The organism is Serratia sp. Ag1, from assembly GCF_000743355.1.
GTDB lineage: Bacteria > Pseudomonadota > Gammaproteobacteria > Enterobacterales > Enterobacteriaceae > Chania.
Genome location: NZ_JQEI01000002.1, coordinates 173,015 through 255,749, shown reverse-complemented (window position 1 = coordinate 255,749; position 82,735 = coordinate 173,015). Strand labels below are relative to the sequence as shown.

Annotated in this window: 56 protein-coding genes and 1 CRISPR repeat array (1 of these 57 only partly in view); of the genes, 43 read left to right on the top strand and 13 right to left on the bottom strand. The window is 52.3% G+C overall.

Annotation, left to right across the window (positions count from 1 at the left end):
• The first annotated feature begins 109 nt into the window (after nucleotides 1–109).
• The 9 genes from IV04_RS24930 to cas6f all read left to right on the top strand — a co-directional run bounded on the left by IV04_RS24930 (nucleotide 110) and on the right by cas6f (nucleotide 9,847).
• Nucleotides 110–1,009, top strand: a complete 900-nt coding sequence (locus IV04_RS24930) for an S-type pyocin domain-containing protein (RefSeq protein WP_235212855.1) — start codon at nucleotides 110–112, stop codon at nucleotides 1,007–1,009.
• Between the two features lie 15 nt (nucleotides 1,010–1,024).
• Nucleotides 1,025–1,300 carry a hypothetical protein gene (locus IV04_RS01355; RefSeq protein ID WP_037396521.1) on the top strand — a complete coding sequence of 92 codons (276 nt, stop codon included), beginning with the start codon at nucleotides 1,025–1,027 and terminating at the stop codon, nucleotides 1,298–1,300.
• 179 nt (nucleotides 1,301–1,479) lie between these two features.
• Complete coding sequence (locus tag IV04_RS01350) at nucleotides 1,480–1,638, top strand: recombinase family protein (RefSeq protein ID WP_037396524.1); 159 nt, start codon at nucleotides 1,480–1,482, stop codon at nucleotides 1,636–1,638.
• Between the two features lie 29 nt (nucleotides 1,639–1,667).
• Nucleotides 1,668–2,648 carry a type I-F CRISPR-associated endonuclease Cas1f gene (gene cas1f, locus IV04_RS01345; protein ID WP_037396526.1) on the top strand — a complete coding sequence of 327 codons (981 nt, stop codon included), beginning with the start codon at nucleotides 1,668–1,670 and terminating at the stop codon, nucleotides 2,646–2,648.
• Entirely contained in the window at nucleotides 2,645–5,926 is a 3,282-nt protein-coding gene (gene cas3f / locus IV04_RS01340) for a type I-F CRISPR-associated helicase Cas3f (protein ID WP_037440540.1), read from the top strand. The genes cas1f and cas3f overlap by 4 nt, the downstream gene beginning before the upstream one ends.
• 32 nt (nucleotides 5,927–5,958) lie before the next feature.
• Nucleotides 5,959–7,290, top strand: a complete 1,332-nt coding sequence (csy1, locus tag IV04_RS01335) for a type I-F CRISPR-associated protein Csy1 (protein WP_037396300.1) — start codon at nucleotides 5,959–5,961, stop codon at nucleotides 7,288–7,290.
• A complete protein-coding gene (csy2, locus tag IV04_RS01330; protein ID WP_051916533.1) occupies nucleotides 7,287–8,258 on the top strand; it encodes a type I-F CRISPR-associated protein Csy2 in 972 nt (323 codons plus the stop codon). The genes csy1 and csy2 overlap by 4 nt, the downstream gene beginning before the upstream one ends.
• An 18-nt stretch (nucleotides 8,259–8,276) precedes the next feature.
• Nucleotides 8,277–9,284 (top strand): type I-F CRISPR-associated protein Csy3, encoded by a 1,008-nt coding sequence (gene csy3 / locus IV04_RS01325; RefSeq protein ID WP_037440538.1) that lies wholly within the window; start codon nucleotides 8,277–8,279, stop codon nucleotides 9,282–9,284.
• Nucleotides 9,285–9,295: 11 nt separating this feature from the next.
• Nucleotides 9,296–9,847 (top strand): type I-F CRISPR-associated endoribonuclease Cas6/Csy4, encoded by a 552-nt coding sequence (gene cas6f, locus IV04_RS01320; RefSeq protein ID WP_037396294.1) that lies wholly within the window; start codon nucleotides 9,296–9,298, stop codon nucleotides 9,845–9,847.
• A gap of 129 nt (nucleotides 9,848–9,976) precedes the next feature.
• Nucleotides 9,977–11,564: direct repeats of the CRISPR family, unit length 24 nt; unit sequence GCTGCCGTGCAGGCAGCTTAGAAA.
• 249 nt (nucleotides 11,565–11,813) lie between these two features.
• On the opposite strand, the gene IV04_RS01315 is transcribed toward cas6f, so the two are convergent.
• Entirely contained in the window at nucleotides 11,814–12,713 is a 900-nt protein-coding gene (locus IV04_RS01315; protein WP_037396291.1) for a LysR family transcriptional regulator, read from the bottom strand.
• Nucleotides 12,714–12,950: 237 nt separating this feature from the next.
• Here IV04_RS01315 and IV04_RS01310 point away from each other — a divergent pair, with 237 nt between their 5' ends.
• On the top strand, nucleotides 12,951–13,886 hold the full coding sequence (locus tag IV04_RS01310) for a DMT family transporter (protein ID WP_037396336.1): 936 nt from the start codon (nucleotides 12,951–12,953) through the stop codon (nucleotides 13,884–13,886).
• A gap of 161 nt (nucleotides 13,887–14,047) precedes the next feature.
• Here IV04_RS01310 and kch read toward each other — a convergent pair whose 3' ends face one another.
• Together kch and IV04_RS01300 are read right to left on the bottom strand one after the other, a co-directional pair.
• On the bottom strand, nucleotides 14,048–15,232 hold the full coding sequence (kch, locus tag IV04_RS01305; RefSeq protein WP_037396288.1) for a voltage-gated potassium channel protein: 1,185 nt from the start codon (nucleotides 15,230–15,232) through the stop codon (nucleotides 14,048–14,050).
• A gap of 83 nt (nucleotides 15,233–15,315) precedes the next feature.
• Nucleotides 15,316–16,434 carry a hypothetical protein gene (locus IV04_RS01300; protein ID WP_197062149.1) on the bottom strand — a complete coding sequence of 373 codons (1,119 nt, stop codon included), beginning with the start codon at nucleotides 16,432–16,434 and terminating at the stop codon, nucleotides 15,316–15,318.
• 578 nt (nucleotides 16,435–17,012) lie between these two features.
• Between IV04_RS01300 and IV04_RS01295 the strand changes: the two genes are divergently transcribed.
• On the top strand, nucleotides 17,013–18,032 hold the full coding sequence (locus tag IV04_RS01295; protein ID WP_037396282.1) for a hypothetical protein: 1,020 nt from the start codon (nucleotides 17,013–17,015) through the stop codon (nucleotides 18,030–18,032).
• A gap of 125 nt (nucleotides 18,033–18,157) precedes the next feature.
• On the opposite strand, the gene potE is transcribed toward IV04_RS01295, so the two are convergent.
• The 3 genes from potE to speFL all read right to left on the bottom strand — a co-directional run bounded on the left by potE (nucleotide 18,158) and on the right by speFL (nucleotide 22,109).
• Nucleotides 18,158–19,474 carry a putrescine-ornithine antiporter gene (potE, locus tag IV04_RS01290; RefSeq protein ID WP_037396279.1) on the bottom strand — a complete coding sequence of 439 codons (1,317 nt, stop codon included), beginning with the start codon at nucleotides 19,472–19,474 and terminating at the stop codon, nucleotides 18,158–18,160.
• A 98-nt stretch (nucleotides 19,475–19,572) separates the two neighbouring features.
• The gene (gene speF, locus IV04_RS01285) at nucleotides 19,573–21,735 is read right to left on the bottom strand and encodes an ornithine decarboxylase SpeF (RefSeq protein ID WP_037396276.1); all 2,163 of its coding nucleotides are present in this window, start codon (nucleotides 21,733–21,735) and stop codon (nucleotides 19,573–19,575) included.
• Between the two features lie 269 nt (nucleotides 21,736–22,004).
• Nucleotides 22,005–22,109, bottom strand: coding sequence for a leader peptide SpeFL (gene speFL, locus IV04_RS25960; RefSeq protein WP_112363015.1), 105 nt, complete (start codon nucleotides 22,107–22,109; stop codon nucleotides 22,005–22,007).
• A 425-nt stretch (nucleotides 22,110–22,534) separates the two neighbouring features.
• Here speFL and IV04_RS01280 point away from each other — a divergent pair, with 425 nt between their 5' ends.
• From IV04_RS01280 to IV04_RS01270, 3 genes are all read left to right on the top strand, one after another.
• On the top strand, nucleotides 22,535–22,978 hold the full coding sequence (locus tag IV04_RS01280) for a YhbP family protein (RefSeq protein WP_037396273.1): 444 nt from the start codon (nucleotides 22,535–22,537) through the stop codon (nucleotides 22,976–22,978).
• Nucleotides 22,979–23,064: 86 nt separating this feature from the next.
• On the top strand, nucleotides 23,065–24,078 hold the full coding sequence (locus IV04_RS01275) for a DUF1176 domain-containing protein (protein ID WP_197062150.1): 1,014 nt from the start codon (nucleotides 23,065–23,067) through the stop codon (nucleotides 24,076–24,078).
• A gap of 72 nt (nucleotides 24,079–24,150) precedes the next feature.
• Complete coding sequence (locus tag IV04_RS01270) at nucleotides 24,151–24,768, top strand: NAD(P)H-binding protein (protein WP_037396269.1); 618 nt, start codon at nucleotides 24,151–24,153, stop codon at nucleotides 24,766–24,768.
• A gap of 164 nt (nucleotides 24,769–24,932) precedes the next feature.
• Here the strand turns inward: IV04_RS01270 and nrdG are convergent, their stop codons facing one another.
• The 3 genes from nrdG to IV04_RS01255 form a co-directional block, all read right to left on the bottom strand.
• Nucleotides 24,933–25,397, bottom strand: coding sequence for an anaerobic ribonucleoside-triphosphate reductase-activating protein (nrdG, locus tag IV04_RS01265; RefSeq protein ID WP_037396266.1), 465 nt, complete (start codon nucleotides 25,395–25,397; stop codon nucleotides 24,933–24,935).
• 450 nt (nucleotides 25,398–25,847) lie between these two features.
• A complete protein-coding gene (gene nrdD / locus IV04_RS01260) occupies nucleotides 25,848–27,986 on the bottom strand; it encodes an anaerobic ribonucleoside-triphosphate reductase (RefSeq protein ID WP_037396264.1) in 2,139 nt (712 codons plus the stop codon).
• A 371-nt stretch (nucleotides 27,987–28,357) separates the two neighbouring features.
• Nucleotides 28,358–28,681, bottom strand: coding sequence for a GIY-YIG nuclease family protein (locus IV04_RS01255; protein ID WP_051916529.1), 324 nt, complete (start codon nucleotides 28,679–28,681; stop codon nucleotides 28,358–28,360).
• 509 nt (nucleotides 28,682–29,190) lie between these two features.
• On the opposite strand from IV04_RS01255, the gene IV04_RS01250 reads away from it, so the two are divergent.
• The 6 genes from IV04_RS01250 (at nucleotide 29,191) to IV04_RS01220 (ending at nucleotide 47,990) form a co-directional block, all read left to right on the top strand.
• Nucleotides 29,191–29,817, top strand: coding sequence for a helix-turn-helix domain-containing protein (locus tag IV04_RS01250; RefSeq protein WP_037396263.1), 627 nt, complete (start codon nucleotides 29,191–29,193; stop codon nucleotides 29,815–29,817).
• Nucleotides 29,818–30,030: 213 nt separating this feature from the next.
• Nucleotides 30,031–41,346, top strand: coding sequence for a non-ribosomal peptide synthetase (locus IV04_RS24605; protein ID WP_072010804.1), 11,316 nt, complete (start codon nucleotides 30,031–30,033; stop codon nucleotides 41,344–41,346).
• A gap of 1,484 nt (nucleotides 41,347–42,830) precedes the next feature.
• Nucleotides 42,831–43,634 carry an HpcH/HpaI aldolase/citrate lyase family protein gene (locus IV04_RS01235; RefSeq protein ID WP_037396260.1) on the top strand — a complete coding sequence of 268 codons (804 nt, stop codon included), beginning with the start codon at nucleotides 42,831–42,833 and terminating at the stop codon, nucleotides 43,632–43,634.
• Nucleotides 43,635–43,733: 99 nt separating this feature from the next.
• Nucleotides 43,734–44,489 (top strand): TSUP family transporter, encoded by a 756-nt coding sequence (locus tag IV04_RS01230; protein ID WP_081893140.1) that lies wholly within the window; start codon nucleotides 43,734–43,736, stop codon nucleotides 44,487–44,489.
• A gap of 134 nt (nucleotides 44,490–44,623) precedes the next feature.
• A complete protein-coding gene (locus IV04_RS01225) occupies nucleotides 44,624–46,363 on the top strand; it encodes a 6-deoxy-6-sulfo-D-gluconate dehydratase (RefSeq protein ID WP_037396256.1) in 1,740 nt (579 codons plus the stop codon).
• Nucleotides 46,364–46,529: 166 nt separating this feature from the next.
• Nucleotides 46,530–47,990 carry a 3-sulfolactaldehyde dehydrogenase gene (locus tag IV04_RS01220; protein ID WP_037396253.1) on the top strand — a complete coding sequence of 487 codons (1,461 nt, stop codon included), beginning with the start codon at nucleotides 46,530–46,532 and terminating at the stop codon, nucleotides 47,988–47,990.
• A 53-nt stretch (nucleotides 47,991–48,043) separates the two neighbouring features.
• On the opposite strand, the gene IV04_RS01215 is transcribed toward IV04_RS01220, so the two are convergent.
• Nucleotides 48,044–49,099, bottom strand: a complete 1,056-nt coding sequence (locus tag IV04_RS01215; protein WP_081893139.1) for a LacI family DNA-binding transcriptional regulator — start codon at nucleotides 49,097–49,099, stop codon at nucleotides 48,044–48,046.
• 549 nt (nucleotides 49,100–49,648) lie between these two features.
• Between IV04_RS01215 and IV04_RS01210 the strand changes: the two genes are divergently transcribed.
• The 11 genes from IV04_RS01210 to IV04_RS01160 all read left to right on the top strand — a co-directional run bounded on the left by IV04_RS01210 (nucleotide 49,649) and on the right by IV04_RS01160 (nucleotide 64,864).
• On the top strand, nucleotides 49,649–51,400 hold the full coding sequence (locus IV04_RS01210; protein WP_051916523.1) for a solute:sodium symporter family transporter: 1,752 nt from the start codon (nucleotides 49,649–49,651) through the stop codon (nucleotides 51,398–51,400).
• A complete protein-coding gene (locus tag IV04_RS01205) occupies nucleotides 51,400–53,445 on the top strand; it encodes an alpha-glucosidase (protein ID WP_051916521.1) in 2,046 nt (681 codons plus the stop codon). The genes IV04_RS01210 and IV04_RS01205 overlap by 1 nt, the downstream gene beginning before the upstream one ends.
• A 58-nt stretch (nucleotides 53,446–53,503) precedes the next feature.
• The gene (locus IV04_RS01200) at nucleotides 53,504–54,379 is read left to right on the top strand and encodes a 6-deoxy-6-sulfogluconolactonase (protein ID WP_037396250.1); all 876 of its coding nucleotides are present in this window, start codon (nucleotides 53,504–53,506) and stop codon (nucleotides 54,377–54,379) included.
• Between the two features lie 31 nt (nucleotides 54,380–54,410).
• On the top strand, nucleotides 54,411–55,196 hold the full coding sequence (locus IV04_RS01195; protein WP_037396316.1) for an SDR family NAD(P)-dependent oxidoreductase: 786 nt from the start codon (nucleotides 54,411–54,413) through the stop codon (nucleotides 55,194–55,196).
• A gap of 671 nt (nucleotides 55,197–55,867) precedes the next feature.
• Nucleotides 55,868–56,404 carry a fimbrial protein gene (locus tag IV04_RS01190; RefSeq protein WP_037396247.1) on the top strand — a complete coding sequence of 179 codons (537 nt, stop codon included), beginning with the start codon at nucleotides 55,868–55,870 and terminating at the stop codon, nucleotides 56,402–56,404.
• A gap of 488 nt (nucleotides 56,405–56,892) precedes the next feature.
• Nucleotides 56,893–59,403: a fimbria/pilus outer membrane usher protein gene (locus tag IV04_RS01185; protein ID WP_231566249.1), complete on the top strand. Its 2,511-nt coding sequence runs from the start codon at nucleotides 56,893–56,895 to the stop codon at nucleotides 59,401–59,403.
• 95 nt (nucleotides 59,404–59,498) lie between these two features.
• Nucleotides 59,499–60,188: a molecular chaperone gene (locus IV04_RS01180; RefSeq protein WP_037396242.1), complete on the top strand. Its 690-nt coding sequence runs from the start codon at nucleotides 59,499–59,501 to the stop codon at nucleotides 60,186–60,188.
• Between the two features lie 98 nt (nucleotides 60,189–60,286).
• Nucleotides 60,287–61,309, top strand: a complete 1,023-nt coding sequence (locus tag IV04_RS01175; RefSeq protein ID WP_152562779.1) for a fimbrial protein — start codon at nucleotides 60,287–60,289, stop codon at nucleotides 61,307–61,309.
• A 481-nt stretch (nucleotides 61,310–61,790) separates the two neighbouring features.
• On the top strand, nucleotides 61,791–62,327 hold the full coding sequence (locus tag IV04_RS01170; RefSeq protein ID WP_037396237.1) for a hypothetical protein: 537 nt from the start codon (nucleotides 61,791–61,793) through the stop codon (nucleotides 62,325–62,327).
• A gap of 225 nt (nucleotides 62,328–62,552) precedes the next feature.
• Nucleotides 62,553–63,203, top strand: a complete 651-nt coding sequence (locus IV04_RS01165; protein ID WP_037396234.1) for a CPBP family intramembrane glutamic endopeptidase — start codon at nucleotides 62,553–62,555, stop codon at nucleotides 63,201–63,203.
• A gap of 161 nt (nucleotides 63,204–63,364) precedes the next feature.
• Nucleotides 63,365–64,864, top strand: a complete 1,500-nt coding sequence (locus IV04_RS01160) for an aldehyde dehydrogenase family protein (RefSeq protein WP_037396232.1) — start codon at nucleotides 63,365–63,367, stop codon at nucleotides 64,862–64,864.
• A 189-nt stretch (nucleotides 64,865–65,053) separates the two neighbouring features.
• On the opposite strand, the gene tynA is transcribed toward IV04_RS01160, so the two are convergent.
• The 3 genes from tynA to hpaX form a co-directional block, all read right to left on the bottom strand.
• Nucleotides 65,054–67,345 carry a primary-amine oxidase gene (gene tynA / locus IV04_RS01155; protein WP_037396229.1) on the bottom strand — a complete coding sequence of 764 codons (2,292 nt, stop codon included), beginning with the start codon at nucleotides 67,343–67,345 and terminating at the stop codon, nucleotides 65,054–65,056.
• A gap of 177 nt (nucleotides 67,346–67,522) precedes the next feature.
• On the bottom strand, nucleotides 67,523–68,437 hold the full coding sequence (gene feaR, locus IV04_RS01150; protein WP_037396226.1) for a transcriptional regulator FeaR: 915 nt from the start codon (nucleotides 68,435–68,437) through the stop codon (nucleotides 67,523–67,525).
• A gap of 58 nt (nucleotides 68,438–68,495) precedes the next feature.
• On the bottom strand, nucleotides 68,496–69,884 hold the full coding sequence (hpaX, locus tag IV04_RS01145; protein WP_037396223.1) for a 4-hydroxyphenylacetate permease: 1,389 nt from the start codon (nucleotides 69,882–69,884) through the stop codon (nucleotides 68,496–68,498).
• Nucleotides 69,885–70,462: 578 nt separating this feature from the next.
• On the opposite strand from hpaX, the gene IV04_RS01140 reads away from it, so the two are divergent.
• The 12 genes from IV04_RS01140 to IV04_RS24600 all read left to right on the top strand — a co-directional run.
• Entirely contained in the window at nucleotides 70,463–70,930 is a 468-nt protein-coding gene (locus tag IV04_RS01140) for a MarR family winged helix-turn-helix transcriptional regulator (RefSeq protein WP_037396220.1), read from the top strand.
• Between the two features lie 407 nt (nucleotides 70,931–71,337).
• Nucleotides 71,338–72,462: an amidase gene (locus IV04_RS01135; protein ID WP_037396311.1), complete on the top strand. Its 1,125-nt coding sequence runs from the start codon at nucleotides 71,338–71,340 to the stop codon at nucleotides 72,460–72,462.
• A gap of 115 nt (nucleotides 72,463–72,577) precedes the next feature.
• Complete coding sequence (locus IV04_RS01130; protein ID WP_037396217.1) at nucleotides 72,578–73,705, top strand: acyl-CoA dehydrogenase family protein; 1,128 nt, start codon at nucleotides 72,578–72,580, stop codon at nucleotides 73,703–73,705.
• A gap of 23 nt (nucleotides 73,706–73,728) precedes the next feature.
• A complete protein-coding gene (locus IV04_RS01125; protein ID WP_037396214.1) occupies nucleotides 73,729–74,088 on the top strand; it encodes a hypothetical protein in 360 nt (119 codons plus the stop codon).
• 11 nt (nucleotides 74,089–74,099) lie between these two features.
• On the top strand, nucleotides 74,100–74,651 hold the full coding sequence (locus IV04_RS01120; RefSeq protein WP_037396211.1) for a nuclear transport factor 2 family protein: 552 nt from the start codon (nucleotides 74,100–74,102) through the stop codon (nucleotides 74,649–74,651).
• Complete coding sequence (locus IV04_RS01115; RefSeq protein WP_037396210.1) at nucleotides 74,641–75,963, top strand: Rieske 2Fe-2S domain-containing protein; 1,323 nt, start codon at nucleotides 74,641–74,643, stop codon at nucleotides 75,961–75,963. The genes IV04_RS01120 and IV04_RS01115 overlap by 11 nt, the downstream gene beginning before the upstream one ends.
• Nucleotides 75,950–76,432: an aromatic-ring-hydroxylating dioxygenase subunit beta gene (locus tag IV04_RS01110; RefSeq protein WP_037396208.1), complete on the top strand. Its 483-nt coding sequence runs from the start codon at nucleotides 75,950–75,952 to the stop codon at nucleotides 76,430–76,432. The genes IV04_RS01115 and IV04_RS01110 overlap by 14 nt, the downstream gene beginning before the upstream one ends.
• A 9-nt stretch (nucleotides 76,433–76,441) precedes the next feature.
• Nucleotides 76,442–77,182, top strand: a complete 741-nt coding sequence (locus tag IV04_RS01105; protein WP_037396205.1) for an SDR family NAD(P)-dependent oxidoreductase — start codon at nucleotides 76,442–76,444, stop codon at nucleotides 77,180–77,182.
• Nucleotides 77,183–77,198: 16 nt separating this feature from the next.
• Nucleotides 77,199–78,131, top strand: coding sequence for a PDR/VanB family oxidoreductase (locus IV04_RS01100; RefSeq protein WP_037396203.1), 933 nt, complete (start codon nucleotides 77,199–77,201; stop codon nucleotides 78,129–78,131).
• Between the two features lie 9 nt (nucleotides 78,132–78,140).
• Nucleotides 78,141–78,623, top strand: coding sequence for a flavin reductase (locus IV04_RS01095; protein ID WP_037396308.1), 483 nt, complete (start codon nucleotides 78,141–78,143; stop codon nucleotides 78,621–78,623).
• Nucleotides 78,624–79,237: 614 nt separating this feature from the next.
• Entirely contained in the window at nucleotides 79,238–79,873 is a 636-nt protein-coding gene (locus IV04_RS01090) for a helix-turn-helix domain-containing protein (RefSeq protein WP_037400407.1), read from the top strand.
• Between the two features lie 279 nt (nucleotides 79,874–80,152).
• A protein-coding gene (locus IV04_RS24600) for a non-ribosomal peptide synthetase (RefSeq protein WP_072010802.1) crosses the window boundary here: on the top strand, nucleotides 80,153–82,735 show its 5' portion. The gene runs 8,712 nt beyond the window's last position; the window shows 2,583 of its 11,295 coding nt (coding positions 1–2,583); its start codon is at nucleotides 80,153–80,155; its stop codon lies off the right edge, out of view.

Below are 82,735 nucleotides of genomic sequence, written 5' to 3'. Positions count from 1 at the left end.
ATTACCTCAATTGGCTGTCATTAAATTAACAGGCTATTGAGGTGTCCGGTTTTACTGATCCGCGACAAGCCAGAGTGATATTGATAAAATGCTTGGCAGGGACAGGGCCATGATGCTTGGCGTACATGCTAGCCTTATGGCCGCAGGTAAAGTCAATGTTCAGCCTGAAATGACCTCGGTCAATCTGCCTGTGCGTGGTTTTATCACGGTGGAGAATGGTCGTCAGTATGCCGCCTTGGTTAAAACGGGCATAAACGGCGTCTCTGCGAACGTGCCGGTGCTGAGGGCGGTGCGTGATGAGAAAACTGGGCTGGATAAAATCACGTTGCCTACGGTGGCAGGGGAACCGATAACCACCATCCTGATTAACCCGGTTCCGGTTGGGCCAGCAGCACCACCGCATACCGGCAACAGTTCACCGGTACCTGTCATGCCAGTGCATACCGGCACGGAAATAAAGCAGGTTGCCAGCATTGTCACAACCCCCTACCCGGTGGATGATCTCAAAGATATTCGGGATTTTATCTACTGGCAGCCTGATGCTGCGGGAACCGGTGTCGAACCGATTTATGTGATGTTGGGCAGTCTTTATGGTGAATCCAACGCCAAAGGGCAATACAGTGGCCGTGACTACCACACTGAGAAAGCAGGAGGCCCGATCCAGAACCTCGACTGGAAAGGTGCCAAGATTGACCGCGCAGGTGTGGACAAGGTGAAATTGCATACTGGCCGATTTGGTGAATCCCCAGATAACAAGGTGATGATCGAGCGCCTGGAAAAAATACTGAAGGGGGAATTGCTGGCAACCGATACTGACAAACGTTTTTATACCCATGAAATCAGGGAATTGGAGCGTTATAGGGCAGTTGGTGTTCCTGATGGAGTATCGCCTGATGACAATGGCGCTACGTGGAATAATACTCATACGGCGACGCTGGAAGACTACAAATTAAGTAGCGATCGCTCTCTGCTATACACGCCAGAAGCATTAAAAGCCGGTGATGAATAAATTTAGAGGTAATATATGATTGATTTTAAAACTATGTTTGAAAATGAACCAATCCGGGACATAGTCTTATTCTTGTCGGGACGAAAAGAAAATGGGATATCTCATCCTCAATTAGATGGATATTGCACTATGTATGGTAATAAACGCATATCAAACATTGAACTGATTTCTTTAGTGAAAAATATGCGAGAAAAAGGAGATATATCATCTAACGGAAAAAGTGGCTATAAAAAAGGCCCAAACTGGAAAGAGCCCAAATTCGTGACCGATAAAAGATACGGTATCGAATAACAGCCCACCACTTTCTGATAAATACCTCTTGAGCAACGTCCAACAAACGAGGGTTTGTTGGACGTTTTATGGCTATGTGTTTTTTGCTCATAACTGTGATGTTCGGCGTTATTTTAATCTATCTGCATTTCTATGTTCCGATATACTGCTTTTTAGCGTAATAACGGGACATTCATACCATGCTGATGGGATATGCACGGGTTTCAACCGGTGACCAGCGCCTCGATCTGCAACGCGGTGCGCTGAATCAGGCAGGCTGTGATCGTTTTTTTGAAGATACTGCCAGCGGCATTAAAGCAGAGCGGCATGGACTGGCCGAATCGCTGACCGTATTGTGATCTAGCGATTCGGTGATTGTCTGGCTGCCATGAATAATCAATTCTCGCCTTCTGATTTAAAAACCATTCTGCATTCAAAGCGTGCCAATCTTTATTATCTGCAACATTGCCGCATTCTGGTTAACGGCGGCAGAGTGGAATATGTCACAGACGAAGGTAAACAATCTTTGTACTGGAATATTCCCATTGCCAATACCACGGCAGTGATGCTGGGCACGGGAACCTCTGTCACTCAGGCCGCCATGCGTGAGTTTGCTAAAGCGGGGGTACTGGTTGGATTCTGTGGCGGTGGCGGAACGCCGCTGTTTGCCGCCAATGAAGTGGAGGTGGATGTTTCCTGGTTAACCTCACACAGCGAATACCGGCCAACGGAATATCTACAGCATTGGGTGAGCTTCTGGTTTAACGATGAAAAACGTCTGGCTGCGGCCATTGCTTTTCAGCAGCAGCGCATCGCTCAAATCCGTACCCATTGGCTTTCGGCACGTATGCAGCGCGAACAGGCGTTTGAGGTTGATGCTGCCCAGCTTAATCCGGTGCTGGACAATTTTATCCAGCGGTTATCTGCCTGTCAGAACAGTAACGATGTGCTGGCACAAGAGGCGGTCATAACTAAAGCGCTGTATAAACTGGCGGCCAATGGGGTGAAGTATGGTGAGTTCAGCCGGGCTAAGCGCGGTAGCGGTATCGACGTCGCGAACCGGTTTTTAGATCACGGTAACTATCTGGCTTATGGCCTTGGCGCGACGGCGGCTTGGGTGATTGGCCTGCCGCATGGCTTGTCGATACTGCATGGGAAAACCCGGCGCGGTGGTTTGGTGTTTGATATTGCCGATCTGATTAAAGACGCCTTAATTCTGCCTCAAGCCTTTATCGCCGCAATGGCCGGGGAAGATGAACAGCAGTTTCGCCAGCGCTGCCTCACCGGGTTTCAGCAGGCGGATGCGCTGGATGTGATGATCGATACCCTGAAGGATACCGCCGAAAGCCTGTCACAGGTGGGTAAATGAATATTTTGCTGGTTGCACAGTGCAGTAAAAAAGCCTTGATAGAAACCCGTCGTATTCTGGACCAATTTGCCGAGCGGAAAGGGGATCGTACCTGGCAAACACCGATTACCCAGGAAGGGTTGAATACGCTGCGGAAACTGCTGCGTAAAACCGCCAAGCGCAATACGGCGGTGGCTTGCCATTGGATCCGGGGGGCGAATAACACGGAACTGTTGTGGATCGTGGGTAATCTGCGCCGTTTTAATGCGCAGGGCACGGTACCGACGAACAGCACGCAGCGCGATATCTTGCGCAGCCAGGATGAAAACCAGTGGCACAATGCAGAGGTTATCGCGTTGCTGGCGGGTATTGCCGGGTTGTTTCACGATTTCGGTAAGGCTAATCGTCTGTTTCAACATAAACTCTTGAAGCCAGGAGTGGCTTTTGAGCCTTGCCGACATGAGTGGGTCTCTTTACGGCTATTTACCGCTTTTGTCGCTGAGCGGGGCGATGCGCAGTGGTTGCAGGCGTTGGCGGCGGTGAGCGCTGCGGATGAGCCAGCGCTGCTGGACAATGTGATTGCTGACGATCTGCGAACGTTACAGAACCCTTTCACCGCGTTGCCGCCGCTGGCGAAGGTGGTTGCCTGGTTGATTGTCTCGCATCATCGGCTGCCGGTTTACCCCGCTTCCCGCCGCTGGCCCGAGTATAAAAATCCCCCGGATCTTAAATTCCATACGAGTTGGCTCACCGCATGCTTTTCCCCTGGCTGGAATTCCCCGCAGTTTATGAATGACTATGCGGGAGCGGTACGCGAGCAGAACTGGCAGTTCCCGCACGGAACGCCGCTTAAAAGTGCAACCTGGTGCAGGAAGGCGCAGGAAATTGCCCGGCGTGCTCTGCAAACTCATGCGCTCTACAACGGTGCAGGATGGTTTGAACAGCGCTTTACGCTGCATCTTTCTCGTCTGGTGCTGATGCTGGCAGATCACTTTTATTCAGCACAGCCCGCGACGGAAAAGTGGCAAGATCGCAACTATGCCGCTTTTGCCAACACCGATCGCACCACCAAAGAGCTTAAACAGCGGCTGGATGAACATAACGTTGGTGTTGCTCATAATGCTTTCCTGCTGGCCCGTAGTTTACCTGCGCTGCGAGCGTCCTTACCGGCGATAACCCGGCATAAAGACTTTAAAAAGCGTGCGACCGAAAACCGGTTCCGTTGGCAGGATAAGGCCTATGATCTTGCCTGTTCGTTAAGGGAACAGACTCGGCGGCAAGGTTTTTTTGGCGTCAATATGGCGTCAACCGGCTGCGGCAAGACGTTCGCCAACGCGCGGATGATGTATGGCTTGGCGGATGAGACCTTGGGTTGCCGTTTCAGCGTGGCGTTGGGGTTACGGACGCTGACGTTGCAGACCGGTGAGGCGCTGCGCGATAGGCTGCATCTACAGGATGATGACCTGGCCGTTATGATGGGTTCTGCCGCCGTCAAGGAGCTTAATCAGCAGGAACAAGCGCGGGCTCCAGGCAGCGAGTCGGCAGATGACCTGTTTGCCGAACATATGTATGTCAAATACGACGGTAGCCTGGAGGATGGCCGCCTAAGCCGCTGGCTGAAAGAAAGCCCAAAACTACAGCAATTGCTGAGCGCCCCGATCCTCGTCAGCACTATCGACCATCTGATGCCTGCAACGGAAGGTGTCCGAGGGGGCAAGCAGATCGCGCCGATGCTGCGCTTGCTAACGTCGGATCTGGTGCTGGACGAACCCGATGACTTTGACCAAGCCGATCTTCATGCGTTATGTCGGCTGGTTAACTGGGCGGGGATGCTGGGGAGCCGGGTATTGCTCTCATCAGCAACATTACCACCGGCCCTGATTGTGGCGTTATTTGAAGCCTACCAGCGCGGGTGGATGGATTATGCCAGCGTTAACGGCGAACCGAACCCACCAGGCGAGATTTGCTGTGCCTGGGTGGATGAATATGGCACCAGCCACGGCAGCATTGCAGGCCGGGAAAGCTTTAAACAACAGCATTGGGCTTTTGTTCTGCAACGTGCGCAGAATTTGCTGAGCCGACAGCAAGTGCTGCGTAAGGTTAGGCTGGTGGCCGTCAGCGGCAAGCATGATAGCAAGCTGGAAGCGGTGCGCTCGATAGTTAGTGTGATCCAACAGCAGATGTCGCTTCTGCATCAAGCCCACCATCAGTGCCACCCATCGGGGAAACGGGTTTCTATCGGTCTGGTACGCATTGCCAATATCGATCCGCTAGTGGCGCTCGCTTCAGCATTGATGGCGAAGGCACCAGAAGCAAATTATCGGATTCACTACTGTGTTTACCACAGCCAGCATCCCTTGGCGCAGCGCTCCCATATCGAATCCCGGCTTGATGCGGCGTTGACACGTTACGATCCTGACGCACTCTGGCATCAGCCAGAAATTCAGGCGGCGATACAACAGGCACCGGAAGAGAATCAGTTGTTTGTGGTGCTGGCAACCTCGGTGGCAGAGGTGGGGCGCGATCATGATTACGATTGGGCGATAGTCGAACCCAGTTCCATGCGATCACTGATTCAACTGGCGGGGCGGGTACAGCGGCATCGGCAGCACCCACCCGAGACGGAGAATATCGTTATTCTCACGCACAACATTAATGCCTTGGCCGGGAAGGTGCTGGCTTACCGTCACCCCGGTTTTGAAAGCCAGGAACGCCGCTTTTCCAGCCACGATCTCTCCGTATTGCTGCGTGACATCAAGTACCAGGAAATTAATGCGTTACCGCGTATTTTATCACCAGAGCCACTTAAACTGAAAGAGCAATACGACAACTTTACCGAGCTGGAACATGCTCAACTGCGGTGCATCTTATTCCAGGACAAGCGCGGCGAGCAGCCCCTGCTCAGCGCTTCCCGCTGGTGGTTGGATCAGCCCACCTGGCATGCGGAGTTTCAGCGTCTTACCCCGTTCCGCCAATCGGCAGAGGATGAGCAGTATTTTCTTTATCTGGAGGAGATCGGTGAGGTTGCCGATTTTCGCTTATATGACATGCATGCCAGGCCGCCTTGCTATGTACCGGTTGATGTTATTGAGCCGGTAGAGCTGGCGTTGGCTGCGGGTAATCAGCCTTGGTTCAAGTTGGATGCCGACACTGTTTACCCGCTGTTGGCTGAACGATTTGATCGGGAACTCAACGAAATCAGCGCCCGCTATGGCGAGATCCGCTTGCGGAAAGCGGAGAGTACCTCCGTAGCATGGCGATATCATCCGGTGTTAGGCGTGTTCCGCGCCCTTGAGTAAGGCACGGGCTACATTAATGTGAGGATCACTTTATGGAATATACCGGGCTCTCAGCAGCCATTGCTGGTTATATCGATGAGCGACGAAGAGTTAAACAGGAACCTGTAGAGAAAAGCTGCGAAAAAGCGCTAAAGGAGGAGCCAGAGGCAGCGAGACGAGTAGCAATCAATACGGAATATCAGGCGCAGCTCCAGGCTCTGGATCATCAGTTTGCCTATATTCCCTGGTTAACCGAGGCGGCTAAACGAGCTAAACAGATCAGCCTGGTGACTCACGCACTGAAGTTTACCCATGGTGACGCAAAGGGGAGCGGTGTGCTGGATGCCAGAGAGCCAAGCATTGCCAAAGGCTATCTCTCCACATTGGCGTTGAACCAACTGGAAACCGATGCAATTGGCAACGCCGCCGCTTTGGACGTGGCCAAACTATTGCAGCTCACCGCGAATGGCACCAGCGTAGCGGAGCGTATCGCGCAGGATGATATCTCTCCTTTCGCCCCTTTTACCGCCGATCCACAGCAGTTAGAACAATGGCTGGCCGGTTTTAAGCTGGCGCTGGTGGATAAAGATCTCAGTTCGCACACTCTCGCCAAACAGATCTTCTTCCCCATCAATCAACAAAACTACCATCTGTTAAGCCCTTTATTTCCTTCTTCTCTGGCGCATGCAATCTATGGCCGTATTGGGCAGAGTCGCTTTGGTGAACAGGCCAAAGAGATCCGCGAAGCGAAAAAGGCCGGGAAATATCATAATGAACTGCAAGTCAGTTATCCCGGTACGGCAATCCAGTCTTACGGTGGCTCTAAACCGCAAAATATATCCATCCTGAACAGTATGCGTGGCGGCAAAATGCTGCTGCTCTCCTGCGCACCGCCCAACTGGCGTGGCCGCTTAACCCCTCCCGGCGGCAAAGATATCTTGCAGAGCAGTGAATTTAACCGCCGTACCTGGCAACAGGTCGGTCAACTGAAAAGCTACCTACTCAGTGTGGCGGATAAAGAGAGTACGTTGGAGATCCGCCAGCAGCGTGGGCGTTATGTGCTGGCGCTGGTGGATACCTTATTGAGTTACGCCGCTGAGATACAGTCCCTGACCGAATTGGCCGGGTGGAGTTCGCATCCTGACTGTAACTTACTTGCTGCGCAGAGAATATGGCTCGATCCGCATAATCCTGCCGCAGAATTTCAGCTGCAACGCAGTAAAAATGCCTGGCCGGGTGAGATCGCCAAGCAGTTTGCTTCTTGGTTGAATAGAAAACTGGAGCATCAGCGGATGACCTTTGCCCAAGCCGAAAGTCAGGCCTGGCAGAAGGTTTTCAGTCAACGCCTCAGGGAATTTGATCTCGGGCGGAGGGAAGAAGCATGAGCACATTAATCACCTTGCGCCACCTTCAGGTCAGCAACGTCAACACCATTGCCGGGCTGACTTACGGTTTCCCTGCCATCACTCAACTCTTGGGTTATACCCATGCGCTATCGCGCAAGCTCCAGCAGAGCCATGGTCTAGAACTGCGGGGTTGTGCGGTGGTGTGCCATCACCATCAGATCCAGGCCTATCAGCCTTCGGGATGGGGGGATTATGTGTTTGGATTAACGCGTAACCCGCTGACAAAAGAAGGAAATACGACCCCTATTGTTGAAGAGGGGCGAATGCAGATGGAGATTTCGTTGGTGATGGAGTGCCGGGGGCTGATTTCTGGCGGTGAAGCAGGCATTGCGGCGCTGCGTGAGCATCTATTGCCGTTGTGCCAGAGCCAGCGATTAGCTGGTGGGACGATTAACGGGCTACAGGATATCGATATTGTGGCTTTCCCGACGACGATACAGGAACGAACGCGCTTTACCCGGCGTCTGCTACCGGGCTTTGTACTGCTCGATCGTTCCTCCCTGTTGCAGCAGCACCTGTTACGCCTACAGCAAAACCAACCTGAGGCCGATCTGTTGGATGCCTGGCTCGACTTCTCGGCGCTGAAATATCAGGCGGTGCCTGTGCAAGATGAGAATGGCGTACTGGATGAAAACAACAAAGCGCAGTGGGTTTATCAGCCCAAGCCAGCCAGCGGTTGGCTGGTGCCGATGATGACCGGATTCCGTGCTATTTCGCCTTGTTATGAACCGGGCGTGGTGAACAACAGCCGCGATCGGGCGACGCCTTTTCGTTTCGCAGAGGCGGTCTACGGCATTGGTGAATGGAAAAGCCCACACAGTATTGACGATTTACGGCAGATGTTTTGGCAATACCATTGCGATCAGGACTGGTATCTGTGCCAGGCACAACCTGACGCGGCGACAGATGGCATTTCTCAACTCGAAGAAGATTTCGATTTTTTCTGATGAAAAAGGAATTGGATCATGGCAACTAACACATTAAAAACGGCATCGGTGCTGGCATTTGAAAGCAAGTTGGCTTGTTCTGACGCGATTATGGCGGCGGGGAATTGGCAAAATAGGGCGGATGTCACCGGTTGGCAGCCTATTCTGGTGCAGGAAAAGGCGGTGCGCGGCACGATCTCCAACCGTTTGAAAGCCGCTATCAGTAGCGATTCTGCGAAATTGGACGCAGAGATTCAAAAAGCCAACCTGCAAACCGTGGATGTGGCGGCATTACCTTTTGATTGTGACACGCTAAGAGTGAGCTTTACCCTGCGCGTACTCGGTGGGCTGGCGACGCCGTCTACCTGTAATGATCCTGACTATCAGGCCGCGCTGGCCGCAGTGATTCAGGGCTATGTTGCCCGCCAGGGATTCGGTGAACTTGCCGGGCGTTATGCCACCAATATTGCCAGTGGCCGCTTTCTGTGGCGTAACCGTGTTGGCGCGGAACAGGTTGAGGTACGGGTGAATGGTGGTGGCCGTTCTTGGGTATTTGACGGTTACGCGCACAATTTGCATGAGTTCCCGCCGGTGGTTGGCGATCTGCTGGAGTTAAGCAAAACCATAGAAGCGGGCCAGCATGGGCAGCAATATACCTTTATTGAGGTTCAGGCGTTTGTCCGGCTGGGGCAGGGGCAGGCGGTTTACCCTTCGCAAGAGTTGGTGATGGGGGGCGGGAAAGGGGATAAGAGCAAATTCTTGTTCCAACTGAATCAGGTAGCCGCCATGCACTCGCAAAAAATTGGTAATGCTTTGCGTACCATTGATACCTGGCACCCAGAGTCGGCGGAGGTCGGCGCGATCGCGGTAGAGCCTTATGGTTCGGTTACCAATCGCGGCAAGGCTTACCGGCAACCGCGCGAGAAGCTGGATTTTTATAACTTGCTGGATGCTTGGGTATTGAAAGGCAAAGAGCCTGATGTGGCACAGCAGCACTATGTCATGGCTATGTTGATTCGCGGTGGCGTCTTTGGTGATGCAAGCTAAGCGAGGTGATTATGGATCACTATTTGGATATTCAGGTTCAACCCGATCTGGAAACCTCGGCACAGGATTTGCTCAATAATCTGTTTGCCAAATTACACCGTGCATTAGGGCATTATGCAGCAGGGAAAATAGGCGTTAGCTTTCCTGGCAGTGATAAGACTCTGGGCAGCGTGCTGCGTTTACACGGTTCGGTGCAGGATATTGAGCATCTGATGCAGCAAAGTTGGTTACAAGGCTTGCGTGACTATGTTCGCTGCAGTGCGGTATTGCCAGTGCCTGAGGCGGTGCAATACCGCACGGTGAGGCGAGTACAGGCAAAAAGCGCTCATAACAAGCGGCAGCGCTCGATTGCCAAAGGGTGGTTAACTGAGCAGCAGGCGTTTGAACAAATACCGGATACCCAGCAGAGATCGCTCCGGTTGCCGTTTATTCAACTGCGTAGCCTTTCGAACGGCAATACGATGCGAATTTATATTCAGCATGGTGAATTGCAGGAACAAGCTCAGCCGGGGAATTTCTCTGCCTATGGTTTAAGTAGCAGTACCACCGTCCCCTGGTTTTAACCCTTTTTTTGCCACTATTGCTAACTGATTGTTTTGTAATGGTGTAATGAGAGGGCTAGAAAAAAGGGTTTTCCAGCCAGTGCTCTGATTTATGTTTAATAAACAGGGTACTGGCGTATTTTTATTACAGTTTGCTGCCGTGCAGGCAGCTTAGAAAAAGCAGCTGAAGCGTTGAAGCTGATGGCCAGCGTTTGCTGCCGTGCAGGCAGCTTAGAAAACTATGAGGCGATTAACTATCTCTTTCGCCTCGTTTGCTGCCGTGCAGGCAGCTTAGAAATTGCCGCCAACCCTGCACGGTATAGGTCACCTGTTTGCTGCCGTGCAGGCAGCTTAGAAATGCGTCGGGTGAGCAACCTCTTTGCTGCGTTTGTTTGCTGCCGTGCAGGCAGCTTAGAAAATGACCCAAAAATATGACTTTAAAGCGCTGAAGTTTGCTGCCGTGCAGGCAGCTTAGAAATTCCGCCACGTCAGCGCCGATGGCGTAATCCTGTTTGCTGCCGTGCAGGCAGCTTAGAAAATCCGATGGCATGAGTTCAATTCCAGGACATAGTTTGCTGCCGTGCAGGCAGCTTAGAAAGCCATGGAACGTGCGGGCGGTCGGGCTTATCTGTTTGCTGCCGTGCAGGCAGCTTAGAAATTGCAGGTAGAGCGGGTTTGGTTTGATGCCATGTTTGCTGCCGTGCAGGCAGCTTAGAAATTCAATACTCTGGTACTGGCGAATCATGTCCAGTTTGCTGCCGTGCAGGCAGCTTAGAAATGCACCCGGCGCATACGTTCCTGAATGACCGGGTTTGCTGCCGTGCAGGCAGCTTAGAAAAGATTGACAGTGATTTCCTGATCCCCTCTGATGTTTGCTGCCGTGCAGGCAGCTTAGAAAATTCAGGTATTTAGCCTGTGGAGGATTTGACTGTTCGCTGCCGTACAGGCAGCTTAGAAAAGAGTATTTTGGGCCACCAGCACCAACCAACAGTTCGCTGCCGTACAGGCAGCTTAGAAATACCTGCTGAACAGGCGAGAGCAAATAAAGCGGTTCGCTGCCGTACAGGCAGCTTAGAAATTAACTTGCTGCGGCGTTGCCTTTTGCAGACCGTTCGCTGCCGTGCAGGCAGCTTAGAAAATAAGCACTGCCGAGCAAATGCTCAGGTTGCTGTTCGCTGCCGTGCAGGCAGCTTAGAAAGGAGATTGCTACAGCGCCAGATATGACTGCGCGTTCGCTGCCGTGCAGGCAGCTTAGAAACGGTTGGCTCAGGGGATGGGATATCGAATAACGTTCGCTGCCGTACAGGCAGCTTAGAAAAGCCAGTGGCACGCGCGGTAATGACAGTCCGGGTTCGCTGCCGTACAGGCAGCTTAGAAATATCATCGCATGGATTGAACACGGTGACATAAGTTCGCTATCGTGCAGGCAGCTTAGAAACATGCCACCCTGCCCGTGGCCGATGATGTGATGTTCGCTACCGTGCAGGCAGCTTAGAAAGTTAAAGCCCGTCTGCCCAATGCGAGCAATCAGTTCGCTGCCGTGCAGGCAGCTTAGAAATCTCCCAGACGGGAAAAGCTGAATCGGCTATGGTTCGCTGCCGTACAGGCAGCTTAGAAACTGAACTGGTCCGGGCATTTGCAAAAATCGGTGTTCACTGCCGTGCAGGCAGCTTAGAAATGAGACTGACGCTTTCGAGCGGTCACACAAACGTTCGCTGCCGTACAGGCAGCTTAGAGTCTAAACTCAGGGTTGAAATTACGTCTGTTATTTCTGGTCATTGTGTAATCTGTTTCGATAATGAGGTGATGAGATCACCTCTATTCAGGTGGCCAAATTCAGTATTCCACTTCACAAGGCCATCTACATGGCCCGGGGCAAAAAGTGATTTCTCTGGTGCTGGAGTTGGTAGCGAAAAATGGAATATACCGATTCAGAACTGGCGGTTACACAATATTACGGGCAGGCTCAACTCTGGTATCTAGAATTTTACTTGCCGACAATATCATACTGCTCCACATGACTAATAAAGGCTCGTAAGCGGGCAGGGATATAGTTCTTGTCTCTAAACATAAGATAAGTTGGTCTAAGCCCGCCATGCCAATCCGGCAATATGTGTACCAGTTCCCCATTGTCAATCAGTGATTTAACAAATTGAAAGGGTGCTAAACAAATCCCCAAGCTTTTCTTTGCCGCTCGGATAACCAACTCGGTATCATCCACCACCATATACGGGGTGGTTGAAATAAGATACTCGTTACCTGAGGCTTTATTGGTAATCTGCCATTCAGTGTCAGATCTTGGCATAATCAACTTATGTTGATTAACCAAGTCACTGGGTGCTAATGGGACCGTGTTTTTAGAAAAATATTCTATTGATGCACAGAAAACATAATGTGAGCTCATGATTTTCTTGGCTATCCAATTGCTATCCTTCAACCTTCCTACTCTAATAGCTGCATCAATATTGAGAGATTCGAGATCAATCACTCTGTTCGTTACCATTAAATCAATGCTGATATCTGGGTATTTTTTCATAAAGTCAAAAATACAATCACCAACCCATTGATGGGTAAGATTTATTGGTGCAGTAATGGCCAACTTGCCCGTTAAGCTATGATGATAGTCTTCAAGTAATGTTGTGGCAGACAGACATTCGGCTAGAGGGCCGACACAGCTATCGTAATACATACGGCCTAGAGGCGTGAGAGCGATCATTCGGGTTGAACGATTAAGAAGACGACCGCCGATACATTGTTCAAGTTTTGTTATTCGGCGGCTTAAGGTTGGTAAGGGAATCTCAACCATTTCAGATACTTTTGTCAAGCTCCCGGCATTCACCACACTTATAAACAAGTTCAGGTCATCCAGGGAAATTTTATCTTTCATTTATGAAATTCACCTATTCAGTTTCAGCTCTTATCCTCAATAGAGAAATGTTATAGTATTTAAATCAAGATATAAACATCATATTATCTTTTTAACTTAAATATCCTCGCCATCCTTCGATTTCTTGGGTTATTGCTTACGTTGACGTTGCTGACACTGTAAGTTACTTATTGAAAGCATCTAGAAATGCACTTGCATCTTCTATTGTTCTTGACGCAGCACTTTGGAGATAGTTATATGAATAAACCCCTTGTTTTACTTTGTGTTGTTCTCTCTACTTTTTTCTGGGGATCGAACTTCAATGTTGCAGCATTAATTGTCAATCATGTTTCCCCTATGATGGCGGCAACTGAGCGGTTTGTTATTGCGAGTATCATGATATTAGCTGTTCTTTTTTTGCGGGAGAAAAATAATTGGGCTGCTTTGAAAAGAAATTATCTGGCTTTTATCTTACTAGGTCTTTGCGGTATCACTGGTTTTAATTTGGCTTTCTTTATTGGATTGCAAACCACTACGCCAATAAATGGTGCACTTATTATGGCAACCTCTCCGATTACAACAGCACTGCTTTTCACGCTCTGTGAGCGGCAGAGATTATCGGTTATGCAATGTGTTGGTATGTTGATCAGTTTATTGGGTGTTTTATTGGTCATTAGCAAAGGGTCCATTGGTAATTTACTCAATATGCAATTTAATCAAGGTGATATAATTATTTTTCTTGGGAATATTGCATGGGCTGCTTATACAGTTGGTTGTCGTAAATACAGTGTTGGCGCTACGCCATTGCAAATAACCAGTTTTACAATGCTGTTTGGTACGTTAGGTATTGTGATGTTTGCTTACTATACAGAAGGTACATTTGGCAGTTTGTATAATATTTCCGTATTTAATCATGTGGCATTAATCTACATGGGGATTGCTGGGTCGGTGTTAGCCTATTTGTTCTGGAATGTAGGGGTGAAAAATTTAGGTGCGGCAAACACCGCTGTTTTCTTCAATCTTGTACCCGTATTCACTATGATTTTAGCGATACTGAATAATATTCTACCAACCAGTTTGCAGATCTCGGGGGCTGTTTTAGTCATCACGGGTGTTATTTGCGCAACACAGTCTTATAAACTGTTTTTTCGCCCCAAGCCGTTAGTCGTATCGAGTGTCAACCCGACTCGATAAATTGAATGAGTAATGAGGAATAAAGTAAGAGCGTTACTGGTGTCCAAGATACTCAGCCTATCATCGCACCCTTGGTGCGCCAGGCTCGAGTATCTCGGGTTAAAAGACGGCTTTGTCATCAACCTCAGAGCCTATTTCAATAGGCTCTCGGAGTATAAAGGTTATTTACCCTTAGGGTCTTCTGGGGCGTTGCTGAAAAAGGTATCAAGATTAAGGTCGTTATTAATCGTTTCACCATTCAGAGAACGTACCAGCAATTCGCTGCCCAGTAGTTGGAGTGAAAGTACGGCATCAGGTTTTACCCGTTTGATCTTGCTCATATTCTGGCTTTCATTAACCAAAGCGATCGTTTTTGTCTCTAATCCACCGGCCTCTTTGGCGGCCAGGATAATAAAGGCATTAACCGCATCGCTTTCAGTCAAAGCAACGATATATTTTGCCTTTGCAGCCCCTGCCAATGTCAGCGTTGTAACAGAAGAGGGGTCGCCTTCAACCACGTCTGCGTGTTCAGGAAAAAGCGCTTTATTCCCTGGTTCACAAACCAGGGTGACGTTACCGCCGCTTTTAATCAGCCCTTGATAAACATTTTGTGCCAGTGAAGAGGTGCCGATAATGATGTAGTGGTTTCTGCGTATCATGTGAGTGAATCGCCCTTTCATAATGTGCTGAAGATTTTGACTGATTAGCGTACCGGCAACGGAAGCTATAGAGGCGGCAAAGACCGTAATACCAAAGATAATCACCGTCAGCGTGAACATGCGCGCCGACGTGGTGTGTGGAATGATATCGCCGAAGCCGACAGTAGACATGCAAACAATGGCGAAATAGAACGCCGTTGGCAGGTCGGTGATCTTGGGCGTGAACTGCTCGCCAATGTACAACGTCCCCAACATGCTATAGACAATCAGCGAAGCCATACTGGCGATGGCAAAAAAACTGGTGCTCCCCAGGCTGTGGTGATCAAAACGACGCCAGAAGATGGCTAACCCTGCGATAGTGAGCAGCGAATACCACACCAAGGTTGTGACTTGTTTAAAGATAAAGATGTCGACGATGACGATGCAACCAAGCAACATCAACGCAAAGAACCAGGCCAGACGCGCCCTGAAAAGCAGGATAATCGCCATAAAAATCAGCACTACGCCGATCATTAAACGGGGAATATCCATGGTGTCGAGAAACCCCATAGCCTCATGCCAGGAGTTGGCGCTATTTAAAAAGTCATGAGAGTGTTGCAGCAACTGCCACAGGATCGGGCTAAGTATTAAATACCCATTATGCGCAACCATGAGCGCCACAATAAATGTTACAGGTATGAAGCGTTCTATCTTGTTCAGGATCCTCATTAATCTCACCTGTTTTCCACACGATCTATACCCATCATACTTCAAGTTGCTTGTATGACGGGTATAAACTGCCTGGGCAGGAGTCAGATTTTGATATAGATTTGCCGACGATACAGCATTGAACTGATCGACCAGTTAATGCCGAGGAACAGCAGCGCGTAAGCCAGTGAACTCGGGTAGTCGCCTAATAGAGGTCTCAGTACGCCGTCGTAGACGAGTTGGTGAATCGTGACCAATGAGTCGTAACTGCCAAACGGGATAGTGTTCAGCAGCAGCGAAAGAAAGGCTGCGTTAACGTAGATAAACAGCGGGTTAATACCGAACGCTTCAAAAGGCCGACTCCAGGTGACTTTGCCCTGAATATCAATAATCCACATGAGCAGTGCGAGGAAAGATGAAGCCAAGCCACAAGTCACCAGGACAAAGCTTGGTGACCAGATCTTTTTATTAATTGGGCAACCATAGCTGAGTAAAAAGCCGATGAAGGTCAGACTGGTGCCTATAATAAATAGCGTTTGTACTTTCTGCTGAATATCCTTGGTGCGTGCGAGTATTTTGCCGCAATAAAAACCTAGCAGGACATGTGCGATTGCCGGGAGCGTGCTGAGCAAGCCTTCTGGGTCAATTGCCAATCCGGCATCTTTGTACATATGATTGACGCCGAGAACGGCTTGGTCGAGCCGCGAAATAATATTTTGCTCGCTTTGTTCAAACCCATTGCCTGCCAGCAAAATTGCAAAATATCCCAGCAGCAGCGTAACAATGATATGCGGGATATATTTGTGGTTCACCAAGAGGGCAATAATTGCGGTAGCTGCGTAACAGATAGCTAATCGCTGCATCACGCCTAAAATACGGATATGTTCAAAATTCCACAGTGAAGGCCCTATTCGCAGCCAGAATTCAACACCCTCAGCGGTCAGTTTGTAAGAGGTCCTGAGAAAAAGGGCAAACCAGGCAATGAATAAGCCAATCATAAAGATCACCAGGGTGCGGGTCAGAATTTTGCTGATATTCGCTGAACTGGCGGAGAACTGGCTTTTCTGTAAAGAAATATAAGTGGAGATACCCATAATGAACATAAAGAATGGGAACACCAGATCGGTTGGTGTCAGCCCATGCCAGGCGGCATGGCCGAGAGGAGCATAAACGTAGCTCCAGGAACCCGGGTTATTGACGAGAATCATTCCTGCGATGGTCATACCTCGTAAGACATCTAAGGAAAGTAAACGATTATGAGAACTGGAGTTTTTCGGCATGATATCTTGTTGTCCTGAAATTAAAAAGGGCCAGTATGCATAGTGCATGAATCACAATCAGATCTGCAAAAATAGAGTGGTGTGGCATTAAATTCATTGTAATTCATGCTATTGTGGATTTTTTGCCGTTTTAACAGACGTCGATATATGTACTAGTAAACAGGATGGTTTGATGCCATTCCCGTCACAACTCAGAAAAAAACAGTCACCAATGATTAATTTAGTTAAGGTTTTTATCCGTATGAGCAGTTGTGGGGGCAAGGTTGACTGAATTTTGTGCGGAGCCTCTACGGGAAAGCACTTGCCCATGGTTAGCGACCACCAGCGAGTGCGAGGCGGGAGGGTGACATGCCCTTCCGGGGGCGATTTCTTGCCGATATCGCCCGGAAACTTTTGCTTACCTCTCGTCATACAACCTTGGCTAATTTAATACCGTTTCGAGCACAGCACCTCAGAAAGATCACTACACTTGAGCCAGTAAAGATGTTCCTTTTCGTCATAGGCTTGAGGTTTGGCGACTTATGAAACGACTATTTTTCTGTATCCCTTTTGTTCTCGGGCCTGCGACGGCGTCTGCACATGTTAAATGGTTCGTTGAGTTTGATACGACGAAAGCACCGCAACCGGTATTGCAGATTATGCATAATCCAGATTTTTGGGCATTGCTGGTGCTTTCCGTCGCCGTGATATTCGTAACTTCTATTCTTGACAGAAAATGGGCCTCGCCTGTTGATCTGCCAGCTTGGCAACCGACGTTATACCGATTGGAACAAACGATTCCGGCAGTGATGCGTTACGGTACGACAGCATTTTTTTTACTGCTGGCGTTGGGTTTTCCACATATTATGTTAACCCCTGAATTAGTCACCGATAATCCGGTATTACGTTATATTCATTTCTTTATTGCCTTGACCGCTTTTCATCGCCGTACCAGCTTTATTGCCGGAATGGGAATACTGTTTCTGTACAGTTATGCCGTCCAATTGTATGGCACATTTCATATGCTGGATTATCTGGTATTTATTGGAACCGGGGTCTATCTGATCATACAGACCGTCAGGCCCAATGGAGTGCAAGGGCTGGATATTGAGTTATTACGTTTTACGTTAACTTACTCATTTTTATGGGGTGCGCTTGAGAAGTTCATGCAACCCGAATTATTTTATGACTTATTAACCGATCACAGTTATTTAACGATGGGGCTTGACTGGTCGTTCTTTGTCCGTGCTTGTGGGTTTGTTGAATTTTGCTGTGCCTGGCATATCTATACCGGCAAATTAGCAGGTTATGGTGGTATTGCTTTGATGGCCTTCTTTGTTTTTGCGGCTTTAATTCCATTTGGCATGATCGATTTTGTCGGCCACTTCCTGTTTGTTGTTCCACTTATAGCGATATTATTTGCTCCCCGCAAAACCCCGGTTTTTGTTACTGCCTGGGGGAATACCGTGGCTTTCTCGAGTGCTTTGGTCTTGTATACGGTAGTCGGTTACGTCAGTTATTATGTGCTGCACTATCATTTACACCCGAACTTATTTTCATAACTGAGGCAGGCTTTATGCAGATTGCAGCGGGCGAACCTACTTATGGTTATCAACCGCGCCTGACTGGGTTCTCAGGGTGGCATTTGGCTGCCACCCTGAGCTGAACTTGCTTCATTACCCAGCGTTTAACTCTGCTTACCCACTAGCTCAAAACGTGGTGAAACCAGGCCATACAGCGTCCAACCGAGGAAGGTAGCGATCGCACCCCACATCATGGCTTCGGCACCGGAACTGTAAAGGGCGTAGAAACTGTACAGTGCGCCAATCCCGGCAATCACGTTGGCGATGCGCGCTTTGTTCTCTGGTACTTTGGCCACTTTCTGGATGATCACCAGTGCCGCCATCGACAGGATATAAGGGATAATATTGGTGACCACCGCCAGATTGACCAGCACGTTGAACTGCTTATTCAGCGATGGGCTGATGGTCATCAACGACATGGCGCTTTGGAGGATCACAATCGTCAGCATGCCCTTGATTGGTGCATCTGCTTTGCTGACTTTGGAAAAGATTTTCGGGAAGAAACCGCTGTCGGCAGAAGATTTAAACACCTGAGCAATGGTGAACTGCCAGCCGAGCAACGAACCAACGCAAGACATCACCATCAGCGCCATGATGATTTTACCCACGCCAGGGTTGAACATATGTGAAAACGCCAACCCGAACGGGGCAGTGGAGTTAGCCAGCTCCATATTGGGGACGATACCGGCGATCACGTTGGTGGAAACGATGTAAACCACCGCTGCACCCAGCGTACCGCCAAGAACGGCGATCGGGACGTTGCGTTCCGGGTTTTCTACTACGTCGGTGTTGGCACAGGCTGATTCCAGGCCGAGGAAGGCCCACAGCGTCATGGAAATAGACGAACCGATGGCTTCAAAAGTCGGTACGGCATGCGGGTTCCAGGCGGCCAGATAGGCGCTGCCGCTGAACCAATACCAGCCAATCACCGAAATACCCACGACCGGAATGATCACCCCCCAAACGGTAATGCCGCTGATCTGCCCGGTGATGCGCGCACCGCCAAAGTTGGCAACGGTAGCCAGCCACAGCACGCCAATGGTGGCAATACAGATGCCCAGCGGCGTCAGCGTTACGCCAAACAGCTCGGTACCGTAGCCGACGGCGGAAATGGCGATAGCAATATTGGCGATCAGCAACGAAACGCCGTAGGTATAATTGGCCATAAAGTTGCCGGATTTACCGAAGGCATACTCGGCATAACCCCCCATTCCGCCCGATTTGCGGCTGAACATCCCACATTTGGCGAAGGCGTAAGCCAGTGCCATTGAACCCAACGCGGTGACTAACCAGGAAACGATGGAGATGGTACCCACTTCGGCTAATTTGGTGGGCAGCATAATGATGCCGGAACCCATCATATTGACCGCCGTCAGGATCGTTAATTGCACGACTCCCATTTTATTATTGGATTTACTCATGATTGTTCTCTCTTATAGCCAGCGAATGCCCAATTACCATGGGCGATTCGCCGGTATCTTGTATGACGGCAAAACTATGTCGCCTTTGTATGGGGCAATTAAGGTTTCATGACGTAACCGTAAGCCCGGTGCCAGCCATCTTCATCCGGTTGGATATAAACCCCTTGCAGTTCAGGTGCAAAGCCGGGCAATAGATTGATGCCTTCTTCCAGCGCCAGGAAATAACGTTGTGCAGCGCCACCCCATATTTCACCCGGCACTACGCACAAGACGCCGGGTGGATAAGGCAGTGCGCCTTCGGCGGCAATGCGGCCTTCGGCTTTCGCCAGTGAGATTAACTCCACATTACCGCGCACGAACTGGGTGTTGGCATCCTGCGGATTCATGGCGACGCGCGGGAAATAACTTTTGCGGAACATCTCTTTTTGCAGCTCTTTCACGTTATAGCTGACGTATAAATCGTGCATCTCTTGGCAAAGCTGGCGCAGGGTATAATTCTGGTAGCGTTGCTGATTATTTTTATACACATTGGGTAATACGTCGCTCAGCAATGAATCCTGTTCGATATGTTTTTCGAAGCGAGCAATCAAAGCCACCAAATGCTGCATTTTGGCGATATCTTCCGCCGGGGTGAGCAGGAACAGAATCGAGTTGAGATCGCATTTTTCCGGCACGATACCGTTCTCACGCAGATAGTTGGCCAGAATGGTCGCCGGAATACCGAAGTCACTGTATTCGCCGCTGGCCGTGTCGATACCTGGCGTGGTTAACAGCAGCTTGCAAGGGTCGACAAAGTATTGCGATGGCGCATAGCCTTCAAAGGCATGCCACTTCTCGCCGGGGACAAAGTCAAAGAAGCGCAGATCGTTGGCCATTGCTGCGGTGCTGTGAGATTGCCAGGGTTGCCCATCCACGTGGCTGGGGACAAACGGTTTAATCATGGTGCAGGTTTCCAGCAGCATTTTGCGTGCTTCAATGCCGATGCGTACGCACTCTTGCCATAAACGCTGGCCGCTCTTGCCTTCGTGCATTTTGGCGTTCACATCCAGCGCGGCAAACAGCGGGTAGAACGGGCTGGTGGAGGCGTGCAGCATAAAGGCATTGTTGAAGCGCTTATGGTTGCAGTAGCGATCCTGCCCCTTGATGTGCCGATCTTTTTTGTGGATTTGCGAGGTCTGCGAGAAGCCCGCCTGCTGTTTATGTACCGACTGAGTGACAATAATCCCCGGATCGTTTTCGTTCAGTTCCAGCAACAGCGGCGAGCAGTCTTTCATCATCGGAATAAATTGCTCGTAGCCCACCCAGGCGGAATCAAACAGAATGTAGTCACACAGGTGGCCAATTTTATCCACCACTTGGCGGGCGTTATATACCGTGCCGTCATAGGTGCCTAACTGGATGATCGCCAACCGGAATGGGCGAGCGGCTTTGGCGCGTTCAGGAGCGACTTCGTGGATCTGCTGGCGCAAATAGCGCTCTTCGAAACAGTGCGCGTCGATCCCGCCGATAAAGCCGAATGGGTTACGCGCGGTTTCCAAATACACTGGCGTCGCCCCTGCCTGAATGAGCGCACCGTGGTGGTTGGATTTGTGGTTGTTACGATCGAACAACACCAAGTCGCCCCGGGTCAGCAGCGCGTTGGTCACCACTTTATTTGAGGCCGACGTGCCATTGAGCACAAAGTAGGTTTTATCCGCGTTGAACACTTTGGCTGCGTGCTTTTGTGCATCGCAGGGCGCGCCTTCGTGGATCAGCAAATCCCCCAGTTTGACGTCAGCGTTGCACATATCGGAGCGGAAAAGGGTTTCGCCATAAAAATCAAAAAACTGACGGCCCGCTGGGTGTTTACGGAAAAATTCGCCACCCTGATGGCCGGGGCAGGCGAAAGTGGCATTACCCATTTCTACATACTGGGTCAGGGTGTTGAAGAACGGCGGTAACAGCTCGCTTTCATATTTTACCGCAGCGGCTTCGAGCTGTTTGCCATAAAACTGGGTGTTTTTACCGCAAAGCTCGAATACGCCATGCAGTGCCGGTAATACCGTGTTATCCAATTCTTCTTCACAGCACACGGCAACAAATAGCGGAATATTCAGGCCGTTTTCTTCTAACTGCGCCACCATACCTTGCTGAACGTCATCAACGGAAAGCACTATGGCGGCAATATCAGTAAAATCACTGTGATGCACATCGGCAACTTCACGCGTGGTTTCAAAGCAAGACAACGTTTTGCTATTGGCGGCAATTTTTAATTTTTTCATTTGGCTCATTCTTCAGACAAAAATATCCCGTCGGCAAATCATGTCTTTGCCGGAAAATATTTTCGCTAAAATAAAAATGTGCGCTAGCGTGACCATGTTCAATGAACATGACACGTTGGCAGTTTATTTTTACGAAAGGTATTTTTTGTTCTTGTTTACAGTTGCGAATACGTCATGAATAAAGGTAAAGAGATACCGTCGCCGTTAGGCGCCAGAAATCAGCATTAGCACAAGACGTTCTGCAAGAGGTAATAAGAACAGAGGGAAGGTTATCTGAAATTAAAGAAGGCAAAGCTAAAGCAACTACGATGAGCCATCATCATAATATGTGTGGTCCGTCGGATATGGGCCATTTTTCGGTTATTGTTTTCCATCTTTCATCCACCTGTTTGAGTGAAGGTGGCGCCATTTTAGCGAATAAAATCACGGATAATGTGATGTTTGTCACGCTATGATGGCTATTTATAAATAAATATTCATCTTATATTCACCGAAATGAATAGGTATGGTTTAGCCGCTATTCGTTGATGTGAATTAATTGCTACAAAAATACGGGTGGGCTAGGGTCAACCTGATTTAAGCCGGTTGAGTATTGCTCTGTATCACGTTCATTTGCACCATAGATAATCAAATAAAGCCGGAATGTTTTTTTATTGTTATTACATAAGCCCCGTTTAATTTGCATATCAATGCAGAGAATATTTATTAATATGCTATTTTAGTTTTCAAAATGAATTGTCGCTAATTGTGACTGTCTTCAACCGTGACGGTAGACGGGGCGGTAACAGGAGAACTGACATTGACTCAAACCGAAGACCAGCAGCACATCACCCGTTTTCTCAACAAGCAGCATGTGCTCACGCTGTGCGCTGGTAATGGTGCGCAAATGTGGTGTGCCAACTGTTTTTATGTGTTCGACGCTGAGCGCATGGCGCTGTGGCTGATGACGGAACTGCATACCCAACATGGCAGCCTGATGCAGCAAAACAGTACGGTGGTGGGGACCATTGCCCCGCAGCCAAAGAGTATCGCGCTGATCAAAGGCGTGCAGTATCGTGGGGAGATTGCCTTGTTGCAGGGTGATGAAGATCGGTTGGCCCGCGAGCGCTACTGTAAACGCTTCCCGGTGGCGAAGGCGATGAAGGCCCCGATCTGGCAACTCACGTTACAGGAAGTGAAGATGACCGATAACACGCTAGGGTTCGGTAAAAAGCTGCATTGGGTGCGCCCATCACTTTGTTAAGATCCCTTTTAATACATCATCATATTTAAGACAGGCCATTAAGGAGAGATGGATTGAAAAACAGAGAGAGAATCACACTGGTGCTGATGGCAACATTTGCACCTCTGGTGATGGCGCAAGAGAGTGGCGTCTCTTTCAGTCATAAGAATTGGGAGTTGGTTTGTGACAATACCAATACCTGTCGTGCTGCGGGCTACAGTGATGAGAACGAATCTAGTGGTTCAGTGCTGTTCACGCGTCTTGCTGGCCCTGGCACTGTGCCTGCGGGGGAAGTGACATTGGGGGAGATAGAGTCTGATGGCGCAAACCCGACAGTAAAGCTGACGCTCTGGATTAATGATAAATCCATCGGTGCTGTCAAAGTGGCAGAAGATGATACCTGGCGTTTATCCGAAACCCAGACTCGCGCGGTCATCGGCGCAGTGAAAGGCAGTAGCAAAGTTGAGTTTAAAGGTGGCCCGGCCCCCTTTGTCCTTTCTGGTGAGGGGGCTTCCGCCGTGCTGCTGAAAATGGATGATGTTCAGGGGCGCATCGGGACTTCTGGGGCATTGACTAAAAAAGGTGACAAGCCGGAAAGCAGCGTACCAGCGGCTATTCCAGCTCCGATCATTCAGGCGGCGAAGGTGGCAAAAGCGCAGGAGCGCCCGCTGACTGCTCCAGAGATCGCAGCGTTGAAACCCAAACTGTTGGCCACATTAAAGCCGGATGACTGCGAGCATATACAGCCCTCACAGGATCATGACGCGGAAGGCGAAGATGGCATCACTCTAACGCCGTTGGATGATAAGCATGCTGTTATCTCCGCACTGTGCTGGCGGGCGGCCTATAACGAGGGCTACGGTTACTGGGTGATTGATCGTGCTTTGAAAGCTGCCCCGGTGTTAGTGACGACTATGGGCTCGGGCTATGGTGAGGGCGTCATTTCTTACAGTCAAAAAGGGCGCGGGATAGCGGATTGTTTAGCGATGGGAAGCTGGACATGGGATGGTCAAGCATTCCGTAAGAGCAATGAAGCCACGACAGGTATGTGTCGCTACATTCGCTTAGGCGGAACCTGGAACCTGCCAACATTTGTGGCAGAGGTGAAACCCGCACACTAGAGCGATCAAAAACGTGGGATGTTTCCATTGAGAAAAGGGCATCCAGGTGCGGTGAATGGTAATGGAGAATGTATGGTGAGGGTATTAATCACAGGGGCTTCGGGTTTGGTTGGCGGCGAACTGTTGCAGCTCTTGCAGGCTGCTCCACAGGTGACGGCGATCGTCGCACCCACCAGGGCTCCGCTGCCGCAGCACAGCAAGCTGCAAAACCCGCATGGGGGCGATCTGTCGGAATTGCTTGCTGGATTAGACCAACCGGTGGAGATGGTGTTTTGTTGTTTGGGCACCACGCGCCGTCAGGCAGGCAGCGCGGAGGCGTTTCGCCAGGTTGATTACCAATTGGTGATCGAAACGGCACTCGCCGGGCAGCGGCTCGGTGCGCAACACTGTTTAGTGGTGAGTGCCATTGGTGCCAATCCGCGTTCTCCGTTTTTGTATAATCGTACCAAAGGGGAGATGGAGCAGGCGCTGCAGGCACAGAATTGGCCGCGCTTGACGCTGGTACGGCCTTCTATGTTGTTGGGGCGGGCGAAACCGCGTCTGCTGGAATCGCTCAGCGAGCCGCTGTTTGCCCTGCTGCCTGGCAAATGGCGATCCGTCGCCGCTAAAGATGTGGCACAAACTCTGCTGACACAGGCATTCAGCCCTGGCAGCGGGGTGAAGGTTTTAGAGTCTGACCAACTGCGCTAGAAGCGGGTATAAAATTGCGCATCCCCCAGCACAAAGGAGATCCCATTGAAGGGGGCCTTTGTGTTACCGTGTTGGCAAAAAACGCTAAATTTACCCCGCATTTAAAAATGCCTTTTGACCAACATGAGGTAATACGAATCCCATCAGCGTGAAAAATTCCCCAGCTAACGCAGTTTATGCACCACCTGATTACTGCTGCCGCGCCAAATCAGCGCCGGGTCTTTTAATTCCTGCACAAATTTGCCGTCGATCAGCACGTTGATTTGATCGACGACCTGCTGCTGTTGGCTATCCAACTCACCCAGCTTATAACCGGTCCATAGCCAGATATCCTTACCCGGGCATTCGGCGCGTACCCGTTTCACTAACTGCAACACGGCGGCGACGTTGGCTGGGTGCAGCGGATCGCCACCGGAGAGCGACAGCCCTTGGCGCGGAATGCGGCGATCGTTGAGATCGGCCAGGATCTGCTCTTCCATCTGCGGGGTAAACGGCAGGCCGGAATCCAGCCGCCAGGTGCTTTGGTTGTAGCAGCCTTTGCACTGGTGCAGGCAACCGGCAACAAACAGCGTGCAGCGGGTTCCGGGGCCGTTCACTACGTCGATGGGATAATACTGGTGATAATTCATGGTATTAGTTTTTTTCCTCACCCTTTCCAAGAGTTGTCTCTTGTTCACATCTTGAGGTTTATTGTGGGATGGGTGTTTATTTCGGTCGTTATACCTTTTGTGTTTACTCAGTAACGCGGGTGAACACGACCGAGTTGGGGGCTCAAGAGCCAGCCCCCAACACCCCGGCCCTTGCCATATCAGGCGGTGGGCTTCGCCCACTTCCCTCACTCCACCACAGCGCATCACGGCCGGCTACGACAGGCGTCCCTGCCTGTCTCGCCTGAACGCGCCGTCCATGGCGCGTTCGCCTATGCGCGGTGTCTCCGTTCGGCGCCTTCAATGGCCTCAACCCCCCGTGCTCATCTCACCGACAATAATATCTAATCGGTTGTTATCGATACCCTTGTAACGGTTGCCCGGTGGTTACAGATTCGGGGGTTGGTGTTGCGCTCCAGGGGAAAGGGGACATTAACCTATTTGCCCATTCCCCAGGTGCTTCACCCGGCGTTTCACCTCTTCCTGCTTACCGGCGTTGAATGGCCGTGCTTCCGGGCTACCCAAGTAACCGCACACGCGGCGGGTGACCGACACTTTGGCCGAATCATGGTTGCCGCATTTCGGGCAGATGAAGCCTTTGCTGGTGCAGGAGAACTCGCCGGTAAAGCCGCATTCGTAACACTCGTCAATCGGCGTATTGGTGCCGTAATAAGGCACGCGGGTGTAGCTGTAATCCCACACGTCTTCCAGCGCTTTCAGGTTGTGCTGCAAATTCGGGTATTCGCCGTAGCAGATGAACCCACCGTTAGCGAGCGGTGGATAAGGCGCTTCAAAGTCCAGCTTGTCGTAAGGGTTAACCTTTTTCTCTACGTCGAGGTGGAAACTGTTGGTGTAGTAACCTTTATCGGTCACGCCCGGCACCACGCCAAATTCGCTGGTGTCCAGGCGGCAGAAGCGATCGCACAGGTTTTCGCTCGGCGTGCTGTACAGGCTGAAGCCGTAGCCGGTTTCTGCTTTCCAGCTTTCGGTGGCGGCTTTCAGGCGCTCGACGATGGCGATGGCTTTGGCGCGCAACTGCTCATCGTCATAAAGGTGTTTTTCTGTACCAAACAGGGCGTTGATGGTTTCATGCACGCCGATATAGCCCAGCGAGATCGACGCCCGGCCATGTTTGAAAATCTCTGCAATATTGTCGTCGGCTTTCAGCCGCACACCGCAGGCACCTTCCATATACAGAATCGGTGCTACCCGTGCTTTGATCCCTTCCAGCCGCGCAATGCGGGTCATCAGCGCCTTTTTGGCCAGCAGCAGGCGCTCATCCAGCAGCGCCCAAAAACGGCCTTCATCCCCCTGGGCTTCCAGCGCAATGCGCGGCAGGTTGAGGCTGATTACGCCGATATTGTTGCGGCCATCGTGGATCTGCTGGCCGTTTTCTTCATAAGTGCCGAGAAAACTGCGGCAGCCCATCGGGGTTTTAAACGAACCGGTAACTTGCACCACCTGATCGTAATTGAGGATGTCTGGGTACATGCGTTTGCTGGCACATTCCAGCGCCAGTTGCTTGATATCGTAGTTGGCGTCACCGAATTTGTGGTTCAGGCCGTCACGGATGGCGAACACCAATTTGGGGAACACCGCTGTTTTGCGGTTTTTGCCCAGCCCGGCGATGCGGTTTTTCAGGATCGACTGCTGGATCAGGCGCGATTCCCAACTGGTTCCCAAGCCAAAACCGAAGGTGACAAACGGTGTCTGGCCGTTGGCGGTGTGCAAGGTGTTGACTTCGTATTCCAGCGATTGGAAAGCGTCGTAGCATTCTTTCTCGGTGCGTGCCATCGCGTAACCGGCCACATCCGGGATCTGCCACTGCTGTGCGATCTCTTGATGCTTGTGGAAGCTGGCGGTAACGAAGGGAGCCAGGATCTCATCAATACGGTTGATGGTGGTGCCGCCATAAATGTGGCTGGCGACTTGGGCTATGATCTGTGCGCTGACGGCGGTGGCGGTGGAGATCGACTTCGGTGGCTCAATCTCGGCATTCCCCATCTTGAAGCCGTTGGTCAGCATGCCTTGCAAGTCGATCAACATACAGTTGAACATTGGGAAGAACGGCGAATAGTCGAGATCGTGATAGTGGATCTCACCGCGTTCGTGCGCCCGCACCACGTCACGCGGCAGGATATGCTGTTTGGCGTAGTGCTTGGCGACGATCCCGGCCAGCAGATCGCGCTGGGTGGGGATCACTTTGCTGTCTTTATTGGCGTTCTCATTCAGCAGCGCTACGTTGCTCTGCTCCACCAGGCCGCGAATTTCCTGGTTCAGCCGCCCGCGTAGCTCGCGCGCGATGTCGCGGTCGTGGCGGTATTCGATATAGGTACGTGCCAGTTGTTTGTAGTGGCCTGCCATCAGTTGGTTTTCGACCGCTTGCTGGATCTCATGGATGTCGACTCGCGGTTGCTGTTCCATCTGTTGAGCGACCACCCGGGCGACGGTAGCGCAGTAGTCGGCATCGACAACGCCAGCGGCCAGCGCGGCCCGCTCAACGGCCTGCTTGATACGCTCCTCGTCAAAAGATACCTGGCAACCATCCCGTTTAATCACTACTGGTTTCACGTTGTTACTCCTGTTCCCATTGGGGGCGTTATGCCCGCGTGCTTGGGTGTATGGCACAGTTTCGGCTTATCCACAGGGCAAAACCGCAGAGCACAAGGGCTGCGGAGCGTGTGGATGACTTTGTGGATAACTACTATATATGGGTGATTAATGTTTTAATGGCACTATATATGGGTGTGGTGTCGATTTTATTGATGTAGGACAAAGAAGTCGGGAGAGCGTTTGAACGCTGAACAGCGGAAGGCTTCAGGAGGAATGGCAACCCCTGCTATCAGCGGAATGAAGGCGACATTGCCGTGGGCACAAAGATCGCTAAAGCGTGATGAAAGCCGCGAAAATGCTATTCAGGCGTCGTCGCGGAAAGGGGGCCGTCAAGATACCGGCTTTACCCCAGGGTTCTGGCTGGCAGCAGTGCTTGAGAGCAGCTCGCTCAGGTTGCCGGGTTGATGGGCGACCAGATTTTCTTTCTGTTTTTTGCTTAGCTGCTTTACACGGTATTCCAACTTCAGTGCGTTGGAGCGATCGCCGGCCTGGCAGTAGAAGACCAGTTCCAACTCTCCCTTACCCCGTAGGGCCTTGGCCCCTTTCCCTGCCTGATGTTGCGCCAGGCGCCGAGCGACATCGGTGGTGATGCCGGTATACAGCATGCCACTTGGCATACGCAGCATATAAAGATGCCAGATAGCTTTATCCATTGGTGTACAGATCGTTTCTCAGAGGGTAAAGAAAGAATTCTATCGATAAATAGCAGAAATGCCGTGGTTCTACCACTGTTAACACAAAGCTTGGCAACCCTTGTGGCACGCGGTTTATCCAAGGGAGCGGAGCTTGAAATATATTAAGAAATGCTCATTTCTTAACCTGAAAGTTGCATCAGAACTACATATAATAAATGGGTCAAATGACCTACTAATTAACATTGGCTATATTTCATTTCTTTTTATTAACTCCTTCATGTCGGTTTTTTCATAGATTAATGGGTAGTAATTTGGCATGCCATTAGTTTTTTGTACTGTTTTTTTGTTCATCGCTACTGCTTTTAGATGAATATTTTATTTTGATTATTCTGATGCAGAGCCCTACTATTTTCTATAACATCTTACACAAAGTTAAATGATTCTAAACAGTTTGAGTGCAAGTTTTTTAGATGACAAAGGATGTGAGCAAGATAGCGTAGGCTATTTCGTTAAGTAAATGGTGAAGTATGTCTAAAGTTGAAAAACCTGATGCTGCATTCAGTCGACTACTGAATGAGCTGCTTCCTCATGCGGAGAAAATAGCTCCCAAGCGACCAGGGGGGAGAACTCAAGGTATTAGAATAAAGGCCGATCCTGAGTTTTTTAATTTATACCTTTTGGAAGAAGGGAGTGCCAATCTTTGCCGATTGGAAGATAACCTTGTCGTTTCCACTGTTTTTGCTCCCTATGTGATTGGCTTGTCCTGCTATCCGGGGGCGGGGATCTATTATTCAATTGAACTGGGCCCAGGCAGTTGCCTGTATCAGATCCCCAGAACGCGTGCGCAATACCTTATTAATAAATTAGAATTACAAAAAGAATTTATCAGCGTTATTTCCTATAAGTTATCACAGATGTATTTTCGTGACAGCTGTATTTTAAAATATAAGTCTGAAGATATTGTGAAAGGTATGTTGACGTATCTGATGGAACTGCCTGATGACTTTAGACGCAACACCTCCGTGCTGGTGTTTATTGAGCAGCGCACCACGTTATCTCGCAGCAGTATTCAGCGTATCTTATCGACGTTAAAAAATGAGAACAAAGTGGATATCGTTAAATCCCGGCTGGTGAATATCCATGCGCTCTCTTGACGAGTAAATATACCCGTTACGCTCCAACCTACAGGGGCTGAGTGGCTTACCCCTGCAGGGATCGCTGTGCGAGGAACGGTAAGCGACTCCCTGCCTGCCCCTGTGACACACGCAACCTTGTTCTAATCAATGCACACAATTTCTTAATATCAATTAAATTTTCCTAAGTGGAAATTTACTTGATTAACTATTATTGCAGGTAAGGAACACTAAATGCATACCCTATTGGCAACACCTTATACAAGAATATTTTGGACTGAATGGCAGCTTGATCCTCTTTCAAGCAAGTACAACATGATCATGGACCAAAGTATTTCTGGCTCATTGGATATTGATAAGCTTGAACAGGCAGTCAAATACGTTCTGAATAAATATCCCGTGCTGGATAGCCATTTGATTGAAGAGGATGGTCAGCTTTTATGGCGCAGAAATGAAGACACATTGGTAACAGGGTTGGAAGAGTGCAATAGCCTGCAAGCTTTGGCCGATTTAGCAACGCGGCCTTTCGATCTGAATAATGGCCCGCTATTCAGCTATGGATTTTACCATGATAAAGACCATGACGTGTATGAATTCGTCATGGTTCTACATCATGTCATCATTGATGGGCTTTCCGTGGCTGATGTTTATACCGACATGTCGAATTATTATAATGACGATCTGACCACCGACAATAATATTAATTATGAAGGATATTTCTCGGAAAAAGTTCAGAATTACCTGGTTAAGTTAAAGGAACTGTCTACCGCCAATCCGAATGCATTTTGGCAGAATGCCTTGAAGGGACTGCCTAAAAATAACGATCTCCCTTATCTATATTGCTCTGATGAACTCCCTACCGATAAGCAAGTAAAATTCCTACTTACTCTAAGAAAATGGGAGTCTCTCAAGTCATCAATAAAGCATGCTAATGCATTTCTGGTGTTTAAAACGGTTTGGGCTTTATTGATCGCCCGCTATTGCCAAAGTGAGGCGGCACATATCGCTTACCCGGTTTCTATGGAGAACGGTAGCCATCTGCACTTAGGGGCGCAGGTGAATACGGCGGTATTCCCCTTCTTTGTACACCAAGGGGATAGCTTTGCTGATGTTTATCGGCGGACTTTAGCGCACAACCGTTCCTTGAAGGCTAAACCGGGGTTACGTTTTACCCGCTGGCCGATTTATGAAGTGTTGAAAAATAGTGGGATACGGCCAAACGTCAGCTTTGCTCAAGCGCATTTCAATGAGCTGACGCTGGAGTTAAACGGGTGCCAAACGCGTTGTCACCATCGGTTTGATGAGAGCCTGGCCAACGCAGAGCTTGTTTTGGAGTATCAGGAGCAAAGTGACGAGATCGCATTCCGTATCCGCTATCAGCCAGAACGGTTTGCTGCGCAGCAAATTAGCGCGATGGCCGAGCAGTTCCAGCAGTTGTTAAATCAGGTGTTGCTGAACCCAGAGCAACCGTTAGACAGCATCCCGTTGCTGACCCCGGCTCAACAGCGCGAGCAGTTGATCGAGTGGAATCTCCCGCAATCAGCAGCGGTGAGGGCTCCAGGCACCTTGCATCAGGCCATCACCGAACAGGCGCAAAAATATCCACAGCGTATTGCCTTGGTCGATGAGCACCAGCAATTGACCTATCAGGAACTGGAACAAAAAAGTCACCGACTGGCCCACCGGATCGCCGAAAACTATCAGCGCATCACGCAAAAAAGGATTGGCCCGGATACCCTGCTCCCGCTGTGCCTGAACCGTGGCGTAGACATGATCGTTACCATGCTGGCGATTATGAAAACGGGCGCGGCTTACATTCCTTTAGAACCGCAACTGCCTAAGCAACGCATCAGCTACATTCTGGCCGACAGTGGTGCCCCTATGCTGATCACCGAACAGGGGCTACGGGCGAAACTGCAGGATATGGCGTTGCCGACAGAACTGTGGGCAATGGATGAATGGGCCGACGATGAGGCCGTGAGCGATGTGCCTTTGGCTGTCGCGTACTCCCCTCATCAGTTGGCTTATGTCATCTATACCTCAGGAACCACCGGGCAACCCAAAGGCACCTTGCTGGAACACCAGGGGGTGCTCAATATGGTGCGTGGGTTCCAAACCGTTATCGGCCACTCCGATAACGCACGGTGCTGCCTGCAGTTTGCTTCCGTGGTGTTTGACGCTCACGTGGCGGAAACTTATATCCCTCTGTGCGGCGGCGATACGCTGGTGGTGGCCTCTGAAGAACAACGTCACGATCTGCCCGCATTGTTGGCGCTGATTGAACGCCATCAGATTGAATTTGCCCATTTACCGCCCGCGTTATTAAAGCTACAGCCGAACATTCCGGCATGTTTATCGCAGATTGTGGTGGCCGGTGAGGCGACCTCTCTGGCATGCCTTGACCATTACACCCAACTGGGGCACCGGTTATTTAACGGTTATGGGCCTTCAGAAGCGAGCGTGTGCGCCTCTATCAACCTGTACCGCCACAACGGGGCGAATAACATAGGTCGCCCGTTGCCTGGCGTGCGCCTGTACGTGTTAGACAGCCAGCAGCAACCGTTGCCTGTCGGTGTGCCAGGGGAGCTTGGTATTTCAGGGCTTGGGCTGGCGCGGGGCTACCTGAATCAACCGCAACTGACGCAGGAAAAGTTTATTGCCAACCCGTTTGCACAGGCAGACGAAGCCGAATATCAGCGGCTTTACCGTACTGGCGATCGGGTGCGTTGGTTACCGGGCGGTGAGTTGGAGTATGTTGGCCGGAACGATTTCCAGGTCAAAATCCATGGACACCGGATTGAGTTAAGTGAGATTGAGCAAGCCTTTGTGGCGGTCACCTCTGTGGCTTACTGTGCGGTGGTGGTGCGTGGGCAGGAGAATCCGCGGATCGTGGCTTATTATGTTGCCGAGATAACGCTCAATGATGAACAGGTAAAACGCCAGTTGGCGGAACGACTGCCGGACTATATGGTGCCGACGGTCTTGGTGCAATTGATGGCGCTGCCGTTAACCCTCAACGGCAAACTGGATACCCGGGCATTGCCTGAGCCGGACTACAACCAGGCTTGCAATGACTATCGCCCGGCCAGCACCTATCAGGAAAAGCAGCTACAGGCGGTTTGGCAACAGGTGATGGGGTTGGAAGACATCGGGCTCAATGATGATTTCCTGCGGCTTGGCGGGGATTCTATTACCGCGATCCGCCTGGTGTCCGAGATGCGCAGAATCGGCCTGGTATGCCGCACTCAGGATCTTTATCAGTATCGTTCGATTGGGGCATTGCTGGAGAATCTTGCCACGACGGCGTTGCAAGACGCAGTACCGGCTGAGCAGGGCAACCTCAGCCAGGATATTCCCCTGTCGCCTACCCAGGCCTGGTTCTTTGAGCAGGAGTTCGAGCAGGATAATTATTGGAACCAATCATTCCTGATCCGCGTGCCGGAGTTGGATCTGGGCCGTTTGCAGCAGGCGATCAATGCGTTGGCGGTGCAGCACGATATGTTGCGCACCTGTTTTACCTTAGAGCAACGTGGTTATCGCCAGCATTATCAGGCGGAACTGGCTCCGCGTCCGTTGCAGCATGCGCACCGGGCCGAGCATTCTGATGCTGAATTACAAGCGTTGTTCAGCGCGTGGCAACGTGGTTTTGATTATCAGCAAGGCCCGTTGTGGCAGTTTGGCTATGTTGATGGTTATCCGGATGGCACCGCGCGTATTTTCTTTGCTTGTCACCATCTGATTATCGATGCGGTTTCCTGGCGTATTCTGGTGGAAGACCTGCGTCGTTTATATCTTGGCGAAGCTTTGGGGCCAAAATCGGCCAGCTATCGGCAGTGGGTGACGGCTCTGCTGGATTATGCTCCGGCGGAGGCGACGGAAGCAGATTACTGGCGGTGGCAGTGTGAGCACCAGCGGGATTATCGCGCCGATTTCACCTTGAGTGACCAGCTTAACCTGCATTATGGCCAACTGGATGCGGTGGCCACTGGCAGGCTGCTACAGATGAGCGAGCAGACCAATGATGTGCTGATCGCCGCGTGGTTGCGTACCTTGCGCCATTACAGCCAGGCAGACAGCCATACGCTGATGTTAGAAAGCCACGGGCGTGACTTACCCGGCGGCCAAATGGACGTTGGGCGCACGCTTGGCTGGTTTACCGCACTGTACCCGGTGAACTTTACTCTGGCGGATGATCCGCAACTGGATATCGAGCGGGTTCACTCGGCGCTGGAGGCGGTGCCAAACCATGGCATTGGCTATGGCGTGCTGCGCAGTCGCGGTGGCGAACAGCGGCCAGCGTTGCGCCACCCTGGGGTGATTTTCAACTATCTGGGGCAATTTGCCGATCAGGGGGCTGAATGGCAACTGCTGGCCGAGCCTGCGGGGCAAAACAGCCATCCTGCCAATATCAACCGCGAACTGCTGGTACTCAATAGCTGGGTTGCGGATGAGCAGTTGTGCTTCCGCCTGGACGGCATGGTGGCGGCGTCGGCTCTGGTGGAGGTTGCCCGGCAATTTACCCATCAAATCCAGCAGTTGATTGAGCAAGACCGGGGCTTACCGGCGGTGATGGGCGACGAACTGCCTGCTACGCTGTGGCACCAGTTGCAACAGCGCTATGTGCCGCAGGCAGTCTTCCCCTGCAATAGCCTGCAACAAGGGTTTATCTATCATGCGGTCAGCCAACCGGACGATCCGAGCTATCGGGTGCAAATGGTGCTGGATTATCTTACCGAGCTGAACCCGACCGCCTATCGGCAGGCGTGGGAAATGGCCATGGTGCGTTACCCTATTTTGCGGACCTGCTTCAACTGGCAATGGCAGCCGTTGCAGGTGATTTGCGCCGAAGCGGAGATGGATTGGCAATATGTCGATTACCAGCCGCAGGAGGATTGGCAGCAGGCTCTGAACCAGTTGTGCGAACAACAACGCGTGCAGCCGTTCGATCTGCAACAGCCGGGTTTGTTCCGCGTGCGGCTGGTGCGGGTGAGCGAGCAGCATTACTGCCTGGTGTATACCGTACACCACAGTATCACCGATGGGTGGAGCGGCCAGCTCTTGCTGCAGTATGTCCATCAAGCCTACCAACAGCTACAGGCTGGGCAACAGCCCGAGCGCCAGCAGGAAATCACCTACCTGCAAGCGCAGCGCTACTATCTGGAGCAGGCGGAAAACAGCCGCGCCTATTGGCAACAGCAACAGCTTAACCAATGCCAGGCGAATGATATCTCTTACCTGCTCAGCGTACCTTACGAGCCCAAAAGCACCGCAAGCGCAGAGCAGACCATGCTCAAGCGCCTGCTGCCTGCCGCCGTGTTTGCCTCAATGCAGCAACTGGCGCAGAACCAGGGGGTGACGCTGAATGTGATGTTGCAGTTTGTCTGGCATAAGTTACTGCATATCTACAGTCGGCAGGAGGTCACGCTGGTGGGTACCACGCTGTCTGGCCGTAACCTGCCGATTGATGGGATCGAAGAAAGCGTCGGCCTGTATATCAACACCCTGCCGTTGAAGGTGGAGTGGGATAACGACCATAGCTGTTTGCAACAGTTGCAGGCGATTCAGCGCTCCCTGAATGCGCTGGATGAGTACAGTTATCAACCTCTGGCTGAACTGAGCTACGGTGGCGAAGCGCTATTCCACAGTTTGCTGGTGTTTGAAAACTACCCGAGCGTGGAGATGCCGGAGTTGCCGGTGCGCATCCGCTCGACCGCCGAGAAAACGGATTATCCGCTGAACCTGTTGGCTCACACCACCGATGAGGGGCTGATGCTGTCGCTGGCGTATGCCACCCCGTATCTGACCGAGCAGAAAGCCGACACGCTGTTATCCTTGCTGATCGCCCTGCTGGAACGTCTACCGGCTCATCTGTACGTTCCGCATCATCAATTGCCGTTGCTGACGGCCAGCGAACCGGTTCCACAGCCGATGCTGGCGGCCAGCTCGTCGTTTGACTATCGCCGTGCTCTGCATCAGAGCTTTATGGATTGGGCGTTGAAACACCCGGACGATATTGCCGTCATCGACGCTTTGGGCAGTTGCAGTTATGGCGAACTGTATCAGGCGGCGTTGGTGCTTTCGAACCAGATACGTCAGTGCGCGGGCCGTGATTCGGCGTTAGTCGCTATTCTGATGGACAAAGGGCGTGCCCAGGTGATCGCCATTCTGGCCACCTTGATGGCGGGCAAAGCCTACCAGCCGATGGACAAATCGTGGCCGGAAAAACGCCGTTTGACGATCGTTGAACAGGCAGGCATCGGGATGGTGCTGTGTGATGAGCCTTGGAAGAACGCCGCCTTTGCTTCGCTGGTGCTGGATAACACCGGTAAGGCCCAAGGCGTGCCATTCCCTGAGCCTTTATTGGCACCGCAGCCCGTGGAGATAGACGCGTTGGCGTATGTCATCTTTACCTCTGGCTCTACCGGGGTGCCGAAAGGCGTGGCGATCTCCCATGCGGCTATCACAAATACCGTTATTGCAATGAATAACCTGCTGAATGTGGGTTCGGGCGATGCGACCTTGTCCGTCAGTGCGCTGAGTTTTGATGTCTCGGTCTACGACATTTTTGGCATGCTCTCAGCGGGGGGGCGCGTGGTGATCCCGACCGAGTCGCAACGCTATCAACCGCAGGCCTGGTATGAGCTGCTCTTGCAGCATCAGGTAACCGTCTGGTTCTCTACCCCGGCCTTCTTTGATCTGTTGCTTCAGCATAAGGAACAATATGCCAGCGATTCTGCTTCCCCATTACGTTCGGTGATATTAGGTGGGGATTGGGTTTCGCCGACGCTGGCACAGCGCTGTTTTGCCTGGGGTGAACAATGCCGTTTCCTCAACTGCTGGGGCGTGACCGAAGTCGCTATCTGTTCAACCATGTATGAAGTGGTGCCAACGGAACAGTTCCAGCAAAGCATTCCGATTGGGCCTACGCTAGCCAATCAATCGGTTTATGTTCTGGATACCGGACTAAAACCGCTGCCGCAGGGCGTGGTGGGTGAGTTGTTTATCGGTGGTGTCGGGTTGGCACAAGGCTATTTCAACGATCCTGAGCGCACTTCCGAGAGCTTTATTTATCATCCTCAGACCGGCGAACGCCTTTACCGCACAGGGGATCTGGGCCGGGTGCTGGAAAATGGCAATGTCCAGTTCCTGGGGCGTAGCGACAATCAGGTCAAACTCAATGGTTACCGCATTGAGCTGGGGGAAATAGAGCGCCCTCTGGCTGCCTTGCCGGAGATCGGCCAATGTGTGGCGCTGGTAACCGAGAGCAACCCGAGGATCTTGCTGTATTACACCGCCAGCCAGGAGATGGATCACGCTTATCTGCACGCGCTGCTGGCGCAGACGTTGCCGGAATATATGCGCCCCGCCGATTTGATCGCGCTGGAGAGCTTCCCATTAAGCGTCAATGGCAAGGTTGATCGCCGTGCGCTGCCAGTACCGGAGCCGAGCCTGAGCCAGAAAGCCTATGCGGCTCCGAGCACCGAGCAGGAAATACTTTGCTGTGAGCTGTGGGCCGAGGTTCTGCATGCCGAACGTATTGGGATTGACGATAATTTTTACAGCAGCGGTGGTAACTCCATCCAGGCGATTACCCTGTGTAACCGGTTGAGCCAGGCTCTGGAAAGAGACGTGACGTTTGCCATGCTCAGCGCCTATCCGACCATCCGACAGTTTTGCCAGCATCTGCAACAGCAGACGGCGGTGCATGCGGCTGGGCCTATCGCGGCGCTGGCGCAGACCCGTTACCCGCTGTCATCATCACAGATGCGTTTATGGTTCCTTGACGAACTGATGCAGGGTAACGATCTGTATCAGGTTCCGGTGCTGTTTGAACTGGGGGCGGAGATTAATGTTACCGCTTATCTGCAGGCATTGCAGGCGGTGGTCACGCGCCACCATCTGCTGCGCAGCCTGGTTGTGCAGAATGCGGAAGATGGCACCACGCAGTTTGTCTTGCAGCAAAAACCTCTGCCGCTGGAACGTCTGCAAGTGGCCGCCGACGCATGGGAAAGCACGCTGGCATCCGTCATTCACCGGCCTTTCGACCTGCGTAAAGAATATCCGATACGCCATATGCTGATCGAACGCCGGGAGACTGACGGGCGGTTGACCCTTTTCTCTTTGCTTAACGTGCATCACATCGCTTTTGATGGCTGGTCGGCGAACCTGTTGCTGGCTGAACTTGAGGGGCATTATGCGTTCTTTGCCTGGGATACCCCGCTGACGCTGCCCGAGTTGACCATCCAATACTCTGACTATGCCTCCTGGCTGGAGAGCCAACTGGGCAGCGAACGCCACCAGGTGCGGCAGCAGTTCTGGCAGGATAAAATGCAGGGCTATCAGCTGTTGGAACTGCCCACGGATTATCCACGGCCAAAAGAGTTTGACCATCGTGGGGCAACGGTTTCTTTTAACGTCGATCTCGAACTGAGCGAACAGTTGCGCACTCTGGCGCGCACTACCGGTGTCACGCTACATGCGGTATTACTGACCGGCTTCACTCTGTTGCTCGGTAAATACAGCCATCAGCAGGATATCGTGATTGGTGCGCCGGTAGCCAACCGTTCGCATGCTCAGATCGAGCCGTTGATTGGTTTGTTTGTCAACACGCTGGTGCTGCGCAATAGCATTGAACCGGGAATGCGCGTTGACGAGATGATTCGGCAGGTGTTCGGCAATACCGTGGCCAGCCAGGAATATCAGGACATGCCGCTGGAGAAGCTGGTGGAAAGCCTGAACGTTGAGCGCGATCTGTCCAGACAGCCGCTGTTCCAGGTGGTGTTCAGCGTCGAGCAGGTCATGGGCGCACAACAGGAAAAAGCGCTATTCACCCCGCTGGATCTCAACCACTACTATCAGGTGGCGAAATTCGATCTGGGCTTGATGATTGAAGATGGGCAGCCGGAACTTGCCGCTTATATCAACTACGCCTGCGCGCTGTTTTCTCCTGAAACCATCGACCGCTTTATGCAGCATTATCAGCAATTACTGCGTGTGATGGTGCAAACGCCAACCGCCAAAGTCGCCAGCCTGAGCCTGCTGAATGCCGAGGAGCAGCGTAAGTTGCTGCAACCTGCGGTGGAAACCCGGCCATCAGCCGATTACGCTCACGCGATTCATCGTGGCTTTATGGCATGGGCCAACGCGCACCCGCAGGATATCGCTTTGATCGACTCACAGGGGAGTTGTACCTACGGTGAGCTGTATCAGTTGGCGTTGGTGCTTGCTAACCAGATTCGGCAGAGCAATGCGGGCAGCTCGGCGCTGATTGCGGTGGCGCTGGATAAAGGGCGGGCGCAGATTGTCGCGGTGCTGGCGGTGCTCATGGCTGGCCGTGCTTATCTGCCAATGGATACCTCATGGCCTGAGAATCGCCGCTTGAGCATTATGCAACAAGCGGGTTGCCGCTTGCTGCTGACCGATCGGCCTTGGCAGGCGGAGGAGTTCACGACGATTTGCCTGGCGGAGAACGGGCAGGCACTGCACTTAGCGGTTCCTGTTCAGCTTCTGCCACCAGAGGCGGTGGATCCGGCGCAGTTGGCCTATGTCATCTTTACGTCGGGTTCCACCGGGGTGCCAAAAGGGGTAGCGATTCAGCATGCTGCGGCCAGTAACACTATTATCGACATTAATCACCGCCTGAACGTTGGCGCTGGCGATGCCACGTTGGCGATCAGTGCGCTGAGCTTTGATCTGTCGGTCTACGATATTTTTGGCCTGTTGTCGGTCGGTGGGCGTTTGGTCATCCCGAGTGAAAAGCAGCGTTATCAGCCAGATGCCTGGTGCCAACTGATGCTGGAGCACCGTGTGACGCTCTGGCAGTCTGCTCCGGCATTGTTTGAACTGCTGATGCAGTATGTGGAGCGCGAAGGGTTGCAGCCTAATCGTGGTTTAAGCCGGGTGATGCTGAGCGGTGACTGGATCCCGGTGAACCTGCCACAGCGCTGCCACCGCTGGTCGCCGGATTGCCGCTTTATCAGCGCCGGGGGTGCGACGGAGGCGGCGATCTGGTCGATTATGTACGAAGTGGAGAAAGGGGCGCTGTTCCAGCAGAGCATTCCTTACGGCCAGCCACTCGCCAACCAGCGTTTTTATATTCTGGATGAGCAGCTAGCGCCTGTACCTGCGGGCATTGTCGGCGAACTGTTTATTGGCGGTGTCGGGCTGGCCCAGGGCTATTTCAACGATCCGGCCCGCACGGCGGAGCAGTTTATCAAGCACCCGACGACCGGGGAAAGGCTCTATCGCACTGGCGATCTGGGCCGCTGGCTGCACGATGGCAATATTGAATTCTGCGGGCGGGTTGATAATCAGGTCAAAGTGAATGGCTACCGGGTTGAATTAGGGGAAATTGAAAATACCCTGATGGAGGTTGGCGCGATCAAACAATGCCTGGTGGTGAAAGCCGAGGGTGAGCAGGAACGGTTAATCGCTTACTACGTGAGTGACGTCGCTTTGGATCACTCGAGCTTGCTGATTCAGGTACAGGGTCGCCTGCCGACTTATATGGTGCCCGCCGCGTTTATTTTCCTGCCGGAGTTCCCGCTTAACGCCAACGGGAAAATAGACCGTAAGCAACTGCCGCTGCCTGCGGAGTCTTGCGCCACTCGCCAGTATGTTGCACCGGAAACCGAGCAGGAACGGCAACTGTGCGCACTGTGGCAAGAGGCATTGCAGCAACAGGATATTGGCGTGAGCGATGACTTCTTTGCTTGCGGGGGGAGCTCTATTCTGGCTATCTCGCTGTGCCAGAAAATGTCCAGCTTGCTGGGGGAAACCGTCCCGGTGGTGAAGCTGTTTAAATATCGCACGATCCGTGGCATGTTGGCGGTGGAAAACTATCAGCCCGTTCAGCGCCTTAACCGTTATCAGCCGGGAGCAGGGAACCTGTGGATGATTCACCCGGCCTTGGTGGGGTGTGAAACCTACCTTAATTTTGCCCAGACTCTGGAAGGAGAGGTTAACTGCCTCGGGGTTGATAACTACAACCTTTACCACTGCCAGCAGCAACTGACCGATCTCTCCTCCGTGGCGGCCTATTATCTGGCCAAAATGGAACAGCAAGGGCTGTTGGAACAGCCGGTAGTGCAACTGCTGGGTTGGTCTTTGGGCGGATTGATTGCTATGGAGATTGCCGCCATGCTAGAGGAACGGGGCGTCAAAAATATCCAGCTTTACCTGTTGGACAGTTTCTATCAGGTCAAAGTGGATTATCAGGATACTCCAGACTTGCGCAAAAACATGCTGGCAGAACTGGGGGTGTATGGTGAGGGCGCCACGCGGGCGTTAGCCGTTGAGGAAGCCGAGAATGCGATTGGCCGAGGACGGATCTCTGGGCGGCTACGGCATACCCAAGTCACGCTGTTCAAAGCCACACAGATGTCTTCTTATTATCAGGCTTTGGCTGGCGATAAAGTGGCGAGGTTTGGTGAGGACAACGGAGTGGGCGCGGCGTGCGAACAGTTGAACATCGTCCCGCTTGCGTGCAATCACCACAGTATTATCGAACGTGTCAGCGAGATTTGGGCGGTGATAAAACCGCAGCAGTGATGATGAGGTAATGCCACCTTTCTTTATTTAAGAGCGGTGGCATAGATACCCAAGCAACTTGAAATATGAAGGGTATAGAGGGTTAACGAGAGGATATTTCCCATAAACGAATGGGTAAATAGCCAAGATATCGTTGACCCTCTTTTTTTGCCTGCGAATAACATATTGATTTTAAATGGGTAAAAGAAGGCGAGAGAAAAAGGGTTTTTTAGCCTTAAGTGAGGTTACTCAATGATAGTTAACGCGATTAGCGCTATGCTTGAACGGTTCACTGCCGTACAGGCAGCTTAGAAATAATTTACCAACTAAAATAACTTTATTTACGCGTTCACTGCCGTACAGGCAGCTTAGAAATTGATGGCTAGTAGTTTATTTTCTTGCAGCAAGTTCACTGCCGTACAGGCAGCTTAGAAAATCGCCATTGCTTACCGTAATACCAGCATGATGTTCACTGCCATACAGGCAGCTTAGAAATACACGCCGATTGTAACTAAAGCGGAAGAAACGTTCACTGCCGTACAGGCAGCTTAGAAATGCTCAAATATTGCTGAAACCAGCCGGTAAATGTTCACTGCCGTACAGGCAGCTTAGAAAATTAGGTGATGCAGCAGTAAGGTCAAGTCCAGGTTCACTGCCGTACAGGCAGCTTAGAAAAACTGGCTAAAACCGACTCGGCCGTCGATCTGGTTCACTGCCGTACAGGCAGCTTAGAAAGCAATGATGCTCGGCGGCGTCGTTCAGATGTTGTTCACTGCCGCGCAGGCAGCTTAGAAAAATTCGAGATAACGTGCGCCCTGGCTGCAATTGTTCACTGCCGCGCAGGCAGCTTAGAAACGTGACGGCACAGGCAGCAACAGCGGTGGTGAGTTCACTGCCGCGCAGGCAGCTTAGAAAATTCTTTATCAGAACCGCCGCGAGTTTAAATTGTTCACTGCCGCGCAGGCAGCTTAGAAATCCAGCCAGCGCAATTCCGTTTTCACTTGGTCGTTCACTGCCGCGCAGGCAGCTTAGAAAATAGCAAAAACTGGCGAACCAAGTTCTACCAAGTTCACTGCCGCGCAGGCAGCTTAGAAATCAACAACCTGCTGACCACATGCCAGAGCAATGTTCACTGCCGTACAGGCAGCTTAGAAATTAGAGGACGCGCTCTAGAGCGGTAACCCCCGTTCACTGCCGCACAGGCAGCTTAGAAACAGGGAAGGTCGCTGCTTGGGTATTGGCTGCGTTACTCGCCCCTGCGGGCCAGTGCCAGCGCTGTTCAAACCGGTCAAAGACCGGTTTGTCACTCAGTTGCTGCCTACAAGCAACTCGAATTATTTTGGGTATTTACCTGGGTTCTTGAACTTTAACTACCGCAACAGCTAATAATCGTAGCGCTACGATTGTTTCTGGAATATGCTTTCCGTATAATTTGCAGCGCTACGATTTAACACCGTGGTGAAAAATCCGGGTGCTGATCCCTAAACCCTAGAACGGAGGCACGTATGCCCAGCGAACATTCCCACCACACTTTTGCCAGCCGCTTGAACGGCTTAACTGCCCCGATTGGCACATGGCTGATGTCGGCTTCGGCGAGCACCGCTGAAGCACTGGGGTACGCAGGCTTTGATTGGCTGTTGGTGGACATGGAACATGTGCCGATCGAATACCGTGACCTGTGGCATCTGCTTCAGGCTATTCAGTGCGGCGGCGCACAACCGATTGTGCGAGTCGCTGCAAATGATCCGGTATTGCTTAAGCGTGCGCTCGACCTGGGTTCGTTCAATGTCATGGTACCGTTCGTGGAAAACGCAGCGCAGGCGCAAGCTGCGGTCGACGCGGTTAAATATCCCCCTTTGGGAACGCGCGGTTTTGCTGCGGTACACCGAGCCAGCCGCTACGGCACTTGGGCTGATTACGGTAAGGAAGCGAATGACGCAGTCACTTGCATCCTGCAAATCGAAACACCGAACGCTTTGGCAAACCTGGAAGAGATCGCCGCGATACCGGGCGTTGATGCGTTGTTTCTGGGTCCAGGCGATCTCTCGGCAGCTTGCGGCCATATCGGCAATCCAGGGCATCCGCAGGTACAGATGATGATCAGTGATGCCATCGTTCGGGCAAAAAAGATCGGTATGCCGATGGGGATCGTCGGCGGTACGCCAGAACTGGTTCAAAGCTATCTCGAGCAAGGTTATGCCTTCGCCGCCGTGGCTTCGGACATCGCCATGATGATGAAAAAGGCCAACGAGTTTCTGACCACGCTCAAAGCACACCAGGCTCCGGCAGCGGTTGCTACTCCTTACTGACTTTAACTGACGGGGCAGGCGGTTTGAGCTACAAGGAGTCTCCATGGTCGTTGCAAGCATAAAGCCAGGCAAGATCGACCGTTTCAAGGTGGTGCGGGCATGATGGGTGTTTGGCCTCACGTTGGTTTCTTGCTGTGTGTCGCAATTGCGACGTTCGCACAAAACACCACGGGTTTTGCCTTCGGTTTACTGCTGTTGGGTCTGACCGGGCTGTTGCAGTTGGCCCCTACGGAAACCATCGCCAACGTCAGTTCGGTTCTGACATTGATCAACGCATTTATCCTGCTGCGGCGGCGTCCACAGCTGGCATCCAAACTGGTCGCGTTGATTCTGAGCTGCAGCCTGTTAGGGGTATTCATCGGTGTGGAGCTGTTGAACGTACTGGGTACCCATGGGCGTGAATTACTGCAACTGCTGTTGGGCCTAACGATTGTCGTATGTAGCTTCATGCTGATAGTTCGTTCACGGCACCTTGAGCAACTTTCCGGTTGGCTGAGCTTCAGTGGTTTCGCGACGCTATCCGGGATCATGGGTGGCTTGTTTTCCAGCGCTGGCCCACCACTGGTTTATCAACTCTATCGTCAACCGCTAGCGGCCCAGGTGGTTCGCGACACATTAATCATGGTATTTGCAGTCAATGCTTTTCTGCGGCTGACGCTATTGACCTATGCCCATCGCTTTGACTTGCAGGCAGCTTATCTGGCGCTGGAAGCAGCTCCAGTCGTGTTTGCCTTAACGTGGTACATGCGTCGTCATCCGCCTGCCATTGATCCTCAGACACTAAGAATAGGGGTATTTATTTTGTTGTTGTTGTCCGGTGTAAGCCTGGCAGGTCCCGCAATGTTGGCTTTGTAAAGCGAGCGGGACCCGCAGTACGTTTACAAAAGCTGCCTGATGCGTTTTTAAAAACCAACACCGCTGACACAGAACTCCTCAACAGGAAGTGTCAGTGGCGTTGTCGGCCTTTTAAACCCAGTGGGAACAATGTCATGTCAGACAATCAAAAAAAACTGGAAGAGCTACGCAGCCAGCGTTGGTTCGCCCCGGATACTATTCGGGCATTCGCCCACCGTCAGCGCATGCAGCAGATTGGGCTGCGGCGTGAGGAGTTCATGGGCAAACCGGTGATTGCCATCCTCAACACGTGGAGCGAACTGTCGCCCTGCCATTCTCACTTGCGTGAACGTGCGGAAGCAGTGAAACGGGGAGTATGGGCAGCGGGTGGATTCCCGGTTGAACTGCCCGTACAGTCCGTGGGCGAGGTAATGGTCAAACCCACCACGATGCTGTATCGCAACCTGCTGGCGATGGAAACCGAGGAGCTGCTGCGTTCGCTGCCTATTGATGGTGCGGTGCTGCTAGGAGGGTGTGACAAATCTACACCTGGTTTATTGATGGGTGCCCTGAGTATGGATTTACCGATGCTTTATTGTCCGGCTGGGCCTATGTCAAATGGACAATGGCGCGGGGTAAAGACCGGGGCCGGTACACACACTAAAAAGTATTGGGATGAGCGCCGTCTGGGGCTTATCGATACCGTAGCCTGGGAAGAGCTGGAAGGGGCGATGACCCGCTCCATCGGTACCTGTAACACCGTTGGTACGGCCTCCACGATGACCAGCATCGCCGATGCCATCGGCTTCACGTTACCGGGGGCGTCGAGTATTCCCGCCGCAGACGCCGCACATCCACGCATGGCTTCTCAATGCGGCGAAACCATCGTTGACCTGGTCTGGCGCGACCGCCGTCCATCGACCTGGCTGACACCAGCGCACTTTGCCAATGGTGTTGCGGTATACATGGCGATGGGGGGTTCAACCAATGCGGCCATTCACTTGATTGCCATGGCTCGACGTGCAGGCATTGAACTGACCCTTGAGCAAATGGCAGAAACGGCGGCAAAGATCCCGGTATTACTGAACCTGTTCCCGTCGGGCAATGCTTTGATGGAGGACTACCACTTCGCTGGTGGCCTGCGTGCACTGATGCGTGAGATCGCACCGTTTCTGTCACTGGATTGTGCTGGGGCTACCGGTCAGACCTGGGATACCTTACTTGCCGAGGCCAAATGTTACGACACTGATATCATTCGCCCGATAGACGACCCGGTTGTGGGCCTTGAACAAGGCAGCACGCTGGCTTTGTTGCGCGGTAATCTGTGCCCGGACGGTGCGGTGATGAAATCTTCCGCTGCCAGCCCGGCTCTGCGTAAACACTCGGGCCCGGCACTGGTGTTCGACGATCACGAAACCCTGAGCAGAATGATCGACGATCCGGCGTTGGTGGTGACTGCAGACACCGTGCTGGTGCTGCGTAATGCTGGGCCTGTTGGTGCACCAGGTATGCCCGAATGGGGCAACCTGCCGATCCCCAAAAAGCTGTTGGAGGCGGGCGTACGCGACATGGTGCGGATTTCAGATGCGCGAATGAGTGGCACCCATTATGGCAGCTGTGTTTTGCATGTGGCACCTGAAGCCGCTGTGGGCGGGCCACTGTGTCTGGTGCGTACCGGTGACATTATCGACCTGGATATCGCCGCTGGCACGCTGAACATGCGCGTCAGCGATGCTGAGCTGGCGCTTCGCCGTGCCGAACATGTGCCAGTTCACCGGCAATATGGCCGTTCTTTCGCGGCTCTTTATCAGCAACACGTCACTCAGGCGAACGAAGGCTGTGATTTTGATTTTCTGCAAGCTGGGGAAATTGTGCCCGAACCGCCGATCCATTGATAACTATACCCAAAATAATTCGAGTTGCTTGTAGGCGGCCAGCAACGGAGACCCCAGGAGCATAGCCCACTATCTGACTGGGGCGACGGTGTGCAGCCAACACCCAAGCAACTTGAAGTATGACGGGTAGATACTATTTTTCGACATGTACAGGAGTTCATATCTCATGCTTAACCTCAAGGATCCTTCACTGTTAAAAGAGCTAGCGTATATCGATGGCCAATGGGTCGCCGCTGACAGCGGGGCCACTTTTGCGGTGACCAACCCTGCTACTGGTGAAGTCATCGCCAGAGTTCCGCAAATGGGTGAAGCCGAAGCCGAGCGGGCAGTGGTTGCAGCACACAACGCCTTCAAACAGTGGAAGCGCAAGACCGCCAAGCAGCGTTCGGAGTTACTGCAAGGCTGGTACGCATTGATGCAGGAAAACCTTGATGACCTCGCGCTGATACTCACCGCCGAGCAGGGCAAACCATTGGCGGAAGCCCATGGTGAACTGGCCAATGGCACTTCGTTTGTACAGTGGTTTGCCGAAGAGGCCAAACGCATTTACGGTGACACCATCCCGCAGCCGTCGGGTGATAAACGCATTATTGTTACCAAGGAGCCGATAGGCGTGGCTGCAGCGATCACACCGTGGAACTTCCCACACGCGATGATCACCCGCAAAGTCGCGCCAGCACTGGCAGCCGGTTGCGCTATGGTCTTGCGCCCGGCCAGTCAGACCCCGTTATCGGCACTCGCTTTGGCCGCACTGGCCGAGCGTGCAGGCATTCCTGCTGGCGTGTTCAGCATCGTTACCGGCAGTGCCACGCAAATTGGCGGCGTACTGACCCGGCATCAACTGGTGCGCAAATTCAGCTTTACCGGCTCAACCGCCGTGGGGCAACTGTTGATTGGGCAGTGTGCCGACACGGTCAAAAAAGTCTCGATGGAACTGGGGGGGAACGCACCGTTTATTGTGTTTGATGATGCCGATTTGGAGCAGGCGGTGGAGGGCGCAATGCTGTCCAAGTTCCGCAATGCCGGGCAAACCTGTGTTTGTGCGAATCGTATTTACGTCCAAGACGGTATCTATAACCTGTTCGCTGAAAAACTGGCCAGTGCGGCGCAGAAACTGGTGTTGGGTAATGGGGCTGAGGCTGGTGTGACTCAAGGGCCGATGATCGACGACGCTGCGGTACGAAAAGTCGAAGAGCATATTAGCGATGCGTTGGAACAAGGCGCGCGGCTAGTGACCGGGGGCAAACGTCACGCGCTGGGCGGCAGCTTCTTCCAACCCACCGTGTTGACTGGCGTCACTGCCACCATGAAGGTCGCACAGGAAGAAACATTCGGTCCGCTGGCACCGCTGTTCCGGTTCAGCACTGAAGAGGAGGTCATCGCGCAGGCCAACGCTACCGAGTTCGGTCTGGCGAGTTATTTTTATACTCGCGATATCGGCCGAGTCATGCGCGTCAGCGAAGAGTTGGAGTACGGTATGGTTGGTGTCAACACGGCAGCGATTGCGAACGAAATGGCGCCGTTCGGTGGAGTCAAACAATCCGGTCTGGGGCGTGAGGGTTCCAAGTACGGGATTGAGGATTACCTGGAAATCAAATACGTGTGCCTGGGCGGCATCGATCGTTAAACCGTTCGCGGGGTGCTGTGCATCCCGCATCAGTTTGTCACACCGAGCTCAGGTTATTGGCGAGTGCTCTCGCGTACAATGAGCTCGAATCCCAGATCAACCGTTTCCGGCCTTGCGGGCAGAGTCCCCGTTTCAATCCACTGCAACAGCCGTGTCGCTACGGTGCGGCCAATCTCAATGGGATAAGGGCGTACGGTGGTGAGGCTAGGTTCGCTGAGTTTACTCAACGGCAAATCGCCGAAACCAGCGATCGCCAGTTCGGTCGGGACTTTAATGCCACGACGACGAGCTTCAAACAGTGCGGCAATGGCCAATACGTCGTTGGAGCAGCATAGCCCCTGAGGTTGATCGGCGGTCAGCGCCAATTGATCGAATACTTGAGCCAGCGCCGTTTCGGAAATGCTTTCTTCCAGGTCAATGATATTGACAATACAGCCCTGTTTTTCCAGCCACACACGTAAGCCTTCTGCACGCTTGCGAGCGCGATGGTCGAGGTGCATACGCACGCCAACATAGGTTAAGCGCCGCAGGCCGAGTGAATGCATGTGTTCCGCCAGCGCAGTACCGACCGCCTCATGGAAAAAACCGACCTGAAGGTGGAAGGGTTCGTCACCCAACTCCCACATTTCTGCCACCGGAATGCCGGTGGCTTCTAGCATCGAGCGGTGGGCGACATGTTGGTTTCCGGTCAGTACCAGCGCTGCTGGCGACCAGGATAAATGCGCACGCAGAAGTTCCATCTCGCGCTCGGGATCGTAGTTACTGTTGCTAATCATCAACTGATAACCCCGTTCTTCGAAAATGTCCTGCATGGCCTGCAATGTTTCAGAGAAAAATGCGTTGACCATCGACGGAACGATCACTGCCACCGTGCGGCTGTGCGAAGCCGCGAGTGCACCCGCTAACCGGTTGATGGTGTAGCCGGTATCGGCAATGGCTTGGCGTATGCGTTCGGCACGTTTGCTGGATACCGCATCGGGGTCGCGCAGGAACAACGAAACGGTGCTGGGCGAAACATTTGCCCTTTCAGCTACTGCACTCATCGTTACGCGGTTGCCCTTGCGGCGACCCAGATTGAGGTTGGCTATGGTTAGCGGTAAGTCGCTCATCTGTTACCTCGGATGAAAAAGCTCAGGAGAATGAAAGCGGAACGTTTACAACGTCAGTCGCGAGTCGTGATCAGAATAAGGTAATTAATCATAAAGTGGTTTAACACCTGACGCTAGTTATGGTTCGATCACGGTCCCCGTCACTTTGGATATGGACGTTGGTAAAATAAGTGCATGGTAAAGTTTTTGTAGGTATCGATAACGTCCAAATACCAGCGCTAATTATGCCCTTCTTTACGTTAAAAACCGGTGAGATGAAGCAAAACACCAGGCCCTCTCTTTGGGCAGCCTCCTTGAAATTACGGTTGATTGCAGACCGCTATCCTGACAGCAGAGTTGCTGGCCAATCACGACCTTAGAGCGGATAAAAAGTATTCACAAACAAGAAGATAAGTCACAATTGTTATCTGTGTGTATTTTTTTAACCAAAATGAAACAAAAATCGTAGCGATGCGATTTTTATTGGTTTATGCTCTTCACGTGCATTTTAGCAGCGCTGCGATTTTCTCGGCGCAGCCAGGCAACCCATGTTGGAGAACACTTATAAAAATGAATACATCTCTGTTTACCTTCATTAGCATGCTGTTCTTTACCTGCCTAGTCGCCGCCATATCTTGGTTCTTGACTCGTAAGGCAAAGGACGTTGGTGCTCATGGTTACTTCATGGCCAGTGGTGGCCTCAATGGCTGGTTTATCGCAGGTTCGATGATGCTGACCAACTTGTCCATCGACCAACTGATCGGCCTTAACGGCGATTCGTATGCGCATAACCTGAGTTCTATGGCGTGGGAAGCTACAGCCGCAGTATCGACCATCGCACTGGCGATGTTCTTTCTGCCCCGCTACCTGCGAGGCGGGTTTTCAACACTGCCGGAGTTTATTGAGAAACGTTACGATGTCTCTACTCGCCGGGTGGTCAGTGCCCTCATGGTGGCGAGCTACACACTGGTCCTCAACCCTGCCTCGCTGTACCTGGGCGCGATCACGTTCAATCAGATTTTTGATCTGCAAAGTATTATGGGCTGGTCTTATCCGGCGACCATATCGCTACTGATCGTCAGCACTGGCGTGATTGGTGGTGCTTATGCCGTGCTCGGTGGTCTGCGTGCTGTGGCAGTGTCGGACACTATCAACGGTATTGGCCTACTGATCGTCGTGATCCTGATCCCAGTCATTGGTTTGTGGACCCTCGGCCACGGCGACGTGCTGTCTGGAGCACAGACCATCATGCGCGATACCCCCGAGAAGCTGAACGCTATTGGTGGCCCACAGGATAAGGTGCCGTTCGGCGCACTGTTCACCGGGATGATCGCTGCCAACCTGTTTTATTGGTGTACCAATCAGGCCATCGTACAAAAGAGTATGGCGGCTAAAAACCTGGCTGAAGGTCAGAAGGGTGTGCTGCTGTCTGGTTGCTTGAAGCTGTTGGTGCCGCTGGCAATGCTGATGCCTGGCGTCATCGCCTGGCATCTGTTCCGGGATCAGCCGCTATCGAATTCCGACATGGCGTATCCGGCGCTGGTATCGTCCTTGATGCCCTGGTGGATGAAAGGTTTCTTTGTAGCGGTGATTTTCGGTACCGTCATGAGCCACTTCAACGCCATCATCAACGGCACCGCAACACTGCTCACCTACGACTTCTACAAGCCATTGCGGCCATTGGCCAACGATGAAGCGCTGGTGCGCTTTGGTAAACGCATCAGCATCCTCGCCGCCCTTGCGTCGTTACTGGTAGCGCCAATGCTGATGTACACACCAGAAGGTATTTACGCCGTACTGCGCCGCTTCACCGGTTTCTTCAACATGCCGATCATCGCCATCATGCTGTTTGGTTTCTTCAATGCTCGTGGCGGCGCGTTCCCTGCCAAGCTGGTATTGGGGCTGCATGCTGTCTGCTACGGAGTTTTCGTACTGGGCTTCAAGATCGACGCATTATTGGGTATCAGCTTTATTCATGTCATGGGCATTATGTTCGCCATTGAGATGGTGATCCTGATTGCTCTGCGTAACCGCTTTGCCTGTGCCGAACCTTACGTCGCACAAACCTCAAGCCGGATCATGGATCTGACTCCCTGGCGCCATGCCGGAAGCTTCAGCGTTGTGCTGATCGGCGCCCTGGTATCGATTTACCTGACCTTTTCCCCGCTGGGTGTCGCCAGCACCAACGGGCCGAGCGATTGGTATGTGCCGCTGTTGGCTGCGGTCTGGGTATTGGCATTCATCGCGGCGCGCGTTATCCGCAATCGTTGGCAGCAAAAGGCGAATGAGTCCAACCAACCCACTTACGAGGTGCAGTCCTGATGCCATCTTTAACTTCACTGGCCACCGCAGGCTTTGTACAAACGGATAGCGAAATTCAACTGGTGGTCGATGGGCGTGTGTTGTTCCGTCACAGCGAAAGCACACCAGCGATTTATGTTGGCCAGGGTGAAGCCGATATCACCATGCAACGTGGTAATTTCTCCATTCATGATTATGTGCACGAACGGATTGCCCTACGTCACGTCTGGCTGGATAAAGCGGCAGCGCGCGTTGATTTTCGCACCTGGGCTGACGGCCCGCTGATCCTCAGTTTGAAACTGGAGGTAAAAGGTAACCTGTTGCGGCTGGTTCCGCTGAATGCTGATGCTGGTATCAATCGCTTTTGGTTACGCGTGCCAGCATTGGCTGATGAACACGTTTGGGGCTGTGGCGAGCAGATGTCTTATTTTGATCTGCGTGGCCGACATTTCCCGTTATGGACTTCAGAGCCTGGGGTTGGCCGGGACAAGTCGACGTGGCTGACCTTGCAGGCCGATAATGAAGCCAATGCTGGTGGCGATTACTACCACACCAATTATCCCCAGCCGACTTATATTTCGTCTCAGCGTTATTGCCTGCACGCAGTGACCACGGCCTATGCGGACTTCGATTTCCGTCATGACAGCTTTCACGAATTACAGTTTTGGGCAGTACCTGAAGCATTCGAATTTATGCTGGGTGATGACTTTCCTACTCTGGTCAGCCGGGTGTCGAGCCATTTCGGCCGTCAGCCACGCCTGCCAGAGTGGGTGATGAACGGTGCCATTCTTGGCCTGAAGAACGGTTACGAACATGCCCAGTTGCGTCTTGAAGACGCACTGGAAAAAGGTGTCGCCGTCAGCGCGCTTTGGTGTGAAGACTGGGAAGGCTTGCGCATTACTTCATTCGGTAAACGGCTGTTCTGGGACTGGCAATGGAACGCTGTGCGTTACCCCGATCATGCCGCATGGGTTGCTAACCTTGAGTCCCAGGGCATCCGTTTCATGGGTTACGTTAACCCATACTTATGCAACGACGGTCAGCTCTTTCTCGAAGCGCAGGAGGCCGGTTATCTGGCGACGCGGGCTGAAGGCGGCACCTATCTGGTAGATTTCGGTGAGTTCCTTTGCGGCGTCGTTGACTTCACCTTGCCTGCGGCTGCTCAGTGGTTCGAGGAGCGTATTTTACGCCGCGAAATGCTCGATAAAGGGCTATCTGGCTGGATGGCAGACTTTGGCGAGTACTTGCCCATCGATCTGAAACTTGCTGGCGATGCAGACCCCATGCTTGAACACAACGCCTGGCCAGTACGCTGGGCAGAAGTCAACGCGCGGGCAATTGCTGCCGCTGGCAAGACCGGCGAGGCGTTGTTTTTCATGCGTGCGGGCTACAGCGGTGTGCAGCGTCACTGCCCGCTGCTGTGGGCGGGGGATCAGTCGGTCGATTTCAGCCGTCACGATGGCCTGCAAACCGTCATTTGCGGTGCCCTGTCTTCTGGATTGCTGGGCAATGCTTACCACCACAGTGATATCGGCGGTTACACCAGCCTTTACGGCAACCTGCGTACGGCGGAACTGTTTCAGCGCTGGGCAGAGATGGCCACATTCACGCCGGTAATGCGCACCCATGAAGGTAACAGACCGGATCACAACGTGCAGTTTTGGCAGGATGCCGACACTTACGCACATTTTGCCCGTATGACCCGTATCTACGTCGGCCTGCGGCCTTATCTGCAAAGTCTGGTCGACGAAGCCGAGACCCAGGGGCTGCCGTTACAGCGGCCATTGTTCCTTCATTACGAACATGATCTGGCTACCTATACCATTCAAGATCAATACCTCTATGGCCGGGATTTACTGGTTGCACCGGTACACGCCGCAGGGCAAAACGACTGGAGTGCCTATCTGCCCGTCAGTGAACAGTGGCAGCACCTGTGGAGTGGGGAGCGCTTTGCCGGTGGCCAGCGCGTGACCGTAGCTGCACCATTGGGGCAACCACCGGTGTTCATCCGTGTTGGCAGCCAGTGGCAGGATCTTTTCGAGGCCCTCGCTGATGCAGCCAAATGAATTAGCCCCATCAGATTGTCGGCAACTGAGCAGGAAATGGTTCTTCAGGGGATAGGGCATGAGTTACAGCGTTAAATGTGTCGTCGAGCAGGCCAGCGAACTGGGGGAATGCCCAGTGTGGTCGGTTAGGGACCAGGTCCTTTATTGGGTTGATATTCTGGGACGACAACTACACCGGTTCGATCCGTTAACCGGGGCGGTTGCCAGCATCGTACTGCCTGAAGACATCGGCTGTTATGGGCTGCGCCGCCAGGGCGGGTTTATTGTTGCTTTGCGTGGCGGTATCTACTTGTTGGCGGAGGACGGTACGCTCGGCAAAAAACTTGCCGACAACCCTTGCAACCCCGCAGATAGTCGTTTTAACGATGGCCGTGTCGATCCATGGGGGCGGTTCTGGGCCGGGACGATCTGGCAACCTCGCGACCGCAATGGTGCAGTGTTGATGCGAATCGATGAGCACTTGCGCGCAGAAGTCATGGCCGCTGATGTCATGGTGTCGAATGGGTTGGCCTTTAGCCCGGATCGCGCCTGGATGTATCACAGTGACACTCCGAATCATGTGCTCTATCGCTATGCCCTGGATGCCGATGGTCAGCCAGGAGCACGTCAGACGGTGCGAACTTTTAACCGTGGCACGGGCGGGCGCCCCGACGGCGCTGCTTTTGATAGCCAGGGTTGTTACTGGAGCGCGCAGTTTGACGGTGGGCGCATTCTGCGGCTGGCCCAGGATGGTACTCAACTGGACGAGATCCGGGTTCCTACCCGGTGGCCGACCATGGTTGCATTCGGCGGGCCTGACCTCAGGACGTTGTATATCACCAGTTCACGGGAAAACCGTAGCGCCGAGGAGCTCGCCGAGTGGCCGCTTTCAGGTTGTGTATTTGCTGTTGAAGTTAACGTTCCCGGCTGCCCGGAACCGACGTTTGCTGGTTGAGTTTGATCAATTATTTTTTAAGGACATTTTCATGAGTAAGCACACCGATACACGTTACCCCTCGTTGAAGAACAAAGTGATATTGATCAGCGGTGGTGCTTCAGGTATAGGCGCAGCTTTTGTTGAAGCTTTCCATGAACAAGGCGCACGTGTGGCGTTCATTGATATGGATGATATCGGTGGTCAGGCACTGGCAAGTCAACTGGGCGAGGAGCGGGTGTCGTTTATGCCATGCAACGTTCGTGATATTGCAAGTTTGAAGGAGTGCATCAGCTCTGTGGAAGCCAAGTGGGGGGCTGTTGATGTACTGATCAACAACGCAGCAAGGGATGATCGTCACCCGCTACAGGATGTGAGCGTCGAGTTTTGGGATGAGCGCATGGAAACTAACCTGCGGCACGCATTTTTCGCTGTACAGTCTGTGGTGCCCGGCATGGCCCAACGAGGCAGCGGAGTCATTATCAATATGGGGTCGATTTCATGGATGCGGGGGCGCCCAAGTATGGTTTGTTACACCACGGCAAAAGCGGCGCTTAACGGCATGACCCGCACACTAGCACGGGAACTGGGAGCCAGCGGCATTCGTGTCAATAGTTTGGTGCCTGGAGCGATCCGCACTGCTCGCCAAGACGCCATGTGGGCCAATGATCCCGGCGGCTTTGCACTGGCTAACCAGAGTTTCATCGAAATGCAAATGCTCAAGTTTCGATTGGACGCAACAGACTGTGCACGCATGGCGCTATTTTTAGCATCTGACGACAGCCGTGGCTGTACCGGGCAGAATTTCATCGTTGATGCCGGGCTATCGATTCAATAAGTACAGTGCCTGATTGCCACGGGTGGTCAACTCTTCATCTCGTTCTACCTGTTGGCGCTTGAGCCGGGCATTTTCGGTCGCGAGTTCCTGCTCTTGTCCATATGCGTCAATTGGAGCTTGCTCCAGGCGGTATTGAATCATTCCTCATGCAGGATAGTACTCAGCGTATGGTGAAACTCGTGGCCAGCCTCTAAATAGTTCTCTGTCGTATATATCCCATCATTTGATCAAAAATTAGTCAAAAATAGAGAAAATATTTTTCATAAATAACGTTTTTAGGATTTTTCTTTCTTGTTTAATTAAATATATAAAATTTTTAGTATTGAATATTAAACTAATTTAAAATAATAAAATTAAAAATAATCCCGTTGGTAAACTATAAGTTATTCGCCGTGAATTGACTCTGTGTGGCTTATTTTGCCGTTGTTTAAACAGAGTCTAAACAGAAGTGAATTAAATGGTTAAATATTTTGGAATGTTTTTTTATTTTTCCAGAAATTTACTTTTAATTTTGTTTATCTCGACTACTATCAATATTGCCATAGGAACTTGAGATGGTTTTATTTCTATTTTTACCTTAAACAGAGGAAAGTAGTCAGTAACTGAACTTATTTTCTCTAGTCCTCTATTTTATATAGGGGTTCTCTCTACCTTTTAATGGGGTTTAAACAATGAAAAAAACAGTCGTGGCTACTGTATTCGCCAGCCTAGCAATGCTTGCTACCACTAATGCATTGGCGGTTGATGGTACTATTCATTTTACAGGTAATATTCTGGACTCAGCCTGTAATGTCACCTCTGGTGTTGCTGGAACCCAGACTGTGGCGTTGGGTAACTTTGCCAAAAGTGATCTGGCTACTGCAGGTATGACTTCGGCAGGTACGGCGTTTACCGTAACACTCTCCGGTTGCCCGGCCAACGGTTATACCAAAGCCTCCCTGAAATTTGATGGGACCACGGTAACGAGTGATAACACCCTGTTGGCCCTGGATACAGGGCAAACAGCCACTGGGGTGGGTGTACAACTGCTTGAACAAGATGGTGCCACCCCTATTGCCATGAGAACAGATTCTGTGGCGAAGAATCTGGATCTGTCAGCTTCAACGGCAGTCACCAGTCTGAACTTTGTGGCGCGTTATAAAGCCTTTGCCGGCGCAACAGCAGGTACGGCCAATGCCACTACCACCTTTGAGGTTGACTACAACTAATTAATCAACCGTAATCTTAAGGGTCATCAACAATCGACATTGCCTGATTGTTTGGCCCTTATAGAATAAAAATTGCCATTTTCTGGTAACCAGAAACACGGCTGATTTCTGTTTCTCAAAGGCATGGTGATATATCCAAGTCGTTTTTATTGACCCTTTTTTAAAAACAACCTGGATATGTCAGCTTAAACCAGATGGTTCAAGTTTTTTTAAAGCAAGTAGCAATACAGGTAAGTTGCAATCCATTCGAGACGCTAGAAAACCGGCAAAGGGATAAAGCACTGTCACCACGTACTTGCGTATTGAAAAAGAGAGCAATAAACAATGAAGAACGAGGGGGCTATTGATGGATTAACCTCGTCGGAAAAAGACAGCTCTTGGGGGCGTTCATTCTTATTTATTGAGTTAATGGAGAGACAGCCATCGTGAAAAATCGACATCTACCGAATCAGAACCGACACATTTTTAGATTAAAAGAAGCGGTATGCTTGATAAGATCACTGATTTTCCTGGTGGGTTTCACAGGGCAGTGGGCTCTGGCTGATGACTATTTCAACCCTTCTTTGATCGAGAACATCGGTTCCCAAGTCAGCAGACCGGATTTGTCGATATTTGAAAAAAACGGCTCACAGGTTCCTGGCACCTATCATGTTGATATCAATATCAATAGTGAACGAGTAGCCAACCAGCAAGCGGTAATTTTCACCGCAGTAACCGGCCCTGATGGCAGACAGAGCCTGCAACCCTGTCTCTCCAGTGCACAATTGCAATCCTGGGGAGTAAAAACTGTCCCCTTTGCACAATTGGAGCAGGGAGGCTGTGCCAATTTATCCGCGATACCTGACGCCAAGGCTACGCTGCTCTTCGGCCAGCAACTCCTCCAACTCAGTATCCCGCAGGCGGCGCTCTCTGCACAGGCTCGGGGCTATGTTCCCCGGGAACAGTGGGACCCAGGGATTATCGCCGGGCTGCTCAACTATAGCTTCAACGGCTCCGAGCAGTGGAATTCGCAAAACCAGAGCCGCCATTCTGGCAGCCAGTTTCTCAACCTGCGTCCCGGTCTTAATATGGGGGACTGGCGGTTGCGCAACTACTCAACCTGGAGCCGCAACAACCAGGGGGAAACCACCAGCAAGGCTATCTATACCTATGTTCAGCGTGATATTTCCCGCCTGAATAGCCAGTTATTGCTGGGGGACAGTGTGGCTCCCAGCGACGTGTTCGAGAGTGTGCCGTTGCGCGGTGTGCAACTGTCTTCTGACGATGAGATGCTGCCTGACAGCGTGCGGGGCTATGCCCCGGTAGTGCGCGGCATTGCGCGTACCAATGCCAGAGTCGTCATTCGCCAGGGCGGCTTTATCATCTACCAGAACACTGTGGCACCGGGGGCCTTTGAAATTACCGATATCTACCCCACGGGCGGGAGCGGTGATCTACTGGTTACCGTGCAGGAAGCCGATGGCAGTGAGCAGCAGTTGGTGTTCCCGTTCGCTTCCCTGCCGGTGCTGCAACGTGAGGGACAACTGAAATATAGCCTGTCAGGTGGGCAATACCGATCTTATGACAGTAACGCCAAGAAACTGTCATTTAGCCAGTTGACCGGTATTTATGGCTTGCATTACGGGCTGACGCTGTATGGGGGAACACAGATCGCCCAGGATTATCAGGCCGGGGCACTGGGGGTAGGCAGCAATCTGGGGGCGTTGGGTGCCCTCTCGACTGACGTCAGCCACAGCTCAGCCAAAATGCGCGGCGAAGAACGGCGTCATGGGCAGTCCTGGCGAACACGCTACAGTAAGAATTTCGTGGAAACCGGCACCAACTTTGCCATCGCCGGTTACCGCTATTCCACCAGCGAGTATGCAACCCTGCAGGACGTGGCAGAAAGCTATCGTCCGCAACAGAATCTGACCAGGCGTGAAAATCGTTACCGCGCCGAAATCCTGTTAAACCAGAACCTGTTCGAGGAGCGAGGTTCACTCTTTCTGAGTGCTATCCGGGAGGAGTACTGGGGCAGTGGCCGCAAGATGCAATCGATCAGTGCTGGTTATGGCAACAGTTGGCACGGGATTGGCTACAACCTTAACTACACCTATGCACAGAACAAAAATCAGCATGCTGGCAACCAGCAACGTGAGAATGATCAGAGCTTTTCCTTGAGCCTCTCGGTGCCGCTGAGCCAATGGTTGCCCTCCACCTGGGGCAGTTATGGCATGAATGGTGGCAATAACCAGGGCACCTCCCACACGGTAGGGGTGTCTGGTACCGCGCTGGCGGGGAATAATCTTAACTGGGGTGTCCAGCAGGGTTATACCCACGCGGCACATGACAACCCTAGCAGTAACAGTACCAACCTGAATGCCAGTTACCAGGGGAGTCTGGCTGAACTCAATGCCGGGTACAGCCGCGCCCCCAATCAGCAGCAGGTCAACTATGGGGTGAAAGGCTCGGTGCTGGTTCACGAAGGGGGAGTCACCCTGGGGCAGTCTCTGGGGGAAACGGTCATGCTGGTGAAGGCCCCCGGCGCCAAAGGGGTTGAGGTGGTTAACCATACCGGCGTGAAAACCGACTGGCAGGGGTATGCCGTTCTGCCTTATGCCAGCCCTTATCGCAAGAACGAAGTGGCCCTCGATATGGACTCGTTGCCGGAAGATACCGAAGTCAGCCTGAGCAGCAAGACGCTGGTGCCTACCCGGGGGGCTGTGGCCAGGGCCGAGTTCGATATCCAGATTGGATACCGTGCGCTGGCGATTCTGCGGCAACGCGATGGCACGCTGGTTCCCTTTGGCGCGATGGTCAGCAACCCGGCGCAGGGCAAGGCCCAGGGCAGTATTGTGGGGGACAACGGTCAGGTGTATCTCACCGGTCTGGCAGAACAGGGGCAGTTGCTGGTGAGCTGGGGTCAAGGGGCAAACAACCGGTGTAAAGTCTCTTACCACCTGCCAGAACACCAACTGGCTGCCGGGATTTATAAACTCGACCACCTGCAATGCCAATAAAACTCTGCGTGTTATCAAACCTGATATTGCTTAAACCTTGGCGATTACTTTGCGGCCATTTTGGGCGCAACAATTTACTCTGGAGTCAGTAAATCATGAAATATCTCTCTCTGGTCTGCAGCCTGCTGCTGTCTACTCTGCTCGGCAACCACCTGGCTCATGCCGGGATCGTGGTGGGGGCCACCCGACTGGTTTACCCCGCCGTGGAGAAGTCGGTTTCATTAAACCTCAAGAACCCGGACGATTCTGCCTATCTGGTACAGTCCTGGCTGCAGGGGCCGGAAGGTGAAACCACCGATTTGCCGTTTATCATTACCCCGCCGCTGTTTCGTTTCGAGGCGCAGCAGGACAATACCTTACGTGTCATCCGTACCAGCGATCAGCTCCCCACAGATCGTGAATCCCTGTTCTGGCTGAACGTCAAATCGATTGGCGCGTCGACCAACCCGGTTAACCAAGTCAGTAATACGTTGCAGATTGCGGTCAAGACCCGGATCAAGCTGCTTTATCGGCCCACCGCCGTAGCCGGTATCCCTGAGCAGGCTGCCCAAACTTTGCAATGGCAACGTCAGGGCACACGGTTAACCGTCAATAACCCCAGTGCGTTTTACATGAACTTTAAAGAGATCCTGGTGGGAAACACCCCGTTGGAAAATGTCACCTATGTGGCACCAAAGAGCAGCACTACCTTTGTGGTACCCCGTGAAGCCCATGGCAATACCGTGAGCTGGCGCATTATTAACGATGCCGGAGGAGCCAGTGACAGCTATCAGAGTGCTCTCTGAGCACTGGCCTGAAGGGCGTGGGGGATGGGGGGGCTCGTGGCCCAGTCTTAACGCTCACGACGAACAAACCTATAAGAACCAACAGTGATGGGGACAAGATGAAAAGAAGTATAATGCTGATCATGTTGTGTGGCTTTTTTTTCACCAATAAACTCTGGGCCGCTTGTTATGCTCCTTCTGGCACACAGAATATCACGATTACCCTGCCCAGCACCCTGGTAGTCGCGCGTGATGTTCCCTCAGGAACGGTGGTGTGGGAATCCGGCTGGCGTGTCGGCGTTTATGTGAACAATATTTACTGTGATGCTCCAGGTGCCTGGACCATGGCCTACTTGACTAGCACTGTTTCCAGTCGCGGTTTGGCTACCGGGTTTACCGATGTGTACAATACCACCATCCCTGGGGTGGGGATCCGTATTTATTATTGTAAGGCCAGTTGTAGTGGAACAGCGGTGTCTGGGGCCTATAACCATAGAGCGATGACCACTTCTGCCGGGCCCTATGAGAGCGATATCGGCGGCGGGCCATTTATATCGCAACCGGGGTATTTTGTACAACTGGTAAAAATCGCTGCCACCGTCGGCACGGGTACCCTGACCTACTCTGGTGTGGGTGCGGTCGCCTACTATGATGTTGCGCGATCGTCCCAGTTGACACTGACAGGGACCACCGCAGGGAAGAGCAGCGCCTGTACGGTCAACAATAACAGTGTAACGGTTACGCTGCCTACGGTGCAGCTCAGGTCTTTTACCAGTGGCAGTACCTCCTCTTCTGATGCAAACGCAGTCAAGGAATTCCAGATAAACCTGGTGTGCGGGCAGAACATCAACGTGTATTACCGGATTGACGGCACAACGGCAACGACCAACGTGCTGGCCAATACCACCGGAACCGGTAGAGCAACCGGGGTGGGGGTGCAGTTGTTCAAAGGGACGGCGGGCAGTAGCGTAGTGCAGCCGCTGAATGCACTGGGCACGTTGGGGGCCCCGATAACAACAGTTGACAACCAGGCGGTCAATATCCCGTTAACCGCAAAATATTATATGACCGTGCCATTGCTCAGCAGCATGACTGTCGGAACTGTTGACACCACAGCCACCTTTACCCTGAGCTATCAATAATGCGTCAGCGGCTGACTTGAGTTGTCTGCCGCAACTCTCCTGGTTCAGGGAAAGAATGTTCATCCCGCAGGTGGAGAGGATATCAGCGACAGGAGCTTGCCCACAGCTGATATCTAAAGCCGATAGCGTTTTGGGATAGCCAAGTTTTTCACTTATTAATCTGCGTTTATGGCAAAAAAGGAAAAATAAACCATGTTGCAAACCAACAACACCAGTTATGCCCGATATTCAGTTTGCATGATGGAACAAAGAAAGCTAGCGCTTGCTGTTACAGGAAAAGTTCACATAACTATTTAATGAATTGCCTTTTTATCGGGAAGTATCGGGTGTTTTGTGAATTAAATGTTAACAAGCTAATTATTGCATTCTCGGTGTTTTTTGCAGTAGTACCGGATGATTTCCCTTTTCTTAGCTGTACCCTGCTTGTAAACTTTCTCTCTGATGAACAAGTAATAGAAACGTTAAGGATAAAAAATAAAAGATGTATGGAAAACTAGTTGTTACTGGAATTATGGTGACATTGCTGAGTGGATGTTCGGCAGGTCTTAGACCTTCGTTGGAAGACTATAAAGGTTCGGATGCAGCACGTATCCGTACTGCATCCGATGGCAATACGGCCCTGCAATTTTTCGAAAAGCAGATTAATGGTTGCTATAAAAAAGTTTTAGAGCGCCGAATTACGTCTGGTCTAGCTGTTATGGGGATCCCTGTTACTGGTAATAAAAGAATAGGAATGCCAGAATCATCTAACAATAAAGGGGCTTTCATAAATGAATTTACTATTAAACCAGGGCAGTTGGTGAGAGTAATTCACTACTGGACACAGGCAGGATACTATCAAAACACTCAACGGTCTTATACATATACCTTCATTCCTCAACCTAATCATGATTACGATATTGTCGTTACTGGTTCAGAGTTTTCAGGCGATAGCGTATCGGTAAGAGATCTGGATCCAAATGCCAAAATAGTTGATTGGAAAGCAGACAACATCTGCCCCTCCGGCATGTTCGATTAATCTGGAAGGGTTGCTTGAACTCTTTTGAGCCTAGCCATAATTTGGTGTAACTGTCGGCATATTTCAGGTGATCGTTTAGACGATCACCTAAATCGATAATAAAGTGACTCATTGCCAAGGTAGGTAGGGTTCATTTTGAAAACTATGTTAAAAAAACATTAAAAATAACGGCATTGAAGCATCATGGATTGCCAAGTGCATGAGCAAAATTAACGGAATGTAATGATGAATGAGAATATTGATCGGGTCACTCATGCCCTGATTTGTGTTTCTGTGTGGATAGGATGGTTTGCTCTTTCATTTTCCCTGTTGCTGTTTCCAGGCTATGTGGGAATGTATCGTTCTGGCATGGCAACTCCTCTGCTATATATCATTTTCTGGCTTCCCTTTGCACTACTGGCATGGAAGCATTATCAGAAATCGTTTGGCTTAATGCCGTTGGGGAAAATAGCTCTGCAGGATATGTGGTTACCGGGCTTCGCGCTGTTGGGATTAACGGCCATTTTTCAATTTTTCGGCCAGCCTGAACCCTGGATGGAAAGCCTGATGCAGCCATCAACGTTCACTAAAATCCTGCTAGTGATAACTATTTGTGTGTTAGCTCCGATCTCGGAGGAAATTATCTTCCGTGGTTTTTTACTGAATGCGGGGATTGGTTTTGGTCACAGAGGGCGATTGCTGGCGGTAGTTATTACTTCGTTGCTGTTCGCTTTTGCACACACGCAATATCTCTATCCGGTGACGTTTATTTCATTGTTTATTTTTTCTACGATCCTTTGTGAAGTCAGAATAAGAACTGGCAGCCTGCTGATGCCGATGGTGCTTCATTCGATTAATAATACAGTTTCCGTAGCTTGGGTGATGGCGTTGAGCTAAAGGGCGTTTTGGGAATGTCTGTGGCCCAGCGGACGGAACCCTCATCCAGCCGCCTATGTCACGCTACGCAAACCGAATGTCAGGCAGATAAAAGCCGATTCTGGCATATCGCTATAAACTTTTAAGGTTAATGGTCTCTTCATCTCACCTTAGGAGGGTGTATGCCTGACAATTGCGTAACCATATTGGATAGCGTAACGCGTTTCCTTGACCGCCAGCATGGCTTATATATCAACGGCCAGTGGCAGGTTTCTCAGGCTGAACAGCGGCTGGCGGTGTATAACCCCGCCGACGGTCAGCAAATCTCTTCGACAGCCGATGCCAATGTTGCTGATGTGGCACTGGCTGTCACCTCTGCTCACCAGGCATTTACCGATGGCGTGTGGGCGCAGTGTCTGCCCGCTGAACGCGAGCGCATTTTGTTGCGCTATGCCGATCTGCTTGAGCAGCATAGTGAAGAACTGGCCCAGTTGGAGACGCTGGAGCAGGGCAAGTCGATCAATATTTCCCGCGCATTTGAAGTGGGTTGCACGCTGAACTGGATGCGCTATACCGCCGGGTTAACCACTAAGATTGTGGGGCAGACGCTGGATGTCTCCATCCCGATGCCGCCGGGAGCCCGCTATCAGGTCTATACCCGCAAGGAACCCATCGGCGTGGTAGCCGGGATTGTGCCCTGGAACTTCCCACTGTTGATCGGTATGTGGAAGGTGATGCCTGCACTGGCTGCGGGGTGCTCAATTGTGATCAAACCTTCGGAAACCACGCCGCTTACGCTGCTGCGCATGGCGGGGTTGGCAAGCGAAGCCGGTGTGCCGCCGGGCGTTTTCAACGTGGTCACTGGCAGGGGAGCGGTGTGCGGCAAAGCGCTGACCGAACACCCGCTGATCGCCAAAGTGAGCTTTACCGGTTCTACCCCGGTGGGTAAAGGGATAGCGCGAGCGGCAGCCGAACGGTTAACCCGCGTCACGTTGGAGTTGGGCGGCAAGAATCCGGCAATCGTGCTGAAAGATGCCGATCTGCAACAGGTGATTGAGGGCCTGATGGCAGGCAGCTTCCTCAATCAGGGGCAGGTCTGCGCCGCCAGTTCCCGCATCTACATTGAAGCACCGATTTACGATCGCCTGGTCGCTGGTTTTGAGCAGGCGGTGAAATCGCTGTCCGTCGGGCCGGGCATGGATGGCAGCACGCAGATCAATCCGCTGGTTTCTGTGGCTCATCGCAACAAGGTGGCCGCCTATCTGGAAGATGCCAGAAACAAACGCGCCGAGCTGATCAGTGGTTCTGCTGGGCCGGACACCCAAGGATTTTATATCCCCCCTACGCTGGTGATTAATCCCGACGATAACCTGAACCTGGCGCGGGAAGAGGTTTTTGGCCCGGTGGTTAACCTGATCCGCGTGGCAGATGCCGAAGAAGCCCTGCGTAAAGCCAATGATACCGACTATGGTCTGACGGCCAGTTTATGGACCACCAGCCTGCAAGCGGCCATGGCCTATACCCCACGCATTCAGGCAGGAACCGTGTGGGTGAATACACATACGCTGATCGACGCCAACATGCCGTTTGGTGGCTTTAAGCAGTCTGGCAGTGGCCGTGATTTTGGCCCGGATTGGTTGGATGCGTATACCGAATCGAAGTCGGTCTGTATCCGTTATTGATTTTAGCCCTCGGGGCCGTTGAAACAACCAGGGGCAAACCGTGGTTTGCCCCTGAGCTTGATGACAAAGTGGTCTTTTAGCCCGAGATACCCGGGTCTAGCGCACCGAGGGGCGCTCCGGCGGCTTACGCCGCTACGACCCCTTCGGCACGCTCCCCCTAATAACGGGCTTTATGAGCAGTCTGAACAACTATTGTTGCTGTTGCCCATTCAGATTCAGCGTTGGCGTTTCATCGAAGAAATTCCAGGGTTTGAGCAAGGCGTGTACCCATTCGGTTGGCATAATCGGCCACTCTTCCGCACGTGCCACATGGGTGGTCCCGGTGGTGAGCCAGACCACGTTGTCGGTATTGTCTATCGATTGATTGTCGGCAGTGTATCGCCCCAGCCCGGTATCATGCGTTGAACGGTTCGGGTATTTGCCTTCCGGGTAGCGCTCGTCCGGGTTGTAGCGGGTTACCCACAGTTGCCGATCCATAAAGCTCAGGCGATGATAAATCCACTCGTCTTTACCAAAGTTAGCCCCCTTGGCGATCGGATGGGTGCCGCCCGCATAAGGGATCAACTGGTAAGAGACCGGGTTGCCCATCCGGTTCAGCCGGTTAGGGTTACTCAACAGGCGGATAGTGGAAGGATCGAACTTCTGCGCAGCCTGTTGCTCGGTGCTCACCTTCACCTGATCGACCTGCATGGTGCTGGTGCGTGGGCCGCCACGATCGTTAGGTTTAACATCAGGGTTCAGCTCCACCAGGCTGTTGTTATCGCCATCCACATCCATATCAAGACGGAAATTGTAGATATGTTGGTGGGTGGTTCCCACGATGTTGTGATCGATCAGCGTACCGTACTGCGTGTCCTGTTTGGCGGTGGGATCCTGCATGGTTCTGGCTTTTACGCCTTTCACGGCTTCGATACCGGTCGCCCCGGCGTCGATACCGATAGTGCCATTCTGGTGGAATACCCAATCGAAGATGTAATCGTAGTTACCCACTGTGCTAATCCAGCGCACCACCAGTTCACGGCGTTCGGTGCTGATATTCGGCTGCCCCATCTCCTGATGTTTATATTCAGGCCCGGCGTAGCGTTCAAAGATCGCAATAGCTCGCGGGATCTCGGTGGGTTTGCCGGTGTAATCGGCTATGGTTTCATTCAGCAATACCGCGTTTTGTGGCGCATCTTTACCCAGCGCGATCGGTGACGTCAGCGTGCCCATACCGTAGTCACCCGCATCCAGGTAGGCTTTGAAATACCAGCCCACGTCGGGATCGCCATAAGGCACAATCATGCCGCCCAGCGAGCCTTCATACATCACTTTGCGCTTCCGGCCATGGTCGTTATAGGTCACGGTTGAGATCACCGGCCCAACGCGGGAGTTTAGATGCAGGTGAAAATCCCAGTTCTGCCAATGGATGGTATTGCCGGTGATGGTGTAGTTTTTACCTTCCGGCTCCACGATCTCCAGCGGTTTGAGATGTGGAGCCTGGCGGTTGCGGCCATCGTACGGCGTGGGCTTCATCGGCACCGGGATCACCGGCCCTTCTTCAATCTTGATGATCTTCTTCTGTTCCAGATCGACCACGGCCACCAGATTTTCGATCGGATGCGCCCAGTAGTTACCATCACCCACATCGAGATAACTGATGACTTTCAGCAGGCGCTGGTCCTGTCGCAGACCATCTTTACCGTCAAAATACCCGACCGTCAGCGGCGTAGTGATCACTTTAGTGGGATCCTGAACCCCGTGTTTTTTCAAGGCTGCAGCATACTCTTTGCTGCCATTGATGATGGTCTGAACGCTGGTGAAATCATCCAGCAACACCATCCCCTGAGCGTCTTTGATTGGCTGCCAGGACAGCACTTTCTTTTGCTGCAAATCCACCACGGTTTCAATGATATGCGCTCCGTCGAGCAGGGTGATGTCGGCCTGCCGTGGTTGCTGTGTGTTGCCACCGTTCAGGACAAACTGCCAAACCCGATCTTTCGCCGGTGCGCGTAGTGAGATCTCGGTAAAACGCAGGTTGCTTTTATACTCCGGTGCCGTCTTGATAATGGCAACCGCCGAGTTGATTTCAGCCGCGCTCAACGGGTTCAGCGGATGCACGTGTTGTTCCACGGCAAAGGTCTGATCCAGGCCGGACTGGAACACCTCATTGATAAATGCATCGGACATAAACGCCGTTTTGCCCTTGAAGACTACCGGTGCCTGGAGTTTCAGCGGCTTGCCATTCACCAGCGCCTCGCGGGTATTCGGCTTGACCTTCACATAGGCACCGTCTTTAACGATAGTGAACATGCCAGCGTAATCATCCCACTGCACGCGGGCACCAAACTCCTCAAGCGTTTTTTGCATCGGCACCATACGGGCCGTGGCACCATGAGCCAGCGCCGTTGACTGCCAGCCGCTACTGACCAGCAAACCTAACGCCAGCGCGATAGTGGCTGGCAAGCAGGTGGTTTTCATTATTGGTTTTGTAAGCGCCATGATTTCCCCATTACGAATAAAAGAAGCATTGCATCCGCGATACCCAAAATCATTCGAGTTGCCTGTAGAGCAGGCCCCAGGTTCACCATAGCAACTCTTCTCGGGGGATATTTTGTTGTGCTTGCCATCCTGTTTGTCGCTTCTGACAATCTGCGGGAATCGTTCGGGCGCTGAGGATTACAGGTATTGTTTGCGATACTCGCTTGGCGACATCCCAAAACGTGCCTTGAAGGCGGTGGAAAAATGGCTGTGATCGGCAAATCCCCAGTCATAACCAATATCACCCAGCTTTTGCCGCTCTTTTAGCTGGCGCAACGCCTGTGCGCAGAGATCCAGACGACGGTTTTTGATGTATTGCGCCACCACCAGCCCTTTGCGGGCGAACATGCGATACAGGCTGCGCACGGAAACCCCGATCTCACTGGCGATCCATTCCGGTCGTAGCTGTTCAGACTGAATATGCTTGTCGATAAACATCAGTGAACGGCTAAAGAGCCGCTCGTGAACATCGTGCCCTGCGTCCTGCCCGGCGAGGGCGGGGGGCAGCAAACTGGCAACGGCGTTTAGCACCGCCTCGCTTTCAATTTTGTTCATTTGCGGGTTCTGCATGCTGCCTATAACCAACTGCTGGCTGAGTTTTGCCACCATATTGTCGGCACCAATGCGCTGCGCGCAGGGGAGTTGTATAAAACGCAGATGCTGTTCGACATAACTGCGCGGCAACACCAGCGATAGCTGGCGCGAACTGCCCTGATAGGTAAAATTACAGGTTTTTGAGGCATCGATAAAAGTGATATCCCCCGCAGACAGCATGGCCTGATGCCCACCTTGTTCCATGACCGACTGGCCACGTAACTGGAAGGCAATAAAAAAGTGGGAGTTATCGCTTTGGGCAATCTCCCGGCGGGTGCGGTAAAGGCGGGCCTGAGCCACATCAACCACGCTCAGACGCAAAGCATGAGAGTGGAACTCCTGTATTGCCCCCGCAAATCCGGGGGCTAGCGTTTTAGCGCAAAACCGACCACAGGCCGAATTCACCTGTACTAACCACTGTTCAAAGCTGGCGTCACCGGGATTGATGGAAGTGGCCATCTTAACTCCTTGAAAATTAGCCTTAACGGGCGGGCATTAAGGGCTATTTCGCTGGTTTTTAAGGTGTGGCTCTGGGGCGGCTGCCTTTCATGGGAATGAAAGAGATCACCAACGCACCCAGCACCAGAAAACCGGCGACCAGATAGATACCGGCATTAAAGCTCCCGGTAACATCCTTCAGCCAGCCCATCAGCAGGGGGCCCAGCGCTGCACCGCTCATGCCGGTGGCATTGATCACCGCAATACCGATGGCCCGGGCGCGCAAGCTGATGGATTGATCCGGCGTGGTCCAGAAGATGACCATGGCGGCAAACGCCCCTGTGGAGGCCATAATAATCCCCAGCAGCTGCAACAGGCTGTGGGTGCCAAGCGCCGTGAACATCCAGCCAACCGCAGCAAACAGATAGGGGAGCAGGGTATGCACCTTGCGTTCCTGCTTGCGGTCTGAGCGCTTACTCCACCAGATCATGCCGATAATGGTACAAATCTGCGGGACCGCGCTGAGAAAGCCAATGGTAATGTTGCTGCTGCTTTGGTTAAAACTCTGCAGAATCAGTGGAGTCCACACGCTCAGGGCGCTCAGGGTGTTGGTCAGGCAGAAGTACGCCAAGGTGTAGAGCAAAATCACCGGGGTAAACAGCTCGCGCCACATGCTGCCATGTTGCAGGGCGGTATAGCTGATACTGCCCTGAGGTTGTACCAGGCTTAACTTGTCGGCTTCCATCATCTCCTGCAGGCAGGCTTTGTCGTCATCCGTCAACCATTTGGCCTTGGCTGGGCTATCGTCCAGATAGAACCAGACGACGGCTCCCAACAACACTGAAGGGAATCCCTCCAGCAGAAACAGCCACTGCCATCCGCGCAGATCCAGCAGGCCATCCATACTCAGAATGTAGCCGGAGGCCAGCGAGCCCAGCGCCATGGTGACCGGCATGGCAATCATAAATAGCGCATTGGCCCTGGCACGATAGTAAGCGGGGAACCAGTAGGTTAAATACAGCAGCAAACCGGGTAAAAAACCGGCTTCCGCAATACCGACCAGCATCCGCAGTACATACAGGCTGTTAGGCCCGGTGGCAAACATGGTTGCGGTGGAAGCCACTCCCCAGACCACCATGATAATGGCTATCCAGCGCCTTGCGCCGACGATACCTAACATGATGTTACTGGGGATGCCACAGACCACATACATCACGTAAAACAGGGTGGTGGCCAGGCCGAACATGGTGCTGGTCAGGCCCAGATCTTTCCCCATGGTCAGACCGGCAAAGCCAATATTGATGCGATCCAGATAAGAAAAGACAAACAGAATAAATAAAAACACCAGCAACCGACGGAACAGCTTATTGATAACGGCCTGCTGACGGGCATTGAGTTTGATGCTGCCTGCCGCTGAATAACCTGGTGGGTCATGCGATATGGGTTCAGCAATAGGGCTACCGTTCATGATGACTCCGCATATAATTTTTATATACCCGTCATACTTCAAGTTGCTTGGGTGTTGGCTGCCCTCACTCACCCCAGTCACTTACTTGAGTAAGCTCCTGGGGCCTCGTTCAGTTGCCGCGTGACTCGGCCCAAATCTGGGCCTCGCCCCTTCGGGGCCAGCACAAGTGCTGTTCAAAAACGCGTTGCGTTTTTGTCAAGCAACTCGAATTATTTTGGGTATAGATATTATAAATAGTTAGGAACCAGAGCAGGCACGTGGGTAAATCAGCTAATGCCATGACAAAAAATACGTTATTTCAGTGCTTGCCGCTGGCCGTCTGTAGATCGCTCTTGCAAGGATCAACGCTGGAGCTTGGCTCACTTATAGGAAGGAATGGTTTCGGCAAGCAACAAGTTTTTCATAAATGATACAAAAATGTTAACTATGTTTCATTTTTGTATCAATTTTGTGCGATGTTCGGCCACGTAGGGTCATAACAGAGAGCAACGGCACATATCGGTTCAGGGTAGTGCTACAGAGGCTCGATATAAGCGGCTATAATCGTTGCGCAACTACTTCCCTCAGTAAGGAAAATGATGAGCACAACGCCTGATAGCCTGCCGCATGAGGATCCGGTTTTTCACCGCGAAGAATTCCCTTTTTACTGGATCGTCAATGTCTATGCGCGTTATACCCAAATCATGGAAGTCACCCTCAAGAAGGTTCAACTGGACGTTTCGCGCTTTCGGGTATTGGCGATCACCCACCAATATCATAAGGCCAGCATCTCGCAGATTTCTGAATATGCGCTGGCAAAAATGCCCACTGTGACCAAGATCGTCGGGCGTTTGCGCGAGGATGGACTGGTTACCACGCTCAGCAGTGAACGGGATGCCCGCGTGACCGAAGTGACACTGACCCCAGCCGGAAAGGCCAAAGTGGAAGAAGCGTTGCGCCTGACGCAGAAGGTGTTTCAAAAGGCCTTCAAGGGTATGACTGCGGCGCAGATCGAGAAAATGAACCTGTCCCTGGGCCGCGTTTTGCATAATCTCAATGAGCTGTAATCGTTGACAGGGATGGCGATTGCAAAATTGTGATCTGCATAAACAGATGGCTTTTAACTTACTGTAAATAAAACATTTTAAAAAGGCCATTGGGTTTTTCTCTGATGGCTTTTTTTATCAGCAATACTCTTTTCTTTAGCTTATTCAAGGCAATAAATCATTAACCATTAAGTTTGTATTGTTATATGGGTTGTTAATTGTTTGTGATTTTTATGTGAAATATTACTTGAATATTCATCTAATTCAGCCATGATGATTCCAGCGTCAACCAGATCAAAAAATAGACATCAGGGCTGACTACTGAACGAGGGCGTTACCTAAGGCAGCGTGCAGGCAACATGCCTCTGCATCAGCCTCAGATGACTATTCCTGAAATAGATACATTGTTTATCATCAAGGTCGAAATAATGAACCATTTATGTGAGAGCAATGCCTACATTGAGAGATTTACCCTGGGGCAAGGCGACCTGCGTTTTGCGGTGAAAGATACGCTCGACGTTGCAGGCCATGCAACGCAAGCGGGGTGTCGTGCCCTCGCGTTAGCCCCGCCTGCTCTGCGCCATGCACAGATTGTGGATACCCTGTTGAATCAACGCTGTATTCTGACGGGCAAAACCACGCTGCATGAACTGGCGTTTGGTGTTACAGGGATTAATCCCTGGAGTGGGACGCCGTTGAATCCGCAGTATCCGCAGTTGATCCCCGGTGGTTCTTCCAGTGGTTCAGCGGCGGTGGTGGCGGCTGGTGAGGTGGATTTTGCCATCGGCACCGATACCGGTGGTTCTGTGCGCATGCCTGCGGCCTGTTGCGGTATTTTGGGTTTGAAACCGACTTACGGCCTGCTTAGCCGCCAAGGTGTTATGCCGCCGGTCAGTTCTCTGGACTGTGTGGGGTTGTTTGCCCGCGAAGCTGCTGTGCTGCGAGAGGTGCTTGCCCGTTTGGCCATTCCAACGGGTGAAGCCTGGCATGGGTTACCGCCGATAGGGCTGATTAGCGCCGCCGCACCGCGTATTGATGCGTTAATTCATCAGGCCTTACTGCAGGCCGGAGCCAGGTTGCACCCCACTCTGTTACCCGAATTGGAACCGGCCTATCTGGCCGGAATAACCCTCATCAGCCATGAAAACTGGCAGGCATTCCATGCATTGCTGGAGATGGACGGCGTCTCCCGTGATATCGCCAGCCGCATTCGCACTGGTGAATCGGTGAGCCCGATTGAGCTGTCTGAGGCCGAGCAGGTTCGCCGCCGTTTTAGCGATCGTCTGGATACCCTGCTGGCCAGTACGCCACTGTTGGCATTGGCGACCTTACCGGAATTGCCCCCGCTGCTATCTGAAGCCAATGATCCGCTGAAAGTGGTCAGCATGACGCGGCTGGTGCGCCCGTTCAACCTGAGTGGACACCCGGCGATCTCCATCCCGCTTGGCGAGATTGATGGCCGCCCGGTGGCGCTGCAACTGGTCGCCAACAAAGGCCGCGACGCGATGCTGGTGGAGGCGGCGGGACACCTGCTGGCCAGGCTGCACCACTGACGGCGATCGCCCGGATCTGATCCACCCTGAAATCTATCAACCCACTCAGTCAGCACGGCTCACTGTGGCGGCATCCTGCTGCCTGCGCGCCGCAAAAATAACTCGGGAGGAAGCCATGTCAGCCTTACACATTCGTGAAGATATCGCCCCGCTGTTGGGGGACATCACTGCCCGCAGTGGCGATTTTGAGCAACAACGCCATATCCCTGAAGACATTGTTCAGCGCTTTAAACAGATCGGCGTTTACCGTGCGCTGGTGCCTAAAGCCTTCGGCGGCGATGAATGTTCCCCGGCCCAGTTTTGCGAACTGATCGAACAGATTTCGACTGCCGATGGTTCTGCTGGCTGGGTCGCCAGCTTTGGCATGAACCCGTTCTACCTTGGGGCATTGCCACTCGCGACTCTGAAACTCCTCTATCGCGATGGCCCGGATGTGGTGTTTGCCGGGGGGATTTTCCCGCCGCAGCGCGCACCGCTGGTCGATGGTGGCTACCGGATCACGGGCCGCTGGAGTTTTGCCAGCGGTTGCCTGGGGGCTTCGGTGTTTGGCGTGGGGATCATGCCGGAAGGGGGGCAACCGTTGCCGCGCATGGCCGTCTTACCGCCAAGCAGCGTCCAGATCGATCCCGTCTGGAATACCGTTGGGCTGGCGGGGACAGGCAGCCACGATCTGGTGATCAACGATGCGTTTGTCCCGCAAGAATGGACCTTTATCCGGGGTGCGCCGCTGAACCTGGAAGGGCCGCTGTATCGCTACCCGGCCTTATCGCTGGCGACACAGGTGCTTTCAGTGGTGGCGCTCGGTATTGCACGTGCCGCATTGAATGAGATTTACGCCATTGCCCATCGCCAACAGTCGGTTACCGGGGCACCGCGCCTGGCCGAGCGGCAACAGGCTCAGATGCAGATTGCCCGGAGCGAGGCTGAATTACGCTCTGCCCGCGCCTGGTTCTATGAAGCGATTGATGATGTCTGGCAAACGCTGCTGGCAGGGGACGAGGCTTCTTGCTCACAGATCAACGCACTGCGTTTGTCTTCTACGCACGCCACCCGGGTAGCCGCAGAAGCGGCTCGCCAGGCATTGGCACTCAACGGCATGGGCGGGATCGTGCTCACCAGCCCTTTGCAGCGCTATGTGCGCGACACCTTGGTGATCACCCAGCACGCCTTTATGGGGGATCTCTCTTATATCAATGCCGGTACGGTGTTTTTTGGCGGTCAACCGCTGCCGGGTTACTTGTGATGTTAACTGAAAAGGAATGAGCGATGAGCCAATCAAACACATTGCGGGTGCTGTTTTGCATCGGCGTAAACCAGAACTTTTTCGATGCCACTGGCCCGGAAGCTAAACAGGTATGGCAGGCCTTTGGCGTGATGATGAAGGGCATGGCGGAAATGCCGGGTATCCGGGTGATCGGCAATATGGACGACGACCAGATTATGGTCGGGCCGTCGCCGGGCTGGCCGTGGACGACCTACGTGCTGGCGGATGCCGACACGCTCGACTGCGTCAGCGCAGTATGCAACCTGTTCCGCAGCACCCCGGTCGGAGAAGGCACCTATAAATTGTGGAAGTACTGCAAGGTGGAAGCTCGCGTTGGGCGTGAGCTGATTATCCAACACTGACGGAGTGGGTGATGAACTTACAGGACGCTCAGCGTTTACAGCAGTTGGAAGATCAACAGGCGGTGCGGATATGCATCAGTGACTACATGCGCCTGTGTGACGATCTCAACAGCCCGGCAAACGCGCAGGCTATTGGCGAATTATTTACCGAGAACGCGTGCTGGGAAGGCATTGGCGATCCTTACGCCAGTGTGCTGGGGGGTTATCAGGGGCGCGCGGCGATTGTCAGGATGATGCAGCGCTATGTGCGCCAACCCGCGCACTTTGCCATGAATGCGCACTTCCTTTGTTCTGAGGCGATCGTTCATGAAGCGCCGGGGCGGCTGCGTGGCTGTTGGCTGATGTTACAAACCTCAGCGTTCAGCGCAGGGGGCGCCCATCTGAGCGCGGCAGAGATCGTTGCCTGGTTTGTCCGCCAGGGAGATGCCATGCAGATGGCGCATTTTACCACTCGCCGCCTGTTTGGTCGGCCAGTGAGCCACTGGAACAGTACGGCAGAACTGCCCGTACCCGCAGAAACACCGCGCTTAGCTCAAGTACAGGAGAACCAGCATGAATTGTGATAACGCCATCCCGGTGAAAAATCTTGAGGCAACTGCCCATCAGGCGCTGAACAACGCAGAGATTGCGGCGTTGGTGCAAGCCGATCGGGTACATACCTCGCTGTATACCTCGGCTGAACTGTTTGCGCTGGAACTGGACAGAATCTTCAGCAAAACCTGGGTGTGGGTGGCCCACGTCAGCGAAGTGCCGGAAAGCGGCAGCTTTAAGACCAGCGAAATAGGCACTCAACCGGTGATTGTGGTGCGCGATCGCCAGGGCGAAATCCACACCTTGCTCAACCGCTGCCGCCACCGGGCTGCGACGGTGTGCGAGCATCGCAGTGGCAAAACCAACAGTTTTGTCTGCCCGTATCACGGTTGGGGTTATGCGTTGGACGGCAGCCTGCGCGGTGTGCCGCACCCAGAAAGCTATGCAGACCAGTTGGATAAAGGTGAACTGGGGCTGGTACGGCTGCGGACCGAACAGTATGGCGGCATGGTTTTTGCCACCTTCAATATGGATATCGAACCGCTGGACGACTACCTGGGGGCGGCTAAGAAGTGGATCGATCTGTTTATGAAGCAGGGTGCAGGTTACCCGGTTAAAACCGGCCCGGCGCACCGTTTCCGCTTCCCCGGCAACTGGAAAATCCAGCTGGAAAATACCACCGATGGTTACCATTTCCCGGTGGTGCATCGCTCCTTCTTAAGCTCGGTGAATAAACAAACCGAAGAAATGCTCAACTTTGTCGGCGGCAGCGGTTATGTCGAAGATCTGGGCAATGGCCACAGCGTGATGGTGATGATCCCTGAATTGGTCGATCTTGAGGCCAACCTGGATGCACCGATCCCCGAACGCTTTGTCGAACTGGCACAAGCGCTGCGCCAGGATCATGACGAACAGCAGGTGCGGCGCATCGTCCGTGCGGTTGGTGGTTCCGGGTTCAATCTGAATATCTTCCCCAATATTGCCTGTTCGATGGCGTTTTTCCGGGTGTTGCAGCCGTTATCGGTTAATGAAACCGAGATCCACCATGCGGTGATCACCATGGACGGCGGGCCGGAGATTGCCAATCAGGCTCGCTTGCGGATGCACGAGCATTTTCAGGGGCCGATGGGCTTTGGCACGCCGGATGACTCAGAGGCCTGGGAACGGGTACAACGCGGAGCCAGCGCCGGGGACGATCTGTGGATCATGCTGAATCGCGGGCTGGCCGGTGAAAAAACCACCGCCGACGGTTTACGCAGCGATGTCAGCGCAGAAACCGGCATGCGTGCTGCCTACCAGATGTGGAAAAAACTGATGACGGAGAGCCCCAATGCAAACCTCTAACACCGTGCTGTTTGACGCTATCGCGTTGATCAATCTGGAAGGCGATCTGCTCGATCAGGGGGATTTCGATGGCTGGTTGACGTTGTGGCAGCCCGAAGGGTTGTACGTGATCCCGATCGATCCACAGGAAACCGACTTCAAAAATAGCCTGAACTACGCCTATGACGATCACTCGATGCGTGCCAAACGGGTACAGCGTCTCTATAGCGGCGAGTCGATTTCCACCACGCCGCGTGCCCGCACGTTGCGAACGCTCTCGCGTTTTCGCCTGTTGGAAGCCGACGAACACCAGATGGTGGTGCGCTGTGCCCAGTCGCTGTGGGAACACCGTAAAGGCAGCAGCCGCCACTATGCCGCCGATATCACTTACCGATTGGCGCGGCAGGGGCAGCAGTGGTTGCTCCAGCAAAAGGTGGTGCGCCTGATTAACAGCGACGATGCGCTGCACAGCATTGGTTACATCCTGTAAGGAGGGAACATGACACAAACAGCATTAGTGACCGGTGCTGCCAGCGGTTTGGGCCTGGTCATTGCCCGCCGGTTGTTACAGCAGGGCTATCAACTGGTGTTGACCGATGTGGATGCCCAACGGGCACAGCAGGCGGCACGGCAACTGGATAACGGCGAAGAACGCGTGTTGGCGCTGGGGTTGGATATTTGTCAGAAGCCAGATTTTGAACGCGCGCTGGCGGCTACGTTGGCACGTTTTGGCAGCCTGGAGGTGTTGGTCAACAATGCGGCGTTGACCTTGGCAACTGCGCTGATGGAGATCGACGCCGACGAGTTTGACCGGGTAATCACCACCAATCTGCGCGGCACCTTTGTCAGTTGTCAGACGCTGGGGCGCTATTTTGCCACGCGTGGCTATGGCCGCATTATCAATTTGGCTTCGCTGGCGGGGCAGAATGGCGGCACGGCCTCTGGAGCCCATTATGCGGCCTCTAAGGGCGGCATTTTGACCCTGACCAAAGTGTTTGCCCGTGAGCTGAGTCAATCCGGGGTGACCGTTAACGCGATTGCTCCGGGGCCGCTGGATTTACCTTCGGTGCATGCGTTGGTGCCAGAAGCCAAGCTGGCAGGGTTGCTACAGCAGATCCCGGTCGGCACGTTAGGGGATGCAGAGTTTGTGGCGCAGGCGGTGGTGCTGTTGGCGTCGCCGCAGGCGGCATCTGTTACCGGCGCGACCTGGGATATCAACGGTGGCCTGCTGATGCGCTGAAGCGTAAGGAGTCGATATGTTGTTATTACGCGTGGTTGCCCGGCAGTTGCAGGGTGAGGTGGTGCTGCTGACGCTGAAGCGGCCTGATGGTGGGGAGTTGCCCCCTTTTGCGGCTGGCGCGCACCTCGATCTGCACTTGGGCAACGATCTGGTGCGCCCCTATTCCCTGTGTGGCGATCCTGCCGATCGCTATCACTATCAGTTGGGGATCCTGAAAGCCCCGCAATCGCAGGGCGGTTCTCTGGCGGCCCATGCGTTACAGCCGGGGGATGAGGTGCGGGTGGGGGAACCGCGCAATCTGTTTGCGCTGGATCCCACCGCCAGGCACAGCCTATTGATTGGCGGCGGCGTGGGGATTACGCCGTTACTGGCGATGGCGACGGTGTTACAGGCGTCTGGCTGCTCCTTTAGCCTGCACTATTGTGCCCGCTCTCGTCAGCAGGCGGCGTTTGCCGAAACTCTGGAGGCTTCACCCTATGCCAGCCGGGTACAGATGTACTTCAGTGACCAGCAGCGCCTGACGCTGGCCCCGGTGTTGACGGACGTGCCAGAGAACACCCATGTTTACGTCTGCGGCCCGGCCCGTTTGATGGCGGCGGTCAGCGAGCAGGCCAGCGCCTTGGGCTATCGCCGTGATCAGATCCATCAGGAGTGTTTTGGCGCTGAAGTGGTCACTCAAGGAGCGGCTTTTGAGGTGACCATTGCCAGCAGCGGCCTGCGTGTGCGGGTTGAACAGAATCAGAGCATTGTTGAAGCGCTGGCACGGAGCGGCCTGAAAGTCTGTGTGTCCTGCAAACAGGGGATCTGTGGCAGTTGCCTGACCGACGTGCTGGCCGGGGAACCGGATCATCGCGACAGTTATCTGACCGATGAGGAAAAGGCGGCTAACACGCTGATTTTACCCTGTTGCTCACGGGCGAAAAGCCCGCACCTGGTACTCGATTTATGAGGGAACATGATGATGCTGCAAACTGAATTTCGTAATGCCATGGCGCAACTGGGTAGCGCAGTCTCGGTGATCACCACCGACGGCCCGGCAGGAAAATATGGTTTCACTGCCTCGGCGGTCTGTAGCGTGACCGATCAACCACCGACTTTACTGGTATGTATGAACCGTAACTCATTTGCCAATCTGCATTTTAAACAGAACGGTAAGCTGTGCGTGAACGTACTGTCCAGCCACCATCGTGAATTGTCGGGGGTTTTTGCCAACGCTACCCTGCGTTCTGAACAGCGGTTTATCCACGACAACTGGCAAGTGTTGACCACCGGTGCGCCAGTGCTGGGCTCGGCGGTGGCTAATTTTGACTGTGAGATTAACGAGTTCCATGAAGTCGGTAGTCACACAGTATTTTATTGCCAAGTGCAGGCGGTGCGGGTCGCGGAATGCCCACGTGGTTTGGTGTATTTCAACCGTCGTTACTATGATCTGGCAGAATAATAACGTATACCCGTCATACTTCAAGTTGCTTGGGTGTTGGCTTCCTGCTCTCACCCCAGTCACTTACTTGAGTAAGTTCCTGGGGCTTCGCTCCGTTGCCGCGTGACTCGGCCCAAATCTGGGCCTCGCCCCTTCGGGGCCAGCACAAGTGCTGTTCAAAAACGCGTTGCGTTTTTGTCAAGCAACTCGAATTATTTAGGGTATACCATATGATTAATACCTCATAAGAGGTATTAATCATATGGTATATTAATTAACATGATTAAGGTTTTGTTTTCTTTTTATTAACCTCCCACCCATTATGTTCTTTTGGTTTAACATGTAATAGCTATTGCATTTTTTTGGATCTTTATATCGTTTGTTGATTTTTTATCAATTTTTTTAGATGAAAATTCTATTTTTATGATTCTGATGCAGAGCTGAACTATTTTCTATACCATCATATATACAATTGAAAGTTGATAAACATTATACCCGTCATACTTCAAGTCGCTTGGGTGTTGGCTACGCGCCGTCACCCATAGGCAACTCGAATTATTTAGGGGAGCTCAATGCTACATTTTGCAGGCTGTAATTTGATCGTGTTGGTTATCTTTTAAAAGAAACGGTGGGGTATGTTTAAGATTGAAAAACCTTATGCTGCGTTTAATCGTCTGCTCAATAATCTGATTCCTCATGCAGAAAAGGTTATCCCTAAACAGCAGAAGAACGTAACTAAAGGTATTAGAGTTGAGAATGATCCTGACTTTTTTAAAGTTTTTCTGCTGGAGAGAGGCAGTGCCAATCTCTGTCGGCTCGAGGATGGTCTTATCATTTCTACCGTTTTTTCCCCCTATGTTATCGGCCTGTCATTTTATCCAGCGGCTGGGGTTCACTATTCGATAGAGTTAGGGCCCTATAGCTGTTTATATCAGCTTTCCAGAACGCGAGCTCAGAATCTTATCAATAAACTTGGCTTGCAAAAAGAGTATATCAACGCGGTATCTTACAAGATGTCACTGCTTTATTTACGTGACAGTTACATCCTGAAGAATAAGTCAGAGGACATTGTAAAAAATATGTTGGCGCATTTGATGGAGTTTCCTGAGGATTTTCGTGCAAATACCTCAGTGCTGAAGTTTATCGAACAGCGTACAACGTTATCGCGTAGCTGCATTCAACGTATTTTATTGAATTTAAGGGATCAGGACAGGGTCAGTATCATCAATGCCCGGCTTGTACACATCAGAAATCTCTTCGTTCCTAACTAAGAACCCATCCCAACAGGCTGTTTTATTGCCGTTTTTAATCTGGGCAGCGCTCAAGCTGGCCGTAATAATGACGCCTGTTGGGATGGGTTCTAAGATATATACCCATTATTCTTTAAGTTATTCAGGTGCTGGCTATGCGCTGTCACTTACAGGTAACTCTAATTATTTCGGGCATGTTTTAAAATAGCTAAGGTTTGTTTTTTTTATTATTGGCTGAAAATAGGATTTTTTTGAAATTTAAACCTATTGGATGTTCTTTTTGTCAGAGAGGGATTTGACGTGCAGACGGCATTAGCAACACCTTATACAAGATTGTTTTGGACAGAATGGCAACTTGAACCTTTATCTATCAAGTACAATATGGTGATGGATCAGAGTCTCTCTGGCTCATTGGATATCCATCGGCTTGAGGAAGCGATAAAAAGCGTTATTGCCAAGTATCCGCTACTACACAGTCATTTGGTTGAAGAAGATGGGCAACTGTTATGGTGTGAAAATGAAAATAGCACGCTAACAGCGCTGGAAAGGTGCGATAACCTGCAAGCATTAGCGGAATTGGCTGCCCGGCCTTTTGATTTAAATAACGGGCCGCTGTTGCGTTATGGTGTATGCCCGAGTGGTGAGCAGGATGGATATGAGTTTATTCTGGTTTTACACCATGTCACGGTTGATGGATTTTCGACGGCGGAACTGTATGCTGAAATATCGCAGGCTTATAATAATGAAACCGTGCCGGATAATGGAACTTATCGCGCAGGAGATATCACCGAAAAACAGCAAGAGTATCAGCTTAAATTAAATAAACTCTCGGCTGAGAATGCAACGGAGTTTTGGCAAAAAGCGTTACACGGCCTGCCGAAGACGAATGAACTCCCCTATATTCAAAGTACGGATAATCAATTATCAGCGCAACATGTACAATTCTCACTCTCTCTCAGAAAGTGGCACGCGCTGAAATCACCCGTCAGGCATGCTAACGCATTCCTCATCTTCAAAACGCTCTGGGCATTATTGATCGCTCGTCAATGCCAAAGCGATGCCGTACATATTGCTTACCCGGTTTCGATGGAGAGCGGTAGCCATCTGAAATTAGGGGCACAGGTGAACACGGCGGTGTTCCCATTCTTGGTTCATCCAGAGGAGAGTTTTGCGGATATTTACTCGCGGACTCTCGCTCACAGCCGTGCATTGAAAGCCAGGCCGGGCTTACGTTTTACCCGTTGGCCGATCTACGAAGTGTTGCAAAACAGCGGGCTGCGCTTGAATGTCAGCTTTGCGCAGGCCCATCTCAACAACCTGACCTTGGATCTGGCGGGGTGCCAGGCGTGCTGTAACCACCGGTTTGACCATAGCCTGGCAAATGCGGAGTTGGTGCTGGAGTATCAGGAACAGAGTGAACATATCGCATTCCGCATTCGCTATGTGCCGGAGCGGTTTGCTGCACAGCAAATCACTGCCATGGCCGAGCAATACCAACAGTTATTGCATCAGGCGTTGCAACAGCCGGAACAACCATTGAGCCGCTTGCCGCTGCTCACTCCGGCCCAGCGGCAGGAGCAACTGATTGACTGGAACGCTCAGCCATCAGTGGTAACAATGGCGGCGGGTACTTTGCCACAGGCGATTGCCCATCAGGCACAGCAATACCCACAGCGCATCGCCTTGGTTGATGATCGGCAACAATTGACCTATCGCCAGTTGGAACAGAAAAGTAACCGGCTGGCCCGCCGGATCGCAGAGCAATATCAGCGCGTCACGCAAAAAAGTATCGGTGCAGATACCCTGATACCGTTCTGTCTGAACCGAGGCATAGAGATGATCGTCACTATGTTGGCGATTATGAAAACCGGGGCGGCGTATATCCCGCTGGAACCCCAACTCCCCAAGCAGCGCATCAGCTATATTCTGGCCGATAGCGGGGCACCATTATTGATTACCGAACAGGGGTTGCGGGCGAAGCTGCAGGAGATGGCCCTGCCCGCAGAGCTGTGGGCAGGGGATGAGGTGGCCGAGGATCAGGCTGATGACTCAGAGCCGTTGGCGGTCGAGATCGATCCCCGGCAGTTAGCCTATGTGATTTATACCTCGGGGACCACGGGCCAGCCCAAGGGCACCCTGCTGGAGCACCAAGGGGTGCTGAACATGGTTCGCGGGTTTCAGGCCACCATCAGCGAACCTGATGAAACGCTGTGCTGCCTGCAATTTGCGTCCGTGGTGTTTGATGCCCATGTGGCGGAAACCTACATCGCCCTGTGCGGCGGGCATCGGCTGGTGGTGGCATCCGAAGAACAGCGCCACGATCTGCCTGCGCTGTTGGCCCTGATTGAGCTGCATCAGGTTGAGTTTGCCATCCTACCGCCAGCGTTATTAAAGCTACAGCCGAAAATACCGGGCTGTTTAGCGCGGATGGTGGTGGCGGGGGAAGCCACCTCGCAGGTGTGTCTTGATCACTACACCAGTTTGGGGCATCGGCTGTTTAACGGCTACGGCCCTTCAGAGGCGAGCGTCTGCTCGTCGATCAATCTTTATCGTTACAACGGGGCCAAGAATATCGGGCGGCCACTGCCTGGTGTGCGTTTGTATGTGCTGGATCAGCAGCAGCAACCGCTGCCGCTTGGCGTGGCCGGTGAGCTGTATATTGCCGGGCTTGGGCTGGCGCGGGGCTACCTGAATCAGCCTCAACTGACGCAGGAAAAGTTTATTGCCAATCCTTTCGCGGCGGCAGACGCAGCTGAGTATCAGCGGCTTTATCGTAGCGGCGATATTGTCCGCTGGCTGCCTGGCGGTGAACTGGAATATGTTGGCCGTAACGATTTTCAGGTCAAGATCCGTGGCCATCGGATCGAACTCAGCGAGATCGAA

Coding starts and splice junctions, on each gene's coding strand:
- cas3f (WP_037440540.1), top strand. CDS start 2,645: ATGAATATTTTGCTGGTTGCACAGTGCAGTAAAAAAGCCTTGATAGAA.
- IV04_RS01355 (WP_037396521.1), top strand. CDS start 1,025: ATGATTGATTTTAAAACTATGTTTGAAAATGAACCAATCCGGGACATA.
- IV04_RS01115 (WP_037396210.1), top strand. CDS start 74,641: ATGAATTGTGATAACGCCATCCCGGTGAAAAATCTTGAGGCAACTGCC.
- IV04_RS01250 (WP_037396263.1), top strand. CDS start 29,191: ATGTCTAAAGTTGAAAAACCTGATGCTGCATTCAGTCGACTACTGAAT.
- IV04_RS01205 (WP_051916521.1), top strand. CDS start 51,400: ATGCCATCTTTAACTTCACTGGCCACCGCAGGCTTTGTACAAACGGAT.
- IV04_RS01110 (WP_037396208.1), top strand. CDS start 75,950: ATGCAAACCTCTAACACCGTGCTGTTTGACGCTATCGCGTTGATCAAT.
- IV04_RS01095 (WP_037396308.1), top strand. CDS start 78,141: ATGATGCTGCAAACTGAATTTCGTAATGCCATGGCGCAACTGGGTAGC.
- IV04_RS01100 (WP_037396203.1), top strand. CDS start 77,199: ATGTTGTTATTACGCGTGGTTGCCCGGCAGTTGCAGGGTGAGGTGGTG.
- IV04_RS01200 (WP_037396250.1), top strand. CDS start 53,504: ATGAGTTACAGCGTTAAATGTGTCGTCGAGCAGGCCAGCGAACTGGGG.
- IV04_RS01130 (WP_037396217.1), top strand. CDS start 72,578: ATGTCAGCCTTACACATTCGTGAAGATATCGCCCCGCTGTTGGGGGAC.
- IV04_RS01165 (WP_037396234.1), top strand. CDS start 62,553: ATGAATGAGAATATTGATCGGGTCACTCATGCCCTGATTTGTGTTTCT.
- IV04_RS01210 (WP_051916523.1), top strand. CDS start 49,649: ATGAATACATCTCTGTTTACCTTCATTAGCATGCTGTTCTTTACCTGC.
- nrdG (WP_037396266.1), bottom strand. CDS start 25,397: ATGAATTATCACCAGTATTATCCCATCGACGTAGTGAACGGCCCCGGA.
- csy1 (WP_037396300.1), top strand. CDS start 5,959: ATGGAATATACCGGGCTCTCAGCAGCCATTGCTGGTTATATCGATGAG.
- IV04_RS01295 (WP_037396282.1), top strand. CDS start 17,013: ATGAAACGACTATTTTTCTGTATCCCTTTTGTTCTCGGGCCTGCGACG.
- IV04_RS01235 (WP_037396260.1), top strand. CDS start 42,831: ATGCCCAGCGAACATTCCCACCACACTTTTGCCAGCCGCTTGAACGGC.
- IV04_RS01105 (WP_037396205.1), top strand. CDS start 76,442: ATGACACAAACAGCATTAGTGACCGGTGCTGCCAGCGGTTTGGGCCTG.
- IV04_RS24930 (WP_235212855.1), top strand. CDS start 110: ATGATGCTTGGCGTACATGCTAGCCTTATGGCCGCAGGTAAAGTCAAT.
- IV04_RS01180 (WP_037396242.1), top strand. CDS start 59,499: ATGAAATATCTCTCTCTGGTCTGCAGCCTGCTGCTGTCTACTCTGCTC.
- hpaX (WP_037396223.1), bottom strand. CDS start 69,884: ATGAACGGTAGCCCTATTGCTGAACCCATATCGCATGACCCACCAGGT.
- IV04_RS01125 (WP_037396214.1), top strand. CDS start 73,729: ATGAGCCAATCAAACACATTGCGGGTGCTGTTTTGCATCGGCGTAAAC.
- feaR (WP_037396226.1), bottom strand. CDS start 68,437: ATGGCCACTTCCATCAATCCCGGTGACGCCAGCTTTGAACAGTGGTTA.
- IV04_RS01175 (WP_152562779.1), top strand. CDS start 60,287: ATGAAAAGAAGTATAATGCTGATCATGTTGTGTGGCTTTTTTTTCACC.
- IV04_RS01275 (WP_197062150.1), top strand. CDS start 23,065: ATGGCAACATTTGCACCTCTGGTGATGGCGCAAGAGAGTGGCGTCTCT.
- IV04_RS01215 (WP_081893139.1), bottom strand. CDS start 49,099: ATGAGCGACTTACCGCTAACCATAGCCAACCTCAATCTGGGTCGCCGC.
- IV04_RS01300 (WP_197062149.1), bottom strand. CDS start 16,434: ATGACCATCGCAGGAATGATTCTCGTCAATAACCCGGGTTCCTGGAGC.
- IV04_RS01270 (WP_037396269.1), top strand. CDS start 24,151: ATGGTGAGGGTATTAATCACAGGGGCTTCGGGTTTGGTTGGCGGCGAA.
- kch (WP_037396288.1), bottom strand. CDS start 15,232: ATGAGGATCCTGAACAAGATAGAACGCTTCATACCTGTAACATTTATT.
- IV04_RS01090 (WP_037400407.1), top strand. CDS start 79,238: ATGTTTAAGATTGAAAAACCTTATGCTGCGTTTAATCGTCTGCTCAAT.
- IV04_RS01220 (WP_037396253.1), top strand. CDS start 46,530: ATGCTTAACCTCAAGGATCCTTCACTGTTAAAAGAGCTAGCGTATATC.
- speF (WP_037396276.1), bottom strand. CDS start 21,735: ATGAAAAAATTAAAAATTGCCGCCAATAGCAAAACGTTGTCTTGCTTT.
- csy2 (WP_051916533.1), top strand. CDS start 7,287: ATGAGCACATTAATCACCTTGCGCCACCTTCAGGTCAGCAACGTCAAC.
- IV04_RS01120 (WP_037396211.1), top strand. CDS start 74,100: ATGAACTTACAGGACGCTCAGCGTTTACAGCAGTTGGAAGATCAACAG.
- csy3 (WP_037440538.1), top strand. CDS start 8,277: ATGGCAACTAACACATTAAAAACGGCATCGGTGCTGGCATTTGAAAGC.
- IV04_RS24605 (WP_072010804.1), top strand. CDS start 30,031: ATGCATACCCTATTGGCAACACCTTATACAAGAATATTTTGGACTGAA.
- tynA (WP_037396229.1), bottom strand. CDS start 67,345: ATGGCGCTTACAAAACCAATAATGAAAACCACCTGCTTGCCAGCCACT.
- IV04_RS01255 (WP_051916529.1), bottom strand. CDS start 28,681: ATGGATAAAGCTATCTGGCATCTTTATATGCTGCGTATGCCAAGTGGC.
- IV04_RS01315 (WP_037396291.1), bottom strand. CDS start 12,713: ATGAAAGATAAAATTTCCCTGGATGACCTGAACTTGTTTATAAGTGTG.
- IV04_RS01195 (WP_037396316.1), top strand. CDS start 54,411: ATGAGTAAGCACACCGATACACGTTACCCCTCGTTGAAGAACAAAGTG.
- IV04_RS01190 (WP_037396247.1), top strand. CDS start 55,868: ATGAAAAAAACAGTCGTGGCTACTGTATTCGCCAGCCTAGCAATGCTT.
- cas1f (WP_037396526.1), top strand. CDS start 1,668: ATGAATAATCAATTCTCGCCTTCTGATTTAAAAACCATTCTGCATTCA.
- IV04_RS01310 (WP_037396336.1), top strand. CDS start 12,951: ATGAATAAACCCCTTGTTTTACTTTGTGTTGTTCTCTCTACTTTTTTC.
- IV04_RS01135 (WP_037396311.1), top strand. CDS start 71,338: ATGAACCATTTATGTGAGAGCAATGCCTACATTGAGAGATTTACCCTG.
- speFL (WP_112363015.1), bottom strand. CDS start 22,109: ATGGAAAACAATAACCGAAAAATGGCCCATATCCGACGGACCACACAT.
- IV04_RS01140 (WP_037396220.1), top strand. CDS start 70,463: ATGAGCACAACGCCTGATAGCCTGCCGCATGAGGATCCGGTTTTTCAC.
- IV04_RS01160 (WP_037396232.1), top strand. CDS start 63,365: ATGCCTGACAATTGCGTAACCATATTGGATAGCGTAACGCGTTTCCTT.
- potE (WP_037396279.1), bottom strand. CDS start 19,474: ATGAGTAAATCCAATAATAAAATGGGAGTCGTGCAATTAACGATCCTG.
- IV04_RS01170 (WP_037396237.1), top strand. CDS start 61,791: ATGTATGGAAAACTAGTTGTTACTGGAATTATGGTGACATTGCTGAGT.
- IV04_RS01225 (WP_037396256.1), top strand. CDS start 44,624: ATGTCAGACAATCAAAAAAAACTGGAAGAGCTACGCAGCCAGCGTTGG.
- IV04_RS01230 (WP_081893140.1), top strand. CDS start 43,734: ATGATGGGTGTTTGGCCTCACGTTGGTTTCTTGCTGTGTGTCGCAATT.
- cas6f (WP_037396294.1), top strand. CDS start 9,296: ATGGATCACTATTTGGATATTCAGGTTCAACCCGATCTGGAAACCTCG.
- IV04_RS01350 (WP_037396524.1), top strand. CDS start 1,480: ATGCTGATGGGATATGCACGGGTTTCAACCGGTGACCAGCGCCTCGAT.